The 115,343-nt window shown below is 33.0% G+C and carries 98 protein-coding genes and 1 riboswitch (1 of these 99 running past the window's edge); of the genes, 8 read left to right on the top strand and 90 right to left on the bottom strand.

Going from position 1 to position 115,343, the window contains the following annotated elements:
* The 15 genes from KA883_RS09240 to rbfA form a co-directional block, all read right to left on the bottom strand.
* Positions 1-586 carry the 5' portion of a CinA family nicotinamide mononucleotide deamidase-related protein gene (locus tag KA883_RS09240; protein ID WP_046208612.1) on the bottom strand. The gene continues 566 nt to the left of window position 1, outside the view, so the window shows 586 of its 1,152 coding nt (coding positions 1-586); its start codon is at positions 584-586; its stop codon lies beyond the left edge, outside the window.
* A 225-nt stretch (positions 587-811) separates the two neighbouring features.
* Positions 812-1,390 carry a CDP-diacylglycerol--glycerol-3-phosphate 3-phosphatidyltransferase gene (gene pgsA, locus KA883_RS09235; RefSeq protein ID WP_046208613.1) on the bottom strand — a complete coding sequence of 193 codons (579 nt, stop codon included), beginning with the start codon at positions 1,388-1,390 and terminating at the stop codon, positions 812-814.
* Positions 1,391-1,444: 54 nt separating this feature from the next.
* Entirely contained in the window at positions 1,445-1,837 is a 393-nt protein-coding gene (locus KA883_RS09230) for a helix-turn-helix domain-containing protein (RefSeq protein WP_080937823.1), read from the bottom strand.
* 31 nt (positions 1,838-1,868) lie between these two features.
* The gene (locus KA883_RS09225) at positions 1,869-2,699 is read right to left on the bottom strand and encodes a DUF3388 domain-containing protein (RefSeq protein WP_046208615.1); all 831 of its coding nucleotides are present in this window, start codon (positions 2,697-2,699) and stop codon (positions 1,869-1,871) included.
* 191 nt (positions 2,700-2,890) lie between these two features.
* Positions 2,891-3,595 carry an elongation factor P 5-aminopentanone reductase gene (gene ymfI / locus KA883_RS09220; RefSeq protein WP_046208616.1) on the bottom strand — a complete coding sequence of 235 codons (705 nt, stop codon included), beginning with the start codon at positions 3,593-3,595 and terminating at the stop codon, positions 2,891-2,893.
* A gap of 3 nt (positions 3,596-3,598) precedes the next feature.
* On the bottom strand, positions 3,599-4,885 hold the full coding sequence (gene yfmH / locus KA883_RS09215) for an EF-P 5-aminopentanol modification-associated protein YfmH (RefSeq protein WP_046208617.1): 1,287 nt from the start codon (positions 4,883-4,885) through the stop codon (positions 3,599-3,601).
* Positions 4,885-6,174, bottom strand: a complete 1,290-nt coding sequence (gene yfmF / locus KA883_RS09210) for an EF-P 5-aminopentanol modification-associated protein YfmF (protein ID WP_046208618.1) — start codon at positions 6,172-6,174, stop codon at positions 4,885-4,887. The genes yfmH and yfmF overlap by 1 nt, the downstream gene beginning before the upstream one ends.
* A gap of 10 nt (positions 6,175-6,184) precedes the next feature.
* Positions 6,185-6,898: a GntR family transcriptional regulator gene (locus KA883_RS09205; RefSeq protein WP_046208619.1), complete on the bottom strand. Its 714-nt coding sequence runs from the start codon at positions 6,896-6,898 to the stop codon at positions 6,185-6,187.
* Positions 6,899-6,900: 2 nt separating this feature from the next.
* Positions 6,901-9,333 (bottom strand): FtsK/SpoIIIE family DNA translocase, encoded by a 2,433-nt coding sequence (locus KA883_RS09200; RefSeq protein WP_046208732.1) that lies wholly within the window; start codon positions 9,331-9,333, stop codon positions 6,901-6,903.
* Positions 9,334-9,613: 280 nt separating this feature from the next.
* Positions 9,614-11,287 carry a ribonuclease J2 gene (rnjB, locus tag KA883_RS09195; RefSeq protein ID WP_046208620.1) on the bottom strand — a complete coding sequence of 558 codons (1,674 nt, stop codon included), beginning with the start codon at positions 11,285-11,287 and terminating at the stop codon, positions 9,614-9,616.
* Between the two features lie 352 nt (positions 11,288-11,639).
* Positions 11,640-13,748, bottom strand: coding sequence for a polyribonucleotide nucleotidyltransferase (gene pnp / locus KA883_RS09190; RefSeq protein ID WP_046208621.1), 2,109 nt, complete (start codon positions 13,746-13,748; stop codon positions 11,640-11,642).
* 155 nt (positions 13,749-13,903) lie between these two features.
* Complete coding sequence (gene rpsO / locus KA883_RS09185) at positions 13,904-14,173, bottom strand: 30S ribosomal protein S15 (RefSeq protein WP_019468698.1); 270 nt, start codon at positions 14,171-14,173, stop codon at positions 13,904-13,906.
* Positions 14,174-14,280: 107 nt separating this feature from the next.
* On the bottom strand, positions 14,281-15,252 hold the full coding sequence (locus KA883_RS09180) for a bifunctional riboflavin kinase/FAD synthetase (RefSeq protein ID WP_046208622.1): 972 nt from the start codon (positions 15,250-15,252) through the stop codon (positions 14,281-14,283).
* Positions 15,253-15,265: 13 nt separating this feature from the next.
* Complete coding sequence (gene truB / locus KA883_RS09175; protein WP_046208623.1) at positions 15,266-16,183, bottom strand: tRNA pseudouridine(55) synthase TruB; 918 nt, start codon at positions 16,181-16,183, stop codon at positions 15,266-15,268.
* Between the two features lie 126 nt (positions 16,184-16,309).
* Complete coding sequence (gene rbfA / locus KA883_RS09170) at positions 16,310-16,654, bottom strand: 30S ribosome-binding factor RbfA (protein WP_019468695.1); 345 nt, start codon at positions 16,652-16,654, stop codon at positions 16,310-16,312.
* 423 nt (positions 16,655-17,077) lie between these two features.
* On the opposite strand from rbfA, the gene KA883_RS09165 reads away from it, so the two are divergent.
* Positions 17,078-17,950: an HTH domain-containing protein gene (locus KA883_RS09165; RefSeq protein ID WP_064209030.1), complete on the top strand. Its 873-nt coding sequence runs from the start codon at positions 17,078-17,080 to the stop codon at positions 17,948-17,950.
* Between the two features lie 67 nt (positions 17,951-18,017).
* Here KA883_RS09165 and KA883_RS09160 read toward each other — a convergent pair whose 3' ends face one another.
* The 26 genes from KA883_RS09160 to ylqF form a co-directional block, all read right to left on the bottom strand.
* Positions 18,018-19,013 (bottom strand): hypothetical protein, encoded by a 996-nt coding sequence (locus KA883_RS09160; RefSeq protein ID WP_230623001.1) that lies wholly within the window; start codon positions 19,011-19,013, stop codon positions 18,018-18,020.
* Between the two features lie 315 nt (positions 19,014-19,328).
* Positions 19,329-21,437, bottom strand: a complete 2,109-nt coding sequence (gene infB / locus KA883_RS09155; protein WP_046208626.1) for a translation initiation factor IF-2 — start codon at positions 21,435-21,437, stop codon at positions 19,329-19,331.
* A gap of 4 nt (positions 21,438-21,441) precedes the next feature.
* Positions 21,442-21,759 (bottom strand): L7Ae/L30e/S12e/Gadd45 family ribosomal protein, encoded by a 318-nt coding sequence (locus KA883_RS09150; RefSeq protein WP_046208627.1) that lies wholly within the window; start codon positions 21,757-21,759, stop codon positions 21,442-21,444.
* Positions 21,756-22,040, bottom strand: coding sequence for an RNase P modulator RnpM (rnpM, locus tag KA883_RS09145; protein WP_046208628.1), 285 nt, complete (start codon positions 22,038-22,040; stop codon positions 21,756-21,758). Before rnpM ends, KA883_RS09150 begins: the two co-directional genes overlap by 4 nt.
* A 16-nt stretch (positions 22,041-22,056) precedes the next feature.
* Positions 22,057-23,253, bottom strand: coding sequence for a transcription termination factor NusA (gene nusA / locus KA883_RS09140; protein WP_046208629.1), 1,197 nt, complete (start codon positions 23,251-23,253; stop codon positions 22,057-22,059).
* Positions 23,254-23,276: 23 nt separating this feature from the next.
* A complete protein-coding gene (gene rimP, locus KA883_RS09135) occupies positions 23,277-23,744 on the bottom strand; it encodes a ribosome maturation factor RimP (RefSeq protein ID WP_046208630.1) in 468 nt (155 codons plus the stop codon).
* Between the two features lie 207 nt (positions 23,745-23,951).
* A complete protein-coding gene (locus KA883_RS09130; RefSeq protein ID WP_210139959.1) occupies positions 23,952-28,268 on the bottom strand; it encodes a PolC-type DNA polymerase III in 4,317 nt (1,438 codons plus the stop codon).
* A 384-nt stretch (positions 28,269-28,652) separates the two neighbouring features.
* The gene (locus tag KA883_RS09125) at positions 28,653-30,353 is read right to left on the bottom strand and encodes a proline--tRNA ligase (protein WP_046208632.1); all 1,701 of its coding nucleotides are present in this window, start codon (positions 30,351-30,353) and stop codon (positions 28,653-28,655) included.
* A 15-nt stretch (positions 30,354-30,368) separates the two neighbouring features.
* Positions 30,369-31,655, bottom strand: a complete 1,287-nt coding sequence (gene rseP, locus KA883_RS09120; protein WP_046208633.1) for an RIP metalloprotease RseP — start codon at positions 31,653-31,655, stop codon at positions 30,369-30,371.
* A gap of 310 nt (positions 31,656-31,965) precedes the next feature.
* Positions 31,966-32,742 carry a phosphatidate cytidylyltransferase gene (locus KA883_RS09115; RefSeq protein ID WP_046208634.1) on the bottom strand — a complete coding sequence of 259 codons (777 nt, stop codon included), beginning with the start codon at positions 32,740-32,742 and terminating at the stop codon, positions 31,966-31,968.
* A gap of 17 nt (positions 32,743-32,759) precedes the next feature.
* Complete coding sequence (locus KA883_RS09110) at positions 32,760-33,521, bottom strand: isoprenyl transferase (RefSeq protein ID WP_046208635.1); 762 nt, start codon at positions 33,519-33,521, stop codon at positions 32,760-32,762.
* Positions 33,522-33,747: 226 nt separating this feature from the next.
* Positions 33,748-34,302, bottom strand: coding sequence for a ribosome recycling factor (gene frr / locus KA883_RS09105; protein ID WP_046208636.1), 555 nt, complete (start codon positions 34,300-34,302; stop codon positions 33,748-33,750).
* 16 nt (positions 34,303-34,318) lie between these two features.
* The gene (gene pyrH, locus KA883_RS09100) at positions 34,319-35,041 is read right to left on the bottom strand and encodes a UMP kinase (RefSeq protein ID WP_046208637.1); all 723 of its coding nucleotides are present in this window, start codon (positions 35,039-35,041) and stop codon (positions 34,319-34,321) included.
* Positions 35,042-35,175: 134 nt separating this feature from the next.
* On the bottom strand, positions 35,176-36,054 hold the full coding sequence (gene tsf, locus KA883_RS09095) for a translation elongation factor Ts (protein WP_046208638.1): 879 nt from the start codon (positions 36,052-36,054) through the stop codon (positions 35,176-35,178).
* A gap of 93 nt (positions 36,055-36,147) precedes the next feature.
* Positions 36,148-36,939, bottom strand: a complete 792-nt coding sequence (gene rpsB / locus KA883_RS09090; RefSeq protein ID WP_040030607.1) for a 30S ribosomal protein S2 — start codon at positions 36,937-36,939, stop codon at positions 36,148-36,150.
* Between the two features lie 369 nt (positions 36,940-37,308).
* A complete protein-coding gene (gene codY, locus KA883_RS09085) occupies positions 37,309-38,082 on the bottom strand; it encodes a GTP-sensing pleiotropic transcriptional regulator CodY (RefSeq protein ID WP_046208639.1) in 774 nt (257 codons plus the stop codon).
* A gap of 23 nt (positions 38,083-38,105) precedes the next feature.
* Positions 38,106-39,518, bottom strand: coding sequence for an ATP-dependent protease ATPase subunit HslU (gene hslU / locus KA883_RS09080; protein WP_046208640.1), 1,413 nt, complete (start codon positions 39,516-39,518; stop codon positions 38,106-38,108).
* A gap of 112 nt (positions 39,519-39,630) precedes the next feature.
* On the bottom strand, positions 39,631-40,173 hold the full coding sequence (hslV, locus tag KA883_RS09075; RefSeq protein ID WP_046208641.1) for an ATP-dependent protease subunit HslV: 543 nt from the start codon (positions 40,171-40,173) through the stop codon (positions 39,631-39,633).
* 3 nt (positions 40,174-40,176) lie between these two features.
* On the bottom strand, positions 40,177-41,067 hold the full coding sequence (gene xerC, locus KA883_RS09070; protein ID WP_046208642.1) for a tyrosine recombinase XerC: 891 nt from the start codon (positions 41,065-41,067) through the stop codon (positions 40,177-40,179).
* Between the two features lie 119 nt (positions 41,068-41,186).
* Positions 41,187-42,494: an FADH(2)-oxidizing methylenetetrahydrofolate--tRNA-(uracil(54)-C(5))-methyltransferase TrmFO gene (trmFO, locus tag KA883_RS09065; protein ID WP_046208643.1), complete on the bottom strand. Its 1,308-nt coding sequence runs from the start codon at positions 42,492-42,494 to the stop codon at positions 41,187-41,189.
* 147 nt (positions 42,495-42,641) lie between these two features.
* A complete protein-coding gene (topA, locus tag KA883_RS09060; RefSeq protein WP_046208644.1) occupies positions 42,642-44,708 on the bottom strand; it encodes a type I DNA topoisomerase in 2,067 nt (688 codons plus the stop codon).
* A gap of 192 nt (positions 44,709-44,900) precedes the next feature.
* The gene (gene dprA / locus KA883_RS09055; protein WP_046208645.1) at positions 44,901-45,773 is read right to left on the bottom strand and encodes a DNA-processing protein DprA; all 873 of its coding nucleotides are present in this window, start codon (positions 45,771-45,773) and stop codon (positions 44,901-44,903) included.
* A gap of 226 nt (positions 45,774-45,999) precedes the next feature.
* Entirely contained in the window at positions 46,000-46,905 is a 906-nt protein-coding gene (sucD, locus tag KA883_RS09050; protein ID WP_046208646.1) for a succinate--CoA ligase subunit alpha, read from the bottom strand.
* 21 nt (positions 46,906-46,926) lie between these two features.
* Positions 46,927-48,093 carry an ADP-forming succinate--CoA ligase subunit beta gene (gene sucC, locus KA883_RS09045; protein ID WP_046208647.1) on the bottom strand — a complete coding sequence of 389 codons (1,167 nt, stop codon included), beginning with the start codon at positions 48,091-48,093 and terminating at the stop codon, positions 46,927-46,929.
* Between the two features lie 107 nt (positions 48,094-48,200).
* Positions 48,201-48,971, bottom strand: coding sequence for a ribonuclease HII (locus KA883_RS09040; RefSeq protein ID WP_046208648.1), 771 nt, complete (start codon positions 48,969-48,971; stop codon positions 48,201-48,203).
* A 9-nt stretch (positions 48,972-48,980) separates the two neighbouring features.
* Positions 48,981-49,841, bottom strand: a complete 861-nt coding sequence (gene ylqF, locus KA883_RS09035; RefSeq protein WP_046208649.1) for a ribosome biogenesis GTPase YlqF — start codon at positions 49,839-49,841, stop codon at positions 48,981-48,983.
* 339 nt (positions 49,842-50,180) lie between these two features.
* Here ylqF and KA883_RS09030 point away from each other — a divergent pair, with 339 nt between their 5' ends.
* On the top strand, positions 50,181-52,757 hold the full coding sequence (locus KA883_RS09030; protein ID WP_046208650.1) for a YfhO family protein: 2,577 nt from the start codon (positions 50,181-50,183) through the stop codon (positions 52,755-52,757).
* Between the two features lie 28 nt (positions 52,758-52,785).
* Positions 52,786-55,404, top strand: a complete 2,619-nt coding sequence (locus tag KA883_RS09025; protein WP_080937824.1) for a YfhO family protein — start codon at positions 52,786-52,788, stop codon at positions 55,402-55,404.
* A gap of 86 nt (positions 55,405-55,490) precedes the next feature.
* On the opposite strand, the gene rplS is transcribed toward KA883_RS09025, so the two are convergent.
* From rplS to rpsP, 4 genes are all read right to left on the bottom strand, one after another.
* A complete protein-coding gene (rplS, locus tag KA883_RS09020) occupies positions 55,491-55,841 on the bottom strand; it encodes a 50S ribosomal protein L19 (RefSeq protein WP_019468465.1) in 351 nt (116 codons plus the stop codon).
* 105 nt (positions 55,842-55,946) lie between these two features.
* Positions 55,947-56,684 carry a tRNA (guanosine(37)-N1)-methyltransferase TrmD gene (gene trmD / locus KA883_RS09015; protein ID WP_046208652.1) on the bottom strand — a complete coding sequence of 246 codons (738 nt, stop codon included), beginning with the start codon at positions 56,682-56,684 and terminating at the stop codon, positions 55,947-55,949.
* On the bottom strand, positions 56,684-57,190 hold the full coding sequence (rimM, locus tag KA883_RS09010; RefSeq protein ID WP_046208653.1) for a ribosome maturation factor RimM: 507 nt from the start codon (positions 57,188-57,190) through the stop codon (positions 56,684-56,686). Before rimM ends, trmD begins: the two co-directional genes overlap by 1 nt.
* Before the next feature lie 403 nt (positions 57,191-57,593).
* Complete coding sequence (rpsP, locus tag KA883_RS09005; protein WP_019468468.1) at positions 57,594-57,860, bottom strand: 30S ribosomal protein S16; 267 nt, start codon at positions 57,858-57,860, stop codon at positions 57,594-57,596.
* Positions 57,861-58,057: 197 nt separating this feature from the next.
* Positions 58,058-58,157, top strand: a riboswitch (TPP riboswitch).
* A 107-nt stretch (positions 58,158-58,264) separates the two neighbouring features.
* Between rpsP and KA883_RS09000 the strand changes: the two genes are divergently transcribed.
* A complete protein-coding gene (locus tag KA883_RS09000) occupies positions 58,265-59,017 on the top strand; it encodes a 3-oxoacyl-ACP reductase (RefSeq protein ID WP_046208654.1) in 753 nt (250 codons plus the stop codon).
* A 19-nt stretch (positions 59,018-59,036) separates the two neighbouring features.
* Positions 59,037-60,347 carry an LLM class flavin-dependent oxidoreductase gene (locus tag KA883_RS08995; protein ID WP_046208655.1) on the top strand — a complete coding sequence of 437 codons (1,311 nt, stop codon included), beginning with the start codon at positions 59,037-59,039 and terminating at the stop codon, positions 60,345-60,347.
* 254 nt (positions 60,348-60,601) lie between these two features.
* Here KA883_RS08995 and ffh read toward each other — a convergent pair whose 3' ends face one another.
* From ffh to fapR, 10 genes are all read right to left on the bottom strand, one after another.
* A complete protein-coding gene (gene ffh, locus KA883_RS08990; protein ID WP_210139958.1) occupies positions 60,602-61,969 on the bottom strand; it encodes a signal recognition particle protein in 1,368 nt (455 codons plus the stop codon).
* A 26-nt stretch (positions 61,970-61,995) separates the two neighbouring features.
* On the bottom strand, positions 61,996-62,328 hold the full coding sequence (locus KA883_RS08985) for a putative DNA-binding protein (protein ID WP_046208657.1): 333 nt from the start codon (positions 62,326-62,328) through the stop codon (positions 61,996-61,998).
* Positions 62,315-63,550, bottom strand: a complete 1,236-nt coding sequence (gene ftsY / locus KA883_RS08980; RefSeq protein WP_046208658.1) for a signal recognition particle-docking protein FtsY — start codon at positions 63,548-63,550, stop codon at positions 62,315-62,317. The genes KA883_RS08985 and ftsY overlap by 14 nt, the downstream gene beginning before the upstream one ends.
* Positions 63,547-67,116 (bottom strand): chromosome segregation protein SMC, encoded by a 3,570-nt coding sequence (gene smc / locus KA883_RS08975; protein ID WP_210139957.1) that lies wholly within the window; start codon positions 67,114-67,116, stop codon positions 63,547-63,549. The genes ftsY and smc overlap by 4 nt, the downstream gene beginning before the upstream one ends.
* A gap of 255 nt (positions 67,117-67,371) precedes the next feature.
* Entirely contained in the window at positions 67,372-68,082 is a 711-nt protein-coding gene (gene rnc, locus KA883_RS08970) for a ribonuclease III (RefSeq protein WP_371090939.1), read from the bottom strand.
* Between the two features lie 249 nt (positions 68,083-68,331).
* Complete coding sequence (locus KA883_RS08965) at positions 68,332-68,565, bottom strand: acyl carrier protein (protein WP_019467939.1); 234 nt, start codon at positions 68,563-68,565, stop codon at positions 68,332-68,334.
* 162 nt (positions 68,566-68,727) lie between these two features.
* A complete protein-coding gene (fabG, locus tag KA883_RS08960; RefSeq protein ID WP_046208661.1) occupies positions 68,728-69,465 on the bottom strand; it encodes a 3-oxoacyl-[acyl-carrier-protein] reductase in 738 nt (245 codons plus the stop codon).
* Positions 69,458-70,384 (bottom strand): ACP S-malonyltransferase, encoded by a 927-nt coding sequence (fabD, locus tag KA883_RS08955; protein ID WP_046208662.1) that lies wholly within the window; start codon positions 70,382-70,384, stop codon positions 69,458-69,460. The genes fabG and fabD overlap by 8 nt, the downstream gene beginning before the upstream one ends.
* Positions 70,377-71,363 (bottom strand): phosphate acyltransferase PlsX, encoded by a 987-nt coding sequence (gene plsX, locus KA883_RS08950; protein ID WP_046208663.1) that lies wholly within the window; start codon positions 71,361-71,363, stop codon positions 70,377-70,379. Before plsX ends, fabD begins: the two co-directional genes overlap by 8 nt.
* Positions 71,356-71,925 (bottom strand): transcription factor FapR, encoded by a 570-nt coding sequence (gene fapR / locus KA883_RS08945; RefSeq protein ID WP_046208664.1) that lies wholly within the window; start codon positions 71,923-71,925, stop codon positions 71,356-71,358. Before fapR ends, plsX begins: the two co-directional genes overlap by 8 nt.
* A 291-nt stretch (positions 71,926-72,216) precedes the next feature.
* On the opposite strand from fapR, the gene KA883_RS08940 reads away from it, so the two are divergent.
* Positions 72,217-73,776 (top strand): M4 family metallopeptidase, encoded by a 1,560-nt coding sequence (locus tag KA883_RS08940; protein ID WP_046208665.1) that lies wholly within the window; start codon positions 72,217-72,219, stop codon positions 73,774-73,776.
* A 50-nt stretch (positions 73,777-73,826) separates the two neighbouring features.
* Here KA883_RS08940 and recG read toward each other — a convergent pair whose 3' ends face one another.
* The 5 genes from recG to KA883_RS08915 form a co-directional block, all read right to left on the bottom strand.
* Entirely contained in the window at positions 73,827-75,872 is a 2,046-nt protein-coding gene (gene recG, locus KA883_RS08935) for an ATP-dependent DNA helicase RecG (RefSeq protein WP_046208666.1), read from the bottom strand.
* Position 75,873: 1 nt separating this feature from the next.
* Entirely contained in the window at positions 75,874-76,743 is an 870-nt protein-coding gene (gene sdaAA / locus KA883_RS08930) for an L-serine ammonia-lyase, iron-sulfur-dependent, subunit alpha (RefSeq protein ID WP_046208667.1), read from the bottom strand.
* 13 nt (positions 76,744-76,756) lie between these two features.
* The gene (gene sdaAB / locus KA883_RS08925) at positions 76,757-77,422 is read right to left on the bottom strand and encodes an L-serine ammonia-lyase, iron-sulfur-dependent subunit beta (protein ID WP_046208668.1); all 666 of its coding nucleotides are present in this window, start codon (positions 77,420-77,422) and stop codon (positions 76,757-76,759) included.
* Between the two features lie 367 nt (positions 77,423-77,789).
* A complete protein-coding gene (fakA, locus tag KA883_RS08920; RefSeq protein ID WP_046208669.1) occupies positions 77,790-79,451 on the bottom strand; it encodes a fatty acid kinase catalytic subunit FakA in 1,662 nt (553 codons plus the stop codon).
* A 14-nt stretch (positions 79,452-79,465) separates the two neighbouring features.
* Positions 79,466-79,837 carry an Asp23/Gls24 family envelope stress response protein gene (locus KA883_RS08915; RefSeq protein WP_019467949.1) on the bottom strand — a complete coding sequence of 124 codons (372 nt, stop codon included), beginning with the start codon at positions 79,835-79,837 and terminating at the stop codon, positions 79,466-79,468.
* 240 nt (positions 79,838-80,077) lie between these two features.
* Here KA883_RS08915 and rpmB point away from each other — a divergent pair, with 240 nt between their 5' ends.
* Positions 80,078-80,266, top strand: a complete 189-nt coding sequence (rpmB, locus tag KA883_RS08910; RefSeq protein WP_002483503.1) for a 50S ribosomal protein L28 — start codon at positions 80,078-80,080, stop codon at positions 80,264-80,266.
* Between the two features lie 81 nt (positions 80,267-80,347).
* Here rpmB and KA883_RS08905 read toward each other — a convergent pair whose 3' ends face one another.
* The 15 genes from KA883_RS08905 to gmk all read right to left on the bottom strand — a co-directional run bounded on the left by KA883_RS08905 (position 80,348) and on the right by gmk (position 96,126).
* Positions 80,348-80,983 carry a thiamine diphosphokinase gene (locus KA883_RS08905; RefSeq protein WP_046208670.1) on the bottom strand — a complete coding sequence of 212 codons (636 nt, stop codon included), beginning with the start codon at positions 80,981-80,983 and terminating at the stop codon, positions 80,348-80,350.
* Positions 80,984-80,988: 5 nt separating this feature from the next.
* Positions 80,989-81,633, bottom strand: a complete 645-nt coding sequence (gene rpe, locus KA883_RS08900) for a ribulose-phosphate 3-epimerase (protein ID WP_046208671.1) — start codon at positions 81,631-81,633, stop codon at positions 80,989-80,991.
* The gene (gene rsgA / locus KA883_RS08895; protein ID WP_046208672.1) at positions 81,634-82,509 is read right to left on the bottom strand and encodes a ribosome small subunit-dependent GTPase A; all 876 of its coding nucleotides are present in this window, start codon (positions 82,507-82,509) and stop codon (positions 81,634-81,636) included.
* A gap of 229 nt (positions 82,510-82,738) precedes the next feature.
* Positions 82,739-84,784 carry a Stk1 family PASTA domain-containing Ser/Thr kinase gene (gene pknB / locus KA883_RS08890; protein WP_046208673.1) on the bottom strand — a complete coding sequence of 682 codons (2,046 nt, stop codon included), beginning with the start codon at positions 84,782-84,784 and terminating at the stop codon, positions 82,739-82,741.
* Positions 84,781-85,524: a Stp1/IreP family PP2C-type Ser/Thr phosphatase gene (locus tag KA883_RS08885; RefSeq protein WP_046208674.1), complete on the bottom strand. Its 744-nt coding sequence runs from the start codon at positions 85,522-85,524 to the stop codon at positions 84,781-84,783. Before KA883_RS08885 ends, pknB begins: the two co-directional genes overlap by 4 nt.
* Positions 85,525-85,528: 4 nt before the next feature.
* The gene (gene rlmN / locus KA883_RS08880; RefSeq protein ID WP_046208675.1) at positions 85,529-86,623 is read right to left on the bottom strand and encodes a dual-specificity RNA methyltransferase RlmN; all 1,095 of its coding nucleotides are present in this window, start codon (positions 86,621-86,623) and stop codon (positions 85,529-85,531) included.
* A 3-nt stretch (positions 86,624-86,626) separates the two neighbouring features.
* On the bottom strand, positions 86,627-87,934 hold the full coding sequence (rsmB, locus tag KA883_RS08875) for a 16S rRNA (cytosine(967)-C(5))-methyltransferase RsmB (protein ID WP_348634418.1): 1,308 nt from the start codon (positions 87,932-87,934) through the stop codon (positions 86,627-86,629).
* Between the two features lie 2 nt (positions 87,935-87,936).
* Entirely contained in the window at positions 87,937-88,869 is a 933-nt protein-coding gene (fmt, locus tag KA883_RS08870; protein ID WP_046208733.1) for a methionyl-tRNA formyltransferase, read from the bottom strand.
* Entirely contained in the window at positions 88,862-89,350 is a 489-nt protein-coding gene (locus KA883_RS08865; RefSeq protein WP_046208677.1) for a peptide deformylase, read from the bottom strand. Before KA883_RS08865 ends, fmt begins: the two co-directional genes overlap by 8 nt.
* A gap of 201 nt (positions 89,351-89,551) precedes the next feature.
* Entirely contained in the window at positions 89,552-90,241 is a 690-nt protein-coding gene (locus KA883_RS08860) for a GNAT family N-acetyltransferase (RefSeq protein WP_046208678.1), read from the bottom strand.
* Positions 90,242-90,673: 432 nt separating this feature from the next.
* Positions 90,674-91,141, bottom strand: a complete 468-nt coding sequence (locus KA883_RS08855; protein ID WP_046208679.1) for a GNAT family N-acetyltransferase — start codon at positions 91,139-91,141, stop codon at positions 90,674-90,676.
* A 169-nt stretch (positions 91,142-91,310) separates the two neighbouring features.
* The gene (priA, locus tag KA883_RS08850; RefSeq protein ID WP_046208680.1) at positions 91,311-93,719 is read right to left on the bottom strand and encodes a primosomal protein N'; all 2,409 of its coding nucleotides are present in this window, start codon (positions 93,717-93,719) and stop codon (positions 91,311-91,313) included.
* Between the two features lies 1 nt (position 93,720).
* Positions 93,721-94,923 (bottom strand): bifunctional phosphopantothenoylcysteine decarboxylase/phosphopantothenate--cysteine ligase CoaBC, encoded by a 1,203-nt coding sequence (gene coaBC, locus KA883_RS08845; RefSeq protein WP_210139955.1) that lies wholly within the window; start codon positions 94,921-94,923, stop codon positions 93,721-93,723.
* A 379-nt stretch (positions 94,924-95,302) separates the two neighbouring features.
* Complete coding sequence (gene rpoZ, locus KA883_RS08840; RefSeq protein WP_046208682.1) at positions 95,303-95,503, bottom strand: DNA-directed RNA polymerase subunit omega; 201 nt, start codon at positions 95,501-95,503, stop codon at positions 95,303-95,305.
* Positions 95,503-96,126: a guanylate kinase gene (gmk, locus tag KA883_RS08835; protein ID WP_046208683.1), complete on the bottom strand. Its 624-nt coding sequence runs from the start codon at positions 96,124-96,126 to the stop codon at positions 95,503-95,505. The genes rpoZ and gmk overlap by 1 nt, the downstream gene beginning before the upstream one ends.
* Before the next feature lie 159 nt (positions 96,127-96,285).
* Between gmk and KA883_RS08830 the strand changes: the two genes are divergently transcribed.
* A complete protein-coding gene (locus KA883_RS08830; protein ID WP_046208684.1) occupies positions 96,286-97,983 on the top strand; it encodes an Rqc2 family fibronectin-binding protein in 1,698 nt (565 codons plus the stop codon).
* 118 nt (positions 97,984-98,101) lie between these two features.
* On the opposite strand, the gene KA883_RS08825 is transcribed toward KA883_RS08830, so the two are convergent.
* From KA883_RS08825 to KA883_RS08755, 15 genes are all read right to left on the bottom strand, one after another.
* Positions 98,102-98,509 carry a VOC family protein gene (locus tag KA883_RS08825; protein ID WP_046208685.1) on the bottom strand — a complete coding sequence of 136 codons (408 nt, stop codon included), beginning with the start codon at positions 98,507-98,509 and terminating at the stop codon, positions 98,102-98,104.
* A gap of 118 nt (positions 98,510-98,627) precedes the next feature.
* Complete coding sequence (locus KA883_RS08820; protein ID WP_046208686.1) at positions 98,628-99,482, bottom strand: YitT family protein; 855 nt, start codon at positions 99,480-99,482, stop codon at positions 98,628-98,630.
* 628 nt (positions 99,483-100,110) lie between these two features.
* Positions 100,111-101,670 carry an MFS transporter gene (locus KA883_RS08815; RefSeq protein WP_230623002.1) on the bottom strand — a complete coding sequence of 520 codons (1,560 nt, stop codon included), beginning with the start codon at positions 101,668-101,670 and terminating at the stop codon, positions 100,111-100,113.
* A 210-nt stretch (positions 101,671-101,880) separates the two neighbouring features.
* Entirely contained in the window at positions 101,881-102,066 is a 186-nt protein-coding gene (locus KA883_RS08810; RefSeq protein WP_046208688.1) for a hypothetical protein, read from the bottom strand.
* A gap of 22 nt (positions 102,067-102,088) precedes the next feature.
* Positions 102,089-102,700 carry an orotate phosphoribosyltransferase gene (gene pyrE, locus KA883_RS08805; protein WP_046208689.1) on the bottom strand — a complete coding sequence of 204 codons (612 nt, stop codon included), beginning with the start codon at positions 102,698-102,700 and terminating at the stop codon, positions 102,089-102,091.
* Positions 102,693-103,397: an orotidine-5'-phosphate decarboxylase gene (pyrF, locus tag KA883_RS08800; protein ID WP_046208690.1), complete on the bottom strand. Its 705-nt coding sequence runs from the start codon at positions 103,395-103,397 to the stop codon at positions 102,693-102,695. The genes pyrE and pyrF overlap by 8 nt, the downstream gene beginning before the upstream one ends.
* A 208-nt stretch (positions 103,398-103,605) precedes the next feature.
* Complete coding sequence (carB, locus tag KA883_RS08795; RefSeq protein WP_046208691.1) at positions 103,606-106,779, bottom strand: carbamoyl-phosphate synthase large subunit; 3,174 nt, start codon at positions 106,777-106,779, stop codon at positions 103,606-103,608.
* Positions 106,772-107,872, bottom strand: a complete 1,101-nt coding sequence (locus tag KA883_RS08790) for a carbamoyl phosphate synthase small subunit (RefSeq protein WP_046208692.1) — start codon at positions 107,870-107,872, stop codon at positions 106,772-106,774. Before KA883_RS08790 ends, carB begins: the two co-directional genes overlap by 8 nt.
* Positions 107,872-109,146 (bottom strand): dihydroorotase, encoded by a 1,275-nt coding sequence (locus tag KA883_RS08785; RefSeq protein WP_210139954.1) that lies wholly within the window; start codon positions 109,144-109,146, stop codon positions 107,872-107,874. The genes KA883_RS08790 and KA883_RS08785 overlap by 1 nt, the downstream gene beginning before the upstream one ends.
* Complete coding sequence (locus KA883_RS08780; RefSeq protein ID WP_046208694.1) at positions 109,130-110,044, bottom strand: aspartate carbamoyltransferase catalytic subunit; 915 nt, start codon at positions 110,042-110,044, stop codon at positions 109,130-109,132. The genes KA883_RS08785 and KA883_RS08780 overlap by 17 nt, the downstream gene beginning before the upstream one ends.
* 31 nt (positions 110,045-110,075) lie before the next feature.
* Entirely contained in the window at positions 110,076-111,383 is a 1,308-nt protein-coding gene (locus KA883_RS08775; RefSeq protein WP_046208695.1) for a uracil-xanthine permease family protein, read from the bottom strand.
* A 303-nt stretch (positions 111,384-111,686) separates the two neighbouring features.
* Complete coding sequence (gene pyrR, locus KA883_RS08770; RefSeq protein ID WP_046208696.1) at positions 111,687-112,214, bottom strand: bifunctional pyr operon transcriptional regulator/uracil phosphoribosyltransferase PyrR; 528 nt, start codon at positions 112,212-112,214, stop codon at positions 111,687-111,689.
* 519 nt (positions 112,215-112,733) lie between these two features.
* The gene (locus KA883_RS08765) at positions 112,734-113,651 is read right to left on the bottom strand and encodes an RluA family pseudouridine synthase (protein ID WP_046208697.1); all 918 of its coding nucleotides are present in this window, start codon (positions 113,649-113,651) and stop codon (positions 112,734-112,736) included.
* A gap of 12 nt (positions 113,652-113,663) precedes the next feature.
* The gene (lspA, locus tag KA883_RS08760; RefSeq protein ID WP_046208698.1) at positions 113,664-114,140 is read right to left on the bottom strand and encodes a signal peptidase II; all 477 of its coding nucleotides are present in this window, start codon (positions 114,138-114,140) and stop codon (positions 113,664-113,666) included.
* 136 nt (positions 114,141-114,276) lie between these two features.
* Positions 114,277-115,071 carry a VOC family protein gene (locus KA883_RS08755; protein ID WP_145381263.1) on the bottom strand — a complete coding sequence of 265 codons (795 nt, stop codon included), beginning with the start codon at positions 115,069-115,071 and terminating at the stop codon, positions 114,277-114,279.
* Positions 115,072-115,343: the final 272 nt, after the last annotated feature.

Raw genomic sequence — 115,343 nt, 5'->3', positions numbered from 1 at the left:
CAATTAAAATAGTTTCAACTTTAGATTCACCTATCCCTGCAAAACGCAATAATTCTGAAAAAATAATACCTTCTCCAGTTAAAAAATATGGTAATAAGCCATCTTTTGCCATCGGTTGCATTTCTTTAGGTGGACCAGGCAATAGAGCGATGTGTTTATCATTATATTCAATCAGCATACCTGGTGCCATACCTACTTTATTTTCTAAAACTGTTGCGCCTTCAATGACTAGTGCTTGTTGTTTATTGTTCGGAGTCATTTCAACATTTTGATCTTTAAAATAATGCTCAATATACATCAATGACTTTTCATCCGTTACTAAATTGCGATCTAATATTTGAGCTACCGTATGCTTTGTTAAATCATCTTTAGTAGGTCCTAATCCACCAGTAAGAATAACAGCATCATATTGTTCCAATGATGAATGTATTGCTCTTTCAAGTCTATTAGGATTATCTCCTACTACAGTGTGTTCTACAACACTATGTCCTATATCATTAAATAATTTTGATAGATATTGACCATTGGTATTTGCAATTTGACCCAGCAATAATTCAGATCCAACTGCTATAATTGATATATTCACACTTTCCCCTCCTTGTCCGAAAGAAAAATTTCGCTATTTAATTTGTTAAACTTATTATTTATATTATAAATCCAATTCTATTTAAAAACTAAAATTTCGTTTGAAGATTATTCTGTCTTAATGAATAACGATTCTGTATCAAGATATACTTTTTTAACAAAAAACTGGAAAGGTGCTTAAAAACACTTTCCAGTTGAATTCATGTTTACCAGAACCAAACTCATATTATTTAGCCTTAAATACATCTCTACCTTTATAAAAGTATTCAATACCAGATAGAATCGTAAAGAATACCCCTATGTATAATAGCACCTGACCTATTGGAAAACCAATCCATGTAGCTAATGGGTCGCCTAGTAAAATCCATACTAACGCAATCATCGTAACCGCCGTTTTAATTTTACCTAATTGGCCTGCTGCACTTACAAAACCTTGTTCGATTTGTAATAAACGTAAACCTGTAACCGCAAATTCACGTGCAATAATAATAATCGCAACCCATGAGTTTGTTAACCCAATTTCAACAAGAGCAATCAAAGCACTTGAAACGAGTAATTTATCTGCTAATGGGTCTAAAAATTTACCCATATTTGTAACAAGCTGCCATTTTCTTGCTAAGTAACCATCTGCAAAGTCACTTAACGAAGCAACAATAAAGATAATACCACTAATCAATAATTCAATTCTAATTTCATATCCACCAATAAAAGTTACATTACCAAAACCAAAATCTACTAAAGCGAATAATAGAAATACTGGAATTAATATAACTCTAAAGACAGTTATCCAATTCGGAATATTCATTTCAAATCCTCATTTCTATATATATAACTTACAACAAAACTACAATAACATTTTTTATAAAAATAATACCGCTAATATCCACAGTATGGCAGTGATAATAATCACTAGACTTATTACTACTGCTAACTGCAGAGGTTCTTTGTTTTTACTACGATAAGTAGGTTGATGATCTGAAGAAAAAGCATCAATCGTTTCTTTCAAATTGTTATCATGATTAGGAATTTCATCCCTATGTGCATGAATAAGCTGTTCAGCATCAATATTTACAGCCTTTGCATATTTGCGAATAAAACCTTCTACATAATCTGCATTTTTAAGGGACTCAAAATCATTATTTTCAATGAGTGTTAAAGCTTGGCGTTTGATTTCTGTTCGGTTTTCTAATTCTGTTAATGTCATACCTAATCTTTCGCGACGTCCTTTTAAAGTTTGACCAACTAAACTCACGATGTTAGTCCTCCTCATCCATTATCTTTTACTATTCAAAAAATCCAAAACCACCACCGAAAACATCGTCACCGAAATCAAGATTATTTTTACTTTTTACAGTATGTTTTTTCATTTCTTCATAATGGATTTCTTGATTTTTATTTTCTCTTAGCTCAATGATATAATCAAAGTCACTCATCTCATAATCACTAGTTTCCACAAATAAATCTGGATGTTCTACAACTTTAATCGCTGGTAAGCTCATAACTTCTTTCACTAATTCTTGATGTTTTTGGTTAGATTCTCTGGCTGTAACCGCACCATCAATAATATAGACATGATCAGAATCATACTCACCTTTGATGAGCGAACTACGAACAGTTTGTTTAATTAGCGTAGAACTAATAAATAGCCAACGCTTATGGGCACAGACACTACCAGCAACAATCGATTCAGTTTTACCTACTCTAGGCATACCTCTAATACCGATTAATTTATGCCCTTTTTCTTTAAATAATTCGGCCATAAAATCTACTAATAAACCTAAATCTTCTCTTTCAAAACGAAATGTTTTTTTATCAGCAGCATCTTGTTCTATGTATCTACCATGTCGTACAGCCAATCGATCTCGTAATTCTGGTTTACGCAATTTAGTAATAGAGATGTCATCAATTTCACTAACGATATTTTCAAATCTACTAACTTTTTCAAGGTTATCTGATTTAATTAATAGACCTCTTCTGCCTTCGTCAATGCCATTTATTGTAACAATACTAATACCCATCATACCTAATAAACTGGAAACGTCACCTAATAATCCAGCTCTGTTCATTGTAATTTCATATTCTAAATACCATTCTTTTTTTGTAGCAACTGTCATGGCATATACACCCCTTAGTTTATAAATCGCAACAATGCGCTTTGACTAAAATCTATCACATTTTCAGTTATTTATTTAATGAAAAAAGCATAGTACCACATAAATAATTTAAAAAGTAATGTAATGAATGATATTGATATTATATCATTGAATGATTCACAGGTGGTTTATTTTTTCTATTATATCAAAAATTATAAATACCAAGCACCATTCACTTTTTGTATTGTACCAGTGACACTTTTGGCTAATGGATTACAAAGATAACTACAAGTATGGGCAACTTCTTCTGGTTCAATAAATCTTTGTTGTGGTAAATCTTGAGATAAAGTTTCAAGATCATTTTCTCCCCAAGCTTTTAACATATTACCACTTACAAAACCAGGTGCGATCGCGTTCACAGTGACTGAAGTCAATGATAATTCTTGACTCAGTGCTTTTACGAAGCCAATTTGAGCTGACTTCATCGCCGAGTAGACTGTTTCCATACTCGCACCTGTTTCTCCCCATATTGATGAAATAACTATAATCCGCCCATTTTGACTTTGTCGTAACTGATCTACAAAATATCTACACATTCTAATGAATTGGCGCACGTGAATTTGATAATGCTCATCAATCATTGCATCCGTCATATCTTGCAACTGACCATACAATGCAGTGCCACTCGCATAAATAAGACAATCTAAATTTTTTATAAAATGAAAATATTGGTTAAAATCATCTACGTTGCGCAAATCACATTGTACCAATTGCACTGAACTATGGTTGAACTGAAACTTTAATTTATTGATATCTGTATTATTATAATGAACGATGACTTCATACCCATCAGATAATAAGCGATTAACGATTGCAGAACCAATTGACCCTGAGCCACCTATAACTAAAGCTTTCATTGTTTATTTCATCTCCAAACGACTATCTACAATTTGGGATAAATTCAAACTCGATTGTGCCGTTTCATTTACGCTTTCCAATGTAATACTTTCAACAATATCTAATAGATCAAATAAACTTACACCTTCAAAATAAAGTTTTGTATATTGGTTCGCAATATATTCAGGCGAATTCAAACCAGATATAAACTCACCAATAAATTGCTTTTTCAATAAATTAAATGCTTCTGTATCAGTTAAATTGCCCTGTTTTGCTTCGAGTTCATCCAACAATAATTTTTTTAACTTATCTGGTTGTTGAGTCGCACTGGTAATCATGGAAAAACTATATGTAGGCTCTAATACAAATTGATACCCAAATGTTTCATCTATCAACTCTTCATTAAGTAACGTTTGATAAAAGTCAGTTTCTTCACCAAATAGTAATTCAAAAAACAAAGTCATTTCTAAATCTTTTTTTACCAATAATCTATCTGGCACATCAGTTAATGGCATATTTTTAAAGCCAAGCATAATTCGAGGTGATTGCAATTTCATCTTTTCAGTTACTACTTTTTCTTTTACACTATCCTGTTCTTTTAAAGAATCCCTAACTATTCGAGGTTGATTCGTTTTATCTCTTTGATTTTCATGGTCAGCAACAACATTGTAAATATGGTCTACATCTACATCTCCAACAACAAATAAAACCATATTAGAAGGATGATAGAATGTTTCATAGCATAGGTATAAATCTTCTTTAGTTATTTCATAAATACTTTCTACACTACCAGCTATATCTACACGAATTGGATGTGATTCATACATAGCTCTTAATGTATTAAACATTAATTTATATCCAGGTTGCTCTTGATACATTTTTATTTCTTCAGCAATAATACCTTTTTCTTTATCTACAGATGCTTCGGTAAAGTATGGTGTTTCAACCATGGTTAACAAGCGTTTTATATTGCTTTCAATATTATCTGTTGCACTAAACAAATAACTTGTTCGGTCAAAACTAGTAAAGGCATTTACTTGTGCATTATCTTCTGCAAATGCAGTAAACAAGTCTTCTTCCTCATTTTCAAATAGTTTATGTTCTAAAAAGTGCGCTACACCATCTGGTACAGTAACAAAATCTTCACTGCCATGCGGTTTAAATTTACGGTCTAAGGAACCAAATTGAGTTGTATATGTAACAAATGTTTTCTGAAAGCCAGTTTTAGGTATAACAAATAATTTCAATCCATTGTTTAACTCAGCTTCAAATACATTTTCATCTATTTGCTTATAGTATGTGCTATGCATTAATAATTACCCCCTTTCGTTAAAACATAGATTGTATTGAGTTCTATATTTTTTGCTAAATCTATGATTTCAGCATGATCCACATCTTGAATGTGTTTAATGTACGCTTCCTCTGATATATCATGTTCTAATAGAATATTATTATTTAATATCTCTATGATACGTTTAGGACGGTCATATGACTCTTGACGCTGTGAAATAATAATCTTTTTAGCAAGTTCTAATTTTTCTTCGCTAAATTGACCTTGCTGGAACTTTTCAAATTCCGCAATAATTGTATCTTTCGCTACTTCATATTTGTCAGATGAAACACCACTAAGAACAAACATAAAACCATTTTTTGCATCTATTTGGGAATGAATTGAATATGCTAAACTTTGTTTTTCTCGTACTTCGTTAAACAAAACGGAAGATGGATCTCCGCCAAACATAGTATTAAAAACAACACTGGCAAAATATTGTTTATCTCCAAATTGTACAGGCAATTTAAATCCAATATTTAATTTAGCTTGATCCACTTCATCTGTTTCAATAATTTCTTGTGGCACTTTATCTGCTTGTGGCACTGGCGTCGCATGAGATTGTTTGAATTGGAATGGTTTTATATCAAAATAAGTTTTGATTTGAGATTTTACTTCTTGTTCATCTACATTACCCACGACATAAACAGCACAATAGTCGTTGTGTAGCATAGATTGATATGTATGATATAAATTTTCAGGTGAAATATCTGCTATGTAATCTACTTGTCCTGAAGCTAGGTGACGATATGGTTGTTCACCAAACATATATTTCAATAAATTTAAAAAAGATATTTGAGATTTATTATCAACCATTGCTTCTAATTTTTTAGTTAATAAAGCTTTTTCCTGTGAAACGAAGTTTTCGTCAAAACGATCATTAACAACTAAAGGATTCCAAATCATTTCTCTCAACAAATCTAAACCTTTTTCAAATAATGGGGTTTGATCAGTAAGATAGCGTTCATTCACTAATTCCAATGATATTGTGATGACATGTTTGTCTTTAAATTTTGAGACAAAGCTATTAACATACGCGCCATACAATTCTGAAAGATGACGGTTAAACGCCTTGTCTGTTGGCCATTTTTTTGTAGCACGCACGAGTAACTTACTGAGAATTGATCGAGCTGTCATGGTTTCACTATCTAATGGTGCCATAAATTTTAAAGTAATTGTGGTCGTTTTGAACTTTGTTGTTGGTAACACATTAATATGCAAATTATTTTGTTGTTCATTAATTTTCAAATTGTCAAACCTCACTTTCATAATTTTGTTATTATATACTATTTCTAACCGTTTTAAATTTTACTAAACTACTTTTGAAATAATTAAAAGAATAAAGTATTGGTTGATCATTTTTATCATAATGAATTAATTTCAATAACATAAGTCCTTCATGCGGCGAAGCATCTAAAACATCCGAAATATGTGGTTCATAACCAATAGCTTCAATCTCAGTTTCTGCATATGCCACTTTTTTCGAAGCATAATATTCCAAAGCATTTAACAAAGATTCATCACTATTTTGATACTCTGCACATGTTAAATCTTCAGCTGGTAGCTTATCCAAACAATAAACAACTGGCATGCGGTCAGCCATTCTCACACGTTCAATAATTGTCACCAACGCCTTTTCAGGAAGATTTAATCTTTTAGCATCTAAAGAGGTCGCAGGTTTTTCGTCTAAATTTATAAATTCTGTACTCGCATGATACCCTTGATCTTCTATCATTTTACTAATACTAACCAACTCATCTAATGGATAGAAGAATGGGTGCAACTTTTTAACACTTGCACCTTCTTCTAAATTATTAGATAGCACTTGCTCAGTAATTAGTTCATCAACTGCATCGTATACATCATCTGTTTTAACATTTAATTTTCTAGCAACCGCAAGATTACTAGGTAAAGCATCTCCCGGTTTCAATCCTCTCGTACTTATCTCTTGAATCAGCCATTCTTTTACTTTATAAACAGAAGTTAATTCCATATTTACACCTCATCACTATCTAAATCCACAAGTATTTGTCTAGGTTTACTACCTTTTTGTGGTCCAATCACTTGATTACGTTCTAAATCATCCATCAATCTAGAAGCACGGTTGTAACCAATTCTAAATTGTCTTTGCAATAACGATGTACTTGCCTTTTGTTGTTCAATTACAAATAAATACGCTTCATCATATAAGGCATCTTCACTCTTCATTTCTGATTTTTCAACTGGGGCATCAGGTTCCATTTCTTTTACATAATTCGCTTTTTGTTGCTCTACGACATAATTTACGATGTCTTGAACCTCTTGGTCACTTAAAAATGCACCTTGAACTCTTGTTCTAGTTGATCCACCATTAGCTACATAAAGCATATCACCTTTACCAAGTAATTTATCTGCTCCGCCACTATCAATGATTGTTCTAGAATCAGTTTGTGAACTCACAGCAAAGGCAATTCTAGACGGAATATTATTTTTGATTAAACCAGTAATTACATCAACGGATGGACGTTGTGTTGCGATTATTAAGTGAATACCAGCAGCACGTGCCATTTGTGTAATTCTTTGAATTGCGTTTTCTACTTCTTTACCAGCAACCATCATTAAATCTGCTAACTCATCTACAATCACGACAATGTATGGTAATTCTGATTGCTTTTCATCTAACGCTTCATTTTGTTTTCTAATCGCTTCATTATAACCTTCAATATTTCTAGTAGAAGAATGTTGAAACAAGTCATACCTTCTTTCCATTTCTGCAACTACTTTTTCCAAAGCTTGTGATGCTTTATGAGGATTGGTTACAACAGGTATGAGCAAATGAGGGATGCCATTGTATACGTTTAATTCTACCATTTTCGGATCAATTAACATAAGTTTAACTTCATGTGGCTTTGCATTTAATAGGATACTTGTAATAATACCATTGATACAAACAGATTTCCCGCTTCCTGTAGAACCTGCTACAAGTAAATGAGGCATTTTGTTAAGTTCTACTGTGATTGGGTCACCTGAAATATCTCTACCTAGTCCTACTTCTAATTTATTCGAAGCTGGAAATTTTTCATCTAACACTTCTTTTAAAGAAACAAGTGAAATCTTATCATTTGGTACTTCTATACCAACAGCAGATCGGCCAGGTATTGGTGCTTCGATACGTATGTCCTTAGCTGCTAATGCTAACGCAATATCATTATGAAGATTAACAATCTTACTTACTTTAACACCTTGAGCGGGTTGTATTTCATATTGTGTCACTGCTGGACCTATTTTAATTTGAGTGACTTTAGCATCTACACCAAAGTTTTTTAAAGTGTTTTCTAACAACTGCCCTTTTTTCTGCACTTCAGCTTTAGAAGTTGATTTCTGTTTAGCTGGCTGTTTCAATAACGTTAATGGCGGTATTTTATAGGCTTCGTTTTCTACTTCTCCTGCCTCAGATATAGAATTTGAAGCTGCATCTTCATCATATGCTTCACTTTCTTCTAATTCGTTTAAAGGTTGCTCTGTAATTCCATTATCTTCTTGATTCATTTGCTGCGCCGCACTTTGATTATTTTGATCAAAAACGCGTTTAGACCTTTTATTTTGAGGTTGTGCTTGTTGAATATCTTCATCTTTATAATCGTTATGACCATAAATCGGAATTGATTGTTGCTCAGTCGTGTTGCTGCTAATCTCAGGTAAATCAGTGACATCTTTAACGTTATTTTGAGATTGTGATTGCTCAGCTGCTTTTTCAGCTTTTCTTTCTGCTTTTATACGTGCTTTAGCATCTTTCTTAATTTTATTTTCTTTGCGACGCTCTTTAAGATTTGCAGAAGCATCCTGACTTTTTATTTTCATTTTTTCAAAAGCAACTTTAGATACATCTCTATGTCTTTGTTTTGTCAATAAGATAAAACTAGAAGCGATTAATAATATCGTTACAATAATAACTCCGACAATTGAAATAAGAGGTATCAATAATGCCAATAAGTAATGTCCAAATAAGCCTCCACCAAAATTTGGAAATGTCGTATGTTCATAAGATTTATAAACATATGATAGCACAGGCTCTCTAAGCGATTGTGCTCTATGCATGAAATAGTATACTATTTGAGTCACAAGTAACAATGCAATTTGTAAAACAAATGCGCCAGTGGTACGTCTTGTCTTTGGTAACGCTTTATAATAAGTAATGAATACAGTACTAATCAAGATTAATATATAAGTTAAATACCTACTTGTACCAAATAAGTAATTGAAGAAACTATCTATCATGGTGCCTATAATACCCAATTGAAAAACACCAAGGATGATAGCAATAAAAATCACTATCGCAATAATATATCTTAAAGGGCTATCACTTTTCTTCTTTTTATTATTTGCGGTTTTCTTTTTCGTATTCGATGTTTTTTTCTTTGTTGTTGAGCTCTTTCTTGTTTGTGCCAACATTCACACCTTCTTTTCAACTCTGTTTTTTCAATATGTATATGAACCATAAATGTGTATTTTAATTACAAGTGAAAATACACATAATAAATATGCTTTTAAATACTATAAAATCATTTTATTACATACTTATAATAACATAAAAGAGGTAAGACATTATTCGCTCCAGTATATTTAAAGGTTGTATATAATTTGTTTAGATATAACATATATACAATGTACTTTTAAATAACTTTACCAAAGCGTCTGTCTTAACCTCTTTATTTTAGAATAGAAATTATTAAATTTCAGAAATTACCGGAATAATCATCGGACGGCGTTTTGTATTTTCAAAAAGTAGTTTGCTTACTTGATCACGCATATTTTGCTTGATTTCTGACCATTCAATACGTTTTTCTTGTAAACCTAATTCAACGATTTCACGTACTTTTTCTTCAGCTTCATTTAATAAAGCCTCACTTTCCCTTACGTAAACAAAACCACGTGATTGAATTTCTGGACCAGCAGCAATTCTACGATTCTTAGGATCTAGCGTTACGACTGCGATAAAAATACCATCTTCAGCAAGTAAATGACGGTCACGTAATACGATGTTACCAACATCACCTACACCTATACCATCAATGAGCACATTGCCAGAATTAACTTTCTCATTTAAAATCATTTCTTCGCCATCGTAGTTTACTACATCGCCTTTTTCCACTAAGAATATTTTTTCTGGTTGGACGCCTGCCTCATTAGCTAACTTGGCATGGGCAATTTGCATTTTAAATTCACCATTTACTGGGATGAAATACTCAGGTTTCATGATATTAATCATCATTTTTAACTCTTCCATACAACCATGACTTGATGTATGAATTTTTTTACTGTTTGGAATGATTTCAGCGCCTGCTCGAACGAGTTCATTTAACGTATTTCCAACAATCACTTCCATATTAGCAGATGCAGTAATTGCTAAGAAGACGGAATCTCCTTCTTCAATATTCATGATTTTATGTTTCTTTTGAGCCATTTGACTTAAAGCTTCAACAGGTTCTCCTTGCATACCAGTAGCAATGATAATCACTTCGTTTTTGGGATAATTTTCCACTTCATTAATTGGTATTAGTAGATCCTTAGAAATATCAAAATAGCCAAGCTTTCTAGCGATATTAAACGAACTTTCTAACGAACGACCTAGAAAAGACACTTTTCTATTTAACCTTTGTGCAATGTTTAAAACTTGTTGAATGCGAATAAAATTAGATGCATAACATGAAACGATTAATCTACCTTTCACCTTTGTAAACGCATCATACATATGAGATTCTATCACGTTTTCAGGTGTATTATAACCTGGTTTTTCTGCTTCAGTAGAATCACTGATTAACGCAAACACACCATCTTGTCCAATTTCAGTCATCTTTTTCAAATCTGGTGCATAATGACCTTGTAAACTTTGATCGAATTTGAATTCTCCAGTGTAAACAATCGCACCATATGAAGTGTGTATACAAACACCTAAACTATCTGGAATACTATGAGTAGTATTAAAGAATGTGACATTAACACCCTTAAAGCGCATAATTGATTCATTATTAACAGTATAATATCTAACTTTCTTATTAACATTGCGCGCCTTCATATTTTCCTTGATTAATGCAATTGTTAATTTCGATCCATAAACAGGTGCATCAACTTGTTCAAGCACATAAGTTACAGCTCCTATCGCATGCTCATGCCCGTGCGTTAGGAATATACCTTTTAATCTCTCTTTATTTTCTATCACATATTGAATATCAGGAATAACAATATCTACACCTAACATTTCATCTTCTGGAAACATCAGTCCCGCATCTAACATAAACATTTCATCGTCTACTTCAACGATATACATATTTTTCGCAATTTCCCCAACGCCTCCGAGAGGGATAATACGAATATTTTTATTTTTTTTCTTAATTAAACTCAAAATGTTACCTCCTATTTAAATTACCCGTCCATATATAAACTCATAGTTTATTATAAGTGAAAATAGGCCTTATGTACACTATTAAAGTAGTTCTTTAGTTGTTTTAAAATATATCATTGGAGGATTTGTATTTATGTAAAAATTTTTCTCAGGAGCGTAATGTCGTATTAATCGCACTTTTTAATGTGCATTTTCAAATATGTATTTAACTTTTGACTTAATATTTTTTATTAGACTAGCTCAAACATTAAAAAAAGAAACCAGTGAACTGACTTGAACTTTTCTACAATAGAATTAAAGTAATTCTATTGTAAGCAGTTCTCATCATTTTACCAGTCTCTAGCAATAAACATTATTTAGAATGATTAGATAGTAATGCTTTATGCGAAGCATTTACTCTACCTTGTTTATCAATTTCTGTAACTTTAATTTTAAATGTGTCTCCTACTTTCAACACATCTTCTACTTTATCAATGCGCTCATTAGCAATTTGCGAAATGTGTACAAGTGCGTCTTTACCTGGGAATAATTCAACAAAGGCACCATATTTTTCAATACGTTTAACTGTACCATTGTATACCTCTCCAACTACCGCTTCTCGTGTGATTTCGTCTATGATACTACGTGCTTTTTCAATCGCATCTTTATCTACTGCACCAATAAATATCGTTCCATCTTGTTCGATATCTAATTTAACACCCGTTTCATCAATGATTTCATTGATTTTTTTACCACCAGGACCAATGACATCTCTAATTTTTTCAGGTTTAATAGACATCGTAACAACCTTAGGTGCAAAAGCACTAAGTTCACTACGTGGCGTATCAATTGTTTTTAACATATGATCTAATATGGCTAAACGACCTTCTCGAGCCTGTTCAAGCGCTTCTTTAATAATTTCTTTAGTTAAACCATCAATTTTGATATCCATTTGTATAGCTGTAATACCTTCCGATGTACCTGCTACTTTAAAGTCCATGTCTCCAAGCGCATCTTCCATGCCCTGTATATCTGTTAAAATCGTATAACTATCGTCACGTGTCACTAATCCCATGGCAATACCCGCAACTGGGGCTTTGATTGGAACACCTGCGTCCATCAACGCTAGTGTGGACCCGCAAATAGAAGCTTGTGATGATGAACCGTTTGATTCTAATACTTCACTCACTATTCTCACAGTATATGGGAAATCTTTAACGTCTGGAATGATGTGGCTAAGCGCACGTTCTCCCAACGCACCATGTCCAATTTCACGTCGACCAGGTGAACGAACTGGACCAGTTTCACCAACCGAATAATTTGGGAAATTATAGTGATGCATAAAACGTTTTTGTTCTTCTTCACCAAGACCATCTAAGATTTGGTATTCACTCATTGACCCTAATGTTAATACTGAAAGTGCTTGAGTTTGTCCTCTTGTGAATAAACCTGAACCATGTGCTCTTGGTAAAATACCTACTTCAGATTCTAATGGACGAATTTCATCTGTTTTACGACCATCTGGTCTAATTTTTTCTTCTGCAATGAGACGTCTAACTTCTTCTTTAACCAAGTCATCTAATATACTGTAGACCTCTTTGATTAATGCTTCATTTTCGTCATCATTTTCATCAACAAATTCTGATGCAACCTTCTCTTTAAGTTCATCTAAATTAATATCTCTTTGTTGCTTGTCAAATGTTAATACGGCCTCTTTCAAACCATATGATTCAGTTAATGATTTTACATTGGCAACCAGTGATTCATCTTTTTCAACAGGAATAAATGCTTTTTTCTCTGGTTGAATATGGTCGATAATTTCTTCTTGGAAGCTAACTAGACGTTGAATTTCTTGATGTCCAAAGAAAATCGCTTCAAGCATTTCATTTTCTGTAATTTCACTTGCACCAGCTTCTACCATATTCACCGCATCTTTATGACCAGCTACTTCTAAATCGAGTCTAGATACTTCTTTTTGTGCAACGGTAGGGTTAATCACATATTCACCATCTATATAACCAACGTTTACACCTGCTATTGGACCTTGAAAAGGTATGTCAGAAACACTTAATGCCATTGACGAACCTATCATTGCTGCCATTTCAGGAGAGCAATCTGGATCAGCACTCAATACTGTATTCATAATTTGAACGTCATATCTGTAACCTTTAGGGAACAGTGGTCGAATGGGTCTATCAATTAAACGTGCAGTTAACGTGGCTTCATCACTTGGACGTCCTTCGCGCTTTTTAAAGCCACCAGGTATTTTACCTGCAGCATACATTTTTTCTTCATAGTTAACCATTAATGGGAAAAAGTCACCATCTCGTGGTTCTTTTGATGCTACTGCAGTAGATAAAACGACTGTATCACCATATCTAACAAGTACTGCACCGTTTGCTTGTTTGGCTAATTGTCCCGTTTCAATCGTTAAAGATCTATTTGCCCACTCGGTTTTGAAAACTTTTTTTTCTTGAGACATTACGAATCTCCTCTCATTTATCTGTTAATCCTATCATATCATTTATCAATAAAGATTTATATTAGTATATAGTTTAATGTATAATTATAAATGCAAAAATTATAAAAAAGGGAAAGACCCCAAAGGTTCTTTCCCGATAAATATACGTCTAAAGATTAACGACGGATACCTAATGATTTAATTAATTCACGGTAACGTTGAATATCTTTGCTACGTAAGTAGTTTAATAGGTGTCTACGACGACCTACCATTTTTAATAATCCACGACGTGAATGGTGGTCTTTCGTGTGTTCACGTAAGTGAGTGTTTAATGCAGTGATTTCTGCAGTTAACACAGCGATTTGTACTTCTGGAGAACCAGTGTCCGCTTCGTGTGTGCGATATTCTTTAATTAATTCATTTTTACGTTCTTGTGAAATTGCCATAGTCAATTTCCTCCTTTTTATTTTTATGCGCCTTTATCCGAGCAAAACGTCGGAGTCTCGAACTGCCAAGATAAAGGTGCCTAGTATGTGTGTTTAACACATCAGACTTAAATATTATATGATATTTCGTCACCAAAATCAACAGAAAGTAAATATTTCGCTTTTTCTTTATCTTTATTCATTTGTTCAACCAAAGGATCTATACCATCAAATTTAACTTCTGGTCTTAAATAATGATGCCAATAAACGATAACACGCTCACCATATATGTTTTCATGAAAGTCAAACAGGTTAACTTCTATTACAACTTGCGCTTTAGACGGATCATGAAATGTGGGTTTGACGCCAACATTGGCAGCTCCACGATAAACTTTATCATCTGCACCTATTTTCATACTCACAGCATAAACGCCATTTTTAGGCAAAACGTAATCTCCACTTGGCTCTACATTCGCAGTGGGAAAGCCAATTGTTCTCCCACGTTTTTCGCCTTGTACAACCATACCTTTAATTCGATATCGATATCCAAGTTCATCGTTAGCTTTTTGTAAGTCTCCTGTTTTGAGTGATTTTCTAATATCTGTTGTAGAAATTTTTTCCGATTCGAGCTCTTGTTTACTCACGATAGTCGTATTAAATTCCGTCATTTCATCTAAAATCATCATGTTTCCTTTTCCAAATTTGCCGAAAGTGAAGTCAAATCCTGCAACCACTTCTTTTACATGATTATTAATGATATATTCTCGTATAAATTCTTCGGCACTTACATTGGCGAATTTAGATGAAAAATTAATAACGATACAATAATCAATACCATATGATTCTAATATTTCTATTTTATCTTGAATCGGTGTTAAGTAATCTGTACGTTTAAGTTCAGGGTTTAAAACAACAGAAGGATGTGGATCAAATGTCATTACAGCTTTCTTTAAATTCGATGCCTCTGCCTTTTTTTCTAAAGTATCAAATACCTCTGCATGTCCCTTATGCATGCCATCAAAAAAACCAAAAGCCATTGCTACATCTTCTGATATATACTGATTTTCTTGAATCGGATGAGTTACTTCAATTACTTTCATGGTTATTTCTCCTTTAGTTAAATACCTTCTTTGGTTTTATTTCATATGGTTTATCAGGATGTGGTGTGTAAATTGCTAATGCCTTATTTTCTTTTGTGTCAAACATCACAACCAACGTGTTAATAGAATGATCAAATTCATTCTTACTAAACTTTTGACCATTCAATATTTTATTTTTCTGATTTTCGTTTGAAATATTGACTTTTTTCAAACCTCTCAAACCATATTCTATCGGAAAAAGATTTTCTTGTAATGTTTCGTGCTCATGTAGTGATTGTACATGTTCGATTGAAAGGCTATCTTCAATATCAAACCCACCGCTTTGTATTCTTGTTAACTTTGACATATGTGCTGGTATATCAAGCATCTTTCCTATATCTGTTGCCAACGTTCTAATATAAGTACCCTTACCACACTTTACTCTGATATCAAATTGACAACCTAGATTTTCAAATCTTAAATCAGACGCTCGTTTAATATCGTAAATCTCAACTTCTCTTGAAGGCCTTTCGACTGTTTCATTTTTCCTTGCATATTCATAAAGCTTTTTACCATTCACCTTTACTGATGAATACATTGGAGGAATTTGCGTAATGACACCTTCAAAACGTGCTATTGCGCTATCAATCTGCGCCTCTATAAGTGTATTTTCCTCAATGTGCTTTTTTTCTAAAATTTCACCTGTCTGATCTTCTGTAGTTGTACTAAACCCTAAATATACAGTTGCAAAATAAGTCTTTCCCATTTCCATAATATAATCGCTTACCTTTGTTGCTGAACCTATACATATGGGTAATACACCTGATACTTCAGGATCTAATGTACCAGTGTGTCCAACCTTTTTTGTTTTTAAAATCTTCCTTAATTTAAATACAACATCATGGCTTGTTAAACCACGTTCTTTATAAACAGGTAAAATACCGTTATACATTTTTATGTCACCTTCAATCGTCCTTTTAATATCATTCCTTATTTATATTAACACGTCTCAATAAATAAATGGTTATAAAAAAGCTGAAACAAATATCTCAATAGGTATTTGTTTCAGCTTTTAAAATTAATCATTTTTGTGTAAATCTTGAATCATCTTTTCAATTTTATTACCGTAGTCTATCGATTCATCGTATTCAAATTTTAAATCTGGAACAATTCTTAAGCGCATTCTTGAACCAATTTCAGATTTTATAAAACCTTTCGCTTTCTCTAAACCTTTAAACGTATCATCAATTTGTTTATCATTTCCAAGTACAGTTAAATAAATTGTTGCAATAGATAAATCATTCGTCAATTGAACTTCTGTTATTGTTAGGAAACCAATTCTAGGGTCCTTGACTTTATTATTAACAATATCCATAATTTCTTGTTTCATTTGTTCGCCAACACGTTCAGCTCTCATATTCATATTATATTTCACCTCACAAATATCATTCATACATGTATATTTATCTTACTTAAAGATTATATGACAGTTCATTTCACAACGTCAAACAAACTTCCTTCTTTTTTACGTTTAAAAATTTAATTACAAATTTATTATAACTCAAAGAGGTAATAGCTCTGAAACAATTAAACATGATTTCATAACAGTTAGGCACAATTATATTTCCAAAGTGTTATAAAATGAAACTTTATTACATTTTTGTTTTTTAAATACAATGATTATTTATGAAAAACTAAGTTTAATTTTATAAAAAATCACTACTTTAATATCATTTAAGTTTTTAATTTATTTTATAATGTTTTACACATTATAGAAAGTATCATGCTATAATTCAAACTAATAAAAAATGAATTTTTCTATTGAAATGATAAGGAGCGTGTATACTTGGATAAATCAGAAAGACTACTTTATATTTTCACTCGTCTATTTAACGGAAAAAAATTAAGCAAAGAAGAACTTGCACAACAATTAAACGTTAATGTAAGATCCATTCAACGAGATTTTAGTGATATAAATAACTTTTTATATGAAGACCATGAATGGGAAGGGCTAAATGCAAGGATTGTTTATGAAAATAATATAGGCCGACATCGCATTAGTATAGATCGCTATAAATTTAAAAATAATCGGTTACTTAACTTACTATTTAGGATGAAAAATTTCACGCCTCACATTCATATCGATACCTACAATTTAATTAGAGGGCTAAACAGTAATTCGAATCTAGCTGAAAAATTTTTATCTAATACATTACTTAATCAATTTACAATCAATCACGAATTAACAGAATCCACACTTATTTATAAAATTCAACTTGCTATACAAAACAAACAGATTATATTGCTAAATGATGTTGACAATCAAACGTATAAAGTCGTACCGGTATACACAAGATATTTCAAAAATAAATATTGGATTACTTATATATATCAACACGAAATTTTTACACAAGATTTAAACTCAATACATGATATCGAGCAATATGATGAAGCATTTGATGAAAATATCTTTCTGCAAGTTCCAACAGTCATTATGAAATTTCTCCCTTCCATATGGGAACAAATTCAACGGCAATTTATAGTACTAAATTCACAAAATAATGAAGCATTTATTGAAGCAGAACTCATAATCTCAAAAAACGAATGCCTAAATTTAGCATATGAATATCCACAAGAAATCATTTTATTAAAACCAGATCATTATGTAGAAGATTTTAAAAATCAAATCAAATCATTATTCAAGCATTATCATATTTAACTACATATTAAAGGTAACTTTCATATCATTTGAAATGAAAGTTACCTTTTTAGTCAGTTCAATTTTACTAACGCGGTAATGCTTCTTTATATTGAATAGCTTTAAGCTTTCTTATAAAATCTGAATTCCCTAGCTCTCGCTCTTTCTTTTGTTGCTGATTCCACTTATAATAATCTATTTTATTCAATGACTCTTTCTTTTTTAAACGTCTAATATGCTCTTTATAACTCAATACATTACATGCTGTGATGTGTCTATTCTGTTTAGATGACAGCACAAACAAATTGTCAACAAGATATTGATGTAAATCACTATTAGTAAAATTTTTAAAGATTGAAATAAATAGTTCTTCTTCACTAACAATATAAATTCGACGCTTATCATCATTTATAATTTTTAGTAAGAGTTCAAAATTCATAACTTGTGACGGTAGATAATGGTTAAATGTTAAAAAATCTTTTGGTATACCTGCAGTATGACCAGTTTGATATGGGAAGAAATTCATAACCATCACTCTATTGGGATTAATATTGAATTGCTTCAAAATGGATCCGTTACTATATATATATTTCTTAAACCAACAATGATGATCTATATAAGGAATAAATACCTTATGACCGTTTAAATCCAATTTACCTTGTATGTCTTGCAATATTCTATTACGATAATGTACCACCATATCATCTGGTAAGGTAGGATCATTAATTATAAAATCATTTTCCGCCTTTTTTTTCAATATTACAATATCTGCTCTTTCAGGATTTCCAAAATACGGTCTTGCTATGGCTGGACTTAATTCTGCTTCATTTTGGACAATTCGTTGTCTATGCTTATTGATTTTTACTTTTCCATTTGCAAAATCAATCAACTTTTTAAATCTTGGTATGTTACTAAAATCTTCACCAAAATTTCTTTTTAAATATGCTAAATCTTGAGGGTGTAGAAAAGCAGTTATGTCATGTCTTTCTCTTATTTCATTTAAAGTTTCTAAGTCATAAATAGAGTTATATTGATCCAAATATTCTTGCCAAAATTCATTTATTTCTTTTAAATATTCACTCATCACTTATAACCTCCTATTTATGCTAAGTTTAATTAAGTACATAGACAGTTAGTGTCCATATTAAAATAACAAGCAATTTTACTAAAAATTTTTTAACTGGTTTACAATGCTTAATAAATAGCTAATTTTATGAGTAACTATGCACTTAAAACAAAACATTATATTAAATTATAAAAATAAACATTTTTTCAAATGCTTCAAAGCCACACCTTCTCTTACCCAAAAGATAACATATTTAAAAGAAAAAAACCGTAAGCTAACATGATAAATTAGCCTACGGTTTAAAATTTTTGTATTTTCTTAAGATAACTGTCTTTATCTTTTAATTTCAACCATTTCGAAAGCTTCTATTATGTCGCCTTCTTTTAGGTCGTTATATTTTTCAATCGTGATACCACATTCATAGCCTTGAGCTACTTCTTTTGCATCGTCTTTATAACGTTTTAATGTGTCCAGTTCACCTTCAAATTGGACGATACCATCTCTGATAACACGGACACCCGCATTTCTCGTAATCTTACCATCTGTAACATAACTACCAGCTATTGTACCCACTTTTGAAACTTTAAATGTTTGACGCACTTCTGCTTGGCCAATCACTTGTTCTTCATATTCTGGATCTAGTAAGCCTTTCATTGCAGCTTCTATTTCTTCAATAACACTATAAATAACACGGTGTAATCTCATATCTACACCTTCTGTTTCGGCTGCACGTTTGGCACCAGTATCCGGTCTTACGTTAAAGCCAATGATGATACCATTTGACGCATTCGCTAAAGTTACATCAGATTCATTAATCGCACCTACTGCAGTATGAATTATGCGAACATTAACGCCTTCTACTTCAATTTTCATTAGTGAAGCTGCAAGTGCTTCGACAGAACCTTGAACATCACCTTTAATGATGACATTTAAATCTTTCATTTCACCTTGTTTCATTTGTTCAAATAAATTATCTAGTGAAACGCTCTTACTTTCTTGACGCTGTTGTAAAACATTAGCTTCATGACGTGCTTCACCAATACGTCTTGCTTGTTTCTCATCTTTAAACACAACAAAACGATCCCCAGCTTGTGGTACATCATGAATACCTGTGATTTCAACAGGCGTAGACGGTTCTGCAGATTTAATTCTTTGTCCTAAGTCATTAACCATTGCACGAATTCTACCATACGTATTACCAACAACCAAAGCATCTCCAACATGCAGTGTACCATTTTGTACTAGAAGTGATGCAGATGGACCACGTGACTTATCTAATTCTGCTTCTATCACTGTACCTACTGCTTTTTTAGCAGGATTTGCTTTTAGTTCTTGAATTTCAGATGTAAGCACAATCATTTCTATTAAATCTTCTATACCATCGCCACTTAAAGCAGAAAGCGGTACGAAAATTGTATCGCCACCCCAGTCTTCTGGAATTAAACCGTATTCTGTCAATTCTTGCATTACTCGATCAGGGTTAGCAGTCGGTTTATCAACTTTATTAACTGCTACAATCGTTGGTACATTCGCTTCTTTGGCATGGTTGATTGCTTCTATCGTTTGAGGCATTACACCATCATCTGCTGCTACAACTAAAATTGTAATATCAGTTACTTGCGCACCACGTGCACGCATTGTTGTGAATGCAGCATGTCCTGGTGTATCAAGGAAAGTGATTTTTTTGCCATCATTTTCAATTTGATAAGCACCGATATGTTGTGTAATACCACCAGCTTCACCTGCTGTTACTTGTGTGTTACGGATAGAATCCAATAACGTTGTTTTACCATGATCAACGTGTCCCATAATAGTAACAACTGCTGGTCTTTCTACTGCATCTTCATCTTCAGATTCATCATCAAAGTAAATTGATAAATCTTCTTCATCAACAACAACTTCTTTTTCAACTTCAACACCATAATCATCAGCAATTAATTCTAAAGTTTCATCATCTAATGCTTGATTAATATTAGCCATGATGCCTAATAAAAATAACTTTTTAATTATTTCTGAAGAATCAACATTGATTTTTTCAGCAAGTTCTCCAACTGTGATACCTTCTTGATAAGTGATGTGTGAAGGTATTTCTTTTGGTTCTTCTTGTTTAGTTTGTTTATTTTTGTTGTTATTTTTGCTGTTTTTGCTGTTTTTGCTGTTTTTCTTATTTTTGTTGTTATTTTTGTTGTTTTGATTATTATCTTTTTTATTAGCATTAGACTTGTTATTTGATGGTTTTTGTTGATTTTGACCTTGTTGTTTATTTTCTGATGCATTCGATTTCTCTGGTTTATAAACCTTATCTAATGCCTTGATTTGGTCATCTTCTAACGTTTGCATATGGCTCGTTACCTCAACGTCCATTTTCTTTAACTCATCTATAATATCTTTACTTTTTAATTTTAAATCTTTGGCGTATTCGTAAATTCTTATTTTACTCATATAGTCACTCCTTACGATATTCATCTATCATTGACACTAACTTTTTAGCAAAGCCTTGATCAGTGATTCCAATGTTAACTCGTTCTGCTTTACCTAAAGCTTGTCCTAATTCAGCTCTTGTTCCAAATATGCGAAATGATATATGGTAACTTTCACACTTGCTCTGAAACTTTGTCTTTGTATTTTCAGAAGCATCAGTTGCAATAATTACGAGCTTTAACCTATTTTTCTTAATGTCATTTAAAATGACCGATTCACCTGTTTTTACTTTTCCAGCACGCATTGCTAAACCTAAAAAATTTACGATTTTCTCTATAGTCATTTAGGTATCTCTTCGCGATAAATAAGACGTATAATTTCCTTGTATACAGGATCTAGAGTTTCTGCATCAACTTTAAAGTATTTTTCTAATACACCTTGTTTTTGTGCATCTTCTACTAATTTAACATCTTTTGATACATATGCACCACGACCTTGTTGTTTTCCTGTAGCATCGGCAAAAATTTCGCCTTCTTTATTAATAACAACTCGAATCATATCTTTTTTTGGATGCATTTCATTTGAAAGTATACATTTACGCATTGGAATTTTTTTCTTTTTCATAAAAGCTCACTCCAAATTATTTTTCAGCGTCATCTTCATCTATGCTATCTGTTTCATCATCCGTTTTTAAGTCATGCGTTTCAATATTCACATCTTCCAAATCAATGTTTGTATCCTGTTCAATATTTTCATCTTCTTCTATTTCTAGTGCTTCGTCTGTCGGATAAACACCTTCAGCTCTAGCATCACTTTCTGATTTAATATCAATTTTCCAACCAGTTAATTTCGCAGCTAAACGTGCGTTTTGTCCACGCTTACCAATCGCTAACGATAATTGATAATCAGGCACAACTACAATAGTTGATTGGTTTGCTTCATCAACAATCACTTGTAGTACTTGAGATGGACTTAAAGCATTTTTAACAAAGACCTTCGGATCTTCATTCCATTGAACAATGTCAATTTTTTCGCCACCTAATTCTTCTACAACCGCTTCAACACGAGAACCTTTAGCACCCACACATGCACCTACTGCATCGATATCTGGGTTATCTGAATGAACACTGATTTTAGAGCGGTCTCCTGCTTCACGTGCCACAGATTTTACAATGACTGTACCGTCAAAAATCTCTGGTACTTCTTGTTCAAATAAACGTTTGAGTAATCCTGGATGGCTACGAGAAACGTAAATTTGCGGTCCTTTTGTCGTTTGCTCTACTTTATTGACATACACTCTAATTCTTTCATTAGGAATATAACTATCATTAGGGCTTCTTTCAGCCTCAGATAATACAGCTTCTGTACGTCCTAAATTAACATAAACATAGCGGTGATCTACTCTATCAATAAGACCATTAACAATATCATCTTCTTTATCGATAAATTCATCATATAATATTTCACGTTCAGCATCACGTAAACGCTGCATTACTGCTTGTTTCGCAGCTTGTGCACCTACACGCCCAAAGTCACTTGGTGTTACATCTTCTTCGTATATATCACCAACTTCATATGCTGGGTTTTTAACTAGCGCTGTACTTAAGTCAATTTCTTCTCTATTATCCATTACTTCTTCTACAACTTGTTTACGAGCAATTACATGAAATGTACCTTCATCCATGTTTAACTCAACGCGTACACTTCTTGCACTGTCATAGTTCTTTTTATATGCAGTAATTAGCGCTGCTTCAATTGCATCAATTAATACTTCTCTTGGAATCTTTTTTTCTTTTTCTAAATATTCAGTTGCTAATAATAATTCATTACTTGACACGACTTATCATCCTCCTCATCACATTAAAGCATTACAGCATGACGTGCTTTAGCGATTTTATTTCTTGGAATTTCAACTTGTTTCTTCTTTGACTTTTCTTTTACTTCCATAATAATCGTTTCACTTGTTACTTCTTTTAAGATACCTAACCATTCTTTTCCACCTTCAATTGGCGCATATAAAGAAACGTATATTGGTTTTGTAACAGCATTTTGGAAATCTTTTTCTTTTTTTATAGGTCTTTCAGCACCTGGAGAAGCTACATCTAAATAATACATTTCTTGAATAGGATCTTCTTCATCCATAATTTCACTAATCTTTTCAGAAGCTAAGGCACAATCGTTTAAATCGACGCCACCTTCTTTATCAATGGATACTCTTAAGAAGTAATCTTTTCCTTCTTTTGTGTATTCGACTTCAACTAATTCAAAATTTAAGTCGTTAAGGACGGGTTGAATAATTGATTCAACTTGCTCAGTTACTTTACTCATACTGACCTCCTTTTTTGGCAAATAGAAAAGAGCGGGTATAACGCCCACTCTTCCTGCCTGAGTCTAATTTTTTAAGCAACATTATTATACCATATGTTTATTTCCTATACAAACAACTATATATTTTCATATAGTATGACAATAACTAATATCAAAATTTTATACATTTAACATTTTTTATTCCATGCCTACCAATATATTGCTCGATTACATATCAAATATTGATAATTGTGCTTTATCTGGCAAGTTAGGTAATGAACCAAGTTCATCTAAATACTCGATGACTTTTTGTGACAACCCAGCTTTTTTATTTAAATCTTCTTTTGATAAAAACGGTCCTTCTTCGCGTGCTTCAACAATACGTTGTGCAACGTTTTCACCTAATCCAGGAACAGCGATAAATGGCGGAATCAAACTATCACCTTCAATGATAAAATCAAATGCTTTACTTTTCTCTAAACTAATTGGTTGCATACGATAACCGCGTTGCGCCATTTCGTTCATGATTTCTAATACGGTTAATGTATCTTTTTCTTTTTTTGCTAAATCCATATAACGAGAATACATATCGTTTACTGTATTTCGAATACTTTCTTTATCCTTAATCATTGAAATTAAATCAAAATCAGATGCACGTACCGTAAAGTAACTTGCATAATAATAAAGTGGATAATGAACTTTGAAATACGCAATACGTACTGCCATCAATACATATGCTGCCGCATGGGCTTTAGGGAACATGTATTTAATTTTTCTACATGAATCTAAATACCAATCTGGCACTTCATTGTCTACCATTGCTTCAACCATATCGTCAGTTAGCCCTTTACCTTTACGTACAAATTCCATTGTCTTGAAGGCGAGTGAAGGCTCTAAACCGTTATACATTAAATAAACCATAATATCATCACGACAACAAATAACACTTGATAAATCACAAGTTCCTGAGCGTATTAAATCTTGTGCGTTACCTAGCCAAACATCCGTACCATGTGATAATCCAGATATTCTAACTAACTCTGAAAATGTAGTTGGCTTGGTATCTTCTAACATTTGGCGCACAAATCCTGTACCAAATTCTGGCACACCAAATGTTCCAGTTTTACATAAAATTTGTTCTGAAGTTACACCTAAAGGTTCTGGCGAACTAAAAATGCCCATAGTTTCCTTATCATCGACAGGTATCGTTTTAGGATCAATACCTGATAAATCCTGCAGCATACGAATCATCGTCGGATCATCATGTCCTAATATATCCAGTTTCAAAACGTTATCATGTATTGAATGGAAATCAAAATGAGTCGTCATCCAAGCCGATGATTGATCATCTGCCGGAAATTGGACAGGTGTAAAATCGTAGATATCCATATAATCTGGCACAACGATGATGCCTCCAGGGTGTTGTCCTGTTGTACGTTTTACACCAGTACAACCTTTTACGAGTCTATCAACTTCAGCGCCTCTTTTGTGAATACCTTGATCATTTAAAAATCCTTTCACAAAACCGAAAGCTGTTTTTTCAGCCACCGTACCAATTGTACCTGCACGAAAGACTTTATCTTCACCAAATAATTCTTTTGTATAATTATGAGCTTGTGGTTGATATTCACCACTAAAGTTCAAGTCGATATCAGGAACCTTATCACCTTTAAAACCTAAGAAAGTTTCAAAAGGAATATCCTGGCCTTCTTTAATTAAATCACATCCACATGTGGCACATTTTTTATCTGGTAAATCAAAACCAGAACCAACGGATCCATCGTTAAAGAACTCACTTTCTTTACATTCTGGACAAATATAATGTGGAGGTAATGGGTTAACTTCTGTAATTTCAGTCATTGTCGCTACAAAACTCGAACCTACAGAGCCACGTGATCCAACTAGATAACCGTCATCTAATGATTTTTTAACCAGTCTTTGTGAAATTAAATATATCACAGAAAAACCATTCCCAATGATACTTTCAAGCTCTTTCTCTAATCGGTCAATTACAATTTGTGGTAAATCTTCACCATACAATGCTCTGGCGTTAGCATAACTCATATCTCGTATTTCATCATTAGCACCTTCCATGCGGGGCGTATACAATTCATCCTTTATCGGAACTACGCGTTCGATACGGTCTGCTAAGTCATTTGTATTTTTCACAACTAATTCATGTGCTTTTGCATCACCTAAGAAATGTAATTCATCTAACATTTCATCCGTAGTTCTAAAGTGCGCCTCAGGTAAAGTACTACGATTTAACGGGTTACCTGGCTGTGATGCTATTAAAATTTTACGTGCAATACCATCATGTTCATTTAGATAATGCGCGTTTCCTGTTGCAATAACAGGTATATCATTCACATCTCCAGCTTGGATGAGACGTTGATAAATTTCATGTAATGTTTCATTATCTCTCACCAATTCTCTATCTATTAAATCTTGGTATAATGCAGGTGGTTGTACTTCAATAAAATCATAGTATTTTGCTATTTTTTCCACTTGAGATTGGTCTTTTTGCATTACTGCAGTAAATACTTCACCTTCATCACATGCGGAACCAACAAGAATACCTTCTCGATATTCATCTAAAAGAGAACGTGGAATTCTAGGTGTTCTATAATAATATTTAACTAAAGATGCGCTTACTATTTTAAATAAGTTCTTTAAGCCCTGTTGATTTTGCACAATAAGTGTTACGTGATTTGGGCGAGCACGTTTATAAGCGTCTTCATTTGATAAAGACTTATTAATATCTTGATGATTATAAACTTCTGCTTCTTCTAATTGTTTTAACATCTTTATAAAAATATAAGCTGTTGCTTCAGTATCATAAATCGCTCTGTGATGTTGTGTTAAATCTACACCATATTTTTTAGCTAAAAAGTTCAGACCATGTTTTCCATATTCAGTGTTGATGGTTCTAGAAAGTTCAAGTGTATCTATCACACCGTTAGTTGATGCGCCTAGGCCAGTTTTTTCATAACCGGTATCAATGAACCCCATATCAAATGATGCATTATGTGCTACAAATATCGCGTCACCGACCCACGCTTTAAACTCGGTTAAAACAGTTTCAATTTCAGGTGCATTGACGAGCATATCGTCTGTGATATGCGTTAAATTCTTGATTGTTTCAGATAAACGTTCGTGTGGATTACTAAAACGTTCAAACTTATCAATAATTTCTCCTTCTTGTACTTTTACAGCTGCGAGTTCGATAATTTTATCATACTGATTAGATAGACCTGTTGTTTCAACGTCAAAAACAACATATGTTGCAGTTTTTAAATCAATGTCTTGAGGCTTATACGCTATGGGCACACCATCATCGACCAACATGCCTTCCATGCCATAAATCATTTTAATATCATTTTTTTCTGCTGCAGCATGCGCATCTGGAAATGCTTGAACCACATTATGATCAGTAATTGCAATAGCTTTGTGGCCCCATTTAGCTGCTTGTTCTACATATGCACTTATATTCGGAATGCCGTCCATCTGACTCATGGACGAATGCAAGTGAAATTCTACGCGTTTTTCGTCTGCTTTATCTTGTTTAACTGCTTTTTTTATTTCTTCTATATCAGACATCATCATGACTAAATCACGTACGAATGTATCTTCTTCTATTCTGCCTTGTGCTCGAACCCATTTACCGACACTGAGAGCTTTAAAATGAGCTAAATCATCTTTATTTTTTCTAGTGAACATTTTCAATACTAAGGAGTCTGTATAATCTGTAACTTTTAGTTCTACAATATGGCGTCCACTTTTCAATTCTTTCAAATTAATATCAAAGATAACACCTTCAACTGCAACTTTAAATTCCTCTTCAATAATCGATTCAATAGGTTTTACATTTTCTACTTGAATTGGTTTTCCAATTTGACATTTAGCTACAGTACTTTCATTATTATCTTGTTGTTTAGCTTTTTCAGCACGCATCTTTTCTAACTTTTCAGTGGCTTCACGTGCACTTTGCTCATCTTCTTGTTGAATGTGTGCTTCTAACGATGCCAAGTCGTCTCCATTAGATGTTTGGTCTGTTTCAAAAATGATACTGCTGATTGCAAAACCACATTGTTGAAATGCTTTAATCAAACTTCCATTGCACGCTTTGTCAAAATGATCTCGCTCTATATCATTCTGACACATGACTTTGAGCACATCCCCTGACATAATTAAGCGCTTTTGCTTAAGCTGACCTTTTACTTTAGGTGATAATTTTGTTTGGTCAATGCAATAACTAAAGTATTTCAATGCATATTCATCTTGATTCGCTTTATTTGTGATTGTAAAATTACAATCGACTTTAGCGATTGTTTTAAATTCTTCAGTAATTGCATTCATAAATAACAGATAATCTTCAATTGGTAAAAAATATGGAAATGTTATCTGAAATACCCAGGTACGATCCGTTGTTTTAACATCTACACGTGTTAATTCACTTTGTGCTAAAATTTCTGGATCCAAATGATCTGCAATTTTAATTTGATCAGCTAAAATCTTGAATTTTTCTTGATTTGTCATTGACATGACGATAACCACCTTACTATTAATTACACTACGTTACTAATTCATATAATTTCTTTAACTGTCGCGTATGTATTTTGTACATTATCTATCTTATAACGTAAAACCTTTAATTTCTAATACTTAAACTTTACTATTTTTACAATATGGTTTCTAATCATAAATAAGAGCGGGAATGAAATCAAACATGATTCATTCGATTTCGCTTTCCCGCTCACTAATTAAAGGTGATCAAACATTAAAGTACAGGTTGAACTAAAAGATTCATCTAATACTTTTAGCAATGATATGCATTTATATAAAGTATATGCGTATTAATGCTTTAACTTACATCTTAATTTTAGCAACGTATATGAGAGCAATCACTTTTTTAAGTTGACTGTTGACTTATATACTTAGGTATAAGTCATTAATATAACTATTTAAGTTATCAATTTGAACATCTTCACTTTCACCTGTATCACGTCGTTTAACTTCTACGATACCTTCAGCAGCATTTTTACCAACTACTACTCTAATTGGTAATCCTATTAAATCGGCATCATTAAATTTAACACCTGCACGTTCTTTACGGTCATCATAAAGTACATCATATGTTTCTTTTAATTGTTTATATAATTGATCAGCCAATTCACGTTGTTCTTCTTTTTTAGGATTGATTGTAATTAAATGTAAATCAAATGGCGTTACTGATTTAGGCCATATAATACCATTTTCATCATTATTTTGCTCAACAATCGCACTTAAAGTCCTAGAAATACCTATACCATAACATCCCATTAATAAAGGTTTAGCTTTACCTTGATTATCCAGGAATGTTGCATTCATTGCTTCAGAATATTTAGTACCAAGTTTAAATACTTGCCCAACTTCAATTCCTTCGGCAAATTTAGCATCACCTGATCCATCAGCTAAAGGCTCTCCTTCTAAAATAAATCTAAAGTCTCCATAAGCTTCGATTTCAAAGTCACGCCCTACGTTTGCATTCAATAAATGGTAACCATCTTCATTAGCACCTACAACAATATTATTTAAATCTTTTATAAAATTATCAGCATATACTTTGATATTTTTATCGAAAATAGGACCAAGTGAACCAGGAGATGCACCTAATAAATTTTTAATTTCATCTTCTGTAGCTAATTCGATGTGATCCGTACCAAAGAATGCTTTTAATTTCACATCATTAATTTCATGGTGACCACGTACAAGTACCATAATAAATTCACCATCAACATTAAATACCATGGATTTTGTAATTTCATCCAGTGGTTTATCTAAAAATGTTGCTAATGCTTGTGCTGTATGTACTTGAGGTGTTTCTATTTTTGTTAATGACGCTATCTCATCATGCTTTTCATTGGGATGATATACAACCTCAGCTTTTTCAATATTAGCTGCATAATCACTATTTTCACTATAAACTATTGTGTCTTCACCAATTTCACTTAAAGCCATAAATTCATGTGTATGACTGCCACCAATAGCACCTGAATCTGCAACTACTGGTCGCGCATTTATTCCGACACGTTTAAATATGCGATCATATGCGTGATACATATCTTGGTATGTTTCATCTAATGAAGCCTCATCAGCATGAAATGAATATGCATCTTTCATAATAAATTCACGACCACGTAACAATCCAAAGCGCGGGCGTTTTTCATCTCTAAATTTAGATTGTATTTGGAATAAAGTAAGTGGTAATTGTTTATATGATTTAAGTTCATCTCTGATTACAGATGTTATAAGTTCTTCATGTGTTGGTCCAAGTGCAAACTCACGACCATGTCTGTCTTTCAAACGCATCAATTCTGGACCATATGCACTCCAACGACCGGATTCTTCCCATAGTTCTGCTTTTTGTAACGCTGGCATTAAAATTTCCACAGCGTCGATACGTTCCATTTCTTGTCTTACAATACTTTCAATGTTATTCAAAACTTTAGCAGCTAACGGTAAATAGCTATAAATACCACTCGTACTTTGTTTGATTAATCCTGCTTTTAACAAAAGTCTATGACTCAAAGCTTCAGCTGCTGCAGGTACCTCTTTCATCGTTGGTATAAATACTTTAGATTGTTTCATTTACATGCTCTCCTTTTATAAGAAATAACGTTGAATGTCATTCCACGTCACTAAGACCATTACAATTAATACAAATACTGCACCAATTGCAATAATTGTCGTTTCTGCTTTTTTGTTTAATGGTTTTCTGAAAATCGCTTCATAAATTACAAATAAGATTCGTCCGCCATCAAGTGCTGGGACTGGTAATAAATTCATTAAACCTAAATTGACGCTTAGTAAAGCTGTCCAAGAAATCAAATTAATAATACCTGTTTTAACAACAGAGTCAACTGTATGATAGATACCGACTGGACCATTTAACATATCAAATGAAAATTGACCGGTGAAAATGCTCGCAATCATGCTTAAAATCGCGGTAAATATCAGTTTTCCAGCTACAATTGTTTGCTTTACGCCTTCAGTAATCGGTTTAAATACCGTATGTTCAGTAGAAGCAGTATAACCTAACAAATATTTAGTTTCTGAATGTGTTTTAGTTACTTTTTGTTCATATTTTTTTGGTTTTACTTGCAAGGTTTCTGTTTTACCATCTCGTTCTACTTTAATTTGTGTCTTTTTGTCTTTAACCTGTGATATTGCTTGATCTATATCAGATTTACTATTGATAGATTTGTCAGCAATTTTCACGATAGTATCACCTGTTTTTAAACCTGCGTGTGCTGCTGGGCTATCTTGCGCCACTTTATCAACTGTATTTGTTGGTGTACCTTGATAATAAGCTAAGCCAATAAATAATACTAATGTAAGTAAAAAGTTAAATAATGGGCCAGCAAACAGTGTTAAGAATTTTTGATAAGGCTTTTTGTGTGTGAATTGTCGGTTTTTGGGAGCTATTTGAATTAAACTACCATTCTCAACAAAATAGGCTTTGTCAGCAATTTGATAATGATGTCTTTGCTGATCATATGCAGTTACACCTTCAATGTATAAATCTTCTTTAAAATCACATTGTTTAACTTCCATTGCTTCAATTTGTTGGAACTTATGTTGATCATCTAAAATGATATGTGTGATTTCATCTTTATCATTTAATTTTATCTTTACATGCATACCTGGTTGAACGGGTGGTTCCTCCAACCCGTCACCTGCCATTCTTACATATCCTCCAACAGGCAATAAACGAATGGTATATAAAGTTTCATTTTTTCTGAAACTAAAAATTTTTGGCCCCATTCCAATTGCAAATTCTGGACACATAATGCCAGCTCTTTTTGCAAAAAACATATGACCGTATTCATGAACTGTTACAAGAACACCAAATACGATTATAAAAGAAATAATTGTCACTAGAAAACTCAAATTGATACACCTCATATTTTCCGTAAGATTGTTCCATTATTTTTTATATTGCTATAATATATAAGCTATTTTAATGCTTTTGATTATAAAATTATAACATAACAATACTAGCTGATACACGTAACTTTATGCAGTAGAAAAAATTATCATGACTTAACACTTAATTTCTCTGTAACATATTTTAAAAACTTATGAAAAGGAGTTAAAAACTTAAATGTTTCATTTGATTTCTCATCGACATTTAAATTCATAACTCCTTTTATTGTTCAATTATACAATTTTATTTGCACTTCGTTTACCTTAAAATCACTTATATTAAGAATATGTTTAATAATGGTAAGACAAACATAAAACTATCAAATCGATCTAATATACCACCGTGACCAGGTAAAATGCGTCCAGAATCCTTCACACCAAAATGACGTTTAAAGCCTGACTCTACTAAGTCTCCTAACTGACCAAACATACTTAAAATAACCGTACATAACAGTAGTAACCATATTGCAATATCAAAATCTATAAACATCATCATTACAAGCGGAACTATCAAACTACAAATAATACCACCAATAAATCCTTCAATTGTTTTATTGGGACTGATTACAGGCCATAATTTATGTTTACCTATTAATCTACCAAAAATATATGCGCCAGTATCTGTAGACCACACAATTAAGAAAGCTAAAAGTATGTAATGTAATCCTTCTGATCTAGTTTCATATAGATACATGAAGCCTATCCCTACATAAGCTATAGACATTAAACAAAAGGCAGCATCCATAAAACTAAATCTATTTTTAGAAAGTACTGTATAACTGAGTAAAATAAAACTCATTGCTATTAAAGATTTTAATTGTAAATCGTTTACCCATGTACCTGCTTCTTGCGGTATCATAATAATTAATATTCCTAATGCACTTATAATTCCTGGGATGGATAGGAACTTTATCATATTCATATTCAACAATTCTTTGAGACCTATAAATGCTAATAAATAAGAAAAAAGCATTAGTACAAGGCCACCCTTTAACAATACAGGTAGAAAAACAATAAGTGCTATTATTGCTGTTAAAGTTCTAACTTTCATACTATTCTCCTAACTATTTATAATCCCCCAAAACGTCTTTGACGAGATTGATAAATTTTAATACAGTTTATTAATTCTTCTTTGTCAAAATCTGGCCAAAATTTTTCATTGAATATAAATTCACTGTAAGACACTTGCCAGATAAGAAAGTTACTAATTCGTTGCTCACCTGAGGTTCTAATTAAAAGGTCTGGATCAGGATAATCGTGGGTCATTAAATGTTCGTTAATCAATTGCTCTGTAATATGATCACTGGATAAGCCTTCTGAAGATAATTTTTCATAAATTGATTTTACACTATGGACAATTTCAGCACGTCCGCCATAGTTAATTGCAAAAATCAATTTTAAACCTGTGTTTGCTTTGGTCTGTTCTTTTGCCTTATTAATCGCTTCAAGTGTTGCAGTTGGTAAATCATTTAAAAAACCAATCGTTTCTACTTTAACATTATTTTCTATTAATTCAGGTAAAAAGGTTTTTAAAAAGTTAACCGGCAAATTCATGATATAATTGACTTCATTTTTAGGTCTTGTCCAATTTTCAGTTGAAAATGCATACAACGTTAAATATTTAATACCTAAATCACTAGCTTCTTTAGTTATTTTTTTAATCGTTTGCATACCTTCATAATGGCCTTTGATTCTAGGCAATTTTCTTTGTTTAGCCCAGCGTCCATTGCCATCCATAATAATTGCTATATGATTAGGTACATTATGTAGATCCAACTCATTGTTGGATGCATTAGGCTGGTTTTTTTTCTTGTTTAGCTTTTTAAACATGGTATTTCCTCCGAGCGTTATCATCTCTGCTTATTAAATTAGCTTCTAAATGCAATTATCTATCATTTTATCATACTAGATAAGCGCAATGAATAAACAAATAAAAAAACTGTACCAAAGTCTGATTTGATACAGTTCAGATAAATTTATAATATGCTTCATTTTCAATACCAAACAACTTAATGTTGAGTATTTACTCACAAAAAACATATCATAATTACCATGTTTATACTGACATAATATCTTGTTCTTTTTCTTCTAATAATTTATCAATGTCATTTATAGAATCGTCAGTTATTTTTTGTACTTCATTCGTTTGAGTTCTTAAGTCATCTTCAGTGATGTCACCGTTTTTCTCTTGCTTTTTAAGTTCGTCATTCGAATCACGGCGTACGTTTCTAACTGCAACTTTAGAATCTTCACCAATTTTTTTAACTTCTTTTACAAGCTCTTTACGACGTTCTTCTGTTAATGCAGGCACACTTATACGAATGACCTCACCATCACTAGATGGGTTTACGCCTAAGTTTGCTGCATTAATTGCTTTTTCAATATTAGCCACTGATGTTTTGTCGTATGGTGAAATGACTAAAAGACGAGCTTCTGGTACATTGATACTCGCTAATTGTTGAATAGGTGTTGGTGCTCCATAATAATCAACAGTAACACCGTTTAAAAGGTTTGAATTTGCTCTACCAGCACTAATATTAGCTAACTCTCTTGAAAGACTATCAATTGATTTTTTCATCTTTGTTTTCGTGTCATTAATTATGTCACTCATTTTATACACCTCTAAATTATTTTGTAATTAATGTTCCTATTTTTTCACCCATAACAGCGCGTTTAATATTTCCTTCTTCTGTGATAGAGAATACATTCAACGGGATATTGTTATCCATACAGAAAGAAGATGCTGTTGAGTCCATGACTTGTAAGCCTTCTTGTAACATTTGAATATGTGTTAAATGTTCATATTTAACCGCATTTTCATCTTTTTTAGGATCTGCAGAATAGACACCATCAACATTATTTTTGCCCATTAAGATAACATCTGCTTCAACTTCAGCAGCACGTAAAGCTGCAGTTGTGTCAGTTGAGAAGTATGGATTACCTATGCCAGCAGCAAATATAACAACACGCTTTTTCTCTAAGTGTCTAATTGCGCGACGACGAATATAAGGTTCTGCAACTTGTTTCATCTCTATAGAAGTTAATACACGTGTATCACACTCTAATTGTTCCAAACTGTCTTGTAGTGCTAAAGCATTCATAACTGTAGCTAGCATGCCCATATAATCTGCTGTACCACGATCCATACCTAGATCACTACCGGTTTTACCTCTCCAGATATTACCTCCGCCAACAATCACTGCAATTTCACAATCCATTTTTGTTACCTCAGCTACTTGTTGAGCAACACTTTTAATAATTATGGGATTTATCCCGAATCCATCTTCACCTGCTAGTGCTTCACCACTTAATTTTAAAACGACACGTTTATATTTAGAAGTTTGAGCCATTGTCTTATCCTCTCTATTGTGAAAATATGTATTTGATACAAGTAAAGAAGACACAGTAGAACTTCCAATATAAAAGTAAGTCTTTCATACGGAGCACAAAAAGGTGTCTTCTTTCTTGTTCAAACTATGAAATATTATTTCATTTGTCCTTTTACTTCGTCAGCAAAGTTTTCTTCACGTTTTTCCATACCTTCGCCTACTTCATAACGTACGAAGTCAACTAGTTTTCCACCTTTTGATTTTAAGAAAGCTTCAACTGTTTGATCAGGATCTTTAACAAAGTTTTGGTCAACTGCACAAATTTCTTGTAAATATTTACGTAAACGACCTTCAACCATTTTTTCAACAATTTTTTCTGGTTTGCCTTCGTTTAAAGCTTGTTGTTTCAATACTTCTTTTTCATGAGCAATTTCATCTTCACTTACTTGTTCAGATGAAACATATTTAGGGTTAATCGCAGCAATATGCATAGCTACATCTTTAGCAGCATCGCTATCAGTAGTACCTTCAACAACTGTTAATACACCGATACGTCCACCCATGTGTAAATATGAACCAAATGCATCATTATCTGATTTTGTTCTAACAGCAAAACGACGGATACTTAATTTTTCTCCGATTGTAGAGATTGCTTCTTTCATGCGTTGGTCTACAGTTTTACCGTCAGCTAATTCAGATTCTAATAAAGCTTCAACAGTATCAGCTTTACTCTCTAACACTTGTGTAGCAATTTCTTTCACTAATTCTTGGAAACCTTCGTTACGTGCTACGAAGTCAGTTTCTGAATTAATTTCTACGATTGCCGCTTCATTTCCTTTTTCTTCTACATGTACTAGTCCTTCTGCAGCGATACGGTCAGCTTTTTTAGCTGCTTTCGCAATACCTTTTTCACGTAGGTAATCAATAGCTTTATCAATATCACCATCAGTTTCTGTCAACGCTTTTTTACAGTCCATCATACCAGCGCCAGTTTTTTCACGTAATTCTTTTACAAGTTTAGCTGAAATTGCCATTTCATATTCCTCCATTATTTAATGAATTTTAATATATTTATTTTAAAAAAAGGTGATAAGCTTAAATATCTTATCACCCATTTTACATTATTCTTAGTTTGATTCAACAGAAGTGTTTTCTTCAGTTGTTTCTGCTTCAGTAGCTTCTTCTTTTGATTCATTTAAATCAATGTTTTGTTCAGCCGCTACTTCTTCATTTGATACACCTTGTTGACCTTCTAAGATTGCATCTGCCATTTTACCTGTTAATAACTTAACGGCACGGATAGCATCATCGTTTGCAGGGATAACATAATCGATCTCATCTGGATCACAGTTAGTATCCACAATACCAACGATTGGGATGTGTAATTTACGTGCTTCAGCAATTGCGTTGCGCTCTTTACGAGGGTCAACTACAAATAATGCTTGAGGCATAGATTTCATATCACGAATTCCGCCTAAGAATTTAATTAAACGGTCATATTCTTTTCTTAGTTCTACTACTTCTTTTTTAGGTAATACTTCGAATAAGCCATCTTCTTCCATTTTTTCAATTTCAGAAATACGTTTGATACGTTTTGAAATTGTTTTATAGTTAGTTAAAATACCACCTAACCATCTTTGGTTAACGTAGAATTGACCAGCACGTTCAGCTTCAGCTTTCACTGATTCTTGTGCTTGTTTTTTCGTACCAACAAATAAAACTTTTCCGCCATCTTCTGAAATTTGTTTTATAAAGTTGTAAGCTTCTTCTACTTTCTTCACTGTTTTTTGTAAGTCGATAATGTAGATACCGTTTCTTTCAGTGAAGATGTATCTTTTCATTTTTGGGTTCCAACGGCGTGTTTGGTGACCGAAGTGAACACCTGCTTCTAGTAATTGTTTCATTGAAATTACTGCCATAAATAAAATCCTCCTATTGGTTTTTTACCTCCATAAAAAGCTCATATAAACACGATAAAAATTTATCGCACCCTTTATACTTCCGCTCTCTATGTGCGTATTGGCTTAATAGCCGTGAATAAATATATCATATTCATACATATAAAGCAATAGTTCAGCTTATAATTTCTCATTTATAATAGTGAAGATTCAAGTCATATTTTTATCAATTCAAATATCACTGTAACACTTTATATAGTAAGCAGTTTCCATTATAAAATGATATTGTATTTATTTTTTACATATTCACTAAATAAACGCATAACGCATGGATATACTAAATGATATGAAAGCGTATATAGCAATCACATTTAAAAGTGATTCTACATTTTATTTTATTCTATCTAATTCATCTAAGAATTTTTCTTTTTTAACTTTAATAAACGTACCTTTCATACCTAATGAACGTGATTCAATAACTCCTGCGCTTTCTAACTTACGCAATGCATTAACAATCACAGAACGTGTAATTCCAACCCTGTCAGCTACTTTAGAAGCAATCAACAAGCCTTCTTTACCACCTAATTCTTCAAAAATATGTTCAATCGCTTCACTTTCTGAGTATGATAATGAATTGATTGCCATATTAATCGCAGCTTTATCTCTAGCTTCTTGTTCAACTTCATTATGTTTTTCACGCAGAATTTCCATACCAATAACTGTAGCCGCATACTCACCTAAAACAAGATCATTTTCAGAAAAGTCGTCTTGTACACGTCCTAGCACTAACGTACCTAGTCTTTCTCCGCCACCTAATATTGGAAAGATAGTTGACTTACTATCTTTAAATACATCTTCGTTTTCAGGTGGGAAAACTGAAAGATCACTTTCGATTCCAATATTGGATTCTGTTTCTTTTACATCCATTAACTTATCTGTATATTCCACAGGTATGTGTCTATTTTCTAGCATTTGAATAATACGTTCATTTTTTAACAATTCATTTAAACTTGATCCTAAAATTTTACCTTTTCTTGACACAATGAAAACATTTGTCACTGTTACACTACTTATCGTTTGTGCGACGTCTTTAAAGTCTACAGCGATTCCTTTGTGCTTTTGCAAAAGTGTATTTAATTCTCTTGTTTTTGATAATAAGCTCATATTACTTCTCCTTTTTGTTTATATTATAAAATAAATGCACTTAAATCTTTATTTGTTGAAATTGATTTCAACTTATCATCAACATATTGAGGTGTGATATCTACAACGGCATGTGGCATGCTCGGTGCTTCGAACGATAAATCTTCTAACATTTTTTCAAGTATTGTATGCAATCTACGCGCACCAATATTATCTGTATCTTGGTTAACTTGAAAGGCAATCTCTGCCAAACGTTTAATCGCTTCTTCGGTGAAATTCACCGTTACTTGTTCCGTTTGGAGTAGCGCTTCATACTGTTTAATCAATGATAATTTGGGTTCAGTTAAAATGCTTACAAAGTCTTCCACAGAAAGGCTTTCTAATTCAACACGAATTGGGAAACGACCTTGTAATTCAGGTATTAAATCACTTGGTTTTGAAACATGGAATGCACCAGCACCAATGAATAGCATATGTTCAGTATTAACAGTACCATATTTAGTTTGAACCATGCTACCTTCAAGTATAGGTAAAATATCTCTTTGTACACCTTGTCGTGAAACATCTTGACCTGAATTTTGATTGTTAGTAGCCACTTTATCTATTTCGTCAATAAAAATAATTCCCATTTGTTCGGCTAGCTCAATAGCCTCTTGATTGGCAGTTTCTTGGTCAATCAGTTCATCCGCATATTCATCAGTCAAAATATTTCGAGCAGTTTTGACAGGGACTTCTCTTTCCACTTTTTTCTTAGGCATTAGTTGGTTCATCATATCTTGCATTTGTTGGTTTTGATTTGTACCTAACATACCTAAAGCACCTGGGTCCTGTTCGACTTTTAATCTCACTTTTTCTTCTTCAAGTGAACCATTTAATAATTGTTGTTTGATTTCAGAACGCTTTGTTTTGATTTCTTCAGTTGGCGTTTCTTCATCATCGTCCTCATTATTTTGACCAAAATTAGGTATTGCTCCGCCAAAAAGAGATTCTAAAGGGTTGTTACTGTTAGTGCTATTCGCTTTCTTCTTCATGCTTGGAACTAAAAGTTTAACTAATTTTTCGTTTGCTTTACTTCGCGCTTCATCTTCAACTAACGCTTTCTTTTGCTCTTTTACCAATCTAACAGCAATATCAACTAAGTCTCTAACCATACTTTCAACGTCACGCCCAACGTAACCTACTTCTGTGAATTTCGTAGCTTCTACTTTAATAAAAGGCGCACCAACCACTTTAGCCATGCGTCGCGCAATTTCAGTTTTCCCTACGCCAGTTGGTCCAATCATTAAAATGTTTTTCGGTGCAATTTCTTGTTTCTCTTCGTCAGAAAGTAGGCTTCGTCTATATCTATTTCTTAATGCTACTGCTACCTTGCGTTTAGCGTCATCTTGACCAACTATATATTCGTTAAGTTTTGAAACGATATCTTTTGGCGTTAATTTAATACCATTCGACTCCATATGAGAAATACCTCCGTTACTTTATTTTCTTCAAAAATCCATTATTTATTATACATTTATTTCATAAATTTTTACTTTTTGTTATTACAACATATTTTAAAATATAAGTTTTTTAAAGTTCTTCCACAACGATTTGGTCATTCGTAAACACGCAAATATCAGAGGCAACCTTTAAACTTTCATATGCCATCTCACGCGCACTTAAATCAGTAGCATGACGTTTTAATGCTCTACCTGCACTTAAGGCATAATTGCCACCGGATCCAATTGCAATTAAATCATCATCTGGCGCAATCACTTCTCCAGTACCACTTACGACTAGTATTGAATCTTTATCCATCACAATAAGCATCGCTTCTAGCTGTCTTAACTGTTTATCGCCTCTCCATTCTTGCGCTAACTCAACAGCGGCTCTTTCTAAATTACCGCTAAACTGTTGTAATTTTGTCTCGAACTTTTCAAATAGTGTAAAAGCATCTGCCACACTACCTGCGAATCCAGCTAACACTTTATCATTATATAAGCGTCGAACTTTTCTAGCGGTTTTTTTCATAATAACTTGTTCGCCAAGTGTTACTTGTCCGTCACCAGCCATTGCCGAATGTCCATTATGTTGTACTGCGTAAATAGTTGTCGCATGAATAGATGTACTCATATTTTAATTCTCCTTTTTTGCACGAGGATGTGCATTTAAATATACTTTTTTTAATTGATCATTCGTAACATGTGTATAACGACCTGTCGTCGATAAATTGACATGTCCTAGTAATGATTGCACTGTTCTTAAGTCAGCACCCTGATTTAACATATGTGTAGCAAATGTATGTCTTAATTTATGCGGATGTATATCTGTTACACCTGCAGTTCGTTTCACTACATCATTTAACACATAACGAATGCCACGCTCAGTGATAGGCGCACCGTTCATGTTAACTAACAAATAGTCGTGTTCGGTACCTTTTTTAGGACTAAATGCTTCTAAGTAATGTTCAATGCTTTGTTTACAAAATTCACCGAAAGGGATAAACCTTTCTTTACCACCCTTACCTAAAACTTTAACACCTGGTAAATTCATATCCAAATCTTGCTCTTTGATATTTACTAACTCTGATACCCTGATACCAGTAGCATATAAAAGCTCCAAAATAACACGATCTCTTAATCCTTTTTTTAAATCTTTATCTACTGTTTTAAATAATGCTTCCATTTCTTCTTCATAAAAAAAGTGCGGTAAATATTGTTCTTTTTTCGGATGAACTAATTGTATAAATGGATTTATGACACTTTCGTCTTGTACCATCCAATACTCATAAAAACTTCTCAGCGTAGAAATTTTACGAGAAACCGATGTTCTTTTCAAGTTTTTTGAATATAAAAAACTTAGGTAATTTCTAGCATCTTTATATTCAAAATTAGCTAAGCTTAAATGCTCTTGATTTAAAAAATCATTAAATTGCTCTAAATCATCATGATATGATTTCAATGTATGTTCAGAAAAATGTCGTTCTACTTTAAGCATGTATAAATAAGCTTGTTGGATTTCTTCCAATAAAAACCCCTCCATCGATATAAATTGTAGCATATCGATAGAGGGAACTGCGAAACATAACTATTAAATTGAGAAAAACTTTTTTTAATTTTCTGAATCAATATTTCACTATATTAACATCATAATGTTTCTTTAAAGTTGTCCAAATATGTCAAAGCTCTATGAGCAAGTTGTTCATATCTTATTTTTTTATCTTTAATTTTTTCATCTAAATCCGGTAGCAAACCAAAATTGGCATTCATCGGCTGGAAGTTTTTTTCATTTTTCGCATGAGCAATATAATAAGCCATGCTACCCAACATCGTTTCTCTAGGGAAAATAACCCTTCCTTTATTTTCAACTTTATGAGCTACGTTGATACCAGCAATCAAGCCGCTTGCTGCACTTTCTACATAACCTTCTACACCAGTCATTTGACCAGCAAAATGAAGAGATTCTCTTCCTTTTAATTCATAAGTTTCAGTGAGTACATCAGGGGAGTTAATAAATGTGTTTCTATGCATGACACCGTATCGAACAATTTCAACATTCTCTAAACCTGGTATCAATCTAAGTACTTCTTTTTGTGCACCCCACTTTAGATGTGTTTGAAACCCTACTAAATTATACAAAGTACCAGCAGCATCGTCTTGACGTAACTGTACAACTGCATATGGTATTTCGCCAGTCTTGGGATCTTCTAAGCCAACTGGTTTCATCGGACCAAACAATAACGTTTTACGTCCACGTGCTGCCATTACTTCAAATGGCATACAACCTTCGAAATATTTTTCTTTTTCAAATTCATTCACTGGTGCGACCTCTGCTTCTAATAAAGCATCATAAAATCTGTTAAACTCTTTTTCCGTCATCGGACAATTTAAATAAGCAGCTTCACCTTTATCATAACGTGACTTTAAATAAACTTTATTCATATCAATACTATCTTTTTCAATAATCGGTGCTGCAGCATCATAAAAATATAGTTGATCTTTACCTGTTGCGTCAACAATTTCTTGAGCTAATTGATCTGTTGTTAATGGACCAGTAGCAATGATTGTATATCCATCAGGTATAGTGTTAATTTCTTCATTAATTACAGTTACATTCGGATGGTTTTTCAATGTTTCAGTAATATACCCTGCAAAATCATGTCTATCTACAGCTAACGCACCACCAGCAGGAACACGCGCTTTGTCTGCTGCAGTTATAACCAATGAATCCATTCGACGCATTTCTTCTTTCAATACACCCACGGCATTCGTAAGCGCATTGCCACGTAATGAATTGGAACAAACTAATTCAGCAAATTTATCTGTATGATGTGCCGGCGTTTGTTTAACTGGCCTCATTTCAATTAAATTTACATGAATACCTCTTTGCGCTAATTGATAAGCGGCTTCTGAGCCAGCTAAGCCAGCCCCTACAACATTGACAATTTGAGTCATATATATCCTCCTATACAAAAAAATAGCAACTACGACACTATTTTATAAGCTAAATAACATATCTCTACATTATAAATATGAATCGTAAGTTGCTAAATATTATTAAAAAATACAGTTTCCTTTTCTAATAATCAATTTATATATTTGTTATTTTTGTTCTTCTTCTTTGTAATCACAATTTGAGCAAACAACCTGACTTTTACGTCCTTGTTTTTTCTCAACTAAATAATGTTCACATTTTGGACAATCACGTCCAATAGGTTTATCCCAAGTTACAAAATCACATTCGGGATATTTAGAACAACCATAGAAGATACGATTTTTCTTAGACTTACGTTCAACGACATCGCCCTCTTTACATTTAGGGCAAGTCACACCAATTGTTTTGACGATTGCTTTAGTGTTTCTACAATCAGGGAAGTTTGAACATGCCATAAATTTACCATATCGACCCATTTTTATAACCATTGGTGCACCGCAAACTTCACAATCTTCTCCTGCAGGTTCATCTTTAATTTCTATTTTTTCCATTTCTTCCTCTGCACGTTCAACATCTTGCTTAAAACTATTATAGAAATCTGAAATAACTTTTTTCCAAGCAATTTCACCTTCTGCAACTTTATCGAGTAATGTCTCCATATTAACTGTAAAATCTACATCTATAATTTCTGGGAAATATTCTTTTACTTGTTCATGAACAATTTCGCCTAATTCGGTAGGAACAAACCGTTTACTTTCATTTTTAACATAGTTCCTTTTTTGTATAGTATCAATTGTCGGTGCATAAGTTGAAGGACGACCAATTTTCATTTCTTCTAAGGTTTTTACCAATCTTGCTTCTGTATAACGTGGTGGAGGTTGAGTGAAATGTTGTGAAGGTTCAATATTGGTTGCTGTAACCATTTCACCTTCATTGATATTAGGTAATTTATTTTCTTTACCTTCATCTCCATCATCTTTTGTTTCAACGTATAAAGTCATAAAACCTTTGAATTTAATTGTTTGCCCATTTGCTCTGAATTTCAAATCATTTTGTGTTAAATCTAATGCTACTGTATCTAAAATAGCAGGTGCCATTTGACTTGCTACAAAACGCTCCCAAATTAATTTATACAGTCTATGTTGATCTCTAGTTAAATAATTTTTCATTTCGCTAGGTGTACGTAAAGTACTTGATGGTCTTATAGCTTCGTGTGCATCTTGATCTCCTTGACCTTTAGATTTACGATTCGAAGTATATTCATTACCATAAGTGTCTTTAATATAATCCTTGGCTTCACTTTTAGCTTGTTCAGAAATTCTAGTAGAATCTGTACGCATATAAGTGATTAAACCAACTGTACCTTGTCTTTTCAAGTCAATACCTTCATATAATTGTTGAGCAAGCATCATTGTTTTACGCGCTTTGAAATTCAATTTTCTTGCAGCTTCTTGTTGAAGTGTTGAAGTCGTAAATGGATTGGCAGGATAACGCGTCTTTTCTTTTTTTGTTACCTTTGTAACTTCAAATTGATCCCCATCAAGCTGTGACGTAATCGTCTCAACATCATTTTTATTAGTTAATTTGTATGGCTTGTTTTTATAATGTAAGAATTTAGCACTAAATTTAGATTTTTTATATCTGAATTCTCCTTCTATTTTCCAATATTCTTCTGGTTTAAAATTTCTAATTTCATTTTCACGATCAATGACTAATCTTAATGCGACAGATTGTACGCGACCAGCAGAAAGTCCTTTTTTAACTTTCTTCCATAAAACAGGAGAAATATTATAACCAACTAAACGGTCTAAAATTCTTCTAGCCTGTTGTGCATCCACAAGTTCCATTTCTATGCCTCTAGGATGTTTAAAACTTTGTTTCACTGCATCTTTGGTTATTTCATTAAATACTACTCTATTTTCAGTAGCGTCTTCTAAATTCAATATATTCGCTAAATGCCAAGCAATTGCCTCACCTTCACGGTCGGGGTCACTTGCTAAGAATATATTTTTTGCTTTCTTAGCATGTTTTTTTAATTCCTTAACAACAGGGCCCTTACCGCGTATAGTAATATATTTGGGTTCATAGTCATTTTCTACATCTACGCCCATTTGGCTTCTTGGCAAATCTCTTACATGCCCCATAGATGCGATAACTTTATATTTTTTACCTAAATATTTTTCAATGGTTTTAGCTTTTGCAGGCGATTCAACTATGACTAAATTTTCTGCCAAAGTAGTTACCCCCTTGCATTTCTAATTACAAAGATAAATGATAAACGGTCTATTTTGTTTTTGTCAATGTTTTTAATTTTAAATTTATTTAATCAAAGGTGTATTTAGAATTAAATAAAGGAAAAGACACTGTTTATACACATCTTTTTCAACTATAAAACAATTGTTCAAATAAATACATTGATCTAAATTTTAGTTAAAATCATCTATGATGTCTTTCGCAGATATAACAATTTTCGCCCCTTCTTGCGCACTTATTAAGTTCCCCATTGTCATATCATTGAACATCGAACCTGGCAAAACATATACTTCTCTATTTTGTTCTAATGCACAATTAGTCGTAATAGAAGTACCACTTTTAATTGTAGATTCTGTAATCAAAACCCCTTTTGATAAACCACTAATTAATCTATTTCTTTCTGGAAAATGATGTTTAAGCGGCTTTTGATATGGTAAATATTCACTTATGACTAAGCCAGTGCGCTCAAGTTGATTTCTAATATTTTGCGTTGATTTGGGATAATGATTAAGATGGCCAAATCCTAACACCGCAATCGCTGACATTTGATTGTCTAATGCATGTTGATGTGCTGCTTGGTCTGCACCTTCTGCTAATCCAGAGACTATGGTTAGATCTTTCTTTTTAAATGAAGGGAAAAGGAATTTCAATGCATCCCCTGTATATCGAGTAGCATGTCTAGATCCAACGATTGCAAGGGTTTGATCACGCGTTGTTAACGTGATATCTCCTTTATAAAAAAGTATAAGTGGAGGATCATGTATTTCGCGAAGCAATTTCGGATATGATGGATGGTTAATACCAATAAAATTAATGTTCCATTTATGTAATTGAATAAGAATGGCATCAATGGGATTGTTTACAAAATCTTGATATATTTGATCTTTCTTTTTAGATTTAATTGTTGATAAATATAGTTGTAATATTGCTTGCTGCTCGTGTTTATTGTAAAACATAAAATCATTCTTATATTTCAGCAATCGATGTATTTGATGTGTGGACAATCCTGAAAAACGCAATTTTAAAAATAAATAATCTATGTTCATATATCGTACTCCTTTATAAAATAATTATAAAGTAAAACGATATAAAGTTTGTTTACAAATTAAATTCATTTAGACTGTATTTGTAATCTAGTTTTAAGAAGAAATTTAAATACGTACCCCACACTACTTCAACACCATACAAAATTCAAACACTGAAAATAGCACAAACTCCAACATATTTTAGGAGTTTGTGCTCATTTTTAAGCTATTCTATTATTAAATTGCTTTATTTAATAGTAAGTAACTGTTCATAGATACCAGCTTCTTTTGCAGCATCAATTAATGTTGTGCCAATTTCTGATGGTGTATCAGCAGTTTTCACACCACAACTGTTTAGTGTTTTAATTTTCTCTTCTGCTGTACCTTTACCGCCAGAAACAATTGCGCCAGCATGACCCATACGTTTTCCTGGAGGAGCTGTTTGTCCACCAACGAAACCTACAACAGGTTTATTCATGTTAGCTTTAATCCATTCGGCAGCTTCTTCTTCAGCAGTACCACCGATTTCACCAATCATAACAACTGCTTTCGTTTCATCATCTTCATTAAATTGTTTTAATACATCAATAAAGTTAGTACCGTTAACTGGATCTCCTCCGATACCTACTGCAGTAGTTTGACCAATGCCTTCTTCAGTCAACTGATGTACAGCTTCATAAGTTAATGTACCTGAACGTGAAACGACGCCCACATGGCCTTTTTTGTGTATATAACCAGGCATGATACCAATCTTACATTCATCTGCAGTAATAACACCTGGACAGTTTGGTCCAATCACACGTGTTTTCTTGCCTTCTGAATAACGTTTTACTTTAACCATATCGATAACTGGAATATGCTCCGTGATACATATAGCTAAATCTAACTCAGCTTCAATACATTCTAAAATAGCATCTGCTGCAAATGGAGCAGGTACATAGATTACTGAAACAGTTGCACCAGTTTCTTCTTTAGCTTCTTCAACAGTATTGAAAACTGGTACGCCTTCTACTACTTGTCCACCTTTACCTGGAGTTACCCCTGCAACAATTTGCGTACCATATTCAAGCATTTGTTTTGTATGGAAAAGTGCAGTAGACCCTGTGATACCTTGTACAATTACTTTTGTATTTTTATCTATCATTACGCTCATCTTAGCGTTCCCATCCTTTCCTTACGCTTCTTTTACAAGTTTTACGATTTTTTGTGCGCCTTCTGCCATTGTTGCAGCTGGTTCAATAGCTAATCCTGATTCATTCAGAATTTCTTTACCTCTTTCAACATTTGTACCTTCTAAACGTACAACTAACGGTAAAGTTAGTTCAACTTCTTTAACTGCAGCAACAATACCTTCAGCAATGATATCGCATTTCATAATACCACCAAAGATATTAACAAAGATACCTTTTACGTTTTCATCACCTAATATGATTTTAAACGCTTCAGTAACTTTTTCTTTCGTTGCACCGCCCCCTACGTCAAGGAAGTTCGCTGGATTACCACCAAAGTGATTAATTGTATCCATTGTCGCCATTGCTAGACCAGCACCATTTACCATACAACCAATGTCGCCATCTAATGCAATGTATGATAAATCATATTTAGAAGCTTCGATTTCTTTTGGATCTTCTTCTTCTAAATCGCGTAATTCTTGGATATCTTTATGTTTAAATAACGCATTATCATCAAAATTAAGTTTTGCATCTAATGCAAGTACTTGTCCATCACCTGTAGTTACAAGTGGGTTGATTTCAACAATTGAACAATCTTTTTCAATAAATACATTATAAAGTGATACTAAAAATTTAGCTGCTTTATTAATTGATTCTTTAGGAATATTAATATTGAAAGCAATTCTTCTTGCTTGATAAGGCGCTAATCCAACAACTGGATCGATTGTTTCTTTGAAGATTTTTTCCGGTGTCTCTGCAGCAACCTTTTCGATTTCAGTACCGCCTTCTTCTGATGCCATCAAAGTTACTCTGTCAGTTGCACGATCGATTACAAATCCAACATAATATTCTTTTTGAATGTCGCAGCCTTCTTCTATGTAAAGGCGCTTAATTTCTTTACCTTCTGGCCCTGTTTGATGTGTTACTAATGTTTTACCTAATAATTCTTTCGCATATGTTTCCACTTCAGATAGTGATTTTGCAATTTTAACGCCGCCTGCATTACCTCTACCCCCGGCGTGAATTTGCGCTTTTACAACATATACATTTGAATCTAATTCTTTTGCCTTTTCAACTGCTTCTTCAACAGTAAATGCTACACGTCCTTCTGGGACAGCAACGCCCATTGAACGAAATATTGCTTTACCTTGATACTCGTGGATATTCATTCTCCATCCTCCTGTTTCTTAGGTTAAGTTCATATTTAATTATAGGAAATGAAAGCGCTATTGTAAACTGATTTAAACTACTTATTTCAATTCTTTTAATTTTTAGATTATTTATAAAGCGATTTAATTGGTTGAAATGTTTTTCTGTGGGCATTTAAAATGCCGTGATTTTTAATTGCATCTAAATGTTGTTGAGTTCCGTAACCAACGTTTTTTTCAAACCCATACTCCGGAAACTTTTGTGCAAGCTGTGTCATATATCTGTCCCTATTTTCTTTAGCTAGGACACTTGCTGCAGCAATTGATACACTTTTAGCATCACCTTTCACAAGTGATGTTTGATCGATATCTGTTTCTAGTGTCATCGCATCAATGAGTAAATGGGTTGGCTGAACAGGCAATCCGTTGATCGCACGTTTCATAGCTAATTTTGTCGCTTCATAAATGTTGATTTCATCAATTTCTTCTACAGTGGCATAGCCGAATGCATAAGCATGTAATTCATCTAATAATTGGCACTCTAATACTTTTCTTTTTTTGGCGGTCAGTTGCTTCGAATCATTAAGGCCTGTAAAGTGATGATCATGATTTAATATCACCGCACATGCAACAACTGGTCCTGCGAGTGGGCCTCTGCCTACTTCATCGATACCACAAATCACCGCATTTCCATCATTTGCTAATATTTGATTTTCATAAAAAGTCATAGCTTGATATTGATTTAATAATTGTTGTTCCTTATCTAGTTGCTTGATTCGTGTTGCTATGGCTTTTTGGACACCTTTACGGTCATCTTTATAAAATGGTTGAAGCTGGATTTCATTAACTGAGTGTAAGGTGGCTAAGTGGTCTTTAATATCTTTTATCGTTTGCTTCATAAATTCACGTTACACTTCCATTTCTTTAATAACATCAAACGTATATGTTCCTATTTTCGCATTTCTAATTTCATGTATGATTAATTCAATGACCGCTTCATAGTCAACTTCATTACCACTACGCAACAATCCTCTACGACGTCCAATAGCATCAAACCATTCTATATTTTCTGCTTCTATCGGTACATCTATTTTATAATGATTTTTCAATCCTTCATAATCATGCGTTTTTAAAAATTCAAGACCGTAAATGGCAACTTCATCTAAATGAACGATACTATCTTTAATCGCACCTGTAATACTTAGTTTTTTTCCTACAAGTTGGTCTTCAAATTTGGGCCAAAGTATACCTGGTGTATCTAATAATTGGAGCGAATTGCCAACTTTGATCCATTGTTGTTGCTTTGTAACACCAGGTGTATTTCCAGTTTTAGCAATAGATTTGTGGGCTAACTTATTAATAAGTGTAGATTTCCCAACATTAGGAATGCCGACGATCATCGCACGAATCGCACGTGGTTTTAATCCTTTTTTCTTTTCACGATCAAATTTTTCTTGTGTTGCTTTAATAGCTGCTTGTTCTACTAATTTTAGTCCTTTTCCATGTTTAGCATCAATCGCCACAGGATAATAGCCTTTTTCTTTAAAATAAGACTCCCATTTTTCTAATTCTTTTAAATTCGCCATGTCTTTTTTATTCAGAATCACTACTCTCGGTTTTTGCTGTATAACATCATCAATCATTGGGTTTCTTGAACTATAAGGAATACGAGCATCTACTAGTTCAAAAACAACATCTACTTTCTTTAATTGTTCTGCAACTTCTCGTTTTGCTTTCGCCATATGCCCTGGATACCATTGAATTACCATGTACATCACCTTTCTCATACGTTTATGTTTCAAAATTATATATTTTACTCATACCATTCATTGACCTTAAAATCATAACATGAGGGGTGAATAGTTATAAATAAAAATTTGTATTTACTTTATTAAAAAAACTCATTCACACTATTTTCCTATAATAATTACCAAATTGTCTAGAATTGTAGTGAAACTAACCAACTGAGTATCTTATCAATACTAAATTTCAAAATAAGTATAATATTTAAATTAATTTTCTTAAATTAAATAATGGTAATTTTTATCAATAAATCTAAAAAATCGTTACAATAGAATTAATAATAATTCGATTACAGGAGACTACTCATGAAAAGGATGCTTTTTTACATATTATTATGCTTTATATTAGCAATCATTGGACATGGCTATGTTATCTATAGATTTATAAATGAGGGTGTTTTATTTACGGGGCCCAATGATGGCATGGAACAAATGATACCGATGCAAATGTATTTGTATGATAAATGGAGTCAAGGTCAATGGTTTTACGCCACTGATTTCGGATTAGGTGGAGATTTTTTCACTGACCTAAGTTACTATTTTTCAACCAATATTTTGTTTATACTTAATGTAATTTTCATCTTTCTCATAAAGTTAGCGATTGATTGGGACACGCAAGACATTATGTTTTGGATGACAAATGCTATTGTATTGTCCATTTTTAAATCAACATTAGCGATGTTAGCAACTTTTGGTTTTGTACGCTATATTACTCAAAATAAAAGCATCGCAGTACTAACGTCATATCTTTTTGTCATATCACCACTCTATTTTAGATTTACTGTATATTGGCCATTTTTCAGTGATATTTTTATATTATTACCGCTACTCTTATGGTCTATTGAATTATTTTTACAAAAAGAAAAAAAAGCCATGTTTATCATCGTAGTCACAGTTTCCTTAATAAATAACTTTTATTTTGCGTATTATCAACTCATCGTAGGTCTAATCTATTTTACAGTTAGACTAATATTTAAACATAGACATGATATCGTACCTAGGTTTAAAGCAATATATACCATCTTCATTGCTGCAATTTTAGCACTAGGTTGTAGTCTTTTCTTTTTTTATCACGGTTTACGTGCTTATACCAATAACAGACGTATACCTTTTAATGGAGACGTAGATATTTTAGAACCTTTCAACCAAAACACGAATGTATTTTATGACAATTACTTAATAGTCATTTTATTTATAGTAATACAAGCACTGTTATCATTTAAACTATACAAGCATTTTTATTTTAAGTTATTTGCAATTTTTATGATACTTACTATAGGCGCTAATTATTTACCATTTGTCGATCAGCTCTTTAATGGTTTTTCTGCTCCTCAAAAAAGATGGCATTATCTAATTGCTTTTAATGCTGCATTGCTCATTGGGCTATATGTAAAATACTTTAGCACGTTAACAATTAAAAACTATATTTTTTCTTCAATCATCAGTTTAAGTTTTATTTATGTGAGTGCATGGATTTATGATGATTTTGTTGCATGGCTCTGGTTTACACCTATTGTTTGTTTGATAGGCTTACTAGTACTATGTCTTAAAACTTCAGCTTATCGTAAACGTTTCATTTATTTTTATTATACTGCCATATTGATATTAGCGACACTTGTTGTAGCCGTTTTTATACGCAATCAAATTTATTTTGAAGACCATGTTGAACGAGCAAATCGCTATTATGTCAATGCAAGTCTATTTAACACACCGTTACAAAGACAATTAGTCTCTGAAATGAATCATTCAAAAACGGAAGACGAACGTATCGATTGGCGTGTTAATGAACAAGATAACACACCGATGTATCAATTCTTTAAAGGTTCAAGTTTATATTCAAGTATTTTTCATCATAACATTTTAGACTATTACTATGATGATTTGAAAATTAACCTTCAATCTGAATCAGTGAGTAGATACCAAAGTACTAATGGACGACAAAATATTAGCAGTTTATTTTCAATGAAATATTTAATGTTAAAAGATTACGAAAACAATGTGCCTAGTTATTTTAAAAATGTAAAAAGTGAGGGACAATACCACATTTATGAGAATACTTTAAACTTGCCTACTGTAAAAGTGACTAATCAAATATATAATTCCGACACTTTAAAAACGCCTATCGATCGAGAACATGCGATGTTGGATGGTGTTGTTATAAAAAATTCAGGTAAACCTTACACGGATAACGCACAAAACCTTATCGATGCGACTAAAATATCTTACCAAAATATAAAAGTGAAAAATAATCAACAAATCTATCTGACCAAAAACCAAGGTCAGATTAAAATTCACGTCCCAAATCACATAAGAAAACGTTATTCAGACTTTTATTTAAATTTAAAAGTTCGACGTGGTCAACCCGACAGTAATTATACAATTAATATAAATAATTATGCTAACCACCGGTTGTATAACAATTCGACCTATAAAACTGGTGTTGAAAACCAACTATATAGGACACAACCAGACAAAGATGGTAATATTAACATAGCTATTAACCCTAGAGGTAGTTATTATTTTGATATTCAAAGTCTTCATGGTGAAAATTATAGCAAACTCAAAAAAGCCTATAATAAGAAACAAAATCATTATTATAATGATATTAAAAATGGAGTAAAAGTGAAGTTAGCACCACATACAAAGGGAATCGCAACGATTAACATTCCATATCGTGACGGTATGGTGGCTTATGTAGATCATAAAAAAGTAAAACCTAAAAAAGTAAATTATATGATGACTGGCGTACCAGTCACTAAACAAGATAGTGAAATTATCATTAAATACCGCCCTAAATATTGGTTTACGATGATTATAATTTCAGTTATAAGTATCTTAATAAGTATTTTTTGGTGTCTAAAGAAAAAATCTAAACTTAAATAAAGGAGTTTATCTGAGATGAGGTATGACCGTGTTTCATAGAATTTGGTCCCACAAACTAACAAGATTTTTAACAATTCTTTTAATGGGCGTCGGCGTAGCTTTATTAACGTTCACACCTTATATTTATCGCTATTTAACTGACGGTACTGTATTTAGTGGTCATGGTGATGGTTTTAGGCAAATGATGCCTTTCCAAATGTATCTTTACGAACACCTTAGCCAATTCAAAAGTTTTTATGACCATTCTTTTGGTTTAGGTGGAGATTATGTAAAAGATTTATCCTATTACTATGCAACCTCACCTTTTGTACTAATTAATTTTTTATTCGTGTGGTTATCTGAAGTAATATTTAATAGCAACCCTAGCGACATCACGTATTGGGCAAGCAATCAATTAATAGTAGCTTTTTTCAAATGCATCGCTACATTTACCGTTGCGTTCTATTTCTTTAATTATATCAAGCTCAAAAAACACATAGTATTTTTGGCTTCAATGTTATATGCAGCTTCAACAACCGTTATTTATTTTAATTTTACTTGGTCATATTATGGAGATTTATTAATTTTTCTTCCCCTATCTTTGCTCGGTATTGAACGGTTTTACAAAGATAGAAAAATAGGATTATTTATTTTTTCTATTGCTTTAACATTATTTTCTAATTTTTATTTTAGTTATTACGAAGCTATTGTAATTTTGAGTTACTTTATCTATAGATGTGTATTTCCTCATGCAAAAGATATTGTTACTAGGAAGCAACAACTTTGGATGATTCCTACAGCTGTTATATTAAGTACTTTAATTGCTATTTGGGGCTTTTATACTGGCGTTTCTTCTTTTTTAAACAATGATAGAGTAAGTAATCCTAATTTTAATTTTGGTGTCATTACAGATTTCGCACGACAAAAACATTTTTTTACAAACGGATTTTATATCACTGTGACTATCATCGCACTCATTGCCTTACTATCTTTTAAACTATATCGACATTATTATTATAAACTTTTTGCGATTGCAACTTGGATCATGCTTATAGGGTCACTAACCCCTCTTTTTGATAGTATGTTTAATGGGTTCTCAACGCCTGAACGCCGTTGGGTTTATATATTTGCACTTACTACTGCTGGATTAATAGCATTGTTCATTCATTATTTATCTGAATTATCTTTGAAGTCGTATATATTCGCTTCCCTTCCAGTATTAATGATTATGGGAATCATGCAAATGATCGTTAAAGACCAGAAAATGACATGGATGGGCATCTGTCTCGTAATTATGATTTTTATCGGCATATTGCTTTATAAAAAATCACTATTCAAATTAAAATGGCCGTCTATTGTGCTAATCATATTATTCATTATTCAACAAGCGATTATTTTAGATAACGACCATTTCAATAATGTTCAAAAATACGAATCAACTGTTTCATCAATGCATGATTCAAAATATAAAAGTCCTGCATTAGCGAATAAAATAGATAAAATTAAACAGCATCAAGACGATCCATTCAGTAGAATTGATTACATGTCACAATACGGCTTGAATTCACCAATGATATATCATTTTAACGGTATTGCATTATATTCAAGCATTTTCGATGGCGACATTTTAAAGTATTATGATAAAACATTACAAATCAATATGCATACGGATAAAAACAGCACTTATCGTCTACTTTCAAATAGAGCAAATTTGATGGCACTTTGGGATGTCAATGATCGTATACGTCGCCCAGAAGACAAGAATATCCCCTATGGCTTTTCTAAGCAAAGTACAATCAAACATTCTGATGAGGAATCCTTTATACATTCAACAAATAAAGCCAATTATCCAAGTGCGCACATTACAAATAAAGTATTCGATAAAAAAGATCTCAAATCGCCTATGGATAAAGAACAAGCTATGTTACAGGGGGTAGTTTTTGATCAAGCAGATGAATATTCTACAAATCAACAGTTCACACCAAATAAAAACTTACTATCAGAAACTTCTACCAATTTAATTAATGCAAAGCGTACGCAAAAAAATAAATTAACCGTTTCTAAGGATGGTGGAGGTGTCCATTATCAGTTACCAGCATCTATTGCAAATCAGTATGAAGATCTCTATGTAGAGATGGATGTTGAATTGTTAGGGCCAGACAAGGCTCACAATGTTGGTGTGAATGAATATAATCAACATCGTAATAACCTATCTTATAAATATAGACGTTTTGTCACTCCAGTAACGATGCGAGTAAAATCTGTGCAAGACTTGAATATAAAATTATCTAAAGGTAATTATCGCTTTAATGTTAAAGGAATTTATGGAGAAAACTATGATGTATTAAAGAAAGCACATAAACAACTACATTCTGTGAAAGTTTCACAAAATTCACGTCATTATACAATTAAAAAAAATAAAAATGATGAAGGCTACCTCGTATTGCCAATGCCTTATAGAGATGGAATGAAAGCTTATACAGACAAAGGCAAAACATTACCAGTTAAAAAAGGTAATGGTATCATGACAGTAATTCCTGTAGAGCAAGGACAAAAGACAATTACACTTAAATATACACCGCCCCATACATGGTTATTAGTAATAATAAGTATTATTGGAATCATTTTAAGTTTCGTTTATACAAAATGGATTTATATAAAAAAATGATAATATCATCTTCAAATTGATTACAAAATATAAAAAAGAAGCAGTTCCGATTAGGAACCGCTTCTTTTTTATGACTTTTATGCTGATTAACGAATTTCTTTAATTCTAGCAGCTTTACCACGTAATTCACGTAAGTAATATAATTTAGCACGACGTACTTTACCGCGACGTTTAACTTCAATTTTTTCGATTTTTGGAGTGTGTAATGGGAATGTACGTTCCACACCTACACCTGAAGAAATCTTACGTACTGTGAAAGTTTCTGAAATACCTCCACCGCGACGTTTGATTACAACACCTTCGAATACTTGGATACGTTCGCGAGTACCTTCAATAATACGTACGTGAACTCTTAAAGTGTCACCTGGACGGAATGAAGGTAAGTCTGTGCGTAATTGTGATTGTGTTACTGCTTCGATTAATTTGTGATTACTCATTATTTTTTCTCTCCTTCAACCTATGTTCTTGCCTAGACAAATATATAGCAGCGGATCATAGTGATTTTCGTGTGTGTCGCACACTTAAATTATGTTAGCACACTGTTATTCATTTTTCAATTGCTTTTTGTATCTTTCTAAAATATCTTTGTCTTTATCCGTAAGTGGATAATTTTCTAATAAATCTGGACGCTTTTCCCATGTACGTATCAGTTTTTGCTCATGACGCCATTGATCAATATGTGCATGATTTCCTGACAATAATACCTCTGGTACGTTCATATCTTGATATGAACGTGGTCTAGTATATTGTGGAAATTCTAATAATCCATCCTGAAAAGAATCATCTTCATGTGATTGTTGATTACCTAAAACACCTGGAATTAATCTTACAATTGCATCGGTCATTACCATCGCAGGTAATTCTCCACCTGTTAAAACATAATCTCCCATAGAAATCTCATCCGTAACTAAATGCTGGCGAATGCGTTCATCATATCCTTCATAATGCCCACAAATAAAAACTAAATGCTCTGAATGACTGAGTTCCTGTGCAATTTCTTGATTAAATGGTCGACCTTGTGGACACATTAAAATCACACGTGTATTTTCTGTTTTGTCAATGTCTTTCATTGCATTAAATATAGGTTCTGGTTTAAGCACCATACCTTGCCCTCCACCGAATGGATAATCATCTACTTGATTATGCTTATTTTCAGCAAAATCTCTAAAATCGACAGTATTAATTTGTAGCATTTCCTTATCTTGCGCTCTTTTTAAAATCGATTGATTTAATACACCGTCAAACATTTGAGGGAACAAAGTTAAATAATCTATCTTCATTACTCCAACAGTCCTTCCATAGGCGTAATATCAATTCGTCTACCTTCAATATCTATATGTTTAACAACATCTTCTATATATGGTATAAGATATTCTTTATCACCTTTGACAACCCAAATATCATTGGCACCCGTTTCAAAAATTTCTATCACTCTTCCAATAGGTGTTTCATTATCATCGAATACGGTACAGCCAATAATATCTGAGTAATAGTATTCATGCTCCCCTAATTCAATTTCTTCGTGGTCTCTATCTTGTAAAAGGATTTCACCTTTTAAGTGCTCAATATCATTAATATTGTTGATACCTTCAAAGGTCAACATGTGCAACCCTTTATGCATACGATATGTCGCAATTTTCAATTCTAATGTTGGTTCGTTTTGACGTTCTATCATCACAGTTTCACCTGGTTGAAAGCGTACATCTGTAAAATCTGAGTGAGATTGGACTTTAATTTCGCCTTTTATACCATGTGTATTGATAATTTTGCCTATTTCTACTTTCATATAAGCTCCTCCGATAATGTATATGTATCATTGAAATTCGTTATTTTTTATTTTTCGACTAAAATAATTATAACATGAATTGTTAGTATTATTTTAAACCTTCTCTATATGTTATGAGCTAAAATATTGCATAAATCATCTTAAGTCATTCTTGAGCAATGTATTCACTCGTATAAGCCTACTAAATTGTTGATGTTGCTTTATATAAATAATTACCGGTATGCTAATTTAAAAGGCTGGGACAAACGAATTGTCTCAGCCTTTTATGATTATATTGGCATGCACAATGGTTAACATTCAACCATAGTCATCCATACCGAGATGAGTCGTCGAAATCATTTTAAATGACTAAGATTTCCACGACTCTCTCTTTTTTAAAATTTTTATGTGCTAATAATGACGATTATTTTTGATCGTCAAATTTTTTCAAGATACCTTCTCTTGATAAGATGTTGTGTACAGTATCTGTTGGTTTAGCACCATTTTTCAACCATTTTAATGCTAACTCTTCGTCAATTTTAACTTCTGGAGCATTTACATTATTTGGATTATAAGTTCCGATTTGTTCGATGTTACGACCATCACGTGGCGCACGAGCATCTGCTGCTACGATACGATAGAATGGATTTCTTTTTGAGCCTAAACGTGTTAAACGTAATTTAACTGCCATTTATATTCTCTCCTTTGAGTGTTCTAATTTTTATTTTCTACAAGAAATAATATTAACAGTTATCTAGAAGTTTGTAAAGAGTTTCTTCTTTACCATTTTATACTTTTAATCACTTCATTGTACCAATATTATTTTCGATATCATCGTAAACTTGACATTAACTATTAAACACTATAAATTGAAAATAAATTAAATATTAAATGCACTAGGGGTGTTTTTTAACTGAGATGAGATTTACTCAAACCCTTTGAACCTGATCTAGTCCATACTAGCGGAGGGAAGTGTTACAAAAATAACAAAGCTATATCAGCATATTAACTATAGATTGTAGATTTTTAGTACACAACTTCTCTTATGGAGGTTGTGTATTTTTTTATTTAATAAATGATTCTAGGAGTGAAATGATGAGTAAAACAATACTTATAACTGGTAGCAGTAGAGGATTAGGAGCATCCATAGCAAAAACTTTAGGTCGCCAAGGACATCATGTAATTATCAATTATTTTCAGAATAAGGCGTTAGCAGAAAAGGTTGTAGATGAAATTGGTCACGAACAAGCAATTGCAATACGTGCTGATGTCACAGACAGAGCACAAGTAGATCAATTAATTGCAGAAGCCACCAATCATTTTGGAAAAATAGATGCTGTTGTGAATAATGCGCTTATAGGGTTTAAATTTGATCCTTCTCGCCAAAAATCATTTAAAGACTTAAATTGGTCAGATTACCAACAACAAATTGACGGCACTCTAAAAGGCGCTTTTAATGTAACCCAAAGTGTTATCGACCAATTTATTGAGCATAAATCAGGTACTATTATATCTATCGGAACGAATTTATACCAAAATCCTGTCGTTCCCTATCATGAATATACTACCGCTAAATCAAGTTTAATCGGTTTTACAAGAAATATTGCTGCTGAACTTGGTCAATATGGCATCAAAGCTAATGTCGTTTCTGGTGGTTTATTAAAAACTACAGACGCCAGTGCTGCCACTTCAGATGAAGTATTTGATTTAATTGAACAGACTACACCATTACATAAAGTAACAACACCACAAGATGTAGCAAATATGGTGGCATTTCTAGTTAGCGATCAAGCTAATGGTATCACTGGTCAAAATATTACCGTAGATGGCGGTTTAACAATGAACTAAAATATGGAGGGCATCAATTATGACGCACGATCAACATCTCAATATAGGTGTATTAATTTACGGTTGTGGCCATCACCAAGCTGCATGGCGTATGCAAGATTCTAGTATTGAACGAATCGGTGATATCAATTATTATCAATCGTTAGCTCGACTATCAGAACGAGGCTTGCTAGATGCTATATTTTTTGCTGATAATCAATCTTTCCCTGCAAAAACGGATAATGACATGCCTGCTTTTTGGTTTGACCCTTTAATGAATTTAGCAGCAATTGCGCAAGTAACTCATCATATAGGTCTTGTTGCGACTATCTCAAGTACATTTTCGAATCCTTTTACTGCTGCAAGACAATTATTGAGTCTTGATCATATGAGCCAAGGACGTGCAGGTTGGAATTTAGTAACATCTATGACGGATTTAGAAGCTGCAAATCATAGCATGTCTAGTTTACCCGCACATCACGAACGCTACAAAAAAGCAGATGAATTTGCATGTGTTATGAATCAACTATTAACATCTTGGAGCTTAGAAGATTTTGTACATGACAAGACACAAGATATTCTAATCAATGCAAATCATATCCATGCCATTAGTCATACTGGAGAACACTTTAAAGTACAAGGACCTTTAACAACACCAAGTAGCCTACAAGGAAAACCTGTTGCTATGCAAGCTGGTGCATCCGACCCTGGTATTGCACTAGCTACGAAATACGCAGATGCCGTTTATGCAGTAGCTTGGAATATACAACAAGCTACTACATTTAGAAAAAGATTAAATCATCAACTGGAATTAGCAGGTAAATCAAAGAACAGTTTAAAAGTCTTTCCAGGACTAGTCACATATGTCGCACCAACATACGAAGAAGCTTATGCTAAAAAGCAAAAACTAGACACACATTTAGCAACTGAAACAGCATTAAATCAATTAGAATTTTTCATTCATCAAGATTGTCATAATTGGGATTTGGATGAACCGGTCCCACCTTTACCACCATTGGAATCTTTTAATGGCCCTAAAGGTCGTTACCAAACTGTATTGGAAATTATAAAAGATAAAAACCCAACTTTACGACAATTGTTAGGCTATCTCAGTGCAGGTGGTGGACACTTGACACTCATCGGAACGCCTGAACAGATTGTTGACGAAATGGAACGTTGGTTCAATGCAGGGGTAGCTGATGGATTTAATTTAATGCCAGCAACTTTACCAAATAACTTAGAAGATTTTGTAGATTACATCATTCCTGAATTACAAAAAAGAAATCTTTTTAGAATACAATATGAGGGTAAGACATTTAGGGAAAATATGAATTTACCTAAATCAAATTAAATAACTTCCCACCTACACATAAAATTTCATCATTTAATATTTTCCATGATTTTGTAACGCGCTGACGCCTAGGGTTATGATATGAGCGAGAGACTACTGGCTCGAGCCATATCCCCAGGCAAGCATGCACGAGCAAAATCACTTATGATTCATATAAAAAGGACCAATCCATTTTCATACGGATTGGTCCTTTACTTTGTAATATGTCTTATGTTCTACTCACTACTTTTACAACTATTTTATAGACAAAATTGTTAAAATGGTAAATTCATACCATTTAACATATTCTCCATTTGCTTACGTTTACCTTTTTTACCTTTGCCGCCACCAGAAAATTGCTTCATCATTTTCTTCATTTCATTAAATTGTTTCATCAATCTGTTAACTTCTTGAACAGTACGTCCTGAACCCTTAGCTATACGTTTTTTACGTGATACATTTAATGTTTCTGGATTATTTCGTTCATTAGGTGTCATAGATTGAATAATAGCTTTAATATGGTCAATTTGTTTATCATCCATATTAAGATTATTCATCCCTTTCATTTTGTTCATGCCAGGAATCATTTTCATAATGTCATCTAATGGACCAAGGTTTTTAACTTGATCTAATTGTTCTAAGAAATCTTCCAAAGTAAATGATGACGTACGCATTTTCTTTTCTAAATCTTTCGCTTTATCTTCATCTACATCTTGTTGTGCTTTTTCTATTAAACTTAACACATCACCCATACCTAATATTCGAGAAGCCATACGTTCTGGATGAAATGGTTCTAAACCATCTAATTTTTCACTCATACCAACAAATTTAATTGGCTTTTGTGTCACTGATCTAATTGATAAAGCAGCACCACCACGTGTATCACCATCTAGTTTAGTCAAGGTTACACCTGAAACTTCTAGCTGTTCATCAAACGATTGCGCTACATTTACTGCGTCTTGACCAGTCATCGCATCAACAACAAGCATAATCTCATCTGGTTTAGTAATTTCTTTTACATCACTTAATTCTTCCATTAATGCTTTATCAACGTGCAAACGACCTGCCGTATCAATAATAACAAAATCTAAATGTTCTTCCTTTGCGTGTTTAATTGCATTTTCTACAATTTGTTGAGGTTTTACTTGGTCCCCTTCACTGTAAACAGGAATATCAATTTGCTTACCAACAGTTTGTAATTGATCAATCGCAGCTGGTCTATAAATATCGGCTGCTACTAATAATGGTTTTTTGTTGTATTTTTTACGCATGAGTAATGCTAATTTACCTGCAGTTGTAGTTTTACCTGCACCTTGTAAACCAACCATCATCACAACTGTTGGCGGTTTATTGGCCATCTTGATGGTTGCATTTTCGCCACCCATCAGTTGCGTAAGTTCTTCTTGTACTATCTTAATGACTTGTTGTCCAGGTGTTAATGACTTCATTACATCTGAACCTAAAGCTCGTTCTGATACGGTTTTGACAAAATCCTTTACGACTTTAAAGTTAACGTCTGCTTCAAGTAATGCTAGTCGAACTTCTCGCATCATTAATTTAATATCTGCTTCAGTAACTTTTCCTTTGCCACGGATCTTTTGCATCGTCCCTTGAAGACGATCGGATAATCCTTCAAATGCCATATCATTACCCTCCTTTATACTCTCAATTATTCCAAATCTTCAAGCGTTTGAAGATACTGTTTAATTATTTCTGGCTCATCAATATGCTTTTTGATTGCTTCATATATGTTTTGTCGTTTTTCAAAATTTTGATAAAGACCTAGTTTCATTTCATAATCTTCTACTAAATCACCAGTTCTTCTTATGTTATCATACACTGCTTGGCGGCTCACATCAAACGTATCTGCAATCTCACTTAAAGAATAATCTTGTAGATAAAATAGTTCTAGATAGTTACGTTGTTTTTCCGTTAATAATGATTGATAAAAATCAAATAAATAATTCATACGTATGGTCTTAATTAAATCATTTTGTGTCATCTGTATGGCCTTCATTCTGTACATCCGTGCTATCTGTACGATCGTCCGCTGCGTTTGAATCATCAACATTTTGTTCAATCATATCAGCAAACAGTCCATATACATAGCTTTCTGGATTAAATGGTTGTAAATCATCTAATTTTTCACCTAAACCAACATATTTAACTGGTATTTTTAATTCATTACGTATCGCTAAAACGATACCGCCTTTTGCAGTACCATCCAGTTTAGTTAATACAATACCAGTCACATTCGTAACCTCTTTGAATGATTTAGCTTGGGACAAGGCATTTTGTCCAGTAGTAGCATCTAAACAAAGTAGGACTTCATGAGGCGCTTCAGGTACTGCTCTACCTATCACACGTTTTACTTTTTCTAGTTCATTCATCAAATTAGATTTGTTTTGTAAACGCCCAGCAGTATCACATATTAAAATATCTACACCCTTACTTTTAGCTGCATTAATGGCATCATACATAACCGCTGCAGGATCCGAACCTTCTTTTTGACTCATTACTTCTACGCCAACACGCTCTCCCCAAATTTTGAGTTGTTCAATAGCACCAGCTCTAAAAGTATCACCAGCTGCTAGCATCACTTTCTTACCTTCAGCTTGGTAGCGATGTGCTAATTTACCAATTGTTGTCGTTTTGCCCACACCATTGACGCCTACCATTAAGATGACATTTAATCCTTCATTTTCAATGTTCATAATTTCTGAGTGTTCATCGTCTTGATGATAGATTTCTACAATTTTTTCTACGATAACTTCTCGTAAATCTTCAGTTTCTGAAATATTACGACGTTGTGCTTCGGTACGTAATTCTTCCACGAGTTCCATCACTGTGTTAAAACCAACATCTGCAGTTATTAACATTTCTTCCAGTGCTTCAAAGAAATCTTCATCAACTTTACGATAACGTGCAATTAAATTGTTTAACTGCTCTTGGAAATTTTCACGTGATTTTTCTAATCCAGCTCTAAATTTTGCACCAAGTTGTTGCGCTTCAATTTCTTCAAAGTCCTCAATTGAAATTAATCCGTCGTCATCAAAATCAGCTTCTTTTAATTTTTTTGGCTGCTTTGTTTTTTCCTTAGGCGCTTCGGATGATTGAGGTTGATCTACATCTAATTCAGATTGTTGTTCTTGTTCTAATTCGTCTGGTTTTTGATTTTCTGCAGACGTTGTGAATTTATCTTTTAGTCGTTTGAAAAAGCTCATACTTGTTCCTCCTTAATGACTTCATCAATCGTATTTAAATTGACACTTACTAATTTTGATACACCTGACTCTTGCATCGTTACACCGTATAAGCGATCAGAAAATTCCATTGTACCCTTACGATGTGTAATGACTATAAACTGAGTTTGGTTTGATAATGCTTTTAAATATTGTGCATAACGTATAACATTGGCTTCATCTAAGGCTGCTTCTACTTCATCTAAAATGACAAATGGTGCCGATCTCACTTTTAAAATAGCGAACAACAAAGCAATTGCACTCAAAGCACGTTCCCCACCACTTAATAGTGATAGGTTTTGCAGTTTCTTACCTGGTGGTTGAACAATAATATCTACCCCTGCTGATAAATAATCATCATCTGTCAAGCGCAACTCTGCTTGTCCTCCACCGAATAGTGATTTAAATACTTCAGAAAAATGACCTTGTACAGCGTGAAAAGTCTCTTTAAATCGTTCTTTCACTTCATTATCCATTTCTTCTATTAATTGTTCTAACGTCGCTTTGGCTGCTCTTAAATCAGCACGTTGTTCATTCAAGAATGTATAGCGTTCGTTGATTTCTTCAAATTGTTCAATTGCATTTAAATTTACGGGGCCTAATTCTTCTATAGACATTTTGGTTAATTTTACTTTTTTTCGTAAACTGTCAATATCCTCTTCTAGTGTATATAATTCACTTGCCCGTTCATAAGTAAGATGATACTGCTCGCTCAAATGATCTATCGCATGATTGATTAGCACATCTAAACGAGATTGTTCTGCTTTAATATCTTGGTAACGATTTTCAATCGATAAAATATCTTGATTTGCTTCTTCCAACTTACGCTCTGTTGTCTCAATTGTATCATTCAAAGTTTGGCGTTGTGATTTAATAGTAGCCAAGTCTTCTGTTAATTGCGCTTTATTACTTTTACTTTGTTCAATATTATTTTGAATCGTTTCGAAAGCTTTTTCACCAGTTATCTCATCCGAATTAAATAATTCAATTTGCTCACTCAATTTTTGTTTTTGCTCTTTTAATTGTTTAAGTTGATGCGTTAACCTTGTTTCCGTTTGCTTTTGAGTACTTAATCTTTCTTTAACTACTGCTAAATCAGATTGTTTTTGATGTAATTTTTGTTGTATTAACGTTGTACTCTCTTTACCTTCTTTTGATAATTTTGTATAGATATTAATATCTTCTTCTAATTTTTGCAATTGCGCTTGGATTGTTGCTAATTGCGCTTTTTTGTCATTTAAGGTTTGCTTACTTGTTTCACTTTGGTAACCATCATTTTTCTCAAATTCAAATTCTTCATGCTCATTTTTTAAATGTGTTTCTTGTTTACGTAATCTATCTAATTCTAAGTCAAATTTATGTACGTTTTGTTTTATCGTATTATAACTTTGACTCGTATCGAAATAAGTATTACTTAACGCATCGGCTTCTTCTTTAATTGCTTGAAATTGTTTTTCAAATGAAACAGTTTGTTGCTGATAATCTTCTAATTGCGCACGCATTGTTGAGAGCTCATCTTTTTGAGATAAAATGCTCTTAGTTTTACGATCACCACCACCAGTCATGGAACCTCCTGGATTTACAATATCTCCCTCTAAAGTTACGATACGTGTTCGATACCGAATTTTTCTAGCTAATTCGTTAGCATTTTTCAAGTTGTCTACAATTATTGTATTGCCTAATAAATTTTGAATCACATGTTTATAATCATTTTCAACTTGTATCGCACTTGAAGCAACGTTCACAAAACCAATTGAACTATTAGCTATCTTCAAAATATCGCTGGCAATATTACGAGGTTGAATGACGTTTAATGGTAAAAATGTAGCTCTTCCAAGACCATTTTGTTTTAAATATTGTATTGCTTGACGACCATCTTTTTCAGAATCAACGATGATATGCTGTAGCGAAGCACCTAATGCAGTTTCAATCGCTTTCGTTAAATTCGAAGGTACTTGGATAACTTCTGCTACTGCACCACGGATGCCAGAAAGTTTATTATCTTTCATTTTCAATATGTGTTTTACACCATTGAAAAAATAACTATATTCTTCTTGTTGTGTTGCTAAACTATCAATACGTGATTTTAATTTTTCATTAAATCTGTATGCTTGATGTAATTTCTCTTCGTATTCATTTTGTTGATTTTTAAGTTGCGTTAGTTGTTTTTCATAAGATGCTAAATCACTTTCTGCTTTTTTCAACTCTTTTTTCGCGATTGAACTTTGTTTCTCTGTTTCAGTGATTTGAGTTTGAATATTTTTTAATTCCTTATAGGCATCAAGCAAGCGTGAATCTAAACGTGATTGCTTCGTTTCATTTTCTTGAATTGTATGCTCTAAAAAGCGTATATCATTATTGACATCTGATTGTTCTGACATGAGTTGATAGTATTCATCTTTTATTGATTCTAACTTTTCATCATGTTGTTCATCGGACACATAAAGTTGTGATTCATATTGTTGTATCTCTTCATTTAGATCATTTTGTTTCGTTTTTAACTGTTTGATTTGTTCTTTTACTTCTGATTGCTCTTGCTTTAAATTTGTCACTTGTGTCTCTAAGCTTTCTTGTTCTTCTTCAAATCGTGCATTGGTTTGCGATTGATTCTTCTTACGTTCTTCTAACACATTCAATTGTCCAGCAAATTTTTCAACTTCTTCAGTCGCTTTAACAAGTTTAAAATTTAAAGATTCTATCTTTTCATCTAATTGTTGCCGTTCAGATTTATATTGATTTAATGATTGTGTATGCTGTGCCTTTTCCGCATCTTTTGAAGCTTGTTGACTTTTTAAGCGATTGAGATTTTCGTCTAGTTCATAAATATTTTGATTATATTGTCCAATATCATAAACAGTGACCAACACATCACTTTTTTCCATTTCACTAGACAGATGTTTATATTCTTTTGCTATTGCAGCTTCTTCACGTAATGGTTCGACTCGACCTTCTAAATCAAATAAGATATCTTCTACACGCGTCAGGTTATCTTCTGTTTGATCTAATTTTTGCACAGAAGTTGCCTTTCTTTTTTTATATTTTAGTACACCTGCAGATTCTTCCAATATTTGCCTTCTATCAATTGGCTTTGCATTAAGAATTTCATCTACGCGACCTTGAGATATTATACTGAATGCTTCTTTTCCTAATCCTGAATCTAAAAATAGTTCTATAATATCTTTAAGTCGTGATCGGTCATTATTTAAATAATATTCACTTTCCCCGCTTCTATATAAACGACGTGTGACTACGAGTTCTTCTGTATCAACATTTAATTTACCTGAACTATTATCTAATTTTAATTTTACTTCAGCAAAATTTTGAGCTTTTCTATGTTCTGCACCAGAAAAAATAATATCTTCCATTTTTGCGCCACGTAATGATTTAGCAGATTGTTCACCCAAAACCCACTTAATTGCATCTGTAATATTACTCTTACCACTACCATTAGGTCCTACTATTGCCGTGACACCTTCATCAAACTGTACATTTGTATGTTCAGCAAATGATTTAAATCCAAAGGCATCAATAGATTTCAAATATACCATGCTATTCTCCTTTAAAGTGTTTCTCAGATGCGAGATAAAAACAACGTAATGCAAATACGTTCATGCTCTCGCTTCTATATGATTAGTGCATCAATAAATTTGTCACAGCGACTTGCAATGATTACATGCTTTATTAACTCATCTATTAGAAATGCTTTCACATCATTCATTAACGCATCTTAAATTATTTACATTTTCGTCCAACATGCGCTAAATCGCCTGTAAGCTACACCACAATATACGATGGAACTGACATTAAACCTCTTTATTTTTCAAGAGTTTATAAGCACTTTCTGCTGCTTGTTGCTCTGATTCTTTTTTCGTTTTGCCTTTGCCTATCGCAACCGGCTTGTTTTCTAAAATCACTTCCGACGTAAATAAACGATGATGTGCAGGACCTTCTTCATTGATTAAACGATAAGTAACGTCACCTTTGTTTTGCTGATGCACATATTCTTGAAACTGTGTTTTAAAGTCGACGACACCATCCAGTTTATCGTCTTCCACAAATGGAAAAATCACATTTTCAGCAAATTTCCAAACAGCGGTTAGGCCTTGGTCCAAATACAGTGCACCTACAAAAGCTTCAAATGCATCTGATACAAGTGAGGGTCTTGTTCTACCACCTGTTTTTTCTTCTCCTTTACCTAACAAGATAAGTTCGTGTAATGCAATTTTATTCGCGAATATTACAAGTGAAGGCTCACAAACAATTGTCGCACGCATTTTCGTTAAATTACCTTCTGGTAACTCTGGATATTTGTCAAACAAATAGCGTGAAACCGTCAATTCTAATACCGCATCTCCTAAAAACTCTAAACGTTCATTATGATCTAATCTATCCATATTGAAATCATTGATAAAGCTCGAATGTGAAAATGCTTGTTGATATAAATTCACTTTATTAAAATTCAAATTTAATTCTTGCATTTTTTTTGAAAACTTTTCTTGGAATGCATTAACCATTTCCTTTTTTTTATGATTCGTCAATACTTTTCCACCTCAATTTAAAGTAATTTTGTATATACTTATGCCTTTATATTTTACGTGAATTTATTATAAAACTAAAGGGAAAACTGCTAATCATACATTCATTTTATCATTTATAGAACATTAACCCTCTTTAACGATTACTATTGATATGATTACTAAAGTTAACTGCTTTTTAATAGAAAAAATCTGAGCCGTAAAATCCACGACTCAGATATTTGTTTATTATTTTTCCATACTATTGATAAAGTTAACTGCATCACCAACAGTGTTGATTTTTTCAGCTTCTTCATCTGGAATTTCAGTACCAAATTCGTCTTCTAATTCCATAACTAATTCAGCAATATCAAGTGAGTCAGCGCCTAAATCATCTTTGAAAGATGCATCTTGAGTTACTTTTTCAGCGTCAACACCTAAACGGTCAACGATGATATCTTTTACTTTGTCGAAGTTTTCCACGTCGATTCACCTCCTTTTAAAAGCCTATGATAGACTTTTATATTTTCCCATTTTATCGATTGAAATACAAGTAGTATTTCAATGAATTACATACTTAGAGCATGACATACATCCATAAGTCATATCAAGTCATGTTCAAAATGGTATGTCCGTACAGTTACACTATTCCATAAACATACCACCATTGACATGTATTGTTTGACCAGTAATATATTTTGCTTTGTCTGAAGCTAAAAATGCTACTGTATTTGCAATATCAGTGTCTTCTCCAAATCTTGCTAATGGAATTTGTTGCAACATTTGATCTTTTAAATCATCTGATAATGCATCTGTCATGTCAGATACAATAAATCCTGGTGCAACGGCATTAACTGTGATATTTCTTGAAGCTAATTCTTTCGCAGCAGATTTAGTCAATCCAATAACGCCTGCTTTTGTTGCAACATAATTAGCTTGGCCTGGATTTCCTACTGCACCAACTACACTAGATAAATTGATGATTGACCCACTTTTTTGTCTTAACATTTGTGGTGTAACCTTTTGAATACAGTTAAACACACCTTTTAAATTAGTGTCGATAACGTCATCCCATTCACTTTCTTTCATACGCATCAATAAATTATCTCTAGTAATACCTGCATTATTGACTAATACATCGACTGTACCAAATTGGTTTACTACTTCTTTAATCATTGCTTTTACTTCATCGCCATTGGCAACATTAGCTTGAATTGCTAAGCTTTCTACACCTTTAGCTTTCACTTCTTCTACTACAGCCTCTGCTTTTTCTCTATTACCTGCATAGTTTACTGCTACGTTATAACCTTCTTCAGCTAACTGAATTGCTATACTACGACCAATACCTCTAGATGCTCCAGTTACTAATGCATTTTTAGTCATTTTCATTCCACCCTTTTACGTCTTCTAATGTTTGAATTGAAGTAAGCTTAACATCTCTATTTATTTTTTTTATTAATCCTGAAAGTACTTTACCTGGCCCAATTTCAATAAAATGGTCGACACCTTGATCAAGTAGCCATGTCACAGAATCTATAAATTGAACCGGAGAATATAATTGTTTAATCATATTCTCTTTAATTTCTTTAGCATCTGTTTCACCTTTAGCATTTACATTTTGTACCACTGGATAATTGGCGTCGTTCCATTCAAATTGTTCGATATAATTTGCAAAGTCCGATTCAATAACTTGCATCATGGATGAATGGAAAGGACCAGAAACGGCTAAAGGCATGACGCGTTTAGCACCCAAAGATTTTCCTTCAGCAACAAGTTGATCTATTAATGTTTTATGCCCTGAAACCACAATTTGTCCAGGTGCATTGATATTAGCAGGTTCTATGACTTCGTCTTCTGTTGAAAGTTGTTTGCAAATGTCATCAACTTCACTGTAATTTAAACCTAGGACAGCTGCCATGCTACCAACACCATCAGGAAAAGCTGCTGCCATCAATTGTCCACGTTTACGAACTATTTTTACCGCGTCCTCAAACTTTAATACGCCACTCGCTACTAGACTCGCGTACTCACCTAAGCTATGACCCATTGTATAATCTGCATCAATTTGTTTTAATGCCATTAATAAAGCGGTACTATGTGTAAGTAATGCTGGTTGTGTATTTTCAGTTTGGCCTAATTTACCTTCGGCATCTTCAAACATTGTTTCTAAGATATCAAAATCCAATTGTGCTTGTGCTTCATTTAGAATTGATGTTGCGGCATCACTTTCATTAAACAAATCACTAGCCATGCCTACTTTTTGTGACCCTTGTCCAGGAAAAATAATCGCTGTTTTACCCATTTTTTGACCCCACCGTTTCTCTCATTGTATCTACTATATTTAATTCTCCAGCAACCTTAGCTTGACGAATTGCTGAATAAAATGCCTTGGCATTAGAACTACCATGTGCTTTTACAACGATACCATTCAATCCTAGTAAAACTGAACCACCATATTCTGCATAGTCCATTTTTGTAGTTAACTCATTTAAATCTTTGCGTAAGACTAACGCTGCTAATTTATTTTTTAAACTACTTAAAAGTGTAGATTTCAACATTTTTCCTATAGATTTTGCTACACCTTCTAGATTTTTTAGGATCATGTTACCAGTATAGCCATCTGTGACAACGACATCTGCAGCATCATCCATTAATACTTTCGCTTCTACATTACCAGCAAAATGAAATTCTTGTTGTTCATCCATTAAATTAAACGCTTTTTTAGTTAATGTATTTCCTTTAGCTGCTTCAGTTCCTATATTAAGCAATGCTACAGAAGGTTGTTCAATATTACGTATTTTTTGTGCATAAATATTGCCTAATTGTGCATATTGCAATAAGTGTTCTGCTTTAGCATCCGCATTTGCACCGACATCCATAAATACAAAACCTTTACCTGATACAGTAGGTAAAGTAAGCACTAATGCTGGTCTTTCTACACCTTTAATTCTACCAACAATAAATAGTCCAGCAGACATTAATGCACCTGTATTACCGGCTGATACACATCCATCCGCTTCACCAGATTTTACTGCTTCAGCCATGCGCACCATCGAACTATTTTTTTTCCGTTTAATTGCTCTTACTGGTTCATCTTCCATCGTTATCGCTTCTGTACAGTGACGTACTTCCACTCTTTCGTGATTAATATTACATTTATTTTGGTCTCCAAATAATATAATTTCTAAATCTTTAAAATCATTGACCGCTTTTTCAACAGCTTCTAAAACGATGCCAGGTGCGTCATCGCCACCCATCATGTCGATAGCTATTTTAACCATTTTGTTCATCCTCACTTGTATAATACATTTTGAATGTACCTCTAAATACTAAAGTATCTTTGACATACGAATTTACTTTTATCTTAAAATATTTATTCGTTATTTCGACAGCTTGTGCTTCAGCACGTACTGTATCGTTTAATTTAACTTGTTTTAAAAATGAAACATTACTTTCTTTAGTTAAAACGACTGGTTTATGTATAAGTGCCACACATAATGAATTGGCCTGTGCAAACAACACATGACCTCTGGCAATCTTATTTCTTGTAAATACTGAATCTTCATCAATATTAATCAGAGATGTTGCTTGATGATCTGGTTCAACGTTAATCACATCACCTATGATTTCACTTCCATCAATAGATCGAATACTTTCGTGATTTTTTCTCGCAACGGATTTTATTCTTTTTCTCAATTCAGGAATATTTAAGTGTGTACGATCCAACCTTATTGTTTGGATACTGACTGAAAAAAGACTGCTTAAATCAAGATCAGTAATAAAGGGATTTTTTTCTATTTCTTTTTTTATCGCTTCACGACGTTCTTGTTTTTTTAACTTCATAGTTTACTACTCCCTAATTTTAGTACCAAGTCTTAAACATTCCTAACATATCATAACACTTTCTATTTCAATTGCTCAACTAAAAACATAAGACTTTCTCCATTATATTGAGTTAAAGCTGAACACTTTTATAACCAAAGTAAAAAAAGTTTTTAAAGTTAATATATAACTTTTAATAATAATATGTTAAATTATATAAAAATAAAATTTATCGTTTTTAAAACACTTAACTATTAAAAAATGTTCAGAAATACATAGATTATTCATTCCAATTCAAAGGGGTTGTAAACATTGAAAAAAGTAGTGACCAATGCATTGCTATCTGCAACATTTTTTGCAGCTTTTTCCACTCAGAGTAACGCAAAAGAAATCAATAGTATCCTTCCTGAAAACTTAGAAACTTCAACTGAAACAAAAATTTCCAATAAAATAGATGTAGAACATTTCCTACAAAACAACGCTACATCTGTGCTCAATACAAATAAAACTAAAACAGAATCTATTAATAAAAATGCATTTAAACAATACAAAGTAATCAATAGCAGTGTTGATTCAACTGGTGTTAAACATTATGAATTAAAACCAAAAATCAATCATATTTTAGCTAATGATAGCACAATTAAAGTCCATGTGAACTCTGATGGAAACGTATCACTTATCAATGGTCATATACACAGACAACATATCGACGTTAATAATACGGTGAAACTATCTTCTTCCCAAGCAGAAAAATTAGCCTTTAAAGCAATTGGTAAAAAAAGCAATGACGTTACAAACATCGATGGCTTTAAAGTAGTGTCTAAAAACAAACTAGATGTTAATAGTAAAAAAGAAAGATATATATATAATATAGAATTAAATTACATATCTCCTAAGCCTGCACATTGGCAAATACAAGTTGATGCTAGCACTGGGGAGATATTAAAAAAACAAAATGTGATTGAACACGCTTTAGAAAAAGGCTCTGGTATCGGAGTGAATGGTGATAAAAAATCACCACTTAATGTATCTAGCAACAATGGACAATATACTTTAAATGATACAACGACAGATGCACATATTAATACTGAAAGTGCCAATGGAACCACTGATCAATTTTCTCCTATCATAAATGATTCAAAATATTTTGATAAAAAACAACAACGTCCTGGCGTCGATGCACACTATTACGCAAAAGCAGTTTATGATTATTATTTAAATACACACGATAGAAATAGTTACGACGATAATGCTGCTGATATTAATTCAGTTGTCCATTTTGATAAGAACTATAATAATGCAGCATGGACCGGACAATATATGGTTTACGGTGACGGTGATGGTCAAACATTTAATCCCTTATCAGGCGCTAAAGATATTGTTGCTCATGAATTAACACATGCGGTAACTGAAAGAACTGCTAATTTAGAATATGTAAATCAATCTGGTGCACTCAACGAATCTTTCTCAGATGTATTTGGGTATTTTATTGACCCTGATAACTGGCTGATGGGTGAAGATGTATATACTCCCAATCAAGATGGTGACGCTTTAAGAAGTTTAAAAGATCCAGAAAAATATGATCAACCAGCACATATGGATCAATTTTATACTGGTGATGAAGATAATGGTGGTGTCCATATTAATAGTGGTATTCCAAACAAAGCTGCATATCTAACGATACAATCAATTGGTAAAGAAAAAGCTGAGCAAATATACTATCTCGCATTAACTCAATATTTGACGTCCAATGCTGAATTTTCTGATGCCAAAATTGCCTTAAAACAAGCAGCAGATGAATTATATGGCCATAATAGTAACGAATCACAATCTGTAGCACAAGCATGGACTAAAGTAGGTGTAGGCTCGTAAATATAAAAAAACAGCAGTTTAGCAAATGACACGCTAAATTGCTGTTTTTGTTAATCAAAACTAGTATATAGTAAATTATCTTCTACAAATGTTCTTAATCTTTGATACTCATCTTCAAAAAATGCACCGGATTGAATTAATTCTGCTGCCTCATCTCTCGCTACTTCTAACATTTTATAATCTTCAACAACATTCGCTACTAAAAAGTCAGGTAACCCACTTTGTTTCACACCAAAGAAATCACCAGGTCCTCTCATTTCTAAATCACGTTCACTTAATTCAAAACCATCTGTTGTTTGTGTCATTACATTCATACGTTCTATCCCTGTTTCAGTTTTAGGTGAAGCAATTAATACACAATAGCTTTGGTGTTCACTTCTACCAACACGTCCTCTTAATTGATGTAAAGTTGATAATCCAAATCGATCCGCATCATATATCATCATAAATGTTGCATTAGGAACGTTAACTCCTACTTCTACCACTGTCGTTGACACCAATATATCAATTTCATGATTACTAAATTGTTGCATCACTTGATCTTTTTCTTCTGAGGTTAATTTACCATGAAGTAGTCCAACTTTTCCTTTACCATAATAGGCTTGTAAAGATTCGAACAATTCAACTACATTTTGTACATCTTCTAAATGCTCTGAACTTTCTATCAATGGACAAATCACATATGCTTGCCTACCTTTTTTTAATTCAGCAGACATTTGTTGTAATACACTTTCATATGCTTCATGTTTAGACCAAGAGGTTATAATAGGTTTCCTACCCTTTGGTAACTGTTTGATTGAGGATACATCCATTTCTCCAAAAACAGAAATTGCTAATGTGCGTGGAATAGGTGTCGCTGTCATAAACAAAACGTTTGTCATCGCGCCTTTTTCTCTCAGCAATTGTCGTTGATTGACACCAAAACGATGCTGTTCATCTGTAATTACAAGGCCCACATTATTAAAGACAACATCATCTTGAATAAGCGCATGTGTACCAATAATACAATCTATCTCATTTTGCTCGAGCTGTTCCAACAAAATTTTGCGTTTTTTCCCTTTTACTGAACCTGTAAGTAAAGCAATGTTCATTCTGTCACCAAAGATTTCTGCAAGACTTTCAGCATGCTGTTCTGCAAGTATTTCAGTAGGTACCATTAAAGCAGATTGATAACCTGCTGTTTTTAATGCATACATACAAATTGCAGCTACGACTGTTTTTCCTGATCCAACATCACCTTGTAACAATCTATGCATGCGAATAGGCGCTTTTAAATCTCTAAATATCTCGTTTACACTTTGCTTTTGTGCATCAGTTAATTCAAATGGTAAACATGATATAAAATTTCTTACTAATTGAATATCATAATCAATTTCGATTGCGTCATCTGATATTTTTTCCAACCTATTTAGCCATTGCATTCTAAGTTCAAACATAAATAATTCAATAAATGCGTAAGTTCTTCTCGCTTTGAGCAATGAAGTTTTGTCCGGTGCAAGGTGTAATGTTTTGATTGTATCTTCTAGTGTTTCTAATTTATATTTTTCTCTCAATGAATCTGATATCCATTCATGAATCGTAACATGTTCTAAAACTTGCCTAATCATATCACGTAATGGTTTTTGCTTTATCCCTTCTTTAATTCGATAAATGGGTTCAAATTGTACATCTTCCATTGCTGGTTGATTAAAAAACATTCGATTTCCGTTAATTTCTTGCTTATTTCTATTCCATTTTCCTTTAATCGTAACCGTTTGGTGTAGTTCTAGTTTCTTTTTCAAGTAGGGTTGATTAAAAAATACACATTTTACTGCAATATTGTTAACCATTAAATGAACTGTCAACTTAGATTTATTCCTACCAAAAAAAGCGACAGTGGGTGTTGAGTATACTTCCCCAACAACAGTCACCATCGCTTGATCTTCTGCTTCATTCAAGTCAACTACAGTATTGTCTTCATAACGCGTTGGTAAATATAAGATTAAATCTTCTACTGTATAAATGTTCAATTCATTTAATACCACTAACCGCTTAGGACCTAAACCCTTGATTTGTGATAATGGAAATGGGCTTTCTATTAAATTGACTTTTGACATTTTAATCACCAAATATTTCTTGTTTTAAACGCTGTCCTGTCGGTGTGCCTGCTAAACCTCCACGACCAGTTTCACGCAACGCTGAAGGCATCGTTTGCCCTATTTTATACATTGCTTCTATTACTTCGTCTGTCGGGATTCTGGAAGTTACACCTGCTAATGCCATATCGGCTGAGACGATTGCATTAGATGCCCCAGCTGCATTTCTTTTTACACAAGGTACTTCTACTAATCCAGCTACAGGGTCACATACTAAACCTAGCATATTTTTCAAACAAATTGCAAAAGCTTCCGAAGATTGTTGTGGTGTACCACCTGCAAGCTCAACTGTCGCACCTGCAGCCATAGCTGCGGCCGATCCAACTTCTGCCTGACAACCACCTGCTGCTCCAGATATCGATGCATTATTTGCTACAACAAATCCAAATGCGCCTGAAGTTAATAAGAAATTCAACATATCTTTACGTGTAGGTTCTAATCGTGGTTTCAAACCAAACAGAACCCCAGGAACGACTCCAGCTGAACCAGCCGTTGGTGTAGCACAAATTTTACCCATTGCTGCATTTACTTCATTTGTTGCTACTGCTTTGCTCACAGCATCTAATAATGTTGCACCAGATAAAGATTTACCTGTTTTTAAATATTCTTTTATTAAAACAGCGTCTCCACCTGTTAGACCAGTCGTTGAAGTTACGCCTTCTAAGCCTTCATCTAATGCATTTTCCATAGTTTGTAAATTTTTATCCATATGTGCATATACTTCTTCTTCTGATAAACCAGTAACTTCCATTTCTTGCTCAAGCATCACTTCATATATTTTTTTATCTTCTGTCTCACATTTTTCAATGAGTTCTTTTACACTTTTAAACATTGATATCCCTCCATTAGGCGTCGCCCATGAGTGAGACTGTCACTACACCATCGACGTTTTTTATTTTTTCTATTATTTCATCATTGATAGCATCATCTAATTCACATGTCATTAATGCTTGGTCACCTTTTTCTTTTCTTGAAACTTGCATGCTGCCAACATTAATACTGGAATCACCTAATATATTAGCTACACGGCCGATCGTACCAAATGTATCTTTATGGAATACTAAAAGTGCTGGATAGTTACCACTAATTGCAATACTAAAACCATTGATTGCAACAACTTCTATCTTACCGCCACCAATAGACACACCTTCAACAGAAATTTCTTTTTCTCCGTCTCTCATATTAATAATTGCAGTGTTTGGGTGAGAGCGTTCTTCTGCCATTTCAATAAAATTCACTTTCATGCCAATTTCTTCAGCAGTCTCTAAACTTTTTTGGATTCGATCGTCGTCTGTATCATATCCTAATAAGCCACCCACAAGTGCTACATCTGTACCATGGCCCTTATATGTTTCCATAAATGACCCATACAAATATATATCAACTTGTTTTGGTATTTGATTAAATAAATCTTTAGCTACTAAGCCAATTCTGACTGCACCTGCTGTATGTGAAGATGATGGACCAACCATTGTTGGACCAATTATATCGAAAACTGTTTTATATTTCATAATGGATACCCCACCCTTATTTTTAATCATTCTAAAGTGTTGCGCTTACATTTTATTTGCACCTTTATTATTATAACAATTTAAGTTAACATTATAAACTAATTTTAGTTGTACTGCTTTTAATTCAAAATTATTACAAATTGCACACTATTGTGAATTGAATACACATATACACATATAAACATAATGAAAATAATTATTCTTTACCATGAATATTATTACGATATTTACATCTATTTAGTATATACTTCTTTAAACATTAACTTCACCCATTTTTTTGCGTCAAAATAAATATACGTAACCAGATATGACACATACCTAATTACGTATATTGATAGAAATTTTTGTCGTTATCAACAAACTAACATTATTCCACAGAAAACAGATATTGATATACAGGCTGATCACCTTGATGTTGATCTATTTCAATATCTGGATACGTTGTTTCAATCCAGGATTCAACATTAGATGTTATATCACTATTGGCATCTTCACCGATAATCATAGTGATTATTTCACTTTCGTCCGTAATCATTTGAGACAATAACTGTTTAACAGTCTCAAATTCATCTTCATTGCTTGTGACAATTTTATCCTCGACTAATCCCATAAATGCATCTTTTTTTATTTCTACACCATCGACTTTGGTATCCCTAACAGCGTAAGTAACAGAGCCAGAAGTTATCACTTCTAATGATTCAATCATGCGTGCTTTATTATCAATTAATTCGTCTGATTCATCATAATTAAATAATGCAGCTATTCCTTGTGGTATAGATTTCGAAGGAATCACAATAGTTTCAGCATCTACAATTGATGCAGCTTGTTCACTCGCCATCATAATATTTTTATTATTTGGCAAGATGATTGCACGTTTACATTGGGATTGTTCAATCACTTTCACAATATCTTCAGTAGACGGGTTCATTGTCTGGCCACCACTTATTAAATGTGTCGCACCCATGGATTTAAACAATTCTGATATGCCTTCTCCCATAGAAATAGCGATGACAGCAGTGTCTACTGTTGAAGTTTCTTGATTAGATTGTTGTGTATTTGTACCTTTTTGTTCTTTTTTTACAACTTCACGATGTTGTTCTCGCATATTCTCAACTTTTAATTTAATTAATTCACCATATTGTTGTCCGTAATTAAAAACATCGCCAGGTTTTTCTGTATGTACATGAACTTTTACAATTTCATCATCATTAATAACTAATAATGAATCCCCAAATTGACTCATTTCTTCTCTAAAAGTATCTTCATCGAATACTTTTTTATTCACCCCAAAACGAACCATCATTTCGGTACAATATCCATAAACAATATCTTCAGTATTAATCACACCGTGGAAGTCATGTTCTTCATTCACTAAAGTTTCTGTATCTAATTTTGGAGTTTCTGCAGTTACAGTTTCACCTTTTAAAGCTTTTAGGAAACCTTCATAAACGATAACTAATCCTTTACCACCACTATCAACTACACCAACTTCTTTTAATACAGGTAACAAATTGGGCGTATTCTCTAAAGAAATTTGGGCTTGTTCTATAATATATGTCACAAGTTCAATGCAATCTTCTGTTTCTTGTGCCTTTTGTATACCTGCATCCGCAGCATCTCTAGCAACAGTTAAAATTGTGCCTTCTACGGGTTTCATAATTGCTTTATATGCAGTGTTAACACCAGCTTTAAAACTTTCTGCTAATTGCTGTGCATTAATTTCGCTAAAACTTTCTAAATTTTTGCTAAATCCTCTAAAAAGCTGTGATAAGATAACGCCAGAATTTCCACGTGCCCCCATTAATAAACCTTTTGAAAATGTTTTACCTAACTCGCCAATATGCTGTGATAAATTCTCTTCTACTGCTTCTCTGCCTGATGTCATTGTTAAGTTCATATTTGTCCCTGTATCCCCATCTGGCACCGGGTATACATTTAATGAATCTACTAAATCTGAATGATTAGATAAATTTTGTGCCCCTTGAATAATCATTTCGGCAAATAATTTACCATTTATTTTACTAACCATCTCGTTATGTCCTCCTAGTTTTTCTTGCCATTATCCACTCGTACGCCTTGTACAAATATATTAATTGAATTTACTTTAACTTTTAATGTTTGTTCTAATGTATATTTGACAGTTGATTGAACATTGCTTGCAACTTCTGATATCTTTGTACCGTAACTTACAATGATATACATATCAACATCCAACACACTATTTTCTTCTCTCACAACAATGCCTTTTGCATAATTTTCATAACCTAAAATTTCAGCAATTCCATCTCTTACTTGTTGTCTAGAAGCCATTCCTACAATGCCATAACATTCTACCGCTTTACTACCCACAACTGAAGCTATTACTTCGTTTGAAATGTCTATGCTACCATAATCATTTGTAATTTCTAATGTCATTTTATTGGGCCTCCTAGTTTATGGTTCTCACTTTATTTTTGATACTTTAAAACTTTATATTAAGATTAAAAAATACAATATTATCCATAGTTTACAATTATATCATAAAATGAGTGTAACAAAAGTAGAAGCTATGTAAAGAAATTTTTTTCATTTTATTGCCATTATTTTTTTTATGTGGTACATTATTCAAGTATGTAGTAGATATGTGTATTTATATTTATTAAAGGAGGTACTTTCATGGGCAAACAATGTTTCGTAACAGGTCGCAAAGCTTCAACTGGAAACAATCGTTCACACGCTTTAAATTCTTCTAAAAGAAGATGGAATGCTAACCTTCAAAAAGTTAGAATTCTTGTAGACGGAAAACCTAAAAAAGTTTGGGTTTCTGCACGTGCTTTAAAATCTGGTAAAGTAACTAGAGTTTAATAAATATAATGCACGAAAAAGACCAATCCTTATGTGGAGGATTGGTCTTTTTTTGTTTATAATTAATTTTGCTACGATTTATCAATCTTTACTTTTAATCATTAATACGCTACCTGAATAAATAGAAACAGTACCTCGTGGTTTTATTAATTCATTAGATATTGTCAGCGTAGAACCGAGCTGTAAAGATGATTGCTTCAATTCATATTTAAAATTGGCTAGTGAAATAACTGTAGGATATGTAATTGGGATGAATGATATATATGGATAATTAAAATCTCTTTCAACACAATGATCTTTAGCAGATAAATATGAAATTTCATTTTGTTGGTCAATGATTTTAATGTTAATTTTCTTTTTTGTATATTCTGGTTTCTCTAAAATTTGCAATGCACCCATAAAATGGTCTAAACGTCCACCGGTTGCTCCATAAACACATATTTCACTATAGCCTGAATGGATTGCTTGATCGATACCCAATGCTAAATCAGTGTCATCTTTTTCAGAATGATATGGATTAATTGCTAGTTTTTCAGCCAAATAATCCCTTTCTTCTTTAGTTATTGAATCAAAATCACCGACTGCAAATTGAGGCATAATACCTGATTCAATCAATATTAATGCACCTCGGTCAACCCCTATCCATGACTCATTTGCCTTATTTTGTAAAATATTTTCTGGTAAATTTCTTGCACCACATAATAAATTGACTTTCATTGACTTCAACCTTTCAATGTTTGCGTCACTTGTTTATAATCTTTTTGTTTAAAGAAATATGAACCAGCTACCAACATAGTGGCACCGTGTTCGATAACAGTTGCAACTGTTTCATCGTTAATACCACCATCAACTTCGATTTCAAATGATAAGTTTAATGCTTTCTTTATCTTGACTAGTTCGTCCAATTTGCTAATGCTATCTTGAATGAATGTTTGACCGCCAAATCCAGGATTAACTGTCATGACAAGTACATAATCCACCATTTTTAGCACTGGCATAATCGTATTCACCGATGTACCTGGGTTAATGACTACACCAGCTTTTACATTAGTATTTTTAATTTGTTGTATTACTCTATGAATATGCGGTGTTGCTTCCACATGTACTGAAATCATGTCTGCACCCTGTGCTGCAAAAAGCTCCACATATTTTTCTGGTTCTTCTATCATCAAATGCACATCTATTGGTAAATCAGTACCCTTTCTAACGGCTTCTAATATAGGCAATCCAATTGAAATATTTGGAACAAATTGACCGTCCATCACATCAAAGTGCACACCATCAACACCTGCATCTTCTAATGCTTTTAATTCCTTTTGTAATTGTAAAAAATCAGCTGATAATAATGATGGATATAATTTTGCCACTTAATATCTTTCCTTTCTGTTTGCAATTTCATTAAATAATTGTAAATAATGTTCATATCTAAAGTGAGCTATATTCCCTTTTTCTATTTCATGCTTAACATTACACTTGGGTTCGTTTATATGGTTGCAATCTCTAAATTTACAATGTTCACCATATTCATTGATTTCCATGAAATAATGTTTCACTTCATCTTTTTGAATATGATTAAAATCTAATGCGCTAAATCCAGGTGTGTCAGCTATAAAGCCATTTTTTCGTTCAAATAATTCTACATGCCTTGTAGTATGTCTACCCCTATTTAACGCTCTAGATATATGTTGTGTTTCAATATTCAATTCAGGAAAATATCGATTTAATAACGTAGATTTCCCAACACCTGATTGACCGCTTAATACTACTAGTCCTTCTCCCCATTGCATGAAAACTTCATCGATATGATCTTCAACACTTATAAATTGTGTATGATATCCCATATTTTCATAAACTTTTAGTGTCTGTAATATTTTGTTTTCCATGCTAGGTGAAGTAATATCACGTTTAGTTACTAATATGCGAGGTCTCATATGATACGAGTGTGCTATGACTAAAAATCTATCCAATAACTGAGTTGAAAATTCAGGTTCTACCGCACTCATCACTAATACTAGGTGATCAACATTGCTAACTGGTGGTCTTTTTAATTCATTTTTTCGTTCGTGAACATGGTGAATATAACCTTCTGTAATATTTTCAACTTCAAAATCTACAACATCACCAACAATAGGTGAAAATTTATTTTTTCTAAATAATCCACGTGGTTTTGTGTCGTACATTTCGCCATTTACATCTACGCGATATACACCACTTAATGATTTTATGATGCGTCCTGTTTTCACTTAGGCACCCCTCTTTTAAAAGCTTTACATACTATATTATAGCAAAGGCTTTTTAATTTAAATACGATTTGAGACTATTTCAGTTAAAAATAAATAACAGAGCATTATTACTACATGGAATGATAGCAATAATACTCTGTTATAGTCATTTTTTATAAGCAGTTCGCAGAAGCCTTTGGCTTCTGCATAAGCGCAACTAAACTCCCTTCACTTTGTTCGTTAAGTTGCGCTAAAAATCATAAGGAATATCTTTATCAGCTACAATCTTGCCATCAACTCGAATCGTATAACCCGCCGTCTCTCCTTTTTCAATCGTCATTGGAATAGTAACGGTTTTATCATCTTTAATTTTGAAGCTTTGTGCAGCTGATGATCCTTTGTCATCCTTGTCTCTCACATATACTTTCACTTCTTGGCTTTCATCATCATCACCCGTATAGGGAACTTGATAGGTTTCTGTATATGTTTTAGTTTGAGGTTTATCATCTTCTTTAGATGACTTATCTTCTTGCTCCTCAGAATCTTTATCTTCTTTTTTCTCTGATGCTTTCGGTTTACCTGTAGATACTACGAATTCTACGGTAGAACCTTCATCTACTTCTTCGTCTTTAGGCGATTGACTAATGACATTGTCCTTTTTAACTGTTTTATCAGAGCGTTTTTCTACAGTAACTACTTTAAATCCTTTAGATTCTAGTTCAGATTTAGCTGTCTTGAATGATTTTTTCTCATAATCATCCACATAAACTTGTTTAACACCTAATGATTCAGTCAATTTAATGTCACTATCATTTATTTTCACTCTATCACCTGGCGAAACACTCTGTGCTTCAATTAAGCCTTTAGCTACATTTTGTTTCGTATAAGATTGATCTACTTTTGCATCATCAATTCCTAATTTTTTTAATTTATTTAATGCTTCTACTTTTGGTAATCCATATAAATTTGGCATTTCTGCAGTTTTAGGTCCTTTTGATAATACAATGTCCACTTTACTTTGTTGTTCTAAACGTTCACCTTTACCAGGTGATGTTTTAATAATTTTATTCTCAGGATATTTATCACTATAAGCTCTTGTAGTTTTGCCTAATTCTAGTTTGTTATCCCTTAAAATACCTTCAGCTTCTTTTTCAGTCTTACCTATTAAATTAGGTGTTTCCAAATATTTATTACCAAACATTCCCATGGCCATAAAACCAAATAATCCAAACAACAGTAATACAATGATTAAACCATAGAAAAACTTTTTCTTTTTTGATCTTTTTTTCGGAGGCATTGTATATAATTGTTCCTCATTTGATTGAAAATATTGTTGATTAACAATTGGAATTTGCATGGTTTGATTCATGCTTTTTGCTTTATCTTCATCACGAGTCTGATTAGCAATCTCTGCTTTATCAATAGGCACTGTTTTAGTGTCAGCGTCAACAGAATGATATGGTGATTCATTTTCACGCTCTTTTGTCAGGACAGTAGACAAGTCATCTTGCATTTCCTGAACCGATTGATAGCGATCTTTCTTATCTTTTTCAGTCGCTTTAAGCACGACGTTGCTCAATGATTGTGGGACTTCAGAACGTTTGCTAGAAACATTAGGCATCGGATCTTGGATATGTTTTATAGCGATGCTTACTGCTGTTTCACCGGAAAAAGGAGGTTGTCCTACTAACATTTCATACAGTACAACACCAATAGAATATATATCAGTGCCGTTATCTGTTACATCACCGCGCGCTTGTTCAGGAGAAAGGTATTGAACCGTCCCTAAAACATGATTTGTTTGGGTCATCGTCGTTTCGCTTAATGCTTTTGCAATACCAAAATCTAATATTTTTAGTGTTTGATCACGACTCACCAAAATATTTTGAGGTTTTACATCACGATGAACAATCTTTGTATCATGTGCATGCTTTATTCCTTCAATAATTTGTTCAGTAAATTTGATTACGGTTTTGATGTCTAGAGGTCGATGTTGTTGAATATATTCTGATAAAGTGGGACCTTCTATGTACTCCATCACTAAAAAGAAATTTTCATCATTTTCAGTGACATCAAAAACATTAACGATATTTTTATGTGAAAGTTGTGTTAAATTGTGGACTTCACGTTCAAAACGCTTAATTGTTTCTTCTTTTTCACCAGAAGGTATCCTAATAGCTTTAATTGCTACATTGCGATTTAAAATTGTGTCATCAGCCAAATATACCGTGCTCATGCCACCGCCGCCAAGCTTTTTTATCACTTTATAACGTTCGCTTATTAATTTTCCAATCATACCTTATCTCCTTCAATTTCTGCTAAAACAATACTCACATTATCATTCGTTTCTTGAGATATTGCTAATTCAATAAGATTCCGGCCGTGTGTTTCTAAATCATTTTCTTGCATTAATTCTTCTTGAATCATATGATTTCTCGCAAAATCTGTTAATCCATCCGAGTTAAGTAATAGAAAATCATAAAAATTAGTTCTTTTTACAAAAATATCTGGTGTTACTACCTTATCCGTACCCATAACTTTTGTAATAATATTTTTTTGCGGATGATTGAATGCTTCTTCAGCACTAATTTGACCAATCATCACTAAATGATTAACGAAAGAATGATCGTTTGTAATTTGTTCAATCTCTCTACTATTAACCAAATATCCTCTTGAATCACCAATATTTGCCACCACTACATAATCATCAAATACTAACGCACAAACACAAGTTGTTCCCATGCCATAATAGTCTGTATTATCAACAGAGAGTTGATATAATTCACGATTAATCGCTTTTAGTGTAGTTCTCAGCCAATCCTCGGCTTGGTTAGGTTCAATTAAATTTTCTTCTTCAAAACGACGTTGCAATTCATCTGTTACAAATTGACTTGCTACTTCTCCTGCTAAATGTCCACCCATACCATCACAGAGTACAAGTAATTGTTGTTCTGTTTTATTATAGAACACACCACCTGCATCTTCGTTCTTATCACGATATTGACCTGTGTCAGTAAAAAATTGTGCTTTTAGCATACTATTACCTCGTTTCTACTTTTCGTTCCTTAGCTCTTAATTGACCACATGCTGCATCTATATCAGCACCTTGTTCTCTTCTTATAGTTGCATTAATACCTAGTCTCTTTAATTCTTTTTCAAATTTAAAGATATCTTCTTTAGGCGTCTTGACGTAATTTCTTTCTGGTACATGGTTCACAGGTATTAAATTTACATGACAGTTTAATTTTTGAATTAAATGTGCTAACTCTCTCGCATGCTCAACTTGGTCGTTGACGCCTCCAAATAGACCATATTCAAATGTAACACGTCTATTTGTTGTTTCTTGATAATATTTAATGGCTTCCATTAATTTTTCAACATTATACGCTCGGTTAATAGGCATTAATCGAGAACGAATTTCGTCATTAGCCCCATGTAAGCTTACTGCAAAATTGATTTGAATATCTTCGTCAGCAAAATCATAAATTCTAGGTATAATACCAGAAGTAGAAACAGTAATATGACGCGCACCTATATTTAAACCATTGTCATGATTAACAATCTTCAAAAAGTCCATCATTTCATCATAGTTTTCAAATGGCTCACCAATACCCATGATGACGATTTGAGATACACGTTCTTCGGTTTCATCTAATGCTTTTTGGACAGTAAGCACTTGAGATACAATTTCTCCCGCTTCTAAATTACGCTTTAAGCCACCTAGTGTAGATGCACAGAATGTACAACCTATACGGCAACCCACTTGAGTAGTAACACATACGGAATTACCATATTCATGTCTCATTAATACTGTTTCGATTGTGTACCCATCTTGTAATTCAAATAAGAATTTGATTGTACCATCTTTGCTTTCTTGTTTAACTACTGTCGTCATAACTGTCATTGCAAAATGATCTTTCAATAGTGCTCTTAACTCTTTAGACAAATTTGTCATTTCATCAATGCTGTCTACTCGTTTTTCATATAACCATTCAAAGATTTGTTTCGCTCTGAATTTTTGTTGCCCATTTTCCTTTAACCAATTTTCCATTTCATCATATCTTAAAGAGTATATAGATTGCTTTTCAAAATTGGGAAGAAATTTATTCTTTTTCTTCTTTTCTGCAGTTATCATTATTTATTGGTCCTTTCTTTTTATCCTAGTAATGAAAAAGCCATCAGAATTAAAATGCTGAGGTAACACTTGTAAAGTTTTTACCTTTTCTCCACTGATTGGATGTTCAAATAAATCAAATTCAAAATCTTTATTTTCTTTTAAAAATGTATATATTACATTTTCATTTTCTAACTGTTCTATTGTACAAGTTGAATAAACTAAAGTGCCTCCTGGACGTAAATGATGTTTCACATTATTTAAAATTTCTAGTTGAATATTCACTAAAGATTGAATAATTTGCTGACTTTGTTCGTATTTGATTTCTGGCTTATGTCTAAGTACACCTAAGCCACTACAAGGTGCATCTACTAAAATCTTATCATACACTTTATCATAATTTTCCGTCGCATCGTGACTAAAAGCGGAAATGTTAGATAATCGTAATTTTCGAATGTTAAAATCAATCAAATCAATTTTATGTTCATGGATGTCTGTCGCATCTACATGTCCAGTACCATGTAACCTTTCTGCTATATGACATGCTTTTCCGCCAGGTGCACTACAAGCATCTAATACAAGGTCGCCATCTTGAAGATTCATCACGTCAGCTACAAACATAGAACTTTTATCTTGGATAGATACTAAACCATCTTTAAATACGCGTGACTCTATAATCGGTTTACCACTAATATGTAAACAAATTGTAATGTCATTATCTTGCGTTACAGTGTAACCTTCTTCTTCTAAACGTTGCATCACATGTTCAACTGAAATTCTTGTCAAATTAACCCTTACAGTTGTTGTCACTTTTGTTAAAAATGATTGTGCAATTGCTTCAGTTTCCTCTATTCCAAAGTGTGTCACCCAGTGATCAACAAGCCATTTAGGCAAACTATACTGAATAGCAATTCGCTTCTTATCGTCCGAAATTTCATTGAAATTTGGTAACTCACTGCGCATAAGGGTTCTCAAGATTCCATTAACCACATTACCGTTATGTGGGCCGCCTTTATATTTTGCTATATTAACAGCTTCATTAATAATCGCATGTTCAGGAACTTTATCCAAATACATATACTGATAGATACTCATCCATAGTAACTGTCTGACCCAACCTTTAAGTTTAGTTTGTACAAATGGTTTCAAATAATAATCTAGTGTATATTTTCTTTTTAACGTACCATATACTAATTCGGTTAATAAATTCTTATCAGCTCGATTTAACTCATTGTTTGTTAATACCTCATTAATAATAATATTACTATAAGCTTTATCATTAATAATATCTTGTAGTGTTTCAAAAGCTAATAACCTTACATTAGTTTCAATTGTCATTTTAATACCTTCCCAACGAGTGTTGATTGTACACCACTTAAGTAATTAGCTGTAGGCATTCTCTTTTTACCAGCAACTTGAATCTCTGTTAATGCAATCGCATCACTAGAACCTGTAGCCACAATAATTGCTTTCTTAGTTGTCTCTATTATTGTACCTGGCTCACCGTCTTTATCTTTTTCAATGCGTGAAGCATAGACTTTTAAGTTTTCTCCATCCATAATTGTGTAGGCAACCGGCCATGGAGATAGACCTCTAATATGGTTATAAACTACTTCAGCAGGTTCTGACCAATCAATTTTTTCATCTTCTCGACGAATGTTAGATGCAAATGTTGCTTTGTCTTCATTTTGAACAATACTTTCATTCGTACCATTAATGATAGAAGGAAGGGTTTCTTTTAATAATTCAGCACCTAAAAAGCTTAATTTATCATGCATTACACCAACGTCATCTTGTGGTTCAATATCGATCGCTTTTTGAGCTATAATATTTCCAGCATCCAATTTCTTAGCCATATACATGATAGAAATACCAGTTTGTGTTTCTCCATCTATAATCGCTTGATGTATCGGGGCTCCACCTCTATATTTAGGTAATAATGATGCATGCACATTGATAGCACCTAACTTTGGTGAATCCAATAAACGTTGTGGTAATAATTGGCCAAATGCCGCAGTAACAATTAAATCCGCGTTTAAATCAATCAACATCTCTAATTCTTCAGATTTTGACAGTTTTTCAGGCTGATATACAGGAATCGCATGTTCTATTGCAACTTGTTTCACTGGTGGTGGTGTTAATTTTCGTTTTCTGCCAACTGGTCGATCAGGTTGAGTAACGACTGCGATCACGTTATGTTCTGCAATTAACATTTCTAACACTTTTGTTGAAAAATCTGGTGTCCCCATAAAAATAATTTTACTCATTTTCAAAATACGCCTCCACTTCTGCTTCAGTCAAAATTTTATCTGCACGTTCTGTAAAAAGTTTACCTTCAAAATGATCAATCATATGCAATATCATGCGTGCAATATCATCATATGCAGTCATTTCTACTTCGTTTCCATTTTTATCGTTACTTTTAACAACAATCATTTTACTTCTTTCAACTTCACCATAAATGTCAGGTAATGAAATAGAGCCCTCTAACTCAGTTACTTTTTGGTCAGATTCTCGAATGATTTTTGGATTAATAAGTTGTAACAATCCATCTATTTCCATATCTATAATAGCTACCTTTTGTAAAATGCCAATTTGCGGGGCACATATGGCAGAAGCCTCAACTTCATACATTGTGTCTTCTAAATCGAGCAATAATTGAGCTAAGTTTTCGTCAAATCGTGATACATCCGGCACGTGCTTTTGCAAAATTGGATTTTCTGCTGTTACAAGTTGCTTTATTGTCATACAAATTACTCCTCATAAAAATTCATCATATCATTATAACTTATTTTAGTTAAATTTGCACCAAGCTTTGATGAAATACACGAACTGAAATCACATATATTTTCACTTTAATTTTATTCCGTCATCACAAATATAACCGTAAGCTCCCCTATACAAGCTTACGGTTTACAAAATATTTATTATCCAGTTAATGTTGTAATATCATAGTGATAACTTATTTATTTGATTGCCAGATTCATCAAAATTATATTCGTTCAACCAATTCTCAAACTTAGTTTTATATACTGACCACTCATCATCTAACATAGCGAGCCAGTATGTATCTCTACTTCTTTGTTTATAAATAGTATGATTTTTAAACAAACCTTCATATTTAAAGCCAAGTCGTTTGGCTGCTTTTATAGAAGGCTCATTTAATACATCACATTTCCATTCATACCTTCTATATCCCAAAGTGTCAAAGATATATTTTGCTAATAAGTAGTGTGTTTCTGTAGCAATACGTGTTCGTTTCATTTTATTAGCATAATGAATATGACCAACTTCAATTGTTGCATTTGGTTCATTTATTCTAAGTAATGATAAAATACCTACTACATCATTATCAAATTGATCTATTATAGCAAAAAAATATGGATCCTTTGTTTGTACTTTATTTTTTATATAGGTTGCAAAATCATCATAACTTTTAGGCTGCGCGTCTGGTAAATACGTCCAATTAGGTGCATCTTCTTGCTCCTTAAAATGAGTGAATAAAGGGTTAATATGTTTTGAAGCTAATTTTTCTAATCTACAATACTTCCCTTCTAACACATCAGCCGTTGGTGTTTTGGGTTGAGAAAAATCGATTAATGACTTACCGATAGGTTGTTCAAACTGATTATATTCCATTTATATCCCCCCTTTTAATCAATGACTAGAGAACTTTATCGCATAATTTATCACGCTAAATATTAATCATTAAAATGTTTAGCAATTGCGTATAATACATCTATACCAATTTTTATAAATTAATATTATGTTATCATTATAACTTATAATGCGAAAGCATTTTTATTAATCAGTTTATATTCTTTTTAATATTTTATAATATGAATTAATTAAAAAGTAGAAGTAAAAAGAAATAAATACTAGCTGAATGACATTCTTCTTACTTCTACTTTTTCATTTTATATTTATTTTAACTATAGCAAGACATTACTTTATTATTTCTTCAATAAAATAAACCTTAAATTTATACCTTATATTAAAATTTAGTTTATTTAGAAACATCTAAAACGTTAAACTAAATAAACGATATAATAATAATTAGCTTTATATCTATTACTGTTTCGCTTCACTATTTGCTAACTCAATGGTCATGGATGATACATTTTTTATAAAACCAATTTTAGAATATAATGGCTCTGCTTGAGTCGAAGCTTTTAAATTAACGATATTCACCTGTTCTGTTTTACACTTTAATAAAAGCTCTTCTAGAATTTGTTTACTCAAACCTAATCCTCTATATAATTTAGTTGTATAAACATTAGTAATATAACCTTCTACACCATAATGATTATCATATGCAGGTGGTATCTGTTGGAAGACAACAGCTCCTGTTGCTACAACTTGATGATTATCTATCATAAATACTTGGTAGATGTTTCCTTTATCGAAAACATCTTTAAAATATGCTCTCATATTATCATCAATATCTTCAGTACCATGCATGCCTTGATCAAGTAATTGTTCTTTTCTTAATTTTATAATTGTTTCAATATCATTTTTATTTGCAATTCTCATCTCCATATCTAGTACTCCTTTAAAAAAATATGAGCAAATAAATTTACTATATCTATCAATCATATTCAACCATTAATATTTAATATTCAATAAAAAGAGAGCCTTAAAACCAATAAAATACTGATTTTAAGACTCCCCTTTTATACACTGCAATTAATCCATTTACAACAACAACCTACATCATCATTTGTGGATTGATGTCTATCTTCAGTGATAATTTGTCTTTTAAATACTGATCATGATAAAAATCATCTAAATACTTTAATGCTTCGTGCAATGAAGGTTCGCTTTTATATTTTATTAATATTTGGAAGCGATATTCATTATTAATCCGTGATAAAGCTGCTGGAGAAGGGCCTAGAACTAATGCCTTATCTGATAAATGCTGTAACAATATTTTGTGTATATGTTTAGAAGCTTCCATTACTTTTTTCATATTATTATGCGCAATCGTAAAATTAATTAAAAAGAAATATGGTGGATATTTACCTAACTTTCTATAATTCATTTCTTTTTCGAAAAAGGAATGATAGTCATTATCTTGAACATCTTTAATAGCATAATGATCAGGATTATATGTTTGTATAATCACCTGTCCCTCTTTTTCATGACGGCCTGCACGTCCTGAAACTTGCGTCAACAATTGATATGTACGCTCACTAGCTCTAAAGTCAGGCAAGTTTAACATCGTATCAGCATTTAATACGCCAACCAAAGTAATATTTGGAAAGTCCAAACCTTTCGCTATCATCTGTGTCCCCAGTAAAATATCCCCTTTACCTGAACCAAAGTCATCTAATAATTGTTCGTGTGCACCTTTTCGAGAAGTGGTATCAACATCCATACGAATAATTTTTGCTTCCTGAAAATTTTCTTGTAATAGTTCTTCAACTCTTTGTGTACCTGTGCCTACCTGTCTGATATGTTCACTTTCACAGTTGGGACACTTATTAGGTGGTACTTCTTGATGACCACAATAATGGCATTTCAATTGATCCGTAGACTTATGATATGTGAGAGAAATATCACAGTTAGGACATTGAGGGACATGGCCACAATCTCGACACAACATAAATGACGCATATCCACGTCTATTTAAAAATAAAACAACTTGTTCTTTTTTATCTAAACGCTCTTGAATCGCACTACGCAAATCTTCTGAAAACATAGAACGATTGCCAGAAGCAAGTTCAGCACGCATATCTACGATATTCACGTCTGGCAAAGCTTGCTGATTCACTCTATGAGGTAATGATAATAGTTCATAAACACCTTTAGTTGCACGTGCATATGTCTCTAAACTTGGTGTAGCACTGCCTAATACTAAAGGGCAATGATGATATTGACTGCGCCATTGTGCAATATCTCTAGCATGGTATCTAGGATAATCCTCTTGTTTATAGGAAGACTCATGTTCTTCATCAATAATGATCATACCTAAATCTTTGAAAGGGGCAAATACACTTGAGCGAGCTCCTACACTCACACTCGCTTTTCCATCTCTAATTTTTTGCCATTCATCATAACGTTCCCCTTTAGATAATCCTGAGTGTAAAACTGCTACTTCGTCTCCAAATCTTCGTTTAAATCTTAATACCATTTGAGGAGTGAGTGCAATTTCTGGCACTAACATCATCGCTTGTTTACCTTGATTGAGTACATTTTCTATAGTTTGCAAGTAAACTTCCGTCTTACCAGAACCCGTTACGCCATGTAATAAAAATGTACGTTGTTCACCTTTATTAATCGTCTCAAGTATCGCATCATATGCTTCTTGTTGTTCTTGCGTAAGTTGTTGCTTTTGATCTTGTTCAAATACCCGTGTTGCAAAAGGATCTCGCTCTACAGTTGTATCATATTTCTCAATAAAGCCTTTACGGACTAACGTCTCAATGCTAGATTTTGAAAAACCCATTTCTTCCAACTGTTTTAAAAAAACTACGTGATGATTTTCATCAATTAAATAAGCATATAATTCATATTGCTTTTTTGATTTTTCCAAAGATTCTAATACTGTATCATCATTAAAGCCTTCGACAATGCGCACTGCGCGTTGTTTCTTTTTCTTTAAACTTTGAGACAAAATCGTATCTTCAAGAATTGCACCTTGCTTTAAAAATGGTGCAATGAGCGTTAAGTCTTCATTTTTTTGTGCTACTTTATATGCATAATGTCCTTCCGAATCAAATCGTTTCAACAATTTTTCTGGTATGGCTTCAGTATCTTTAACTGCAAATACTTTAGTATATTTGGCTTTGATTGCGCTTGGAAGCATAACCTCTAACATAGAAATTCGTTTTGTAACAAAATACGTATGATACCAATCTGCAAGTTGTATTAATTCTTTCGTTAATTCAGGTTTAATATCTTGTATTTCTTTTATTGCTTTTAATTTTGATATGTCCATACTAGTGTCGGTTTGCTGAGTGATGTCCATAACATAACCTTGAATCGTTCTCGGTCCAAAAGGTACAATCACGCGCATACCAACTTCAACCATCGCTTGAAATTTTTGTGGAATTAAATAATCAAACGTAAAGTCAACACTTTTAGATGGTATATCTACGATTACTTTTGCTATCATTTTATTTCCACCTTGTTTCTAAACTGTCTAATATATGCTCCGCTAATATGACTTTTTTATGTTTCCCTAATGATATTGTTTCACCGTTTTTATAGTACATAGTATATGCATTATCATCAGAGCTAAACCCAATGGTACGATCGCCAACATTATTCGCTATGATGACATCTGCGTTTTTACTTTTTAGTTTTTTTTGAGCATATGATTCAATATTTTGTGTTTCTGCTGCAAAACCAACTAAAAATTGTTTATCTTTATGCTCACCCAAGTATTTTAAAATATCGGGTGTGCGTTTAAAAGTAACAGTCAAATCACCTTGTCGTTTTTTAAGTTTATGTTCTAATAATTCAGTTGGAGCATAATCTGATACCGCTGCAGATTTAAAGACAATATCCATCTTATCGAATCGCGTTTTAACCGCTTCAAACATCTGTTGTGCACTTTCTACTTGAATGACTTCTACATTCTTAGGTGGTGTTAGATGAGTTGGACCAGATATAAGTGTCACGGTCGCCCCTCTTTGAGCTAAAGATTCTGCGAGTGCATATCCCATTTTACCTGATGAGCGGTTGGATAAATAACGAACAGGGTCTAGCTCTTCTATGGTTGGCCCCGCTGTCACCAATGCTTGTATACCGTTAAATCTACTATTTTTTGTCGCTGACGTGTTGTTTTTAAAATACTGATTTAATCTTTCTACAATTTGTAAAGGCTCTTCCATTCTTCCTTTTGCTACATAACCACAAGCTAGGAATCCTTCACCAGGTTCTAAGAAATAATAACCGTCTGAACTTAATGTTGCTAAGTTATGTTGCGTTCTTTTGTTCTCATACATATGTACATTCATTGCAGGAGCGATAAATTTGGGTGTTTCTGTAGCTAATAATGTTGATGTAACCATGTCATCAGCAATACCATTTGCTAGTTTAGCGATGGTATTTGCAGTTGCCGGTGCTACAACAATCGCATCTGCCCAATCTCCTAAAGCAACATGCTGAATTTCTTCTGGATTGTGTTCTCTAAAAGTACTCGTATAAACAGGATTTCTACCAATAGCCTGAAAAGCTAAAGGAGTTACAAACTCTCGTGCATGATCTGTTAACATCACTCTCACGTTATAATCAGCCTGTGTGAGTTTACTCGTTAAATCTATTGCTTTATACGCAGCGATACCACCAGTGACAGCAAGTAAAATATTTTTCATCGTAGTTTTCCTCCAAATCGTTAATATCTTTCTATTAATTGTTTAATTTTGTAGTTTATATTTTGAAATTTTAAATATATCTAAATATAAACAAATGTTTTAATTCTGTATCAAGGTCGTACAAATAACTACACAATGTATTTTATGTTACTCAGCCAATGAATTATTTTATGCAATATCTTATTTTAGCTTCATTGCTTTAAATATAAATATGATTACTGCTTATTATACACAAATTATTGCCCAAATTAAAAAAGCACACCTTGGCGATGAAACCTCAAAGTCATCACATGCGTCTGACTTTTGAAGTGCACATCATTAACCTGGTGTACTTTTCAAAAATATAAAATTATATGATTTAATATTCGCTTAGAAAGTGTTATTTTGTAGTTTCAGGATAAACTTCGCCGCCAGCTATTTCTTCCAAAGCTTTTCCCACTGCTTTTTCTGAATTATATTTGTTTAATAGTGTACTATTTGGATGCTCGTCCAACTCACGTGCACGTTTAGCTGCAGTTGTAGCGATTAAATATTTTGATGTGATTTTAGATGTTAAATCATTTAATGGTGGATATAACATTATTTTTTTGCCTCCAATATCATTTTTCTATATTTTGCTTCAATTCTTTCCCTTTTCAAATGCTCTGCTTCAACAATGGATTGAATACGTTGCTTAGCTAATTCTACTTCATCGTTAACGACAACATAATCGTATAAATTCATCATTTCAACTTCTTTACGAGCTTCAAGTACTCTGCTTTGAATTTTTTCGTCTGACTCAGTACCACGCCCTACTAAGCGCTCACGTAAATGATCTAAACTTGGTGGAGCTAGAAAAATAAATAATGCATCAGGGAATTTCTTTCGAACCTGTTTGGCACCTTCAACTTCAATTTCTAAAAATACATCATGTCCTTGGTCCATAGTATCTTTTACGTATTGCACTGGTGTACCGTAATAATTCCCCACATATTCTGCATATTCTATAAATTGATCTTGTTTAATTAACGCTTCAAACTCTGCCTTTGTTTTGAAGAAATAATCTACACCATCGACTTCACCTTCACGCATATTACGTGTCGTCATCGAGATAGAATATTTATAAGATGTGGTTGGGTCATCAAATATTTTTTTTCTAACTGTACCTTTTCCTACACCAGATGGTCCAGAAAGTACAATCAACAAACCTTTCTCATTATCCATGCCTTACTACCTCTCTAAGCTATTCTTCTATTATTAAACTATGATACCATAATGAGCGTTTGGTTGTATAGCATACGTTCAAACAAACTTTGCTCATGACCAAATCTATTCACCATGTTACAATATGATGAATGACTAAAAATAAGGTGGCTGATAGTAATGGCATACGATGGTTTATTTACACGAAAAATGGTAGAATCTTTACAATTTCTCGTTGATGGTAGGATTCATAAAATCAATCAACCTGAAAACGATACAATCATCATGGTAATACGTCAAAATCGTAAAAACCATCAACTTCTACTCTCGATCCATCCTAGTTTTGCTAGAATGCATTTAACGAATAAAAAATATGATAATCCATTTGAACCACCAATGTTTGCAAGAGTATTCCGTAAACATTTAGAGGGTGGTTTCATTAAAGCTATAAGACAAATCGGAAACGATAGACGTGTAGAAATAGATATTCACAGTAAAGATGAAATCGGTGATACCACATACCGCACAGTTATTTTAGAAATAATGGGTAAACACAGTAATTTAATGTTAGTAGATGATCAACGCAAGATTATTGAAGGTTTTAAACATTTAACTCCAAATACAAATCAATATCGTACAGTTATGCCTGGGTTTCAATATGAAGCGCCCCCTACCCAAAATAAAACAAATCCATATAGTATTACGGGTACAGAAGTTTTAAAATTCATCGATTTCAATAGTGGAAAAATCGCTAGGCAACTGCTAAATCAATTTGAAGGCTTTAGTCCTTTAATTACAAATGAAATTGTCAATCGTAAACAATTTATGACGACCGACACGTTACCAGAGGCATTTAATTCAGTTATGAATGAGACAATGGAATTACCTACTCCTGTATTTCATAAGAATCATGAAACAGGAAAAGAAGATTTCTATTTTATGCACTTAAATCAATTTTACGATGATATGGTTGAATATGATTCTCTACATGATTTATTAGATAGATATTACGATGCTAGAGGAGAAAGAGAACGCGTTAAACAACGTGCAAATGATTTAGTCAAATTTGTACAGCAACAACTGCATAAATATCAAAATAAACTCAGTAAATTAATCGACGAACAAGAAGGTACTAAGGATAAAGAAATACAGCAATTATACGGTGAATTAATCACTGCAAATATTTATAGAATTAAACAAGGTGATAAGTATCTGACGACTACCAACTATTATGATGGTCAGGAAGTAACCATTCCCTTAGATACAACAAAGTCACCAGCTACAAACGCTCAAATGTATTATAAAAAATATAATAAATTGAAAACACGTGCACATGAATTAACGCGACAAATCGATTTAACAAAAGAAAACATCACATATTTTGAAAATATAGAACAACAACTCGCACACATATCTGTGGATGACATTGATGATATTAGAGAAGAGCTTGCTGAACAAGGTTATATGAAACAGCGGAAGCAAAAAAATAAGAAAAAGAAACCGACCATTCAATTGCAATCGTATGTTTCAACTGATGGAGATACCATACTTGTAGGAAAAAATAATAAGCAAAATGATTATTTAACGAATAAAAAAGCAAGCAAACAGCATCTTTGGTTTCATACGAAAGAGATCCCAGGGGCTCATGTGGTTATCTTAAATGATGCGCCAAGTGAAAATACTATTAAAGAAGCGGCTATGCTAGCCGGTTATTTTTCAAAAGCTGGTAATTCTGGTCAAATACCAGTTGATTACACTGAAATTAGACACGTTCACAAACCTTCTGGCGCAAAACCAGGATTTGTAACATATGATCACCAAAAAACACTCTATGCTACACCTGATTACGATCACATTCAAAAAATGAAGGTGACATGATAACACCAAATACTTTAAAGCATTAGTAACATGCTTCAATCTAAAAAACAAGGCTAAGATTATGAGTAAGCAGCACATGTAACACGTGCATGATACTTTATCTTAGCCTTTTTAATATTTATTTTTTATCTGGTAATGCAAGCTGAAAATTAACGCCAAATCTATCTACAATCCATGTAAATTCTCTGAATGGTGGCATTTCCGTTTTAGGCATTAAAATTGCCCCACCACTTTTCAATTTACTGAATAATCTTTCCATTTCTAACGGACTATCTACAGTGACATATAAAGACATTGCTGGATTCATGTCTACATCGACACCATTCATATTATCAATCGCCATAAAAACTTGATCTTTTAAGCGAAAGATAGCATGTTGTACGGCACCAGTGGGTTCTTTATCATCTTCTTCATATTTAACCATCGCTAATATTTCTGCATCTTCAAATGCATCTACATATAAATTGATTGCTTCTTCTGCTTGTCCATTGAACATTAGAAATGTCGTTATTTTGGGAATTGCCATTTAACTGCCTCCTTAAAACATCTTAATTCTAGAATAAAACAAATGCTTAAAAAAATCGAACGAATAAAATTTGCAATTAACAACACGTCACATGAAGTGCTCCTTTGCCAATCTATCATTAAGATAAATTTATAAATCCATTACCTAATACATCTCTCACATCATGAATGACTAAAAAGGCATTTTCATCTACCTCATTTACAAGCTTTTTAACTCTAGTTACTTGTGATTGTGGAACTACAACATACAACATGCTTGTTTCATGTTTACCATAACCGCCTTTACCCTTTAAGAGTGTTGAACCTCTACCTGTAAAGCTATTGATTTCATCACTTATAATCTCATTTCTACTTGATATCACAGTCACTGCTTTTTTAGGATGGAATCCTTCTATAATGAATGCAGTAGCACGTTCAGTTATAAATATCATAATTACAGTAAATAAGACGTTTTCTAAAGGTAAGACAAATAAAAAAGACAAGACAACTAATCCATCTAAAACAAAAATGCCTTGCGATGTTTTGATGTCAAAGTATTTATTTAGCATCTTAGCAATGACTGATGTCCCACCTATCACACCACCAGAAGCAATTACTAATCCAATACCTACACCTACTAAAACGCCACCAAACGAAGCATTTATTACAAAATTATCAATACCTGTCTTAAAATTTTCAGTTAAATCTAAAAAGATTGAAATCGCTGTATTAGCAATAAACGTATATACTGCTGTTCTGGTACTTAAAAAACGCCAGCCTACAATAATGACCAATGTATTAATAATTAATGAGGATATCGCTGGTGAAAAACCAAAGGCATATTTTAATGCTAATGACATACCCACAGTACCCCCATCACCTAAATTAGACTCTAATATAAATGAATTTACAGCAATCGCACTTACAAATGCGCCAATTAAGCATACAATAATATTTTTAGTATGGTTTTTTAAAAGTTGCTTCATACGTTTCATATCATATCCCCTTACATTTGATAATATAAAATTAAATAAGGTAAGCTAAAAAAGTGTATTCAAATCATGCCTCATTTTAATTTTACAAATTTGTTTTTTATACTCACAAATCTATTTAAAACCAAAATAAATGAAAATATAACATTTGTTACAGTTACATAGTATAATTGCAAATGTAACACAACCCATTTCAATATACCACTTCATGTAGTTTGCAACATTAATTTGTAAAGTGTGTAATATTGAAAGCTTTGACGGCTTAAAACCATAAAATCACTTTACTTTTAAATATTTATAGTTAAAATAAATACAAATATAATTGGAGGTATTTCATGTTTTATTACATTATTCCATTACTGATTGCCGCTTTAGTGATACTCATTGGCTTTATCATCATTAAAATTATGATTCGTTAATCCATTTTATATCATAACTTTATAACGATACTTTTTAATCATTTTAATAACATTAATCATTTCAATCATTTTTGTATTATATTAAACAAAACACGCAGTAAAGTAGACATTAAAACCTTGTCTACCATTCTGCGTTGCTGTTTTTTACGTTACTTTCTACAATTAATCTTTTTTTAATCTTTCTTTACGATTTCACCAGTTTATCAAATTTTTTATTTAAATTCTTTACTAAAGAGCGTTACAAGTAGCAAAATAATAAAAGCTGCAATAACTGCAGTTAAAAATATAGGCATATACGCAAGGTGTGTAGCATCCTCAATGCCATTTGTAATTGCATGTCTTAATGTATCATTAGAAATTTGATTCACTTGTTCTAATATTTTAGTAAGATTGCCTGAATTATGTTCCATCGTTTTCATTAACGAAACGGGTATATCTTTGAAACCAAAATGGGCTGAATTTATACTTTCTTTAATTTTACTACCCATTTGGCTATATCCGAATTGAATGAATGTCGTAAACATAGTCGGTGCAATTGTTATGCCGACTTGTCTAGAAACGGATAATGTTCCAATTACAGTACTATTATTTTTATCTGAATGTGCTGATCTAGTTGCTAATACAGTCATTGGTGCACCAATAGTAAAACCAAAACCTAAACCTGCGATAATTGAAAATATTAAAAATGGCGTACTTGAATAAGTTAAAAAGGCTAAGCCTCCATACCCAATCATGCTAATGATACTCGCAATCACTAATGCAAATATCGGGCCTTTTTTATCAACAATCTTCCCGCCCAGTGACGCGCCAATACCTGAAGCTAACGCTAAGGGTGTCATCCAATAGCCACTGTTCTCAGCTTTAACATGCAATACATTTTCAACAAAGGAAGGAATGAAAATAATGGAACCAATTAACATCCCTGATAAAACGCCCATAATCAATACTACTGAAAAAGCTGGTTTTTTTAATAAATAGAAAGGTAAGAATGCATCTATATCAGTTGCTTCGTTTTTATATTCTACTAAAATCAAAATACCATAACCAATGATTGCCAATATAAATAAACCAATCACTGAAAAGCTAAGTATACTATTAGCAATGTTATTCGTTTGTATATTATTAATCGCAAACATCATCAGCAACGTTGAAAATGAAAATATAATGATGGCGTACTTATCAATTTTAGTTTTAACTTTTTCTTGTGTTTCTGGCATTTTAAGAATCATAAAAATAACAATCATTACTGCCACTGGCACATTGATTAGGAATAGCCAATGCCATGTTCCACTTAGGTTAATTAATAAACTTCCTATATTTGGCCCTAATACCGAAGCAATACCATTCATTGCACCTAACCCACCAAGCATGCTACCTTGTTTTTCCTTGGTGTAAGTAGCTATAATATGTGAACTAGCGATTACAAATAAACCGCCTCCACCAAATGATTGAATTAACCGTGCAATAATAAATATTGTATAATTTGGACTTAAAGCAACTAACAATGATCCTAAACCAAATAAAATGACTTCAATAACAAATATTTTTTTACGACCATACATATCAGCAAGTTTACCCGCTATAGGTGTAGTTACAGCCATACCTAATGTGTAAATCGTTATGCCCCATGACCCCATTTGTGCTGAAATTTCAAAAGATTGATTTATTGTGGTTAACGCTGCACTAATAATGCCGTTGTCTAAAGCTGCCATAAACACACCAATGAGTAAAAATAGTGCAACAATATCAAATTTTTTTTGATTCAAGTTCATTCATTCCTTTCTATCTTGGAGTTTTATATGATACTCAGTATTTAAAACCTATTTTGTGAACTAAATATGAACAAAGTATTTTATATATTAAAAAATGCCTAAAAGACCTTTTATCAATATATAAAAGTCTTTTAAGCATTTTTTAACCAATTTAATTAAATAAATTTTTAATGTTGTCTCAAATTCACATAATATATTTACATATATCGTTTATTTAATATGTCCTTTTTGCTTTAGATTTAATTTTGATTTTTTATAAATATTTGATTCTGTAGCGTTAAACAACCATTTATTTTCATCTTCTGAAGTTGTTTGTGCTCTATAGTCTTCTGATTTTTTGAGGAATTTATTTAAATGAGCAAAATGATTATAAGCTACATTTGAGTCTTTTGTCATAACATCCCCTCCATCTAACATTTTATGACAAGTTATCTCTCCAATCAACTAATGTAGTAATATCATTTTCAGAAATTTCTCCATTTTCTCTAGCAACCTCAATTAGTTCATTATAATTGCTTAATGTATAGAAGGGTATATCAGCTCGTGCAAATTGGTCATCTGCTTTTTTCAAACCATAAGTAAAGATTGCTACTACACCTAATACATTTGCACCTGCAGCTTTTAGTGCATCTACTGCAGTTATTGAAGAGCCACCTGTAGATATTAAATCTTCTATAACTACTACATTTTTACCTTCACTTGATGCACCTTCAATTTGATTCTGTTTACCATGGCTTTTGCTTTTTGATCTAACGTAATTCATCGGTAAGTTCATCACTTCTGAGACATATGCTGCATGTGGAATCCCGGCTGTTGCAGTACCTGATATAACTTCAATATCTTTAAAATGTGTTTCAATCAATGCTTGCAGGCCATCTCTAATATGAGTACGTACATCAGGAAAACCTAGTGTGATGCGATTATCACAGTATATTGGCGATTTAATACCTGAACTCCAAGTAAACGGATCATTGGGAGATAATGATACAGCTTTTATATCTAACAATGCTTGTGCAATTGATTTAGTCATGTGATTTCAACCAACTTTCTTTAATTTTTTGATAACTCGTTACCGGATTTTCACTTTGTGTAATCGGTCGTCCTACAACAATGTGTGTAGCGCCTAAAACACTTGCTTTTTCTGGTGTCGTAATACGTTGTTGATCATCTGAAGAAGTGTTTTCTGGTCTGATGCCTGGTGTCACTTTCAAGAAAGATTCACCTAATTCCTGTTTTACTAAATTTGCTTCAAGTGGTGAACATACAACGCCATCTAATCCTGATAATTGAGCTAGACGAGCATAATTCAACACTGCTTCATCCATTGTACTTTGGATATTTTGTTCATCACGCAACATTGTTTCTGTAGTCGACGTTAATTGTGTAACCGCAATAATTTTAATATTACTGTTATATTTTCTAATACCTTCTACAGCACGTTTCATCATTTCTGAACCACCAGCTGCGTGTACATTTACTAAATCGACATCTAATTTGCTTAAGCCTTCCATTGCTTTACCAACAGTGTTAGGAATATCATGCAATTTTAAATCTAAGAATATGCTATGACCACGTTTCTTAATATCAGTGATTAATGAAGGCCCAGTTTGATAAAAAAGTTCCATTCCAACTTTGACAAATAAAGGTTCATCAAATTGATTTAAAAATTGTGTAACCGCTTCTGCTGATTCAAAATCTAAAGCAATGATAGGTAGATTATTTTGCATATATATCGCCTCTCATCTATAGCTATTTTATTATATTTGCCAAGCGTGTATGGACATATGACAGCAATAATATTTTGGAATTTTTTTCATACTGACAAGGACGACTAAGAGAAAAATTTCATAAATATATTTTTATCCTAGCCGTCTATTGCCAATAGCATTTCTTTGCATTAAAGCATAAAAATTATTTCAGTTTTTTAATTATATTTTACATATTTTTCATCGTGAAAGTCATGCTTTCTATAACGGATGTTAATGCTTCTGCAGTATCTAATGAAGTTAGACATGGTACGCCATTTTCAACAGAGGCACGTCTAATTTGAAAACCATCACGTTCAACTTCTTTCCCTTTTGTCATCGTATTGATCACAATTTGAACATCATTCGTTTGTATACGTGATAATAAATCGTTTTCTCCACCAATTTTACCTACAGTTTCTGCAGTGATATGGTTACTTTCTAATTTTTTAGCAGTACCTTCCGTAGCTAATATTTTATAGCCGACTTCATTTAAGCGAGCCGCGATATTCACAATTTCATCTTTGTCTTTATCACTTACGGTCATCAATACCGTACCATAATCTTTTACTTCCATACCACTTGCTGTCAAACCTTTATATAATGCTTTTTCCATGGTTAAATCTTTCCCCATGACTTCCCCAGTTGATTTCATTTCAGGTCCTAAGGTAATATCTACATTTTTCAATTTGTTAAAGCTAAATACCGGAGCTTTAACAAAGACACCTTCACTATATGGTTGAACGCCCTCGTTATAACCTAAATCCTTAAGTTTCTCACCTACAATAGCGCTCATGGCCAACTGTGCCATTTGAATATGCGTAATTTTACTTAAGAAAGGAACCGTACGACTCGCACGAGGATTCACTTCTAAAACATAAACACCATCATGTGCAATGACAAATTGTATATTGATTAGACCTATGATATTTAGCCCTTTCGCTAAGCGAATTGTATAATCTTCTAATGTTTTAAGTTCATTTGGTGTCAAAGATTGTGGAGGATATACCGCAATCGAATCACCTGAATGGACACCAGCGCGTTCAATATGTTCCATAATCCCTGGAATAATTACCGTTTCACCATCAGAAATAGCATCGACTTCAATTTCTTTACCTGTGAGATATCTATCAACTAATACAGGATGATCCGGACTCGCTTTCACTGCTTGATTCATATAATTGGTTAACTCTTCATCGTTATACACGATTTCCATTGCACGTCCACCTAATACATACGAAGGTCTAACTACTACAGGATAACCGATTGCACGTGCATTATTGAGCGCTTCATCAGTTGACGTTGCTGTCTTGCCTTTAGGTTGAGGCACATCAATTTTATGTAACAGTGCCTCAAATTCTTTACGATCTTCCGCACGATTCAAATCTTCGAGTGACGTTCCTAAAATTTTCACACCATACTTTTCAATTTTATCTGCTAAATTAATCGCAGTTTGACCACCAAACTGTACTACTACACCTTTTGGCTGTTCAATATTTATAATATTCATGACATCTTCTTCTGTTAATGGCTCAAAATATAATTTGTCTGAAATTGAAAAGTCTGTAGATACTGTTTCAGGGTTATTATTGACGATAATAGCTTCATAACCAGCTTGTTGAATAGCCCACACAGCATGCACAGTTGCATAATCAAATTCGACACCTTGACCGATTCTTATTGGCCCTGATCCCAAGACTAATATTTTTTCTTTTTCAGTGATAATGGATTCATTTTCTTGTTCATACGTACCATAGTAATATGGTGTAGCTGATTCAAATTCTGCTGCGCATGTATCTACCATTTTATATACTGGTGAAATATTATGTTGTTTTCTTAAGTTATAAACTTCTGATTCTGACATATCAAAACGATGTGCAATAACGCGATCACTAAACCCATAACTCTTAGCAAATTTTAAATAATCTATATCTCCTTTGTATACTTTTAAGTCATGTTCTATATCAATGATGTGCAAGAATTTATTTAAGAAGAAGTAATCAATCTTAGTCATTTCGTGTATTTCTTCTAAAGATGTACCTCTTCTTATCGCTTCTCCTATAAAGAATAAGCGCTCATCATCTTGGTCTTGTATACGCGCTTTTATATAATCTAAATCGTATGTTTCACCATTTGGTAATCCCAAATGATGCACGCCATATTCGAGTGAGCGAATTGCTTTTAATAAAGACTCTTCATATGTTCGGCCAATCGCCATTACCTCACCAGTTGCTTTCATTTGTGTACCGAGCACACGTTCACCCTTTTCAAATTTATCGAAAGGAAAACGTGGGATTTTTGAAATAACATAGTCCAACGTCGGTTCAAATGCAGCATAAGAGGTTTTAGTGATTGGATTCAACATTTCATCTAATGATAAACCTATCGCTATTTTTGCAGCTAATTTTGCAATCGGATAGCCTGTAGCCTTAGAAGCTAAAGCTGATGAACGTGACACACGTGGGTTCACTTCAATTATATAATATTTCATTGAGTGTGGGTCTAATGCCAGTTGTACATTACAACCACCTTCAATGCCTAAAGCACGAATAACTTTTAACGACACATCACGTAACATTTGATATTCAACATCTGATAAAGTTTGACTAGGTGCTACTACAATTGAATCGCCAGTATGTATGCCGACTGGGTCTATATTTTCCATGTTACATACAACGATGGCATTATCATTTTTATCTCGCATCACTTCATATTCAATCTCTTTAAAACCTGCGATTGATTTTTCAATTAAGCATTGTGTTGCCGGACTGTAATGTAAGCCATTCGTTACTACTTGTTTAAACTCTTCATCATTATGGCAAATACCACCACCAGTACCGCCCATCGTGAAAGCCGGTCTCACAATTAATGGATACCCTACCGCTTCTTTAAATTCAAACGCCTGTTCTAGAGTATTGACGATATCGCTTTCTGGAACTGGAACATCTAGCTCATTCATTAAGTCTCTAAATAATTCTCTATCTTCCGCTTGTTGAATAGAAGCCAATTTAGTACCTAGTAATTGTACGTTGTTCGCTTCTAATACACCGCTATCATGTAATTGAATCGCCATATTAAGCCCTGTTTGACCACCTAATGTTGGTAACAGCGCATCAGGTTGTTCTTTACGAATAATACGTGCAATAAAGTCATGCGTTAAAGGTTCAATGTAGACTTTGTCAGCAATTTCATTATCTGTCATGATTGTAGCTGGATTTGAATTTACTAATATAACGCGATAACCTTCTTCTCGTAATGCTAAGCATGCTTGTGTCCCCGCATAATCAAATTCTGCAGCTTGGCCTATAATAATGGGTCCAGATCCTATAACTAAAATCGTTTTAATATCGTTACGTTTAGGCATTTGTCAAAATCTCCTTTTCTTTAAAGTCATGCATCATTTTAATAAATTCATCAAACAAATAATTTGAATCTGTAGGTCCAGGACTTGCTTCAGGATGATATTGTACTGAAAACGCAGGTAATGATTGGTGTCTTAAACCTTCAACTGTACCGTCATTAATCGCTATATGTGTTATTTCTAAAGGTGTACTGGCTAATGAATCTTTATCGATCGCATAACCATGATTTTGGCTAGTTAATGCTATTTTCCCACTCTTTAAATCTTTCACAGGATGGTTTGCCCCTCTATGTCCAAATTTCATTTTAAACGATGTAGCGCCTTGTGAAAGTGCAAATAATTGATGGCCTAAACAGATACCAAAGAAAGGAATTTTTCCTAAAATACCATTAATCATATTAATTGCAACTTTGACTTCTTCTGGATCACCAGGTCCATTAGACAACATGACTCCATCTGGTGACATTCTAATAATTTCTTCTGCTGTCGAATCATAAGGTACAACTGTAACATTACAACCACGTAAATTAAGTTCTCTCACAATATTTTGTTTTTTACCAAAATCTACAAGTACAACACTCAAATCATAACCCGTAGAGACATATGGTGTTTTGGTAGACACTGTTTTCACTTCATCTCTAGGTAATTCAATTACTTTCAACTCTTCTATTAATTGTGGAATATCTGCCTTATCATCTGTAAAAGCTGCTTTTAAAACGCCATAGTTTCTAATTTTTCGAGTAATACTACGTGTATCCACACCTGAAATACCTGGTATATCATAATCTTTTAACACTTCGTGGAATGTTTTTTGCATGCGAAAATGACTCGGATATGTGCTTGCTTCTTTGACAACAACACCATTCAATGTTGGTATCAAAGATTCAAAATCATCTCGATTAATTCCGTAGTTTCCTATTAATGGATAAGTAAACGTAATAATTTGCCCTGTATAAGATGGATCTGATATCGTTTCTTGATACCCAGTCATAGCCGTATTAAATACTATTTCGCCTTTCGTTAAATGGTCCGATCCTAATGGATAACCTTCATAATATGTTCCATCTTCTAAAACTAAATAGCGTTTTTGCAACATTACTTTTCCTCCTTAAATTTAACTTCACCTTCTACCAATGTTAATACTGGAGTTCCGTATACTTTTTCACCTATAAATGGTGTGTTTGACCCTTTTGACGCAAAATCTTCTGCCCTAATCTCTTTCTCGTCTTCTAAATTAATGGCAGTAAGGTCAGCTAAACCGCCCACTTCTAATCTTCCATATGGTAAATCAAATATTTGAGATGGTTTAATCGTTAAATAGTCAACCAATTGTTGCAATGACCAGTTACCATTTTTTACAAAGTGTGTATACAATAATGGAAATGCTGTTTCACTACCAACAATGCCGAAAGGCGCTTTTGTCATTGGTTGTGCTTTTTCTTCTTTCGCATGTGGCGCATGGTCTGTAGCAATACAATCAATTGTCCCATCTAATAATCCTTCGATTAGTGCAGCTCGATCTGCTTTACTTCTTAAAGGTGGATTCATTTTATAAATTGCATCATCACCAGGCACATCATCTTCTGTTAATAATAAATGATGCGGTGTCACTTCTGCTGTTACATGAATTCCTGCCTTTTTAGCATCTCTTATAGCTCGTACACTTTCTTTTGTAGATACGTGACAGACATGGTAATGTGCACCTGCTGCTTCAGCTAGCAAAACATCTCTCGCAATTTGTACCGCTTCACAAATATTAGGTATCCCCGGTATGCCTAATGCTTTACTACGTTCCCCTTCATGCATAGCGCCGCCATATATCAAGCTATTATCCTCACAATGAGCAACGACTGCTTTATTCACTTTAGCTGCTTGTTGCATAGCTTCATACATCATATTTGCTTGTTGTACACCTACGCCATCATCAGTAAAAGCAAATGTGCCTAACTGGGCTAAAGCTTCAAAATCAACATGTTCAGTACCTGCTTGCCTAACTGTGATTGCACTATATGGTAAAACTCTGACGTGTGCATTTTCGTCGATTAATTTGTTTAAACGTTCTAAATTTTCAACAGAGTCAGGTACAGGTCGTGTATTTGGCATTGGACAAACTGTCGTAAAACCGCCTCTTGCAGCTGCTTGTGTTCCCGTTGCAATTGTTTCTTTATGTTCACCGCCTGGTTCACGCAAATGTACATGAACATCAACTAAACCTGGAGCAACAAAGTGTCCTTTTAAATCAATGATTTCAACATCGGCATCAACCTCTATGTCTGACGCAATTTTTTTTATGGTTTTACCTTCTATTAAAATTGAAGTGGTTTTAAGTTCACCATTTTCTAAGATTTTCGCATTAGTTAGCAATTTCATTTATTGCTGCCTCCTTTGTTTGTAATATATACTCAATTACTGCCATACGTGTATACATACCATTTTCCATCTGTTTAAAGATGCGAGATTTTTCTGCTTCTACTAAGCAATCATCTATTTCAACACCGCGATTGACAGGCGCGGGATGCATAACAATTGCAGATGACTTCAATCGATTATAACGCGCTTTTGTCAAACCAAAATTTTCATGATAATTTTGATTTTCAAAATTCATTGTTTCTTCATCACCATGTCTTTCATGCTGTACTCTTAGTAGCATGACAATGTCTATGTCCTCTATGACTTTATCTATATCAACATAAGGTGCTTCTAAAGTGTCATCTCTCCACGCTTCTGGACTTGAGAACATCACATTTGCACCGAGTGCGGTTAAACTTTGAAAGTTACTTCTCGCTACACGGGAGTTTTTAATATCTCCACATATTAATATATTTAAATCTTTAAAGGTTTCATACTCTTCGTATATTGTCATTAGGTCTAATAAACTTTGTGTTGGATGCTGTCCACTACCATCACCTGCATTAATAATCGGTAACTTAAGTGAATTTAAATCATTATAGTATGTTGTATCTGAATGTCTAATTACTAGAACATCTGCACCTACTTGTTCTAATGTTTTACACGTATCGTATAAGCTCTCACCTTTTTGAACAGAAGAAGTGCTCGTTTCGAAATCAATCAGTTTTAATCCTAATTTTTGCTCTGCTACTAAAAAGCTACTTTTCGTACGGGTAGAATTTTCAAAAAATAAGTTTGCTACAAATTTGTCTTCATAATTATGTGGTTTAAATGATCCATTTTTAATACCACTTGCAATTTCTATTAGTTCATAAATCTCATTTGTAGTTAGATGTTCCATTGATAGTAAGTTATCCATTTTTTCAGCCTCCTAGTATTGAAATAGACGTTTATTTATTTGACTCAATCTCTTGCGGTAAAATTAAGTTTAGTAGAATACCTGCCAATGCTGCTAATGCCATCCCTTCAATTTCTAAATTTATACCTATACCATTCAGATTGAAGACTAGGTTGCCAATACCTATAACTAATATGACTGATGCGATGACTAGATTTCGGTTACTTGCAAAATCAACTTCACTTTCTACAAGCATTCGCAGACCACTTGCTGCAATAATTCCGAAAAGTAATATCGATACACCTCCCATAACAGGGGTTGGTATAGATGAAACTAATGCTGTGAATTTGCCTACAAAACCTAATATTATAGCGATGACTGCAGCACCTCCAATAACATATATACTATAAATTTTCGTGATAGCTAAAACACCTATATTTTCTCCGTATGTTGTACTTGGTGGGCCACCTATAATACTTGCAAACATCGTTGACACTCCGTCACCAATAATTGATTTGTCTAATCCTGGATCTTTAAAGAAATTTCTTCCTACGATTTTGTTAATCACCATTTGATGTCCAATGTGCTCACTAACTGTCACAAAAACGATTGGTATTAAGACAAGTACTAAACCTAGATGAAATGATGGTGTGTAATCTTTAAATGGTAGGTACACTTCTGGAAGTTGCAGCCATTTTGCTTCAGCTACAGGTTTAAAATTAACAAGCCCCATAAATATTGACACAATGTACCCCGTTATAATGCCGATTAATACAGGTATAAGGGACAAGAAACCTTTAAAGTATCCTTGAACTATAATCGTCACCAGCAGCGTAATCATTGCTACTACTAAATAACTTAAGTTATAGCCTTTCATATCTCCTGAATTTTCAAACATCGCCATATTGACTGCAGTAGGAGCCAGACTCAAACCAATCACCATAATAACTGGTCCAACAACAACCGGGGGAAGTAAGTGCATAAGCCACCCTGTTCCACTTAACCTAATAGCTAATCCAATAAGCACATACATCACTCCGCTCATAAACAATGCTACTAACATGTCACCTAAGCTATGTGAATTCAATCCAGTTATGATTGGTGTGATAAATGCGAAACTTGAACCTAAATATGCGGGTATTTTCGCTTGTGTAATTAATATATATAATAATGTCCCTATCCCTGATGCTAGTAAAGCAGATGATATCGGTAATCCAGTTAAAAATGGTACGAGGACAGTCGATCCAAACATTGCAAATAAATGTTGAGTGCTTAGAAATGCCCATTGTCCTAACTTAGGTTTATCTCGTACATCTAATACTGGTTTAGCTGTCCGTTCAAACATTGTTTCATTTTCCATGACTTTCCGCTTCCTCTCATAAAAAAAGTCCCTTTACATTGTTTTCATGTAAAGAGACTTAAAAAGTATCTATCCTCAAATCAAAATTCAGCTTGTTCAAACAACATTACGACTTAAATCATCAGCATTGCTGTTTGAATAGTTAGCTTAAATTAAGTTCAGATGATATGGAGAGAATCTATAGTATATGTTTTTTATAATATAACTATATTTTGAAGTGTGGCTTCCTAGAAACTTGCCTTTGACTTCCACATGATTCTCTTCCCTTTCTCAGTCTCTCGTACTGAATTAAAAGGTGTTGATTTATTCAATTACAACTGCATTTCTACTATCTATTTCACTAAGAAAAACCGAGACAGCTTCTTCTCTAGCGGTCGGTATATTTTTACCAACAAAGTCTGCGCGTATTGGAAGCTCTCTATGTCCACGATCAATAAGCGTTGCTAATCCTATTTTTCTAGGTCTTGCATATTGAAGTACTGCATCAAGCGATGCTCTAACTGTACGCCCAGTATATAGAACATCATCCACAATAATCACGACTTGATTTGTTATATTGACATCAATTTCATACGTCTGTTCTGCAACTTGATCTATTGTCTGTTCTAAATCATCTCTAAATTGTGTAATATCAATCGTACCTGTCGGGACAGTTATTTCCTCAATTTGTTCAATTTTTTGTTGGATACGTCGTGCTAAAAATGCCCCTCTTGTTTTAATGCCTAATAAAATTAATTCATCAGTACCTTTGTTGTATTCTAAGATTTCGTGTGCAATACGTGTAACGGTTCTTTGTATTGCTGCTTCATCCATAATTACGCGTTCTGACATTTTGGGCACCTACCTTAATTTTAATGATATTAAAAAAACCTCACATCTTCAGAAGACATGAGGTAGCGTAATAAAATATTACAAACAAAATGTAGAGACATATCTAAAACTTAGATGATTTCTCCATCATAACCATTTTTGTACTTGTGATTATGACTTTTATCGCGTTTTACGAAAAACTACGATGGCTTTAGCTATTGTTATAACTTAAATACTTTGTTTGTATATTCTATTTTCATTACATGTCTTCGAAGCCTCTCTGGACTTTCAATTAAAGACGTTCGTTCTTTATTAAACTGTCATTATATTATCATGAATAACATATCGTTGCAAGTCTATATTAGAATATCGTTCGTTTTATAAAAGCGATCGTTTGCCTTTAAATCATTTTTTCACTTCTAGTCATCCTTGTTGGGGTGAGATAACGAAATCTAATTAATAAAATTAGATTTCTGTTCCAATCCCATTTATATATCATGGTATTATCTAAAATTCACGATATAACTTAGCAAAGCATTATTAATTATCAGATTTACGAATATCATTTAAGAGTTGCTCAAATTCCTCTGGTAAAGGTGCTGTCTTTTCAATATACGCTTGTGTAACTGGATGTTCAAAACCGATTACTGCAGCATGCAATGCTTGACCACCAATATCTAATGTTTTTTTCTGACCATATTTGGGGTCTCCTACTAATGGGTAACCAATGTATTTCATATGCACACGAATTTGGTGAGTACGGCCTGTTTCTAACTGACATTCTATTAGTGTATATTTATTAAAATGTTCTAATACATTAAAGTGAGTAATCGCGTCTTTACCATCATCAACTACAGCCATAGATTGGCGGTCATTCTTATTTCTACCAATAGGTGCATCAACAGTACCATAATCATGTGGAATGCTACCATGTACCAATGCAATATATTTACGCGTTACTGATTTATCTATCAACTGTTCTACTAAACTACGATGTGCAACATCATTTTTTGCAATCATTAATAACCCGGAAGTGTCTTTGTCAATACGATGTACAATCCCTGGACGTATCTCTCCGTTTATACCAGATAAGTCTTTCATTTGATACATTAGTCCATTTACTAATGTACCCGTATAATGACCTGCTGATGGATGTACTACCATCCCTTTAGGTTTATATACAATTGCGACATCATCGTCTTCATAATAAAAATTCAGATTAAGATTTTCTGGTTTAATATCTGCCTCAACAATTTCTTTCTCAGTTACTATAATTTTATCATTTGACTTAGTTTTATAATTGGATTTTATCACTTTACCATTGACTTTAACCAGGCCTTCTTTAATCCAATCTTGCATTTGAGTACGTGACCATTCAGTATTAAATTCAGGCAATAATTTATCTATTCGTTGTCCTACATTAGCTGGGTCATCTATATTAAACTCATGAAATTCCATACACTATCTCTCCTATTCTTCTGTCCTCATATCCCTTAATAATGCGATTATTACTAAAACGACGCCTATAGTTAAACTAGAATCAGCTACGTTAAATATTGGAAAATTATAACTAAATATATAAGTATCAACAAAGTCTACAACTTCACCATTTAATACACGATCAATAAAGTTACCTAAAGCACCAGCAAACAATAAACTTATAGCAATTTGCATTAACAAATTATGCTTCGCTTCTTTTATAAAAAAGACAATGAGTATGATCAGAATAATGACAGTTATAATATAGAAAAAAGCCATCTTTCCACTTAAAATTCCCCATGCTGCACCATTATTTCTATGTGAAGTGATACTCAAAAAATTAGGGATTACTTCAAATGAGTCACCAATTTGCATTGTTTTAGTTATTATAAATTTTGTGATTTGATCTAATATAAGTATAACAATTGTTATAAATATAGAAATACCCATATAGTACTGACGTTTCATGTCTGTACCTCCTATTTGTTCTTCGTGCGGTCGCTTTTTACAACAACTCTCATTATATCCTAATCAAACTTATAAAAAAAGTTACAGTTCAAATAATAAGTTAATTTTTTTAAATGTTATTAAAATAGACATTATTCTAGAGTACGGAATAATAATTAAACCTAAATTGAATACCATCAGGTCCAGCTAATAATTTATGTGTTGTTTCTGGAAAATGAAAATCTACACACGCTAAACCATAAGTTCTATGATTTTCTATACGTTTTACACTTGATAACCAATTATTCACTACGAGATGTTGGTGATAACCATTTGAAGCTAAATAAACCGCACTGTCAGTTTCTACAGAAGAAGGTACCAAACCAAAGTAATTTTTATAATATTGCTTAACTCTATTTAATCGAATTGTTTTTAAATTTATATATCCAATAATACTTTCATCAGGAATACCTTGCCACTTCTCATCTGAGACATAAGTTAGTAATTTAGGTACATTTAATGGTTTTGTTTCTAAAACTGCTTTTTCATTTTCAATAGACCATTCATCAATGGGATTATCTACATAAAACTCCAAGCCGTTTCCTTCCGTATCTTCTAAATATAATGAAGTTGAAATGTCGTGTTCGCCACCATTGATAGGTATTTTATATTCACTGAATTGCACAAGCAAGTCTGCTAAGTCTGTTTTAGATGGTAATTTTATCGCTAAGTGAAATAAACCTGCTTCTGAAACAAGAGGTTCTCTTCCCATATTAATTTGATTAAGTGTCATGAAGTGATTTAGATTACCAACCTCATATTGAATTGTAGAATATGATTCATTTACTACATTTAATCCAATAATATCTCCATAAAATTTTTTCATTTCATCTTTATCTCTTACATTTAATATAATGCCATTTACAAAATGGGCACTTTCGTTATGGAACATATTTAACACCTTTCTAATTGCTTATTGCATCCATTATATCTGATTTATTTAATTTTAAATTTTAATATGCTCATTTTAATCTTACTTTTGGATTCGTGAAATAACTCGTTTCATTTTTATATTAGCGAAAAGAAAACCTGGGACATCGTACTGATGTCTCAGGTTTTTCAAAAATATTAGTCATAACTTGTTTTAATGTAAAAATACATATCGCACTTTTTATAATTCTATTTAAATACATCAGAACAAAACGATAAAGTCCGTATAATTGT

The organism is Staphylococcus sp. GDY8P54P (genome assembly GCF_017892645.1).
Classification (GTDB): domain Bacteria; phylum Bacillota; class Bacilli; order Staphylococcales; family Staphylococcaceae; genus Staphylococcus; species Staphylococcus ureilyticus.
The sequence above is the reverse complement of the archived record's forward strand: the minus strand, read 5'-3'. Positions and strand labels throughout refer to the sequence as shown.

Coding starts and splice junctions, on each gene's coding strand:
- pgsA (WP_046208613.1), bottom strand. CDS start 1,390: ATGAATATTCCGAATTGGATAACTGTCTTTAGAGTTATATTAATTCCA.
- KA883_RS09225 (WP_046208615.1), bottom strand. CDS start 2,699: ATGACAGTTGCTACAAAAAAAGAATGGTATTTAGAATATGAAATTACA.
- ymfI (WP_046208616.1), bottom strand. CDS start 3,595: ATGAAAGCTTTAGTTATAGGTGGCTCAGGGTCAATTGGTTCTGCAATC.
- yfmH (WP_046208617.1), bottom strand. CDS start 4,885: ATGCATAGCACATACTATAAGCAAATAGATGAAAATGTATTTGAAGCT.
- yfmF (WP_046208618.1), bottom strand. CDS start 6,174: ATGAAAGTGAGGTTTGACAATTTGAAAATTAATGAACAACAAAATAAT.
- KA883_RS09205 (WP_046208619.1), bottom strand. CDS start 6,898: ATGGAATTAACTTCTGTTTATAAAGTAAAAGAATGGCTGATTCAAGAG.
- pnp (WP_046208621.1), bottom strand. CDS start 13,748: ATGTCTCAAGAAAAAAAAGTTTTCAAAACCGAGTGGGCAAATAGATCT.
- rpsO (WP_019468698.1), bottom strand. CDS start 14,173: ATGGCAATTTCACAAGAACGTAAAAATGAATTAATTAAAGAATATCGC.
- KA883_RS09180 (WP_046208622.1), bottom strand. CDS start 15,252: ATGAAAGTAATTGAAGTAACTCATCCGATTCAAGAAAATCAGTATATA.
- truB (WP_046208623.1), bottom strand. CDS start 16,183: ATGTATAACGGTATTTTACCTGTTTATAAAGAACGTGGTTTAACAAGC.
- rbfA (WP_019468695.1), bottom strand. CDS start 16,654: ATGAATATGAGAGCTGAACGTGTTGGCGAACAAATGAAACAAGAAATT.
- KA883_RS09160 (WP_230623001.1), bottom strand. CDS start 19,013: ATGAGTGAATATTTAAAAGAAATAAATGAATTTTGGCAAGAATATTTG.
- infB (WP_046208626.1), bottom strand. CDS start 21,437: ATGAGTAAAATAAGAATTTACGAATACGCCAAAGATTTAAAATTAAAA.
- KA883_RS09150 (WP_046208627.1), bottom strand. CDS start 21,759: ATGACTATAGAGAAAATCGTAAATTTTTTAGGTTTAGCAATGCGTGCT.
- rnpM (WP_046208628.1), bottom strand. CDS start 22,040: ATGAAAAAGAAAAAAATTCCAATGCGTAAATGTATACTTTCAAATGAA.
- rimP (WP_046208630.1), bottom strand. CDS start 23,744: ATGAGTAAAGTAACTGAGCAAGTTGAATCAATTATTCAACCCGTCCTT.
- KA883_RS09130 (WP_210139959.1), bottom strand. CDS start 28,268: ATGTCAATGACAAATCAAGAAAAATTCAAGATTTTAGCTGATCAAATT.
- KA883_RS09125 (WP_046208632.1), bottom strand. CDS start 30,353: ATGAAACAATCTAAAGTATTTATACCAACGATGAAAGAGGTACCTGCA.
- KA883_RS09115 (WP_046208634.1), bottom strand. CDS start 32,742: ATGAAAGTTAGAACTTTAACAGCAATAATAGCACTTATTGTTTTTCTA.
- KA883_RS09110 (WP_046208635.1), bottom strand. CDS start 33,521: ATGTTTAAAAAGCTAAACAAGAAAAAAAACCAGCCTAATGCATCCAAC.
- frr (WP_046208636.1), bottom strand. CDS start 34,302: ATGAGTGACATAATTAATGACACGAAAACAAAGATGAAAAAATCAATT.
- pyrH (WP_046208637.1), bottom strand. CDS start 35,041: ATGGCTCAAACTTCTAAATATAAACGTGTCGTTTTAAAATTAAGTGGT.
- tsf (WP_046208638.1), bottom strand. CDS start 36,054: ATGGCAATTTCAGCTAAACTTGTAAAAGAATTACGTGAAAAAACTGGC.
- rpsB (WP_040030607.1), bottom strand. CDS start 36,939: ATGGCAGTAATTTCAATGAAACAATTACTAGAAGCAGGTGTTCACTTC.
- codY (WP_046208639.1), bottom strand. CDS start 38,082: ATGAGCTTATTATCAAAAACAAGAGAATTAAATACACTTTTGCAAAAG.
- hslU (WP_046208640.1), bottom strand. CDS start 39,518: ATGGAGTCGAATGGTATTAAATTAACGCCAAAAGATATCGTTTCAAAA.
- hslV (WP_046208641.1), bottom strand. CDS start 40,173: ATGAGTACATCTATTCATGCGACAACTATTTACGCAGTACAACATAAT.
- trmFO (WP_046208643.1), bottom strand. CDS start 42,494: ATGACTCAAATTGTCAATGTTGTAGGGGCTGGCTTAGCTGGCTCAGAA.
- dprA (WP_046208645.1), bottom strand. CDS start 45,773: ATGAACATAGATTATTTATTTTTAAAATTGCGTTTTTCAGGATTGTCC.
- sucD (WP_046208646.1), bottom strand. CDS start 46,905: ATGAGCGTAATGATAGATAAAAATACAAAAGTAATTGTACAAGGTATC.
- sucC (WP_046208647.1), bottom strand. CDS start 48,093: ATGAATATCCACGAGTATCAAGGTAAAGCAATATTTCGTTCAATGGGC.
- KA883_RS09040 (WP_046208648.1), bottom strand. CDS start 48,971: ATGAAGCAAACGATAAAAGATATTAAAGACCACTTAGCCACCTTACAC.
- ylqF (WP_046208649.1), bottom strand. CDS start 49,841: ATGGTAATTCAATGGTATCCAGGGCATATGGCGAAAGCAAAACGAGAA.
- KA883_RS09030 (WP_046208650.1), top strand. CDS start 50,181: ATGAAAAGGATGCTTTTTTACATATTATTATGCTTTATATTAGCAATC.
- rplS (WP_019468465.1), bottom strand. CDS start 55,841: ATGAGTAATCACAAATTAATCGAAGCAGTAACACAATCACAATTACGC.
- trmD (WP_046208652.1), bottom strand. CDS start 56,684: ATGAAGATAGATTATTTAACTTTGTTCCCTCAAATGTTTGACGGTGTA.
- rimM (WP_046208653.1), bottom strand. CDS start 57,190: ATGAAAGTAGAAATAGGCAAAATTATCAATACACATGGTATAAAAGGC.
- rpsP (WP_019468468.1), bottom strand. CDS start 57,860: ATGGCAGTTAAATTACGTTTAACACGTTTAGGCTCAAAAAGAAATCCA.
- KA883_RS09000 (WP_046208654.1), top strand. CDS start 58,265: ATGAGTAAAACAATACTTATAACTGGTAGCAGTAGAGGATTAGGAGCA.
- KA883_RS08995 (WP_046208655.1), top strand. CDS start 59,037: ATGACGCACGATCAACATCTCAATATAGGTGTATTAATTTACGGTTGT.
- ffh (WP_210139958.1), bottom strand. CDS start 61,969: ATGGCATTTGAAGGATTATCCGATCGTCTTCAAGGGACGATGCAAAAG.
- KA883_RS08985 (WP_046208657.1), bottom strand. CDS start 62,328: ATGACACAAAATGATTTAATTAAGACCATACGTATGAATTATTTATTT.
- ftsY (WP_046208658.1), bottom strand. CDS start 63,550: ATGAGCTTTTTCAAACGACTAAAAGATAAATTCACAACGTCTGCAGAA.
- smc (WP_210139957.1), bottom strand. CDS start 67,116: ATGGTATATTTGAAATCTATTGATGCCTTTGGATTTAAATCATTTGCT.
- rnc (WP_371090939.1), bottom strand. CDS start 68,082: ATGGTTAATGCATTCCAAGAAAAGTTTTCAAAAAAAATGCAAGAATTA.
- fabG (WP_046208661.1), bottom strand. CDS start 69,465: ATGACTAAAAATGCATTAGTAACTGGAGCATCTAGAGGTATTGGTCGT.
- fabD (WP_046208662.1), bottom strand. CDS start 70,384: ATGGGTAAAACAGCGATTATTTTTCCTGGACAAGGGTCACAAAAAGTA.
- plsX (WP_046208663.1), bottom strand. CDS start 71,363: ATGGTTAAAATAGCTATCGACATGATGGGTGGCGATGACGCACCTGGC.
- fapR (WP_046208664.1), bottom strand. CDS start 71,925: ATGAAGTTAAAAAAACAAGAACGTCGTGAAGCGATAAAAAAAGAAATA.
- recG (WP_046208666.1), bottom strand. CDS start 75,872: ATGTCAAAAGTCAATTTAATAGAAAGCCCATTTCCATTATCACAAATC.
- sdaAA (WP_046208667.1), bottom strand. CDS start 76,743: ATGTTTAAAAGTGTAAAAGAACTCATTGAAAAATGTGAGACAGAAGAT.
- sdaAB (WP_046208668.1), bottom strand. CDS start 77,422: ATGAAATATAAAACAGTTTTCGATATAATTGGTCCAACAATGGTTGGT.
- fakA (WP_046208669.1), bottom strand. CDS start 79,451: ATGGTTAGTAAAATAAATGGTAAATTATTTGCCGAAATGATTATTCAA.
- KA883_RS08915 (WP_019467949.1), bottom strand. CDS start 79,837: ATGACATTAGAAATTACAAATGATTATGGTAGCATAGACATTTCAAAC.
- rpmB (WP_002483503.1), top strand. CDS start 80,078: ATGGGCAAACAATGTTTCGTAACAGGTCGCAAAGCTTCAACTGGAAAC.
- KA883_RS08905 (WP_046208670.1), bottom strand. CDS start 80,983: ATGAAAGTCAATTTATTATGTGGTGCAAGAAATTTACCAGAAAATATT.
- pknB (WP_046208673.1), bottom strand. CDS start 84,784: ATGATTGGAAAATTAATAAGCGAACGTTATAAAGTGATAAAAAAGCTT.
- KA883_RS08885 (WP_046208674.1), bottom strand. CDS start 85,524: ATGCTAAAAGCACAATTTTTTACTGACACAGGTCAATATCGTGATAAG.
- rlmN (WP_046208675.1), bottom strand. CDS start 86,623: ATGATAACTGCAGAAAAGAAGAAAAAGAATAAATTTCTTCCCAATTTT.
- fmt (WP_046208733.1), bottom strand. CDS start 88,869: ATGAGTAAAATTATTTTTATGGGGACACCAGATTTTTCAACAAAAGTG.
- KA883_RS08865 (WP_046208677.1), bottom strand. CDS start 89,350: ATGACAATAAAGCAACTTGTAACAGCAGAAAATCCAATTTTGCAAAAG.
- KA883_RS08860 (WP_046208678.1), bottom strand. CDS start 90,241: ATGGAATATAATCAGTTTGAACAACCTATCGGTAAGTCATTAATCGAT.
- KA883_RS08855 (WP_046208679.1), bottom strand. CDS start 91,141: ATGGAGATGAGAATTGCAAATAAAAATGATATTGAAACAATTATAAAA.
- priA (WP_046208680.1), bottom strand. CDS start 93,719: ATGATAGCAAAAGTAATCGTAGATATACCATCTAAAAGTGTTGACTTT.
- coaBC (WP_210139955.1), bottom strand. CDS start 94,923: ATGAAAAATATTTTACTTGCTGTCACTGGTGGTATCGCTGCGTATAAA.
- rpoZ (WP_046208682.1), bottom strand. CDS start 95,503: ATGTTATATCCACCATTAAATGATTTAACATCTAAAATCACATCAAAA.
- gmk (WP_046208683.1), bottom strand. CDS start 96,126: ATGGATAATGAGAAAGGTTTGTTGATTGTACTTTCTGGACCATCTGGT.
- KA883_RS08830 (WP_046208684.1), top strand. CDS start 96,286: ATGGCATACGATGGTTTATTTACACGAAAAATGGTAGAATCTTTACAA.
- KA883_RS08825 (WP_046208685.1), bottom strand. CDS start 98,509: ATGGCAATTCCCAAAATAACGACATTTCTAATGTTCAATGGACAAGCA.
- KA883_RS08820 (WP_046208686.1), bottom strand. CDS start 99,482: ATGAAACGTATGAAGCAACTTTTAAAAAACCATACTAAAAATATTATT.
- KA883_RS08815 (WP_230623002.1), bottom strand. CDS start 101,670: ATGAACTTGAATCAAAAAAAATTTGATATTGTTGCACTATTTTTACTC.
- KA883_RS08810 (WP_046208688.1), bottom strand. CDS start 102,066: ATGACAAAAGACTCAAATGTAGCTTATAATCATTTTGCTCATTTAAAT.
- pyrE (WP_046208689.1), bottom strand. CDS start 102,700: ATGACTAAATCAATTGCACAAGCATTGTTAGATATAAAAGCTGTATCA.
- pyrF (WP_046208690.1), bottom strand. CDS start 103,397: ATGCAAAATAATCTACCTATCATTGCTTTAGATTTTGAATCAGCAGAA.
- carB (WP_046208691.1), bottom strand. CDS start 106,779: ATGCCTAAACGTAACGATATTAAAACGATTTTAGTTATAGGATCTGGA.
- KA883_RS08790 (WP_046208692.1), bottom strand. CDS start 107,872: ATGTTGCAAAAACGCTATTTAGTTTTAGAAGATGGAACATATTATGAA.
- KA883_RS08785 (WP_210139954.1), bottom strand. CDS start 109,146: ATGAAATTGCTAACTAATGCGAAAATCTTAGAAAATGGTGAACTTAAA.
- KA883_RS08780 (WP_046208694.1), bottom strand. CDS start 110,044: ATGGATAACTTACTATCAATGGAACATCTAACTACAAATGAGATTTAT.
- KA883_RS08775 (WP_046208695.1), bottom strand. CDS start 111,383: ATGGAAAATGAAACAATGTTTGAACGGACAGCTAAACCAGTATTAGAT.
- pyrR (WP_046208696.1), bottom strand. CDS start 112,214: ATGTCAGAACGCGTAATTATGGATGAAGCAGCAATACAAAGAACCGTT.
- KA883_RS08765 (WP_046208697.1), bottom strand. CDS start 113,651: ATGGAATTTCATGAGTTTAATATAGATGACCCAGCTAATGTAGGACAA.
- lspA (WP_046208698.1), bottom strand. CDS start 114,140: ATGAAACGTCAGTACTATATGGGTATTTCTATATTTATAACAATTGTT.
- KA883_RS08755 (WP_145381263.1), bottom strand. CDS start 115,071: ATGTTCCATAACGAAAGTGCCCATTTTGTAAATGGCATTATATTAAAT.